Here is a 115,343-nt window from a genome sequence, read left to right on the forward strand (position 1 = left end):
ACACGACACCGTCTTGTACTTCTCGGCGGCCTTCTGGATCGTTGCGACGCGCTTGTCCCACTCACGCCCTTCGGCTTCGTGATCGCGCTGCATGAACGCTTCCAGCGCGACCAGCATCCCCACCATCTCTTCCTTGTTCACCTTCATGCCGCGTGAGATCGTGTCGCTGTTCGGCGAGGTGTTCATGCGTGCAGCTTCGATCAGGTCCTTGCGGCCCAGCAGCAGGCCCGCGCTCTGCGGTCCGCAGATACCCTTGCCTCCAGAGAACGTGACCAGGTCGAAGCCCAGCTTCGTGTACTTTTTCAGATTGCTGACCGGGGGCACGTCCGCGGAAGCGTCGTTGAATGTGGGGATGTTGAGCTTCTTGCCCAGCCGCGCCCACTCGTCGGCGTTGATGCGCCCCCGGGGTTCGGCATCGTTGAAGAACAGCATCATCGCCGACTGCGGCCCGGCGGCTTTCTCCAGTTCCTCCGCCGTCTCGATCTCCACCAGCTTCACGCCACAGGCCCGCACGGCGTGGTCGTAGCCGTAGCGGTGGCTCTTCTGCACCAGGACTTCGCCCGGCATTCCGGTCACGTCCGGCAGGCGCTGGATCCTGGCGCGGTCTTTGCCGGTGAGGCAAGCGGCGGTGCCGATGGTCAGGGCGCAGGCGGCGCCGGAGGTCACCATGGCCGACTCGCACTCCAGCAGGGTGGCGATGCGCTTGCCCACGGCGTCCTGCAGGTCGATCAGGTTCACATACTGGCGCGAGGCGGTGCGCATGGCGTCCATCACCTCGGGCGGCATCAGGGATGCCGTCAGGGCCGTGTAGGTGCCCGCTGCATTGATGAAGGTGCGAACACCCAACTCGGCGATCACGTCGCGCTTCTTCGTCGCGGCCCTCAGGCCCGGCGCGAAAGGCAGGCTGCTCATGAATCCAAGAAACGGTCGTCGGCCGAACATCTGTTCACCTCCCCGATCCGTTCCATACTGCCACCTTCCGAGGCTCGTGCCAAGCAGGCGGCTACTCCTGGCGCAGGGCTTCCATCGGATCGAGCCGGGCGGCGCGGCGCGCCGGTCCGTAGGCGGCCAGCAGCGCCACGGCCGCGATGGCCAGCATGCCCAGACCGAGGGTTGTGCCGGTGCTGCCCGCCACATCTGTCAGCAGCTTCACGGCCAGTTGTTTGCCCCACAGCACCGCGGGAACGCCCACCACGATGCCGGCAGCGACAATCGTGGACGCCTCCAGCAGGATGGTCCGCGATATCGAGGCGGGCGTCGCGCCGAGCGTGATGCGGATCCCGATCTCGTTGGTACGCCGTGTGACGGTGTAAGCCAGTTGGCCCCACAGCCCGATGCCCGCCAGCAGACCGGCCAACAGCGCGAAGAAACCGGACAAGGCCGCCATCATGCGTTCCGGCACGATGGACGAGTCGATCTGTTCGTTGAGGGTCGTGATCTTATCCGTCGTGATGGTGGGCGCCACGCCGCGCACGATGCGCCGGACGTCGCCGGCCACGCTGCCCGGATCCACCCCGGTGCGCAGAACGAACGTGCCCGCGATGACACTGCCGTCCCGGAAGGCCGGCAGGTAGATCGTCCGCCGCCGCTCCTCCCGGATCTCCATGTAGTTCGAGTCCGAGACGACGCCGATGATCTCGTAGGTGGCCGGCTCGCGGGTCATTGTCACATGGTCCAGGGTGACGTGTTTGCCAATGGGATCGCCCTTCGGGAAGTAGCGCCGGGCCAGCGTCTGGTTGAGGATGGCGACGTGCGGTTGAGCCTGGTCCTGGAAGGAGAATTCCCGCCCGGCCAGCAGCTGGATGCCCAGGGTTTCAAAGCAGCGGGGCGCGGCCCAGGCGATGGAGATCCAGCGCTTGTCCTCCTGCCGCTCCGGGAATCCTTCGAAGTTGCCGAAGCCCGACGCGCCGGCGCCCTGCAGCGGGCTGGGCCCAACGATCGAAGCTGAGCGCACGCCCGGGATAGTGTTCATCCGATCGAACAGCTCGCGATACACGGTGGCGCGCTGCTGCGGTTTGTAGCCCGAGCGCGACGGGTCCAGCGACACCAATAAAACGTTGTCGCGGCGGAAGCCGAGGTCCGCGCTCTTGAGCTTTGCCAGATGGGCGACGAAGAGGGCTCCGGTGCTGAGCAGGAACATGGACAGCGCCACCTGCGCGGCCACCAGAGCCCGGCCGAAGACGCGGTGGAAGCGTTTGCCCGAAGCCCGGCCGGATTGGCGCAGGGCGTCCGCCGGCTCGTTGCGGATGGCGCTGAGGGCCGGAGCGAGTCCGAACAGCAGGCCGCAGCAGACGGCCACGGCAACACAGAAGATCAGCAGCGAGGCGTCGGTCTGCACCAGCAGGTGGATGCGCTCGTGCGGGCGTCCGCTATCCATGATCCGCAGCAACAGTTTGGTCCCGAGGTAGGCGATGGCGAGCCCGCCGAGCGTTCCGCAGAGGGAGAGCACCAGCGACTCGGTGAGCACCTGGCGCATCAGCCGGCCTGAGCTCGCGCCCAGGCCCAGCCGTAGAGCCATCTCCCGTGCCCGGGAAGTTCCGCGCGCCAGCAGCAGCCCGCCCACGTTCACACAAGCCAGCAACAGCAGTAAGCCGACGATTGCCATCAGGACCACAAGCTTCTGGCCAACCTTGTCGCGTACCCCGCTCAGTCCGGCCCTGGCCGGCTCCATTTCGAAGCGGAGCTGGCGGACCTGCGGATCCGGGCTGCTGCGCGTGCTCTCGGCGGCTACGCGCTCTTCGACCGTGAAGCGGAAGAGCAGCGTCATCTCGGCGCGAGCCTGCTCCAGGGTGACGCCGGGCTTCAGGCGGGCAATCAGATGGAGGCTGCCTTTGGCGTCCGACGGCAGCCAGAGCGTGGTTTGGGCATTGGCTCGCACCCCGCTGAATTGCGGAGGCGCGACGCCGACGATGGTGGCCGGCTTGTCGTTGACGGTGATGCGCCGGCCCAGAACGCCCGGATCGCGCTGGAAGCGTGTTGTCCACAGATCCCAACTGATGAGGGCCACCGCGCCGTCCTGCTTCTGGAGGAGATCCGCGCCGGTGATGGCGCGGCCCAGCACCGGCCGCACGCCCAGCGTCTGGAAGTAGTTGCCGGCCACGAACTCGGCGACGCAGGTGAGGTCGTCCGTATTGCCCGTGTTGAGCCGGGCGGCGTTGTCGATGCCTAGGCCGGTGACCGCCGAGAAGACGTGGTTGTTGTCGCGGTAGTACTCGTAGCTGCGCGACGACCAGTAGCCGTTGGCGCGCGGGTCGGTCGGGTACTTCTGCATCAGTTCGACCAGTTGCTCCGGCTGCTGGACCGGCAGGGCGCGCAGCAGGATGGAGTACACGAGGCTGAAGATGGCCGTGTTCGCGCCGATGCCCAGCGCGAGGGATGCGATGATGACCGCGCTGATGCCGGGGCTGCGGCGCATGCCGCGCAGGGCGTAGCGGACATCCTGCAGGATGTCCTCCAGCCAGCGCCAGCCCCACATGTCGCGGGTCACTTCGCGGACCAGGGCCTCGTTGCCGAACTCGCGGCGGACGGCCAGCTCGGCCTCGCGCGGATCTTCCCCGCGCTCAATGCGTTCGCGGACGGCCATGGCAAAGTGAGCCCGGATCTCCTCGTCGAGCTCTTGCTCCTGGCGTTTGCGTTGGAAGAGCTGCCAGAGGTTCATGGGCGGCTCCAAAGGTAGCGGAGGATATTGGGCCACATGGCTGTAGACAGTCTACTGCCGAGCATGTAGGTTGTCTACAGCCTTTCTTGTAACAAACTCGGCTTAGAGGGCGAGGCCGAAGAAGTCGCGGGCGTTGGCGAAGCAGATGTTGCGCGCCATGCCGCCCACGAGTTCGAAGCTGTCCGGCAGGAGACCTTTCTCCATATCATCGCCCAGCAGGTTGCAGAGCGTGCGGCGGAAGTACTCGTGCCGCGGGTAGGACATGAAGCTGCGGGAATCTGTCAGCATGCCGACAAAGCGCGAGAGCAGGCCGCAGTTGGAGAGCGCGTTCATCTGCCACTCCATGGCTTCCTTCTGGTCGAGGAACCACCAGCCGCTGCCGAACTGGATCTTGCCCGCGACGGAGCCGTCCTGGAAGTTGCCGATCATGGTGGCGAACGCGTAGTTCCACGACGGGTTGAGGTTGTAGAGGATCGTCCTGGGGAGCGCGTTTTCCTGGTCGAGAGTGTCGAGGTACTTGCCCAGGGCATCCATCTGCGGCCAGTCGCCGATGGAGTCGAAACCGGTATCGGGGCCGAGTTTCTCGAGCAGCCGCGTGTTGTTGCTGCGGCGGGCCATGAGGTGGAGCTGCTTGGTCCAGCCTTTTTCGGCGTCGAGCCGGCCGAAGAAGAGCATCAGGAACGACGCCCACTTCGCCTGGTCTTCGGCGGAGGCGGCGACACAGGCGCGGGCATGGTGGAAGATCTCGGCGGCTTCGGCCTGGCTGCAGGGCTCGGCGAAAGCGGCGTTGATGCCGTGGTCGCTGAGGCGGCCGCCCATGGAGTGGAAGAAGTCGTGGCGCTGTTTCAGGGCGTCCAGGAAGGAGGGCAGGCCGGTGATGTCGATATTGGCAGCCTGCGACAGGCGGCCCAGCCATTCGTTGAACTGCGTGGGCTGGTGGACATTCATCGCCTTGTCGGGGCGGAAGGTGGGGTAGACCTTGGTGGCGAGACCCGAGGCGGCGATCGCCTGGTGATCGGCCAGGTCGTCGGTGGGGTCATCGGTGGTGCAGACGGCCTTCACCTGGAAGCGATCGAGGATGCCCCAGGCGCGCAGACCATCCGTGGCGAGTTGTTCGTTGGCGCGTGCCCAGACGCTCTCCGCGTTGGAGGAATCAAGCAGTTCGTCGATGCCGAAGTAGCGCTTCAGCTCAAGGTGGGTCCAATGATAGAGCGGGTTGCGGAGGGTGTCCGGGACGGTCTTTGCCCAGGCGAGGAACTTGTCCTTTGGGGAGGCGGCTCCGGTGACGAGCTCCTCATTCACGCCGTTGGCCCGCATGGCGCGCCATTTGTAGTGATCGCCTTCCAGCCAGATCTCGAACAGGTTGGCGAACTGGCGGTTTTGGGCCACATCGCGGGGCGGCAGGTGGCAATGGTAGTCGAGGATGGGCTGATCCTGAGCGTACTCGTGGTACAGCTTGCGCGCGGAGGGAGAGGAGAGCAGGAAATCTTCGTGGATGAACGGCATGAAACCACCCGCCTTGTCGGGTCATCCGCAATTCTATCGCCTTACAGACATGTCAGTAAATGGCGAGCTGGTGCGGCGGCCCGGCGAGGCGGGTGTTGAAACGAACCGGCTATTGCCGGCGGACGTTGGCGTTGCCCGCGGTGCCCTTGCTGAAATCGGCGTCGCAGGAGTAGTTGAAGGTGTCGGTGCGGTTGTTGCGGCCGCGGGCATCGAGAGTGCCAGTGATGCGATCGCGACGGCCTGGATTGTCGTCGGTGTTGGTGCTGCGGAAACGGATGTTGGAGTAGCCCTGCTGTTGAGAGTCGGCGCGCAGGGCGTCCTGGCAGGCGCGGATGGAATCGTTCACCCGGCCGCGATTCCCGGAGTTGCCACCGTTGCCCCAGCCGTTCCCATTGCCTCCGCCGTTGCCCCAGCCGCTGCCATTGCCGCCGTTGCCGCCGTTGCCCCAGCCGCTGCCGTTGCCACCGTTGCCCCAGCCACTGCCGCCACCATTGCCCCAGTTGCCGCCGCCGGCGTTGCCGCTGCCGCCGCGCCATTCGAGATCGAAGGTGTAGCCTTCGCTACCGCCCTTGTTGTCTTCGATGCGAACCACGGCCACGCCGCGATTGTTGCGGGGATCCTGAATCAGTTCGACGCGGCCACGGCCGTCGATACCTTTGAAGCGGAAGTCCGACATATTGAGGGGCATGGTGCCGTCGCACTGGAAGCGGCGCCATTGCGAGGGCTGGCCGGTGAGGGTCCGGATGCGCCCCTGCGTGCCGCGAATCTCAACTTCCGCGATCGCGTCGATGACGACCTCGATCGTACACTTACCCGATTCCACATTCGAGCCGTTGACCGTTGCCTGGTAGGTGGCGACCGACTGCGCCTGTGCGGAAAGGCCCATCGCCAAGCATGACAAAGCGGCCATCTGCAAATTCATTCTGATCATCGAAGTCCTCCTGCTGAATGGGATAAACCCAGCGTTACTGCATGCTGCCGTTCGAGCGCGGCCTGCAAATCCCTCATACGATTCTACCCGCACACTTTCACCTGGAGAAAGCGGGCTGTTCGCCCGTGTACACTTTGGGAATGCTCGTTCTGTTCCTTCTGCTGCTGCAGCCAGCCGCACCGTGGGTTTCGTTGTTCGACGGCCGCACTCCGGCGGGTTGGCTGGAGGTCACGGGGCAGCCGTTTCCGGCGAAGTCGTGGGCGGTGGAAGATGGTTGCCTGAAGGCCCGCGTGGTGGATGGCGGGTTTCAGGACATCCGCAGTGAAGCCACATTCCGGTCGTTCGAACTGGAGTTCGAATGGAAGATCGAACCCGGCGGCAACTCGGGCGTGAAGTACCTGATTGAGAAGGTCGATACCTGGAAGGCTCCGAAGGGGGAAGGGAACAATGCGCGGGGGCGCGGTCCCGAGTACCAGTTGATTGATGACGACGCGAACGCCGATTCGAAGGGCCATCCCGAGAAGCAGACCGCCTCGCTGTATGGGAAGATCGCCCCAGCCACGCATGCGGCGAAGCCGCCCGGCGAGTTCAACCTGTCACGCATTGTCGTGCACGGCGGACACGTGGAGCACTGGCTCAATGGGGTGAAAGAGCTCGAGTACGAGGCGCCGGTGAAGGAGAGCCCCATCGTGCTGCAAAACCACCATTCAGTGGTGTGGTTCCGGAGTGTCAGAATCCGCCGGCTCGACTAGATCAAAAGGTAACCTCCCGCACCTCGCGTTCGCCCCCATTGTGATAGAACTTAGTGGTATTTCAGTTCTCTCCCCTCGACCGTCTGAATTAGGAGTTCGTCATGAGTACACGTAGAACCTTTGTCGCCGGCGCAGGCGGCGTGGTTGTCTCCCACCTTGCAGCGAAGCAGGCCATGGCTGCCAACGATAAGCTTCGCATTGCCGTCATCGGCACCAACGGCCGCGGCAAGGATCATATTCAAGGCATCATGCAGCAGCCGGACGCCGAGGTTGTGACACTGTGCGACGTCGACCTGAAGGTCGGCAATGCGCGCGCCGAGGCGTTCGAAAAGAAGTACGGCAAGAAGCCGCAAGTGGTGCAGGACATGCGCCGCGTGTTCGATGACAAGAACATCGACGCGGTGACCATCGCCACGCCGAATCACTGGCATTCGCTGGCCGCTATCTGGGCCTGCCAGGCCGGCAAGGACGTGTACGTCGAGAAGCCCGGCTCGCACAACATCTATGAAGGCCGGAAGCTGGTGGAAGCCGCCCACAAGTACAAGCGGATCGTGCAGCACGGTGTGCAGCTACGCTCATCGACGGCCGTCCGCGAGGCGGTGGAGCACCTGCAAAAGGGTGTGATCGGCAATGTATACATGTCGCGCGGCCTGGTGTTCCGGTGGCGTCCATCGATCGGGAAACAGGGCGTGGTGCCGGTGCCGGAAGGGCTCGATTACGATATGTGGACAGGTCCGGCGGAGAAGGAGCCCTTCAGTCGCCGCATCGTTCACTACAACTGGCACTGGACCTGGAACTACGGCAACGGCGACGTGGGCAACCAGGGGATTCACGAGACCGACCTCTGCATGTGGGGTCTGGGCGTGAAGGGCTTCCCGTCGAAGATCACGGCCATGGGCGGCAAGTTCCTGTTTGACGACGACAAGATCACGCCGGAAGTGCTGACGACGCTCTACCACTACCCGGGTGAGAAGAAGCTGATCCAGTTTGAAGTGCGGCCGTGGTGCACAAACAGCGAAGACGGCGCGTCGGTGGGCAACATCTTCTATGGTTCCGAAGGCTACATGGTGATCAAGGGCTACGACACCTACGAGACCTATCTGGGCCAAAAGAAGGAGAAGGGTCCGTCGGGCAAGGCCGGCGGCGACCACTACGCCAACTGGATCAAGGCGATCCGCAGCCGCAAGACGGAAGACCAGCATGGTCCGGTGGAGACGGCGCACCTGGCCAGCGGGTTGGCGCACCTGGGCAATATCTCCTATCGCCTGGGCCGGGTTCTGAACTTCGATCCGGCGAAGGAGAAGTTCGTGAACGACAAGGAAGCCGACACGCACCTGACGCGCAACTACCGCAAGGGTTTTGAAGTTCCGGCCAAGGTCTGAGTTCGATCCTATCTTTCAGAAACGCTCCGCTTCTCCGCCGCGTCAATCGAGACAGGAGAAGCGGAGCATGAGACTCCTCAAAACAACCCTTTTCACACTGTTGCTGGCCTGCACCGCGAGCGCGGGGGTGGGCATTAGCATAAACATCGGATCAGCGCCGTACTATGGCTACGCGCCGCCGGATGTGGCGTATGTGCAGCGGTACGTGCCGGAGTACGACATGCCGCGCGTGTTTGTGATTGCGCGCTACGCGCATGTGCATCCCACGGTGGTGGTGGACATGTACCGTCGCGGCTATGGGTGGGACGGCATCTGCTCGCGTTATCGCGTGCCGGTGGCTGCGTTCGACTCGTATTACGGCCCGCGTGGCCGGTATTACGCGCCGCCGCCTCCGCCGCCGCGATACTACGGCGGGTATTCGTATGCGCCGCGAGGGAACGGGTTTTATGATGGCCGGGGTTATGACCGGAACTACAATCGCGGGTACGACCGGCGGTATGAGAAGCACTGGGACAAGCATTATGATCGCGGCCGTGGTCATGACAGGGGCCGCTGGTAAGGGTTTGACGATCCGCTTCTGAGATTTGAGTTAGGAAGAAGGCGCAGGGCGATTGGGATTGCCCTGCGCCTTTTGTGTCTCTGCCCGAAGCCAGCGTGCCGGCCCGCTCGCCGTCATCCTTTGCACTTGAGGATCGGCTAGGCTGTATTTGAGCGAAATGGAGACCGTGTGGCTGGAAGTTGTGCCCGAATTGCGTTGGCGGTTCTGACAATATCCGTATGCCTGGAGTTGCCTGCTTGGCCGCAGCGCGACCTGCGTCAGATCCAGGATGAGTATGCGGCGGCGGATGCTGAACTGCACAAGCACCTGCAGTTCGATCAGTGGCTGGATGGTGAACCCGGCACGCCGGCTCTATTGGCGCGGGATTGGACGCTCGCCCGCGAATGGGTCACCGCCTGGATGGATGCTCACCCCGCCGATGGCATGAGTGGTGCGAAGACGGCGTTCGAGATCATCGCTCCATCCGAGCCGGCCCAGATCCTCGTATTGACTGAAAACTCCGTGCTTGTGACAGTGCCCGGGGTCATTGGCAATGTGTTCCTTGTCAGCAGGGAGAATGGCCGGCACCGCGTGGCTTGGAGCATCGATCAAGCCGGAGACCAACCCGCTAAATTTGCCCGAGCACTGGAAAAATGGCGAGCAGGGCCGGCCGGGACGTTCGACGGTGCGAAGCGCGCGAGTGTCGAGGGACCCACCGGTCCGCTTGTGCCGATGCTTGGATTATTGCCTGAGGATCGGCAGGGCAGGGCGCGTTTCTATATCGATGCAGCCTACGCACAGGCCGCGGGCGGCAGCGGTACGAAGCAGATCAGCGTGTGGGTTTGGGATGGACAGGCAGCGCGTCCGCTGATCATTCACGATTATCGAGTGACTTGGTTCCAATCCAAATTCACGCGGCTGGAAGGCGACCTCCTCAAGGTCCACGAGAAGAGGCAATTTCGAATGTTCTATGTGTGCGCCGGCTGCGAAGAACGTCAAATCGAATGGGTGGTGCGCGTGACTCCAGATGGCTTGGAAGACCTGGGGGAGACAAGTTCAACTCCTCAGATGGATGCTGTGGATGAGCTGTTCTACCGGCTCACGCGGGGCGAATCGGCCGCCGCCGTGGCCACTCCAGCGGCCATCGCGGCGGCAACTTCCATTCTGCAGGAGGCGCGGGACTCTAATCCCGGAGAAGATCTCCGCGAGGCCCATTCCCTTGGGATGATCATATCCCAGTCCGGCGAGTGGTCTGGCGCGAGAGGCGTGATTTGTCTGGGCGCATCCGGTATCGGGTTGAATGCTTTCGGCCTGAAGCATGAGGGGGACGGATGGATCGTGGCATCAATCGCGAAGGGTGAGGAGGCGTGCCCGGCCGGACCGGCGCCGAAGCCCTACCACCTGCCGTCTCAGCTCCTCAAGTGACCGGGACGATACTGGGTCACCCCCACCACGGCTCACCCTCCACCAGATTCGCCTTCAGATACTCCTGATTCAGATCCAGCCCGAGCCCAGCGCCCATCGGCACCTTTAACTTGCTCTGCCGCACCTCCGGCGGATTCGAGGCCGCCATCTACTCCACGTGCCTGGTTGGCCGGCCCAGCGCGCTTTCACTGCGGTAGAAGTTCTGGATCGACGCTCCGAAGTGTGCGTTGGCGATGGTCAGGATCAGCGAACCCACGTTGTGGAGCGCTACCGGTGTGCGCGTCAACGCCGCATAATCGGCGATCTTTTTCGTTCCGGTCAGGCCGCCTGCGAAGGCGAGATCTGGGTGCACGATGTCGGCGACCTGTGTGTCGAGGAACGGCTTGAAGCCGCGGACCAGTTCCAGCTTTTCACCCGTCAGGATGGGGACGCGTGTGGAGCGCTTCAACGCGGCCCAACCCTCGTGGAACGTGACGTTCAGCGGATCCTCCAGGAAGAGCGGATTCATTGACTCAACGGCCTTCGCCACACCAATCGCGCTGGGCGTGTCCATCTCGTTGTGGCAGTGCACGGCAATGTCGATATCGTCGCCCACCGCTTCGCGGGTGTTCGTGTAGGCCGTGTGAACCTTGCGCAGGTCTTCGGGCATCAGCGTGTTGGCGTAGCGCGCCGCGGGCACGCCGAGCACCGGGTCGATGCCGTTCTTGAAGGCGTTGAAGCCCTCGGGCATGGCCTTGATGCGCGCCGCCCATTCGCGGCACGAGCCTTTGTCGAGCATGTTGAAGCCCAGGCCGTGCGAGTACATCGGGATGGCGTCTCGAAACGGTCCGCCCATCAGCACGCAGACCGGCTTGTTCAGGATCTTGCCGGCCAGGTCCCATAACGCCATGTCGATGCCGGAGATCACGCCGATCTGCGCCATGTAGGTGTGCATCAGCGAGGTCATCTGATGGAAGTGGACCTCGATCGCCAGCGGATCCTTGCCGATGAGGAGATCGCGCATGGTTTCGATGCGCGCCCGCGCCATGGGGCCCGAGGCTCCGGCTTCGCCATAGCCCACGAGGCCTGAGTCTGTCTCGATTTTGATGAGGCAGTTGTTGGCGATGTTTTTGATGGCCATCGCCTTGACGGCCGTGATCTTCACTTTACCGGCCTCGGGGGCGGCCAGCGCCTGGAAGCCTGGAAACACGGTGGCGGCCGGCAGCGCGGCCAGGGCGCGCAGCAACGTCCGGCGGCTGAGTTGGGCTGTGATCATGCGGGTCTCTCCGGGATCGAGAGTATCGCATCCGATGGCCCGTTGCACCGCTCCGCCCGCCGCGCCCGCTATCCTGGAACGAGTGAGTGGATTCGTCGACATTCTCAGAACCAACCGCAATTACCGCAATTGCTGGCTGGGTCAGATCGTCAGCGAGATCGGCGACCATTTCAACTCCATCGCCGTTCTCAGCCTGGCGCTGCACCTGACGGGCAGCGGAGCCACCGTGGGCGCGGTGATGATTGCCCGCGTGCTGCCGTCGATCCTCGCCGGACCCATTGCCGGCCTGGTGCTGGACCGCATGGACCGGCGCAAGATCATGGTCGCCTCGGACCTGCTGCGCTGCGTGGTCGCCCTGCTGCACATCCTGCTGCTGACTTACCGGGAAACCTGGCTGCTCTACGTGTTGAGCGGCCTGCTGATGTTCGCGTCGCCCTTCTTCAACAGCGGACGCTCGGCGATTCTGCCGCGTATTGCCAGCCGTGAGGAATTGCACAGTGCGAACGCGCTGACGCAGACTACGTCGTGGCTGACGCTCTCCATCGGCACCATGCTCGGCGGCATCTCCACCGGGGCTCTGGGCTATCGCTGGGCCTTCGTGGCCAATGCGCTGAGCTTCCTGTGCAGCGCCATCGCGATCTGGAGCCTGAAGTCTCCGGAGGGCCATTTCCGGCCTTTGCGCGACGTGAGCGCGGCGAAGCGGCAGTCAAACTACCAGGAGTTCCGCGAAGGCCTGCGATACATGTCCACGCGGCCCCTGATCCTGGGCATCGCGCTGTTGGGCGTAGGTTGGGCGACCGGCGGCGGCGCGGCGCAGGTGCTGTTTACGCTGTTCGGCGAGGTGGTCTTCAAAGCGGGTCCCAAGGGCATCGGGCTCATCTGGAGCTTTGCCGGTATCGGGCTGGTGGCGGGCGGCATGCTGGGGCATCGCCTGGGACCGAAGTACACGTTCGAGCGCTACAAACATGCCGTGACGATCGCGTTTTTTCTGCACGGCCTGTGCTACGTGATCTTCAGCGTGATGCCCGAGATCTGGGGCGCCATGATCTTCATCGCGTTCTCGCGGGTGGCGATGGGTTTCAACTCGGTGCTGAACCGCACGATCCTGCTGCTGCACATTCCGGACGGGCTGCGCGGGCGGGTGTTCACGACGGTGGAGACGATGGCCAATGCGGTGATGATGTTGTCGATGGGCGCGGCGGGTGTTGCGTCGACCCACTTCTCGCCGCGCGAGATCGGCGTGGTGGCGGGCGGCCTGAGTGCGTCGACGGCGCTGTTCTGGGCCTGGGCTAACGCCGCGGGCAAGCTGACCGAACCCGAGCAGGACTGGCAGGAACCGAAGCGCGAGTTCAGCGAACCTGTGACGCCAGCGTAAGATCCGCCTTCAACGTGGAGAGCAGCGCCGCCTGGGCGGCTTCCAGGAAGAAGTGTCCGCCTTTGAATTCGGAGTGGCGGAAGGTCTGTGTTGTTTGGAGGCCCCAGGCGGCCAGGTGCTCCGCCGTGACGTTGGGGTCGGCTTCCCCGCCGTAGGCGAAGAGCGGCAGGTCGAGCGGGCCCTGGGCTTCGTAGGCGTAGTGGCGGTAGAGGCGCGCGTCCGAGAGCAGCGCGGGTAGCGCCAGTTTCAGCAGTTCGGGATTGTTCAGGACGCTGGGCGGGAAGCCTTCCAGGCGGCGCAGTTCTTCGATGAAGTCGCGCATCGAGGGCTCCGGCGGAGGGACGTGGTTCAGGCGGTACTGCGGCGCTCTGGCTCCGGAGACGTGCAGGGACACGGGTAGGGGCAAGCCCTCACGGCGGAGTGCGCGGGTCAGTTCAAAGCTGATGCCGGCGCCCATGCTGTGACCGAAGAACGAGAACGGGGCGTCGAGAAATGGACGGACCTCCTTGAGGAGCGCTTCGACCAGGGGGCCCATGCGTTCGAAGGGTGGCTCCGCCGCGCGCGTTTCACGGCCCGGCAGGCGGACCGGCACGACGCAGGCGAGTGCGCTGAGTTTGTCGCGCCAGGCGCGGTAGGGCAGGGCTCCGCCGCCGGCCCAGGGGAAGCAGAACAGCTTCATGCGGCCGGCGGGGACTTCCTCAATGCCCGGCAGCCACGGATTGCTGTCAGGCTTGGCGGCCGTGTTGTGCTGCCGCAGGCGCAGGGCCAGCAGTTTCTTCTTTTCTTCGCTCAGCGCGGGCCGCAGGGTGGGGGCCGGGGGCTGCTTTTTGGGCTTACGCAGCAGGCTTTCCAGCACACCTTCGAACGGCAGCACATTGAGATTCGCGGCGTACTCCAGCGCTGCTTTGCGGGAGGCGGCGGCGAGTTCTTCCCAGTGGGGCTGGTCGGTGGTCAGGCGCTCCATCACCTTATACCAGGGCGCTACGTCCTGCGGCGGGACCTCGGCCACCGGCACCATGCTGGCGTCGACGGAAGGCTTGTACTTCACGATGGGGTTGACGCGGATGAGGTACGGGACACCGAGTTTGGCTTCGTGGAGGCCGCCGACGTCGCTGGCGACCACGGGGATGCCGCGCGACATGGCTTCCAGGACGATTCGGGAGCGGGCCTCGGCCCAGACCGACGGCACCAGCATCACCTTGGTCTGCCGCAGCAGGCCGTCGATGTTGTCCATCTGGTTGAGCAGGGTAATGTTGGGCCGCTGACGCATGGCCGCGAGTTCGTCGATCTGCGTGCCCCAGGTGGGGATGGCGGCGAACTGGACGTGCGGCATGCGATCAGCCAGTTCCACGAAGATGGAGATGCCCTTCACCGCGCAGGGGTTCACCATGGCGACATAGGGGTTCTCGAACCGGCCCAGCAGGGGGAAGTCGCGGGTGTCCTCCAGCAGGGAGATGGGCACGTGGATGGCGTCGATGCCGCTCCATTCCCTGACATAGCCGGCCACGTAGTGGCTGACGCCCACGGTGGCGTCGGCGCGTTTCAGTACTTCGGTCTTGGAAGCCGAGACCATGGAGCTGTCGGGTCCGAAGGGGACGGCGATGGTGGCGCGCACCAGGTAGACGACGCGGGCGTTGGGCGCCTTCACGGCAATGTCGAACAGTAACTGGCCGGGGTCGTCGGTGGAGGTGATGATGATGTCGGGCTGGAACTCGTCGATCTGCGCCTGGAAGAAGCCGCGCAGGTGTGGGCTCAATGACAGGACGCGGACCACCACGCCGCCCAGTTCATAGCGGATCCCGGTGCCGTCCGAGCCGTCCGGGTCCACTCCACGGGACCGGAGCGCCTCGAGCATGGCGTCGTGGCCTTCCTGGCCAAATTGCTCAACGCGGGTGGCTACGCGGACCGAATGGCCGCGTTCCACCAGCGCCTCCATCAACAACCGGTTCGATTTGTCGCCGCCGCCGAGGGAAGGGAAGTAAGTGGAGTTGTGAGCCAGCAGAACCTTCACGACTGCTCCTTCTTCTGCTTGAGCCGCGCGAGTAGCAGGGCTCGTTTGGCTGGATCCAACGCCTTCAACTTCTCCTCCGTCGATGGGACTCGTTTGTGTTCGCCGATGGGTTGCTGCGCGGGTGGCAGGCTGCGCAGGTGCCGCTCAAAGTCGGCCACGTCCAGAGTGGAGACGAAACGCAGGGCGGCGTCGCGGGATTGCCGGGCTTCGCGCCAGTAGGCGGACTGGTTCGTCAGCAGCGTGTGCAGCGCGGCGGCCCAGGGTTCCAGGTCCTGCGGCGGGACGATCGCCTTGGGCATCAGGGTGTCGTCGAACGTGCGTTCGTAGCGCTCCACCGGACGGACGGGCACGACATAGCCGGTGCCGGCCTTGGCTTCCATCAGGCCGCCGGAGTTGCTGGCGATCACGGGCAGGCCGCGCAGCATGGCTTCCATGGCGATGAGGCCGAAGCCTTCGTACCAGACGGAAGGCATCAGCAGCAGGCGGGCCTGTTCCAGCACCTCCTCGATGTCCGGAACATTCTTGAGCAGGCGTGTATTGGGCAGGCGTTCGAGGGCGGCGCGGTCGGCGGCGGTGGTGCCCCAGCCGTTCAGGGCTGCGAATTCGATATCGGGATAGCGGGTAGCGAGGTCGAGGAAGATGCTGACGCCCTTCACCGCGCAGGGGTTGATCATCAGCACGAAGCCGGAGCCGAAGCGTCCGAACTGCCGGTAGGGCGGCTTCCCGTAGAGCGGCGGGTGGATGACCACTGCGTCGCGGCCCAGGTGTTCCTTGATGTAGCCCGCCATGTGGTGGCCGATGGCGACCACGCTGGCGGCGTTGCGGGCCATCCCGGTGCCCGCCGTGTCGCGGTTCCAGCTCTCGGGTCCAAATGGGTAGAACTGGGGCGTGTGGGCCAGGTAGACGATGCGGCCCGGGGCGACTGTTCCGGCCTCGCGCAGCAGCACGTGGCTGACGTCTTCACTGGATACCAGGACCCAATCCGGCTGGAAGGCCTGGATGTGGGTGGCCAGGACAGAGACCCGGAAGGAGAGATCCTTCACTCCGTGGACTGTGATGCCGTCGACCACGGTGGTGCGATCGGCCGCGCCATCCACCGTCGGGGAGACCACCACGCACTCATGGCCCTTGGACGCGAGGTGCCGCAGCCAGGCCAGGTTCGAGCGCGTCGACCCGCCGCGCGGTGGATCGTACGACGCGTTCGAGGTCAACAGAATCCGCATTAGTACTGCCCGTTCTCGCCTGCCTGCTCTTCCTGTTGCAGCAGGGCCTGCACTTCCTCGTCCGACAGTCCCTCGATCTCAGCCAGCAGGGCGTGGTACTCGTCGGCGTCCATGGCGCCCAGTTGATGGGCTTCGATGGTGCGCGCCAACTCGCCCAGCGTCAGCGTGCCCGAGTAGACATCGTCTACTGACAGCTCGACTCCGAACTCTTCCTTCACCCGCATCAGCAGGAGCACGGCCAGCAGGGAGTGTCCGCCGAGGTCGAAGAAGTTGCTGTGAACCGACGTAGCCGGGCGTTCGAGCAGTTCCGTCCAGATGGCGGCGAGACGGCGCTCGACATCACTGGCCGGGGCATCAGGCGCGGTGGAATGCGCCAGCGCGGCCTGTGCCTGGCGGCGCACTTCGTTCACGACCTGGGCCGGAGTGCGCAGATCGTGGGCGATGCGCGCGAATTCGACAAAGCGCCGGACCGCCGGGGCCTTGGCTTTGGACTTGGGCTTCGGGGCCGCCGCATCCGCGTCCAGGCGGCTCGGTTTCCAGCGCAACGCCTGCAACTCCGTGGCGGGGAAGCGATAAAGGATCTCGTCGCCCGCGGTTTCCACTGTGCCGAAGCCGACACTGTCCAGAAACTGGCGCGCCGGCATGTTCTTGGACGTGGGACGGAAGGCGACGCTCACTGAGTAGATGCCGTTGTCGAGGGCCTCTTCGGCCAGCGCGGAGAGCATGCGATGCTCGACACCGCGGCCCAGCGCGCGGCAGCTCAACAGGAACGTGTCGACGCGCATTTCGGCCTCGCGCCGTTCCACGATGAGGACGCCCACCAGGCCGTATTCGCCGAAGCGGTCGGACACTTCGCCGGTGAAGCAGCGGTAGCGGCCATCGGCCAGCAGCGCCTGGATCTCCTGCTCGTTGCGGCGGATAGTGGTGCAGTTGAACTGATTGGTGCGCTGGGTGAGCTGCGCGACGCGGCCCAGCCGTTCGGGGGCCAGAGCCTGGAAATCCACGCGCAGGTTGAGTCCGGCGATGAACTCCTCCAGGCTGGTGGCGCGTTTGATCTCGCGGCCGAACTCCAGGGTCTGGGCGTAAAGCGTGCTGCGCTGGCGGTCTTCCTCGGTGATCACCGGGTGGTCGAAGGCCCAGATGTGATGCAGGAACTCCGGCAGCTCCTCAATGTCTTCGGGCAGGACGAGCGGCAGCGCCTCGGGCGCGCCGTCGGCGACTTCTGCGCATTCCTTGGGATTGTCGTCGAGGAAGATGAACGTATCCAGGCCTACACTCAGCTCCTCGGCCAGAGAGGCCAGGTTGCCCGCTTTCGACTCCCAGTTCAGGCGCCAGGCCGTGAAGTGACGCAGTTGGAGGGGGAATTCGGGGTGGGCGGCGAAGGTGTCGAAGACGTCCTGCTCGTTGTTCTTGCTGGCCATCACCAGCAGCATGCCGGCCTCGCGCTGCTCCAGCAGGAACTGGTGCAGCATCCTGCGCGGACCGTCCAGGGTGACCCCAGCCGGGCCGTCTTCGCCGCAGATGCCGCGCCACAGCGTGTTGTCGCAATCCACCGCGATCACTTTGTAGGGCGGCATGAACATGGCCTGCGCACGGCGCACCAGGGCGGTGCCCAGGGCGGCAAAGTACTGCTCCGTATAAGGAATGCGGCCCAGGCGCTGGCCTTCGGCGTCGTGGCGGTTCTCCACCGGGTAAGTCCGGTCGATCTCCGTATAGTCGATGCACTGGATGCCTGGCGTTTCGCCGAGTGTATGGGCGATGACGCGGCGGGCGCGCTCCAGGCTGGCGGCGCAGGCCGGGTCGGCCGCAAACTCCGGCGAGGGCGGGCACAGGCAGAAAAGGATCGGCGCAGGCAGGTGGGCCGGGGCGGACCGCAGAGCTCCGGTCAACTCCTGGACGATCTCTTCCAGGCGTTGCAGGGTTTCGGTGCCGTAGCTCTCGAAATGGCCCAGATCTTCATAGCGGCATAACACCAGGTTCACGCCGTGGTCGTTCTGTGCGAACTCGGATGTAGGATCAAGCACCGTCTGCAGGATCTGGTCGTAGGGCGCGAAGCGCAGATCCAATTCGCGATTCAGGACCCGGCCCCAGAATGCCAGCACGGGCCGGATGGGTTCGGCCGTAAAGTTGGCGCTGACAGCTGCGCGAAAGGCCGGGTGATGCGGCTGGTGACTGTTGTTGGATTCGTTCACTGGTTTGTTATTCGCTCGCGGTAAGACGCCGCGTTCAAGGTCCGGTGGGCAGAATTTCGAGGCTCTGGTTCCCATAGCCATTGTATCGTCCCGGCTATCTTCTGACGCGGCTCAGGCACGCTTGCGTTTCCCTTTCCTGGCCTTCGCCCGCCGGGCGGCCTCGACAGCCAGGCGCCCCCACCGTTCCATCTCTTCTTCATTGTCGAAAAACGCAGGCGGCGGTGGGTAGTACTGCATCACCTCCGGCTTGTCGGGGAAGGGTTGAAAGGGCTTCAGGCCGAGCTCGGTGAACTGCGTCCGGGAGAGATCATCCGCCTTCAGATACAACGTGTTGCCGGCCACCAGGGCGAAGGTGAGTCCATCGCAATAGAGACAGTGGCCGCCGAGCATGGCCCGCGCCGAGATCTCTCCCAACGGGGAAAGCCACTCGTGCAGGAACTCCAGATATTGATTGCTCGCACCCATGGGGTTCCTTCCAGGATATGATGCTGCGGTGACCATTTTTAGGACCCTCGCTCTCGCTACCCTCGCCGCCACGGTTTTTGCCCAGGATGCAGCCCCTCCCCTTCGCCTCGCCATCGCCGGACTGGTCCACGGCCACGTCGATGGATTCCTGCGCAACGCCCGCGGCAAACGCGTCCAGATCGTCGGACTCTACGACCCCGACACCAAACTTCACGCCAAATACGCGGAAAAGTACCACCTCGAAGCCAATCTGTTCTTCACTGACCTCAACGTGATGCTCGACAAGACGAAGCCGGAGGCGGTGGCGTCGTTCACCTCCACCTACGATCACCCGGTGGTGGTCCAGGCCGCGGCTGCCCGAAAGATTCACGTGATGATGGAAAAACCGCTGGCCGTGAGCACGGATCACGCCCGCGCCATCCAGAAGGCCGCCGCCTCGTCAGGCATCCACGTGATCGTCAATTATGAGACCACGTGGTATCGCAGCCATGGCGCGATCTACGATCTGGTGAAGAAGCAGAAGGCGATCGGCGACATCCGCAAGATGGTGGCGATGGACGGACACCAGGGTCCGAAGGAGATCGGGACCGGGCCGGAGTTCTTCGGCTGGCTGACGGATCCGGTGAAGAACGGCGCCGGCGCCCTGTTCGATTTCGGCTGCTATGGTGCCAACCTGATGACCTGGCTGATGGACGGCCAGCGGCCCATCGCCGTCACCGCCATGACACAGCGCATCAAGCCCGCCATCTATCCGAATGTGGATGACGAAGCCAATGTGCTAGTGGAGTATCCCAAGGCCATCGGCATCATCGAAGGCTCCTGGAACTGGCCCTACAGCCGCAAGGACCTCGAGGTTTATACGGAGAAGGGCACCGCAATCGCCGTGGGCGGCAACATCCTGCGGACGCGGCAGCCAGGCCATAACGACGAACGGACAGAAACGCCCGCGGCCCTGCCGGCCGACGAGAGCGATTCGATCTCCTACCTCACGGCGGTGGTGCGCGGCACCCTCAAGCCCTCCGGACTCTCGTCCCTCGAGAACAACATGGTGGTGACCGAGATCCTGGAGGCCGCCCGCGAATCAGCCAAGACGGGGCGCCGCGTCACCTTGAAGTAGCGCTATTCCAAGGGCCGGTACCAAAGGTTCCGGAACTTCATCGTGGTATCCGGAGCCCCTGGGAAGCCCGAATGATCCTGCAGCATCAGCGGAGCGGCGTCGCACATGCCGGGCCGGAAGCGCAGCTCGCTCCGCTCCTGCACCAGGACGCCGTTCAGGTGCACCGTGACGAAGCCCGGCTCCAGTTGCTGCTTCCGCTCGTTGCACTTCGGCAGGCGCAGGACGATGTCGTAACTCGACCACTCGCCCGGCTTGCGTGACGCATTCACCAGCGGCGGATACTGGTCGTAGACCGCCCCCACCACGCCCGTCGCGTACGTCGGATTCTGATACCCGTCCAACACCTGCAATTCCGTCAGCGATTGCAGATAGACGCCGCTGTTGCCCTTGAGCTGGCCCTTCTGGTCGGGCATCGACGGGATCTGGAACTCCAGGTGGAGCTGCGCACTGCCGATCTTCGCCGCCGTATAGGCATCGCCCGCGCCCGTCTTGCAGTGCATCTCGCCCTTCACTGCCTTGCAGCCCGAGGGGGTTCCGTCCTTCTTCACCCAGCCCGTCATGTCCTTGCCGTTGAACAGGACTACCGCATCCGACGCAGGCGCCGAGCCGACGCCCGGTGTCACTACCCGCGGCTGAGTCTCTTCCACTTTGGGCCCGCCCACCAGCTTGGGAGGAATGGACGTAGTCACTGCGCCAGTGGCCGCCCACTCGGCTCCACGGACAAAGGTCGTGATGAACGTGGGCGTCTTCACGGCCGGACCGTCATGCCCCAGCGCCGTGCCGAACACTCGACCTTTGCCGTATTCCAGCGTCCACAACATCGGCTGATTCAGGCCATCGCCCGGTTTCGGCTGCTTGTCGTTCGCGTTGTAAAGTTTGTGGTCGTCCCAGGCCGTGGCGAGTACGTGATAGGTGCCCGTCGGCTGCCAACGCAGGTTGGCATAGAGTTCGTCATTCGGCTGCCGCAGTTTCTTGGTCAGCCCCATCGTGATGGGATGATTCGCGTCAGTGATGTCGACCGTGAAGTCATGTGCCGCGGAGTGGTGGCCGTTGTTGGGACGCCAGTTGCCGCCCGACATCTTCTCGTACTCCGTCCAGCCGTCGAACGCGGCGGTGGAGAAGTGGTACATCACCAGACCCTTGCCCTCGCGCACGTAGTTCAGCAGGGCGTTCTGGGCGCGGTCGCCCCACCACAGGTCCTTGTTGCGGCCGTCGTAGAAGTTCAGGACCACCAGGTCATAGCCGGCCAGCGTCTCGTCGCCGGCGCCTTTGAACTCCTCGGTCACCCGCACATCGAAACGGCCCGTCTCCGTCAATGCCTTGGCCAGCAGGGGCGACACCGTCTTCCAATCGTGACCGCCCACCGCGCCGCCCGTAATCAGCAGCGTCTTAATCTTTGGCGGTCCCGCCGGAGCCTGCGCCAGCACCGCCTGCGCCAGCACCGCCTGCGCCAGAATACAAAGGAGAGCAAACCATCTCATAATCCGGATACCTCGGTCACATTCTATCCGCATGGGGAACAGGCGTGCCGATCGTGTCGAGGGATCATTGCCGGATGGCGGACGGCGGGCTGCCGGTGAGAACCGGTCCCGTTCAGACCGGGCGGGCGATGCCCAGCTTCTTCATTCGCGATTGCAGGGTGGTGCGCTTCATCCCCAAACGAGCGGCCGCACCGCCTTCACCGCTCAACTGCCACTTGGACTCCCGCAGGACTTGCAGGATATGGACGCGCTCGGCTTCCTCCAGCGTCAGGGAGGCCTGCACCGCTGCCGAGGGCGATGCCCCGTCGGGTAGAGCCGCATTCTTCAGCTCACTCAGGGGCACCCGCAGCAGTTCGTTCGGCGACAGGATCACCGCGCGCTCCATCAGATTCTCCAACTCGCGCACATTGCCGGGCCAGTCGTAGCGGGTCAATGCCTCCATGGTCTCGCCGGGAATCCGCTCGATCCGGCGGCCCATGCGGCGCGCGAACTTCTGCACGAAGTGCCGCACCAGCAGCGGGATGTCGTCGCGCCGCGACCGCAGCGGCGGCAGCAGCACCGGGAATACGTTCAGCCGGTAGAACAGGTCCATGCGGAAGCTGCCATCGGCCACCATCTGCTGCAGGTTGCGGTGGGTCGCCGCCACCAGGCGTACGTTCACCTTCAGGGTCTTTGTCCCGCCGAGCCGCTCGAACTCATGTTCCTGCAGGGCTCGCAGCAATTTCGGCTGCAGCTCCAGCGGGATGTCGCCTACCTCGTCCAGGAACAGGGTCCCTTCGTGCGCCAGCTCAAACCGGCCCAGTTTTTGCTGGATCGCACCGGTGAATGCGCCGCGCTCGTGTCCGAACATTTCGCTTTCCAGCAAGCCCGTCGGGATCGCCGCGCAGTTCAGTTTGACAAAGGTGCGCTGCGCGCGCGGGCTGAGCTCGTGGATCGCCCGCGCAATCAGTTCCTTGCCGGTGCCGGTCTCGCCGATGATCAATACGCTCGCGTCGGTCGGCGCCACGGTCTGCACCTGTTGCAGGACGGCGCGGAACGCTGCGTTGTCGCCGATCATCTCGCGGAAGTCGTACTCGGTGCGGATCTCCTCCTCCAGGTAGAGCTTCTCATCGGACAGCTTGTCGCGCAGTACCTGGATCTCGCGAAACGCGAAGGTGTTGGACACCGCAATCGCGATTTGCGCGGCCACTTGCGTCAGGAACTGGACGTCCTCATCGTGGAACGCGTTCTTCTCGAAGCTGCTCAGGTTTAGCGTGCCGATCACCTTGCCGCGCACAATCAGGGGCACGCTGACAGCACTCTGGAAGCCCTCTTCCAGCAGCCGCCGGGAGACCGGGCTGTCGAACTCCATCAGCTTGGCGCGATCCGCGATCAGGGGCTTCTGGGTTTCCACCGCGATCCGGGCGGGGGAGAGTCCCAACGGGATATCCATTCCCTCCTTCATGAACAGTTCACCGCTGGGGTAGTCCAGCGCGTAGAGCTGCATTACCGCGCGATCGGGCGAAAGCACTGCCAGGCTCGCGTAGTCGTGAGCCACCACGCGCCGCAGTCCGCCGACGATCCCGGAGAAGAGCGCTCTTGGCTCCAGCGAGCCCATCAGCGCATTCGTGATCTCCAGTAGGACGTTCAGCCGGTCACGTTCATGCTCTAGCTTCTTCTGGAAGCAGAGGGCCTTCTCGTAGTTGAGGACGTTGTCGACAGCCACCGCCACCTGCGACGACACATGCTGCATGAACTCGATTTCGCGCCGCTCGAAGGGTTTCCGATGAGTCCGGCCGAAGCCAAGGGCGCCCAACTTGCGCTGGGCTGTCGTGAGCGGCAGGTAGGCGCTGGAAGCGACTCCGTTCTCGCGCAGCTTGCTCATCAGGTAAGGCCAGCGTTGCTCCTGGGCCAGATCGTCGATCAGCACTGGAGCCTGCTTCCTCCAGGACAAGCCCGCCGGCGACTCATCGACCTTCATCGCGGGGTTGGGTACTTCGGGGATGTGGCCGTCGCTCGTTTCCAGCCAGTGCATCCGCATCTCGTCACGCGCCGCATCGTGCAACACGATGGTGACGTAATCCAGCTCCACCACCTTGGGCAGGCTGTTGTACAGGTCGCGCAGTAAAGCCTGCATATCCTGATGCCTCAGAATGGACCGCGAGACATCGAGCAGGGCCAGGAAGCTGTCGTCCACCCTTATAGGGTAGCCTGTCGGCGCCAGCTCTCAGCGTGCAACTGATCGCTGCCAGTGCCCGGCTCAGTCGATGTGAATCGGTCCGGTTGTGACTCCGCTCTTCTTCAGGAAGAACGTCAGGGGCACGGCCGCCGCGAACAGCAATGCCAGCACCCAGAAGCCATCGATGAATGCCAGCAGTGTGGCATTCTTCACAGTCAGTCCGTACATCATGCCAAAGGCCTTTTGCGCCGCATCGGCCGCGCTGGACCCGCCCAGTTGCATGACGTGCTGCGTGGACTCCAGCATCGACCGGTAGGCCCCGTCCAGCGGCGTCAGGTGGTCCACCAGGCGATTCTGGTGGAACTGCGCCCGCCGCGCCAGCAGCGTGCTCGCCATGGCGATGCCCGCGCTGCCGCCTACGTTGCGCGCCAGGTTGATGATGCCCGTCGCGTAGCTCGTCTTCTCCTTCGCGATGAAGTTGAACGCCATCGCGTTGATGGGCACGAACAGGAAGGCCAGGCCGAGGCTCTGCACCGCGCGGGCCGCCGCGAAGGTTCCAAAGTCGGCCTGCAGGCTGAATCTCGTCATCATCCACAGGCCAATGGCCGAGATGCTGAAGCCTACTGCCACCAGGCGCCGTGCCTCGAACTTGCGCAGCAGAATGCCCACCACCGGCATCATCAGCAGGATCACCAGGCCGCCGGGCGACAGTACCTCGCCGCTCAGCGTGGCGGTGTAACCCATCAACTGCTGCAGGAACAGCGGCATCAGCATCGTGCTGCCGTAGAGCACAAACCCGAGGATGAACATAGCCACCGTCGACAGCGCGAAGTTCCGCTCCTTCAGCAGCCGGAAGTCCACCACCGGATTCTTCTGGCGCAGTTCCCACCAGACTACTCCGACCAGTCCCAGCACGGCCAGGAAGGCGGAACGCACGATGAACTGCGAACCGAACCAGTCGTTGCGCTGGCCTTCGTCCAGTACGATCTCGAGGGAAGCCAGGCCCACCGTCAGCAGGCTCAGGCCGATGTAATCCAGCTTCGATTCCTTCATGCTGACGCGGTGGAGGTAAGGCGGATCGTGGATCAGCCAGTTCGTCAGCGCCAGCGACAGCAGGCCCACCGGGATGTTGATGAAGAAGATCCAGCGCCACGAGAAGTTGTCGGTGATCCAGCCGCCCAGCGTCGGTCCGATGACCGGCGCCAGCACGACGCCCATGCCGTAGATCGCCATGCCCATGCCTTGCTTGTCCGCCGGGAAACTTTCGCGGACGATCGCCTGCGACACCGGCTGCAGCGCGCCGCCGCCCACGCCCTGCAGCACGCGGAACAGGATCAGCATGCCCAGGCTCAGCGCAAAGCCGCACATCAGCGAGCTGATGGTGAACAGCAGCACGCAGACCATGTAGAACCGCTTGCGGCCGAACAAAGCCGACAGCCAGCCGCTCAGCGGCAGGATGACCGCGTTCGAGACCAGGTAGGACGTCAGTACCCAGGTGCTCTCGTCCACCGATGCCGAGAGACTTCCGGCGATGTGCGGCAGCGCGACGTTGGCCACGCTCGTATCCAACACTTCCATGAACGTGGCCAGCATCACGACCAGCGCGATGGTCCACGGACTTGGCTTCTTCATGGCGCCCTCCAGATCCTCTCCGCGCTGCCCTTACTTCGTCACGATCGTAGCTTCCACATTCAGCCCGGGGCGCAACAACATGCCCTCCGGCAGCTTGTCGAGGACGATCTTCACCGGCACCCGCTGTACGACTTTCACGAAGTTGCCGGTCGCGTTCTCAGGCGGCAGCAGGCTCATGCGGGCGCCCGTCGCTCCGGCCACGGAATCCACCCGGCCGGTCACCTTGCGGCCCAGCATGTCGACTTCAATCTCGGCCTTCTGGCCCGGCCGCACATCGCGCAACTGCGTCTCCTTGAAGTTCGCCGTCACCCATGTGCCTTGCAGCGGGATCAACATCAGCAGGCCCTGGCCGGGCTGCAGAATCTGGCCCTGCTCCACGCTCTTGCGCGTCACCACGCCCGCCACCGGAGCCTTGATCTGCGTGTAGCTCAACTGCAGTTCGGCATAGGCCAGGTTGGCCTTGGCCTGCTCAATGGACGCCAGGGCCGACTGCGCTTCCGCCGACCGCACCGATACCTGCTTCTGCCCGGCCCGCGCCTGGGAGACCGCCGCCTTCGACTGATCCACCCGCGCCCGGGCCGCCATGATCGCCGCGCGTTTGTTCTCAGTGTCCTTGCCGGCCGAGTCCAGCTTCTCCTTCGCCGCCTGCCACTGGCTCTCGGCGACCCGCGCCGCCGCCACATAGGCGTCATATTGCTGCCGCGAGATCTCCTGCTTCTCGGCCAGCGGGCCCATGCGTTCGAGATCCGCCTGCGCCTTCTCGTTATTGGCCTTCATCGCCGCCACATTCGCCTTGGCGTAAGCCAGTTCCGAGCCGGCGGACTGTTCGAGGTTGACCTGTGCCCGCAGCAGTTCGGCCTCGGCCGTCTGCAACTGCGCCTGGGCTCCGGCTGTGTTGCTGGAGGTCGTCTCGGCCGTCAGGGGCACGCTCACCGCGGCCGCCGCCGATTGACTCTCGGCCAGCGCCAGCGCGGCTCGCGCCTGCTGGACTTTCACTTCGTAATCCCGCGCGTCGATCTCGACCAGGACATCCCCGGGCTGAACCGCCTGGTTGTCGTTCACCGCCACACGCGCGACGTTGCCATACACCTTCGAGGCCACCGGCACCAGGTTTCCATCCACCTGGGCGTTGTCCGTCGTCTCCCGGCCCTGCAGGCTCAGGAAGGCCATCGAGCCCAGCGCGATGGCGACCACCGCGGCGCTGGCGGCGATGATTTTCCAATTGCGATTCATGTGCGTGTTCTCCTTCATCCCTGTCGCTTAGCGTGCGTACATCAGTTCCATCTGGCCCGTGGCTCGCGCCAGTTCGGCGCGCGCCTGGTTGTAGCGGTAGAGCGCCGCGATCTGCTGGTCGCTGGCCCTCGCCAATTCGTCCTGCGCGGTGATGACTTCGATGTTGTTGGCCACTCCCGCCGAGAAGCGGTCGCGCGCCTGCGTGACCTCTTCCTTGGCCAGTTCCACGGTGGAGTTGGCCACATCCACCTGCGTCCGGGCGGCCTTGAGTTCCGCCTGCGACGTTTTCACTTCCTGCCCGATCTGGTTCTCCAGCTCCTGCCGCTGCTGCTGCAGCTTCTTGATCTCGATTTGAGCCTTCGCCGTGACCGCGCCAATGCGGCCGCCGGTGTAGATGGGCATGCTCAGCTCGGCGGCGTAGCTGTACGCCGGAATCGCGTTGTTCGGATGCGTGCCCTGCAGGCTGTAGCCGGCGTTGACGCTCAATTTGGGGAGATTCTCGGCCTTTGCGGCCTTCTCCTCGAGTTCCAAGCTCCGCATGCGGGCGGCCAGCACCTTCATCTCGGGACGTTGCTGCAGCGCCGAAGTCACCGCGCTCTCACCCGGGAATTCGGGGGTCTGGAAGAAGCTGCCTGCGTCGTCAAGTTCGACTGCAGGCACGTTCAGAATGCGTGCCAGCGCATACAAAGAGGTTTCAAACTGGGTCCTGGCCACGATCAGCCGCTGCTGCTCGTTCTGCATCTGGACCTGGGCGCGCAGGGTGTCGATCTTCGTACCCGCGCCGTTCTTCTGCAGGTCGGAGGCGAGATCGAAGAGCGCCTTCGCCAGATCGTAGCGGGATTGCGCTGCTGTGATGTCGGCGGAGGCCCGCAGACTGCCGAGGTATTGCGAGACCACCAGCAGGACATACTGTTCGCGGGTCGAGAGCTCCTGCGCCGTCTCGCTGTCCACCAACGCCTTCGATGCCTTATAGCGGTTCCACAGGCTCAAGTCGAAAACCGAGAGCGACGCTTCCGCGCCGGGCTGAAAGATGGGGAAGGGACCGACGTGCTGGGGGAATCCGGGGATCCGCTTGCCCAGGGTGGCTTCGATGTTGCCGCGCTGGACCTTCTCAGAGACCGCAAGACCAACCTGGGGCAGCAGCCCGGACTTCGCGATGACCGAGTTCTGCTGGCTCTCGGCGATGGAGAGCTTGGCAATCTGGATCTGGGGATTCTGCCGCAAAGCCAGATCCACTGCGCCGCGCAGGCTGAGCTTTACGGCCGGCTGCTGACCCTGTGCCGCCACCAGCGCCAGGGGGAGGAGCCAAACTACTTTGTTCATCGTCGTCATCTCCGTATGCCTCTAAGAAAGCAGGCCGGATGCCAGACGACCGGGTAAATCAAATCAAGAAGTTAACAGGAAGATCGCTCGCGTTGCCGATATTTCGGCGCCGAAATGTCGACAAGTGCCGAATTATCGGCAGGCTCGCTGGTGGAGAAGTCGAAAGAAGCTTGCCACTTGGGTGCATTTTCCGGCCAACGGGCGGACAAGCCGTACTCCGCCCTCAGCTCACGGAGGATCTCCTTGATCCGGTCGGGGTAGGCGCCGCGGATCGTCGCTTGTTTGTCGAAGTGGTCCCGGTATGACCGGGCCAGGTGCGGAAATGACCTCTCCAGGAACGGCACAAACACCGCTCGCGCGCTGTCGCGCAGGAAGACAACCTGGGCCCCAAAGTTCTTCGCGCCCGCCTCCACGGCCGCTTTGGCGACGGCGGCCAGGCTCTCCTTCGAGTCGTTGATGGCAGGCATCACCGGGCAGGCAAAGACACTGGTTTCAATGCCTTGTGAGCTAAGCAAGCGAAGTGCCGCCAGCCGCAGGTCCGGCCTAGGAGCCATCGGTTCCAGCAGACGAGCCAGGGCGGCATCAGTGGTTGTAACCGTCATGTTCACCCGGACATTGTTCGATCGCGCGATCTTCACTAAGAGATCCACATCGCGCGCCACGAGGTCGGACTTGGTCGTGATGGCAATGTTGAAGCTCTGCCGCCGGGCAAAGACCTCCAGCACCTTGCGCGTGAGGCCGTAGCGCCGCTCCGCTGGTTGGTAGGGATCCGTGGCCGTCCCGATCGCGATCCACTCGTCCGGCCGGACCGTGCGTAACTCGGCCGTGAATCCGGCGAGGTCAAACTGCTTGGCAAAGATCTTCCGTTCAAAGTCCATCGGTTCGCGATACTCCATGAATTCATGGGTATAGCGTGCATAGCAGTATTGGCAGCCAAACTCGCAGCCGCGATAGGGGTTGATCGTCCACTCGAAGGGCATGCGCTCCCCTGTGCAGCGGTTGAGCAGATGGCGCGTGTCCAGTTCCCGGTATTCGACCCGCGCCTTCTGCTCCAACTGCCCGCCAGCTCGGGCCAGTTTGGCGATGCCGGAGAACATGCCTCTAGTTTCGCTGTTTGTTCGCTATCTGTCAACCATTTTGTTCGCCAGGCTTGTCCGAATCCTCAGTTGGATGTACAGTTTCCATAACCGGGTAAATCTCGCTTCAATCGGTCCCGAATAAACCGCTAATTTGGAGGACGCATGAGGCTATTTGCAGCGATCGTCACGGAGGACACGGAGGTCCCCGAGACGCAGATGTTGGACGGGCTCGACAAAGCCAAGACGAAGATGGAACGCCTGGAACAGGCCGTTGCGGACTCGTACAGGGACATCCAGCAGTCCCTGCAGGCTCACCCCGTCATGTCCTGGCAGGCAGTATTCCTCGCGCCGGAGTACTACTTTTCCAAGCAAAGGGAGGTGAATGACCGTTTCTTTTCCCAGAACATTAAGCAGTGGGTGCTCCACCGGCTGGTGGCGCTGGCCAAGCAGTACCCCAAGTTCCTGATCATTCCCGGCACCGTGCTGTGGACGAAGAAGGCGTACACGACCACGAAGACCGTGACGCCCAGCGGTATGGACCAGGAGAAACATGCGGTCAACGCCAACCGCGTGGCCAAGGCGAAAACCAGGATCCAGAACGCCGCCCCGTTCGGGACCGAGACCCAGGCCAAGGGCTGGGCTTTCCAGAACAATTCCGCCTTCACCACCACCCCCGCCAAGATGCTGGACAAGGCGGACGTGATGGAGACTCGGATCGCGCAGAACGTGGCTTATGTGTGCCTGGGCGACCAGGTAATCAAGTATCACAAGGTCGGCAACTACAAGGAGGTGGAAGGGGAGCAGGGCAACATCGTCTTCGTGCCGGGCAACATCGTGGGCCGCTTCTCAGTGGGCGGGGTCAAGTATGGCCTGGAGATCTGCATGGACCATGCCCTGGGCGTGCTGGGGTCCACCATCAACGCGCCCACCGATAAGGTCCACATCGCGCTGATTGTCTCGTCGTACGTCTCGAACAAGGGGTCCACAAACGCCGCGGTGACCCTGCACTCCTCCACCATGGAGCAGCAGATGTTTGTCGATACCAACACGAACTATGCGACGACGACGGGCACCGCTCCGGTGCGGTTTGAGGGCGGCGGAACCGGGCGGCTGGCGCTCGGCCTGACCCACAACCCAATTCGCAAACCGTCCTATACGATCTGGGTCATCGATCTGGACGACAATCTGCTGGGGATCAACAACGTCTCCACTTACCAGTTGGGCGGGACCAACCTGGACAGTATCGGGGACAAGTATTTCTAGCCGCCTGCCGGAGCCCTGCAATTTGAGGTAATGTGGGGCGCATGCAGACCGATCGTCGTTCGTTCCTCAAGATCGCCAGCGCCACCCCCGCCGCTCTATCCGCCCAGATCGCACCGCCCGGCGCGAGTGGCGGGGTGCCCTGGCCTCGCAGGTTCGCCGGCGTCCAACTGCAACAGATCGCTTTCCCGCTGGGCGGCATCGCGGCTGGTTCCATTTCGCTGGGTGGCCGCGGCCAACTGCGCGACTGGGAGATCTTCAATCGTCCCGACAAAGGCAACGCGCCCAACTATGCACTGCCCGCCATCTGGGCTCAGGTGGGTGACCGCAAGCCCGTCGCCAAGATCGCCGAGGCGCGCTACCTGCCGCCGTACGAGGGATCGAGTGGATTGGGGTCCAACAATATGCCCGGCATGCCGCGCATGGATACAGCGGTCTTCACCGGTTCTTACCCCATGGCCCACATCGACTTCCGCGATCGCCGCCTGCCGGTGCGGCTGTCGCTGGAGGCCTTCACGCCCATCTTTCCGCTCGACGCGGATGAGTCGGGCCTGCCCGTAGCGATTCTGCGCTACAAAGTATCGAATCCGGCCAATGTGCCGGCCAAAGTGGCTCTCTGCTACTCGATCGACAATGTGGTGGATAAGGGCGACGGGCGGACCAACGAAGAGAAGACCTCCGGCGCCTTGCACGGCTTAGTGATGTCGAATCCAGGGCTTGCGGGTGACCACGAGCTCAAGGGCGACTTCACCCTGGCTGCTTTGGGTGACGGCGAAGTCAGCTTCTGGCGCGGCTGGCCGAAGGGCCGCTGGTGGAATAGCCCCATGCTGTTCTGGGACGAATTCTCCGCCAAAGGGCGCCTGGAGAAAGAACCGGATCCGCGCAACGCCGTGGGCGCCGTGTCGATCCGCAAAGAGATCCCGGCCGGCGGTTCCGCCGATTTCACTTTCATCCTGGCCTGGCACTTCCCCAACCGGACGCCGGGCCGCTGCGGCTGGCACTCCGACAAGGGCGACGAGAAGACGCTGATCGGCAACTACTACTCGACGCGGTTCAAGGACTCCTGGTCGGCGGCGGAGTATCTGGCGACCAACCTGCCGGTGCTGGAGAAGAAGACCCGGGCGTTTGTCCAGGCGATGCGCGATTCCACGCTGCCCGGCGCGGTGAAGGATGCCGCGATGAGCAACATCTCGACGCTGGCCACGACCACCAGTTTCCGTACCTCCGACGGCGAATTCCACGGCTTCGAGGGCGTCAACGACAAGCAGGGGTGCTGCCACGGATCGTGCACCCACGTCTGGAACTACGAGTCGACCACGGCGATGGTTTATCCGACGCTGGCGCGCAGCCTGCGCAATGCAGTGTTCGGCCACATGATGGACGAGCGCGGGGCGATCCACTTCCGCGAGACCCTGCCCACCAAAGGCGCGCGATCGGGCCTGGCGGCGGCCGACGGGCAGATGGGCCAAATCATGAAAGCCTACCTGGACTGGCGGCTGTGGGGCGACCGCGCGTGGTTGAAGAAGATCTATCCGGCGGTGAAGAAGTCCATTGAATTCTGCTGGGTACCGGGCGGCTGGGACGCGAACAAAGACGGCGTGATGGAGGGCGCGCAGCACAACACGTACGACGTCGAGTTCTACGGGCCGAATCCGATGTGCGGCATCTACTACCTGGGGGCCCTCAGGGCAGGGGAGGAACTGGCTAAGGCTTCCGGCGATGCGGCGTTTGCCAAGGAGTGCCGCGGCCTCTATGAGCGCGGGCGGCAATGGATCGAAGCCAATCTTTTCAACGGCGAATACTTCATCCAGAAGGTGCAGGGGACGAAGAAGTCGACCGTAGCGAAGGCCCTGATCTCCGACATGGGCAGCGAGGACACGGAAAACCCCGAATACCAGATGGGGAATGGGTGTCTGGTCGATCAGCTCATCGGGCAGTACCAGGCCGAGGTCTGCGGTCTGGGACCGTTGGTCAGCGAGGCGATGATCGAGAAGACCCTGAAGTCGATCTACCAGTACAACTATAAGCGGGAGATGTTCGATCACGAGTGCGTGCAGCGCACGTACATCCTCAACGACGAGGCCGGGCTGGTGGTGTGCGACTACGGCAAAGGGACGCGGCCGCATATCCCGTTCCCGTATTACGGCGAGGTCTTTACGGGGCTGGAACATGCGACGGCTTCCCACCTGATCTACGCCGGGATGGCGGCCGAGGGCATGGAGTGTTTCGTGAATGTCCGCATGCGCTACGACGGCCAGCGGCGCAATCCGTGGAACGAAGCCGAGTGCGGCCACCACTACGCCCGGGCGATGTCCGCCTGGAGCGGCATCCTCGCTTTGACCGGCTTTGTATACCACGCTCCGGAGAAGAAGCTGATCCTGAAGCCGCAGCATAAGTTGACGGAATTGAAGTGCTTCTGGTCGACAGCCAGCGGCTGGGGCACCTTTGAACTGGGCTCGGCCGGGCTCAGGATTAACGTGGAAGACGGGTTCCTGGATCTGGCTGAGGTGGAACTGGCCAAGCGGTCGGTCAAGCTGCCGGAGCCAGTCAGGATCGCCCCAGGCCAACCGTACAAGATCGCCTGAAATAAATGTCCCTTCATCCGGCTGAATTTCGCTAAAAGAACTAGGACCGCCGAGGCAGCCCATGAGTGGCCTGCCCGGCCTTCCCGGCACGGCTGGTTCACGTCTGCGAGCTCTCCCTCCGCAACATTTGTCCCGCGTGCCCTGGAGATTCCGTACTTGGCGCACCGTCTTGCAGCGCCGAGGGCGAAACTCAGCACTGGGGGAGCCGCCGCTACCTCGGCTCCCTCGCTTTTCCCCGTGCATCAATTTGCTGGCCCTCGTAACCTGCCAGGCCGGTTCGCGCATCCAATCGGGAGAGGGCGTGCACTGGCGCGCCTGTGCGGAGGAGGGTCGAGTTCATGTACAAGCTGCTGATTGGATTGCTGGCGGCAGTCTGCCTGTACGCCGGCGAACCGGAAGCGCTGAAAATTGACGCGGACATCCGGGATCGGCACATGCCGTACCTGATGGTGATGGATCCGGTCTTCGAGGCGGCGGACAGCACGAACATCGTGGGATACACGCGATGCGGCGACTCCGCGATCTGGACCGGCCACTACCTGGCGGCCCAGAGCTATCGCTGGAATGTGACGCGGTCGCCGGAAGCCCTGGCCAACGTGATGGACGCGTTGAACGGCATCCGCAAGCTGCTGGATGTGACCGGTGTGGATGTTCTCTCGCGGTGCGCGGTTCCGGCGGACTCGGACTGGGCAACCGGCATCATGAGCGAAGAGAGCGCGCATGGCATCCGGTCGGGTGTGGTGGATGGCCAGAGCTACCTTTGGGCGGGCAATACCTCCCGCGATCAGTACTCCGGGGTATTCTTTGGGCTCACGGCGGCCTGGAATCTGGTGGACGACCAACTGGTGCACGATTGGGTGTCGATGCTGGCCACCCGCATGTTGAACAATCTGCTGGATCACGGCTGGCTGGTGAGGATGCCGGAAGGGGACATCTCGACGACGTTCCTGGCCCGGCCGGACCAGCAATTGAGCCTGCTGAAGCTGGGTCGGCGGTGCAACCCGAAGCGGTTCGAATCGGCCTACAAGTCGCTGGCGAATCTGGCGGGGTACACCACGGTGGTGCCCATCGCCCTGGAAGTCCAGGATCCCTATAACTCGTACTTCAAGTTCAACCTCGATCACATCAACTACTACAATCTGCTGACCAGTGGAGACAGTTGGTGGATCCGGCAGAACTATGAAAACGGCTTCGATGTCCTGCGCAAGACGACCGACGACCATGCCAATCCGTTCTTCGACATCATTGATACGGCCATCAACGGCCGGACGGAGCAGCGGGACGAGCATGTCAGAACGTATCTGGAGCAGTGGCTGCAGCGCGGACGCCGCGACACCTGGACGGACCTGAGGCCCATCTACCCCAGTTGCGGCGGCGACGAGAATCGCGCCTGCGAGGTGATTCCGGTGACCGAGCGCCCGCCAACGGACTTCCTGTGGCAGCGCAGCCCGTTCCAACTCTACGGCGGCCTGTACGGGACCATCGAAGGTGCGGGGATCGACTACATCCTGCCTTACTGGATGGCCCGGTATTACGGCGTGCTCAGCGAGTAGAACTCCGCCGCGCCTCCGGATTTGCGGTAATCTGGCGCATGAGGGGGCTGGATTATGCCGTACGCCGCGCGAGTGTGCCAACACGCAGTCCAGGGCCAAGGATTGCGCTGTTTTCTAAGCCTGTGGATCTGTGCGATCGCATTGCCGGTGTTGGGTTTAGCCGCTGATCCGGCGGTCAAGCAGATCACCGTCGACGGCAAGCAAGCGTGGGTCGATACGGGGATCGACGTGCAATCCGGCGACATGGTCAAGATTGAGGCCGAGGGCTCCCTGAAGTATGCCGATGCGGCGCAGAGCTCCAACCCCGAAGGGCTCGCCCGCGGTTGGAAGGATCTCATTCGGGTACTGCCCGTGAATGACGCCGGCCGCGGCGCCCTCATCGGCCGCATTGGTTCCGACGATTCCGCGCGGCCCTTCTTCATAGGCGCCCGGCGCGAGAGCCGCATGCCGGTCCCCGGGCGGCTGTTTGTCGGCCTGAACTCCGGCAGTTCGACGGCGGAAGGCGAGTATAAGGTGACGATCCAGGTCACCAGCCGGGCCAAGGATACGGAAACCGAGTTCAAAGGAGTGCTGCCGCCGGTCACGGATGCCGACTTGGCCAAGATCCCGCGGCGTGTCGTGGACAAGGACGGCAACGAAGGCGACCGCGTCAATTTCCTGGTGCTGGGCACTGAGGAGCAGGTGAAGCAGGCGCTGCAATCCGTGGGCTGGGTGACGGTGGATCGCAGCGTGAAGGATACGCTGCTGCGGGGCGCGCTGGGCACGTTGTCCAAGCAGGCCTACCTGACCATGCCGATGAGCGAACTCATGGTCTTCGGGCGCGCGCAGGATTACGGCTTCGCCATGTCGGATCCGATCAAGACGGTCATGGCGCGCCATCATTTCCGCATCTGGAAGGCGCCGTTCGAGGTGGGCGGGCTGACGTTGTTTGTCGGCGCGGGCACGCACGACATCGGTTTTTGACAAGGACCAGCGCAACGGCAATTATCACCCACAAGATCGATCCCGATACCGACCTGGAGCGCGAGTACATTGGTGAAACGCTGAAGCAGAGCGGCCAGGTGGTGAAGCTCGACTACGTGACGCCGAAGGATACGGTGACGAAGGCCAAGACCGCGCATGGCGAGGAGTTCCACCGACGGGCGGGTCCTGGTGGTCTACCTGAAGCCGGAGAACGGCGACGTTTCCGAGCAGTTCAGCGACTACTTCTGCTCCGTGCTGGCGCAGAACAACCCGGATGGGGACCTGGGGCCGTGCAGCGAAGTGGCTGCAGACGCCGGGCAAGAGCGATATGAAGCTGGGGGAGATCTCGAAGGACTACCGGATTCTGATTGTGCCCGGCATCATGAACACCTGCGTCGCCGATACTCCGGCCTACGACAAGGGCCGCAAGGCGCTGACAGACAAGTACGGACTGACGACGGAATTGCTGTCCGTTCCGAATGATTCCAGTGAGGCGAACGCCAAGGCGATCGCGTCGTTCATCCAGGAGAAGATGAAGGACGACAAGCGCAAGTTCATCGTGGTGGGGTACTCGAAGGGCACGCCCGACCTGCAGGTGGCGCTGGCACAGGAGGCGGGCGTGAAAGAGAACGTCGCGGCGTTCATCAGCACGGCGGGCGCCTCCGGCGGATCGCCCGTGGCCGATTCGTTGCCGATGCAGCTCGACGCGTACCTGTCGAAAGTGAAGCAGGGCAAGTGCCAGGGCAACCTGGCCGAGGGCTTCAAGAGCCTCAAGAAAGATGTGCGGCAGCGCTTCCTGTCCTCCTATCCGCACCCGATGGTACCCACCTATTCGCTGGCCGCCGTGACCACGGCGGAATCGGTGCCGAAGACCGCCGCGCAGACTTTCAAGATGCTGTCGGCGTGGGATAAGTACAACGACAGCCAACTTCTGAAGCTGGACCAGATCATCCCGGAGTCGAAGTACCTGGGCGTCGTGAACTCCGACCACCTGAACGTCGCCCTGTCGATGGGCAGCACCTTTCCGCGAGCCGCGCTGCTGGAAGCGACCGTGCGCTTCGTCATTGACGACCTGAGCAAGAGCGGAGTGATCAAACCCGCCGAGACGACCAAGACTGAACCCAAGAAGAAGAGTTGGGCGGATGGGTTTGGGAATTAGCGTCTGGGCCGGATTGGTTCTGGCTGCCGCGGCCTTCGCGGCGGAGACTCCGCCCGTGGGGCAGGTGATCGAGCGCGTGAGCGTCGTGGGCAACGACCGGCACAGTTACGCCTTGTACCTGCCTTCCCAGTACACGCCCGAGCGGAAGTGGCCGCTGCTGGTGTGTCTGGATCCGGGCGGGCGCGGCAAGCTGCCGGTGGAGCGTTTCGCCGCGGCGGCCGAGAAATACGGCTTCATCGTGGTGGGTTCCAACAACTCGCGCAACGGCCCGATGTCGGTGTCGGCCGAGGCGATTATGGTGTTGGGGGAGGAGTTGCCGCGGCGCTACTCCATCGATGAAACGCGCCGGTTCGCCTGCGGGCTTTCCGGAGGGTCGCGCGTGGCCCTGTCGTGGGCCCAGGCCGCGGGCCTGAACGGCGTCATCGCCAACGCGGCGGCATTCGGTCCCAGCGGCATCCCCAAGCAGAAGCCCTTTTCGATCTATGCCGTGGCTGGCGTCGACGATTTCAACTACCACGAGGTGTACGCGATGGCGCTGGACCTGGGCCAGCGCGGTTGGCCTGTGAGATTTGCCGAGTTTGACGGAGGCCACGAGTGGCTGCCTGCCGCGAGAGCCGATGAAGCATTGCAGTTCCTGTCGGGCCAGGTGGGTCCGCAGGCTCCGCCCGACTCGAAAGAGGAGCGGAAGGCGGCCGACCGGTTTGCGCGCATGACTGCCGAGCTGGCGAACGGCGATGAGGGTTCGCAGAAGTCGATTGTCGGCAGTTGGAAGAAACAGGCGGAGAAACCCGATGGCCGCGTGGCCCGGCAGGCGCTGGCCTGGGCATTCATCCGCTCCATGGAAGAGGGCCGCCAGTTGCTGGCCAGCCACAAGTACCTGGAGGCGGCGGCGATGGCGGACATCGGCGTACTGGTGAGACCGGAAGCGCCCAATGCCTGGATGGCCGTGGCTGAGGCGCAGGCCGCGCTGGGCGATAAGAAGAAGGCGCGCTTGGCGCTGGGTAAGGCGGAAGAACTGGGGTTTCGCGATCAGGAACGGGTAGCCGCCCTGCGTGAGCGGCTGGGCCGTTAGAAAGACGAGTTATGGAGTACACCATCAGGCCGGTGGCCGCCAGCGAGCTGGAGCTGGTGCTGCGTCACCGGATCGGGATGTTCCGTCAGATGGGTTACGAGTCGGAAGCGGAGTTGGCCCGCATTCGCGGTCTATCCGAGCCTTTCTTCGCAGCCGCGCTGAGCAACGGGACTTACAAAGCGTGGGTGGCGGTGGATGAGAGCGGCGCAGCAGCCGCCGGAACGGGTGTGCTGTTACTGCCGTACCAGCCGGGCCCGAACGACACGCGGGCGGAACGCGCTTTCATCATCAACGTCTACACGGAGCCGCAGCATCGCCGGCAAGGCTTGGCCCGGAAACTGATGGGAGTCGCTGTGGACTGGTGTCGCGAGGCCGGGTTCGCCATTGTCTCGCTGCATGCCAGCAATGAGGGGCGGCCGTTGTATGAGTCGTTAGGCTTCCAGGCGACCAACGAGATGCGTCTGCCGCTGCGAAAGGATCGCGCATGAGTCTGCTGAGACACGCACTGGCCACACTGGCATACAGGGCAGGGAAGGCGGTCAGGGACTTGCCCGCGGAGGCGGCGGAATACCGGGCGTACCCGGGCAGCCGGTCTCCGGTGGAGATCCTGGCTCATATGGGCGACCTGCTGGATTGGGCGTACGCGATGGCGAGCGGTGCTCCGGTGTGGCGGAACTCCGCGCCGCTGCCCTGGCCCCGCGAGGTCGAGCGCTTTTTCGCGGCACTCGGGAAGTTCGACAGCTACCTCGCCAGTGGAGCGCAGGTGCATGCCACGGAGGAGCGGCTGTTCCAGGGGCCGGTGGCGGACGCCTTGACGCATACGGGGCAGCTTGCCATCCTGCGCCGTTTGGCGGGACACCCGATGCGGGGGGAGAACTATTTCAAGGCCGAGATCACGGTGGGCGTGGTGGGGTTGGAGCAGCCTCCTCCTACCTTGGAATTTGGGTGAAGGGCCGCCCACAGGTCCGGATGGCTTCGAATCAGTGCTGGATGCTGCCGACCAGGCCGGCCTCGAACAGGCGTTGATCCATGCGGGTGAGGCGGCGGACCTGTTTGGGTGTAACCACTTTGGTGTGCGGCACCCAGCAGAGGTGTTCGGCGATGTACCAGACGGGCTCCTCGTCGGCCATCCATTGGCGGTTGTCGAAACGGGCGAGGTCGATGGGGCGGGTGGAGTAGGCGCGCAGCGTCCGTTCGCCCTGCAGGTTGAAGTAGTGCGGGAAGTAGGAGAGCACGAGCTCGCGCAGTGTGCGGTAGACGGGCTCGCGGTAGCGCAGGCCGGAATAGTTGGACTTGGCCACGGAGCCCCAGCAGCCGTCCACCTGGAACAGGGCCAGGACGTGGTCGTCGTCACGGATCGCTTCCAGGTCCAGCAGCAGCGCGCGGTGGCCGTTCACGCGCAGGGCGGCGGCGGCCAGCAGGGCGCCTTCCATGCAGTGGCCGCGGCTGTGGCGCAGCACCATGCGTGGTGAGAAGCACGAGGGCCCATCCGGCTCAGTGTTGTAGGCGATCTCTTCGTCGAGAAAGCGCTGCAGTTGCTCGGGCTTCTTCAGGGCGCGCAGGGCTCGCAGTTCCGCGGGCGTGAGTCCGCTGTGTGGGATCATCTCGGGAGTAGAGTAGCGCATCGAACACATATGGCGAAGATAGCTTTCGATCCAGGCATAACAGAGCGTTTTTCGGGACGGCTCCGGCGGATCATCGATGAAGACGGATCGTTCAACGTCCGGCGGGTGGGCGGCCATCTGCGCGACGCCGGGTACTTTCTGTACTTCATGAACCTGAGCTGGCCGGCGTTTCTGGTGCAGGTGCCCCTCATCTACCTGGGCATCGAGTTGTTATTCGCGATCGCCTACTACCTGGTGGGGGTGGAGAACCTCTCGGGCGCGCCGCACAATACGCCACTGCAGTCGTTTGCCAGCGCCTTCTTCTTCAGTATTCAGACGTTTACCACGGTGGGCTACGGCCACATCGCGCCGAACAGCCTGATGGCCAGTTCGGTGGCGGCCGTGGAAGCGATGTCAGGCATCCTGAGCCTGGCGATTGCAACCGGCTTGATTTTCGCCCGATTTTCGCGGCCCTCGGCTCACATGGCATTCAGCGAGAATGCGGTGATCGCTCCATTTCAGGACGGGCAGGCATTGATGTTCCGGGTGGCGAACCGGCGTCCCAATGTCCTGTTGGAGTTGGAGGCGCGCATCCTGCTGATGACTGTCGAGAACGTGGACGGCGAGTTGAAGCGGCGCTACGCTCCGCTGAACCTGGAACGGCCGGGGGTCCTGTTTCTGCCTTTGGTGTGGACCGTGGTGCACCCCATCACGATGGACAGTCCGTTGTGGGGCCGGACGCCGGAGGACCTGCAGCGCCTGCAGGCTGAGTTTCTGGTGATGATCAAAGCGTTTGACGACACCTTCAGCCAGTCGGTGCATGCGCGGCGCAGCTACCTGACGGAGGAAGTGAAATGGAATATGCGGTTTGCGCAGTCGTTCCGGGCGGGTAGTGAGGGCGAGATGGAACTCGATCTCGCCCGGTTGAACGATCAGGTGCCCGCGTAGCGGAGCTTACTGGAAGCGGCCACGATAGGCCCACAAGCCCAGCGCCGGATTGGAGATGTAGAAGATCTCCTCGCCGTCGACGTCGTTGAAGCCGTCCTGCAGGCTCTCCGGATTGTACTTCTGCGTCATCTCGGCCAGATTGCCGTACTGGTAGTGGACGCTCTCCACCTCTTCGCGGGTCAGGTAGCCGGGGCAGTAGGTGATGCGGAAGCGGCCCTCGGACGTGCCGTGGATCAGGTGGGCGGCGGCGCTGAGATTGCCGGCAAGGTCCGGGTTGTTCTTCACCGCTTCAAGCACGTCCGGCGTGTTGCGGTAGCCGTACTTGCGGATGAGCTTGTCGATGGTGGGGTCCTCGCCAAACTCCTTCACGCCCGGGGCGAGCACGATCAGGTCGCCGCCATCGGCCAGGGCCATGCGGGTGCGGTAGACGCTCTTGTTGCCGAGCCAGGTGCTGCGGAATTCGCTGGGATCCAGGAAGACCACGGCCTTTTTGATCTCGCGCTCCATCATCACGAAGTTGACCTTCAGGCTGAGGGCGGAGGCCTTCTCGAAACACTCCACGTCATCGCCGACGTAGAGGCCGCGCAGGGCGAGCTGGCCGGCGTTGTTCTTGCCGACCACGGTCTGTACATAGACGATGGGCAGGTGCTGGGCGAAATGGTCGGAGGCGTAGTTCAGGACGCGGCGGACGGGCGTGTCGGCGCGGCCCATGATGCGTTCCATGCCGTACACTGCGCCGAGGAAATGGCTTTTGTTGATGCCCTCGCTGCCTCCGGTGCCGACGAACACGTTCTTGTTGTAGTTCGCCATGCCGATGACTTCGTGGGGGACCACCTGCCCCAGCGACAGGATGAGGTCGAAGCCGCCTTCGGCGACGAGGTTGGCCACCTGGGCGGGCCAGGTGAAGTCGAGCGCGCCTTCCGAAACTTCGCGGATGAAGGACGCGGGCACTTCGCCGAGCGTCGTGATGCCGTTGCGCCAGTCGTGCACCTTGAACAGCGACACGGGCATGTCGCCGAACATATGGCCGATCTCGGCCTCGGTCATGGCCGTATGCGTGCCGAGGGCGGGCAGGACGGCGGCCAGGCTGTCGCCGTAATACTCCCAGGCGAGCCGCGTGAGTTCACCGGCGCGCGAGTGGAAGCGCGTGATGTCGGGCGGCAGGCAGAGGACTCTCTTGCGGGGGCCCAGGGCGTCGAGGGCCTGGTAGAGGGCGGTTTTGAGCTCGGCGGAGGTGAATTCCGTGGTCTCCGAGCCGGCGGCGAAGTACAGACTCATGCACCCTTAGTATATTCCGATTGACATTTCAGTCACGAGCCGGCGCCGCGCTGGCACAATGGAATCAGGAGCACCGGCTGGCTTTGATCACTACTTCCCTGCTGTTGGCTGTGCAGTTGTCCGCCTGCGTCCCGGCCCGCTGGCCGTCGGCGGATGTCGAATCGCTATCGCTGTTGAAGCAGTCGCCCATCAACTGCCTGCTGGTGGACTCCGCCGTGTGGAAGAGCGAGTTCGCTGCGGCAGCCAAGGGGCAGGGCATTACCGTGCTGGCGACGAAGCAGGACGGAGCCTCGCTGGCTGTTTTCGAGGCGCCCGGCGGGGCTGCGCTCTTCACGTTGACGGCTCGCGCCAAGATGCCCATCGAGCATCCAGGCGAAGTGTTGGGGACGACCCAGGGCGTGTGGCCCGGCGTGCGGGCCGAGGAGAAGGGCGCCGTGCAGGCGCGGCCCAGCAGTTCTCCGTGGGTCGATACGAATTCGGGCTTCCTGCGGTTCACGCGGTCAGTGACTCCGCCGGCGACGGCGCTGTGGCTGGCGAATACTCCGCCGGAGAAGACCATTCTGGGCGCGGAGCGCTATATCCAGGCGGTTGCGGACGCCGCCATGGCCGGCGCGCGCTGGGTGGTGGCGCTGGATCCCGGCTACTGGGACCTGCTGCGCAAAGGCGACGAGAAGGCCGTGGCCGGTTGGAGGCGGATCAACGCAGTGCTGAAGTTCTATGAAGATCACAAAGACATTGCCACGTGGCCGGACTTCAGCGGGCTGGCGGTCCTGCAGGACGCCTCGTCGGGCGCGCTGATGTCGGGCAGCATCCTGGACATGATCGCGGCGAAGCACATTCCGGCGCGGGTCGTGACTCCGGAACGCCTGCCCGTGGCCGCGCCGAAGGACGTGCGGCTGCTGCTGAATATCGATCCGTCGGCGCTCTCGCAGGAGCAGAAGGATGCCGTGCGCGGCGTGGCTCGCAAGGGCGCGACGGTGTTGAGCGGCCCTCCGGCGTGGAAGATGGCGATCCCGGAAGGCGACTCCATCACGTTTCCCGAGACTTCACTGAAGCAGATGGAGGAGATCTGGCGCGAGATCAATGGCGTGATCGGGCGGCGGAACTTCGCGGCGCGGCTGTTCGGCGCGCCCAGCATGCTGTCGAATCTGAAAGGCGACCCCACCAGCGGCAAGCTGGCCCTGCATCTGGTGAACTACTCCGACTACCCGGTGGAGAACATCACCGTGCACCTGCTGGGCAAGTACAAGTCGGCCACACTAATCACGCCGGCGGGTACGAAGAAGCTCGAGATCTACGACGCCGAGGACGAGACGGGCATCGACCTGGATAAGGTGACTGACGTCGCCATCGTCCTGTTGGAAGTGTCGACGGTGAACTAGTCGAGGTCGAACGGCTTCGGCGGCGGTTTGGTGGGATCCTCTTCCTTGGCCTGCTTCAGCAGTTCGTCGAATTTGCGGGACAGCACGTCCTTGTTCGACTTCACAGCCTGGAACGATTTCTGGAACGCGTCCTCGCGCTGTTGCTCGGCGTCCTTCAGCTTGGCGATACCGGTGCTGATGTCGTCCAGGGTACGGGCCGCGGGCTTGGCCTTGTGGCTGAGAACGGCCTTCACTTCGGGATCGATCTTCAGCGTGGCTCCGCAGCAGGGGCAATCCACTTCAAACGCGACGGACTTTGTCTTCGCCATGGCAATCCTATTGTAGTGCTCGATTACAGGCCCTGCAGCAGATCGTAACCGTGATCCGGGATGTGCGCCCATAGGATCTCGCTGCCGTGGCCGTGCTTCTGGAAGATGCCGCGCATCTGTTCGCAGACTTCCTCGTGACCGCGCTCATAGAACACCAGGACGCTGGGACCCGCGCCCGACAGCGCGCAGCCCAGCAGGCCCTCCACGCGCAGCTCCAGCATCTCGCTGAGGCCGGGCACGAGGCGCGCCCGGTAGGGCTGGTGCAGGCGGTCCATCAGCGCTTCGTGGAACGCGTCGGTGGTCTGCGTCAGCATGGCCGCGATCAGCAGGGCCGAGCGCTGGATGTTGAAGACCGCATCGGCGCGTGAGTAGCTTTGCGGCAGCACGGCGCGCGCTTCCGAGGTGGGCAGGATGAAGTCCGGCACGATGATGGCGATGCCGTAGCGGGCCGGCAGCTGCATGCGCACGGCGCGCGTGATGCCGTCCGTGTCGATGGCGCTGGCGACGATGGAGCCCAGTGCCGCGGCCGCCACGTTATCCGGGTGTCCTTCGATACGCGCCGCTTCATCCAGGATCTTGTGACGATCCCAGCCCAGGCCCAGCACCTCGTCGGCGATGACGACGCCCGCCACTAGCGCGGCCGCGGACGAGCCGAGGCCCTTGCCGATGGGGATGTCGTTGTTCACCTGCAGCTCGATCATGGGCATCGGGCGTCCCGTATGCTCGCTCACCTGCAGTGCGGTCTGCCAAATGAGATTCTCCGGGCCGGGCGAGATCATGTTTGCATCACGGCCCGAGGGGGTGATGATCAGCTTCTCCGACCGCCGGAAACGGCACTCGAGATAGATGCTGAGCGCCATGCCCAGGGCGTCAAAGCCCGGCCCCAGGTTGGCGCTCGTCGCCGGAACACGTACTTCGGTCCAACTCATGTTGCTAGAACTTCACCGGCAGGCCGCTGCGGCAGCTCTGGTAGACACCTTCCACGATTTCCAGTGCCTTCAGGCCTTCTTCGCCGGAGACCAGCGGCGTCGTGTTGTTCTTCACCGCATTGCCGAAATCGAGGAACTGGCGTTCGAACGGCGTCAGCGGGATGGCCATGGGGTCGGACGAGCCGCTCATGACTTCCTTCTCCACCGGAGCCGGATCGCCCGAGTCGCCGTCCACATCCCACGTGGTGAGCTTGTCGCCCGTGAAGATGCAGGTGCCCTTGGTGCCGTGGATCTCGATGCGCTCGGAGTAGCCGGGCCAGAAGGCGGTGGACGCCTGGATGACGCCGGTCGCGCCGCTCTTATACTTCAGCAGAGCGTTGATGACGTCTTCACTTTCGATCTTGTGACGCGCGGCGAGTTGCCACTGCCCGTAGAGTTCGGCCACGCCGCCGACGAGGTAACCCAGCACGTCCACCTGGTGGACGGCCTGGTTGATCAGCGCCCCGCCGCCTTCCACGGCCCAACTGCCCTTGATCGAGCGGGAATAGTAAGCTTCGCTGCGCCACCACTTCACATACGCGTCGGCCTGCAGGATCTTGCCCAGGCGGCCGTCTTCGATAGCCTTCTTCACGAAGATGGTGGAGTCGTCGAAGCGGTGCTGGCTGACCACGCCGAGCACGACGCCGCCGGCCTTGGCCGTCTCGATCATCTTGCGGGCGGTCTCGACGTTGGTTGAAATCGGCTTCTGTACCTGGATCGCCTTGCCGTTCTTGGCCGCGATCTCGATGGGCTGCAGGCGGAAGTCGGGGAAGGTGCAGACGTCGACGTAATCCACGTCGGGATGGCTGCAGACCTCTTCGTAAGTGGGCACGAACTCGCAGCCGTACTGCTGGGCAAAGCGTTGACCTGCCTCCGGAAACACGTCCGTACAGACAGTGATCCGGTATCCGATGTTCTTGTAAGCCTGCGCGTGTTTATGAGAAATCGCGCCCGTGCCGATCATGCCGACTCGCAAAGGAAGTACCTCCAGAATGATGAATTTTCTAGCATATCAGAGGCGCTTTCACCGGGTCATCGCAAGCGCCAGCAGGCAGGACGAAAAACGCGCCGGTGCTCGCCCGGCGCGTTTCGAGTTCGTTGACTGTAGGTGGGCGCTATTCGCCCAGCCCGTGTTGGGTGCCGCACACATGGACATCGATGCCCAAATCGCGGAACATGGCCGCCTTCACGGCGAGAGCCTTGTTGGCATCCTCGGCCGTGGGTGCATACGCCACGTTGATGTGGTTGGACTTGTGACGGCCCATGAACTGGTCGCGCGAGACCCCGTGCAGCACGGCGTGCATGATGGGCCACGGCGGGGTGGTGAGCTTCCATCGCCGGTCGGTCTCTTCCGCCGGCAGGTCGATCGCCTTGGCGCGTCCGATGTCGGCCTTGAGGATGCCGGAGTCGATGTAGATGCGGCTCCAGACCAGTTCGCCGGCCTTGGAAATGCCCTTCACCGTGCCGCCGCCCTTGCGGAAGTACATCGGCGGCTGGCGTTCGCTGGTGGTGCCGGCGTACCCGCCCTGGTTGTGGGCCGGCGGGACGGCGCCGGAGATCAGATACACCCAGACGTACTCGCCGTTGTACTGTTCGCCGTAGCGGACGTCGTGCAGCGTCGTCTCGGGATCGTAGCCGAGCTTCGTCCAGACGCGGTTGGTGATCAGCGCATCCAGGCCGCAGCACTCGTCCACTTCGTTGAAGTGCGGCAGCGCCTTGCCCTCATAAAGGACCCGCGAGCCGTCGCGCGAGGTGACGGGCGGCCGGTCGACGTTATTCAGCAGCCCTTCCACCAGGTCAGAGGCTGGGGCGAGGTCCTTAAGACCCTGCTGATATTGGATGCCGATGGTGGCGCAGCCGAAGTCGTCGGCGATGCGCAGCGCGGCGATGTACATCTTGCACTGGTCGAGAATCTGGGCGTCGGTGAGGTCGGTGTCCGGATTCGGACCCGTCAGGAACTTCATGCCCTTGGCGTCGAGCCAGTCGCGGACAGCCTGGGCTTCCGCATCGGCAACGGTGAGCATCTCGGCGTAAAGCGCGCTCTGGCTGAGCCGCTCTTTGAACACGCCGGTGCGGTGCAGCAGTTCGTCGGGGATGATGGCGTTGTACATGCCCATGCAACCCTCGTCGAAGATGCCCATGATGGCCTTGTCGCGATAGAGTTCGCGCGCCATCGCCGAGCCGGTCTCTTCGGCTTGCTTCGGCAGGCGCAGCGCGCCCAACGGACGGACATGGCTGTTGTCGTGGATGACTTTCTCGCCGTTGAGCCAGCGCTTCAGGCCGCCGAGGAAAGCCTCGTCCTTGAAGTCTTCCGACCACAACGTGGAGTAGGGGACGCCCGCCTTGGTTAAGCTGGCGTTGAGATTCAACATGCCCACCAGGCCGGGCCACTGCCCGCTCCAGTTGGCGATAGTCAGGATGGGGCCCTGATGGGTATAAAGGCCGTGGAGCACGTGGTGGCTGTACTGCCAGACCGCTTCGACTACAATCAGCGGCGCGGTGGGAGGAATCTGCCGGAAGACCTCCATGCCGTGCTTCTGGCTGTCGATGAAGCCGTGCTTCTTGGTCTCATCGTATGGATGGCCGCGTTCGATTTCATGACCGAAGGCACGCACCGCCTCGATGACCATCTGCTCTACTTCTGCCTGCGCCGCCCAACACGTCTGGTTGGCTGAAAGGCGCAGATCCCCATTAGCGATTAAGATGACCGGGTCTGCCATGCCCCTATTCAATCACAAACAAAGGTGCGATTGTGAGCCACTTTAGCGGTAAATGTGATTGGCGGAGGACCCAAGGGTACTGATTGTACGATGTTTGATTGTACACCCAAGGGGTACCCTTGGTATCCTAATCAAAGGTGCCCGCCCGCCGGGTATCCCAGAGTGGGCCGGTAGCTCAGTGGTAGAGCATCTGACTTTTAATCAGGTGGTCGCGGGTTCGACCCCCGCCCGGCTCACCAGTCTGCCCAAACAGGCAGATCAGGCGTTCGCAGCTTCCACTCTGCTGGCGAAACACACGGCGAATCCGCCCGGCTCCCGCACCACGATCTCCCTCATTCCATAGAACGCCGTCCGCTCCGGCATCACTACTTCCATCCCGGCCACACGGCTCAGAAGCTCGTCAAAATCCGGCACCTCGATGAACAGGCCAATGCCTTGCCCGGTCAGCCCCGGAATCATCTCCGGAACATCCTTGCCCACACTCTCGCGCGTCTGGAACATCAGCTCCGCGCCGTGCTTCTGGAGGATCACGAAGCCCAGGCGATCCCCTTCCGGTACTTCCACGGTCTTGTCAAACCCGAGCCTGTCGACCCAGAATGTCAGGCACGGCTCAATAGCTTCCACGATCAGTACGGCTGTAATCTTCATGCGGTCATGTTAGCCGCGGCGCGGAGGTTCCGTCTTGGAAAAAACGGTCATGGCCGCGCAACATAGCTGGTGGGCGTCACCCCGCTGAGCTCGCGGAACTCGTTCACCAGATGGCTCTGGTCATAGTACCCGTAGTCCAGCGCCAGATCCGCCCAGTTCGCCTCGACGCCTTGAGACAACCGGCTGACCAGGCTGCGGAATCGCACCACCCGGCAGAATAGCTTCGGCGATACCCCCGTCTGCTCCAGGAACACCCGCCGCAGATGCCGCTGGCTGAGCCCCGCGAAACGGGCCAGGTCGTCCAACCGGACGCGTCCGGCCTGCTCCACCACCCACAGCACCATCTTTTGGGCCGGAGTCTCCTCCCCGGGCCGCAATTCACCGGCCAGCAGGGAAACCGCCTCTTCGCCCGTCGCCGCCGAACTCATCCGGCTTCGCAATTGCTCCCCCCGCCCGCCCCACAGGCCGCTCAAGTCGACCAGTGAGTCGGTCAACTCGTTTGCCGCAATGCCCAGGAACTGCCTTGCCATCGAAGGATGAAACCGCACGCCGACCAGGGTCTGGGGCTGGGTGTGCGCATAGACTTGCGCCCTGGTCATCGTACCCACCGCCGCCAGCAGGCCGCTGTCCGGCATGAAGACGATGTCCTCGCAGGCGTCCGGCAGCACGCGTTGGGGAGAATTCGCGCTATCCGCGTCGTAGGTCCAGAAACACTCCACTGAACCGGCGAGATGGGCGGGCGGAGCGTGTTCCCGGTAGCGCACCATGCCAGCTTAACCTGAAACGCGCGCGCGAGCCATACCTACAGCCGATCCCACCCGCAAACAACGCATGTACGCAATCCGAACCTCCTCCGGATTGAGATTTTCCGACTTTATTTTTCGTTCTAGCATTCCGCGGGAAAATCGCGAAATTCCCTCGCAAACGAAATCCGTTCCCCGCGCGTTGCCGTAACTCCACATGAACAACGGCTTCACAATTCCGCGAGGTAACACTGATGACACTCAGATCAAAGACACTTCGAACGTCACTCGCCATGCTCATGGCGACCCTCACCATCCAACAGCCGGCGGTGTTTGCCGCCAGCCATCGCGAGGCGCCCATCACGGCCCTCGACCAGAAAGCCGACATCACGGACTGGTACACCTTTGTCAGCCCCGAACGGGCCGACAAGGTCATCATGATCCTGAATGTCGACCCCTTCCTCGAACCGTCAAATGGTCCGAATTACTTTCCCTTTGACCCCGGCATCCTCTATGAGATGAAGGTCGATAACAATCACGATGGCGTGCCGGATGTCACCTTCCAGATCCGCTTTAAGACCGAGATCCGCGCCCCTGGCGTCTTCACCGGTTTCGTCGGCAACCTGGCCGGCATTCCGGCCATCACCGCGCTCGACGGCGCCGGCTCGGAAGGCTTCAACCTGCGCCAGAGCTACACCGTCACCATGGTGACCAAGGCCGGCTCCCAGGAACTGACGGCCGGGATGAACACCTACGCCGTACCCGCCAACGTCGGCCCCAAGACCATGCCCGACTACAACGGCCTGCGCGCCCAGGGCGTCTATAGCCTGGGCCAGGGCGTACGCGTCTTCGCCGGCACCGTGGCCGATCCCTTCTACATCGACCTCGGCGGCTTCTTCGACTCCGTCAACCTGCGCAAAGCGGCCGGCGGCGGCGTGCTGCCCGCCATGGCCGAAGGCGACGATCAACACAACTACGCGCCCAACTCCCTTGCGGGCTTCGACGTGAACACCATCGCACTGGAAGTGCCCATCAGCATGCTCACCAGCGACGGCAAGGTTCACGCGGCCGGCGACAAGGAAGCGGTCATCGGCACCTACGGCACCACCTCGCGGCATAAGACGACGGTGATGGGCGACGCGGGCGCCGAAACCTGGGCCCAAGTCCAGCGCCTCGGCAATCCGCTGATCAACGAAGCCATCATCGGCACCGGCTCGAAGGACAAGTTCAGCATGGACGATCCGATCAACGACGCCCAGTTCGCCAACTTCGTGCTCGACCCGCTGGCCGCCAAGATCCTCGGCAGCATCGGCGTGCCCGTGGCGCCGGCTCCGCGCACTGACCTGCTGCTGCTCGTGCAGTATGCGGCGCCCATCTGCCCCGGTTGCGGCGCTGGCGATGCCGGCCCCGTGGCTGACCTGCTCCGCCTCAACACCGGCATCCGTCCCACCGCCTTCACCCAACAGAAGCGCCTGGGCTTCCTGGCCGGCGATCTCTCCGGCTTCCCGAATGGCCGCCGTTTGGGCGATGACGTGTTCGACATCGCACTGCGCGCCGTGGCCGGCATCCTGGTGGATGGCAAGAAGTACGGCACCCCGCTGGGCGATGGCGTCAACACCGGCACCGCTCCGCTGCAGCCCTCGTTCCCGTTCATGGCGCCTGCCTACAGCGGCCGCGACAGCGTTCACGCTGGCCCCGGTCAGCCCGGCTGCGCTTACTACGAGAGCGGCATCTGCCCGAGTCTCTAACACCTGAAACGGGGCGGGCTCAACCGGGCCTGCCCCAACCCTTGATCCAGATCCTCAGACCGATAGTTGGACGCCTCCATGAATAAAACACTCTTCGCTTCCCTCGCCCTTATTGCCACGGTGGCGCTCGCGGGCACTCCGGCGGAAAACGCCATCCAGAAGGCCCAGGCCGGCCTCGCTGCCCACCCGAATCATGTGCCCTACCTGAACAGCCTCGCCATGGCCTACGCCCGCCGGGCCCGCGAAACCTCCGACGTCGCTTACTATGCGAAGGCCGAGGAGACGCTGAAGCAGTCGCTGGCCGCCGCGCCGGCGAACTTCGAGGCAGTGAAGGTGGAAGCCTGGCTGCAACTCGGCCGGCACGAGTTCGCCAAGGCCCTGGAAACAGCCACCAGGCTCAATAAGCAGATGCCCGACGACGTGACCGTCTATGGCTACATGGTGGATGCCAACGTGGAACTCGGCAACTACCCCGATGCCATCAAGGCCGCCCAGTGGATGCTCAACCTGAAGCCGGGCAACGTCGCCGGCCTCACCCGCGCCGCTTACCTGCGCGAACTGCATGGCCGCCTGCCCGGAGCGATGGAGCTGATGCAGTCCGCCTACGACTCCACGCCCTTCTCCGAATCAGAGGATCGCGCCTGGCTCCTCACGCAGATGTCCCATCTCAGCTATGTCAGCGGAGACCTCGCCAAGGCTGAGATGTACGCCACTGGCGCCCTCGGCGTCTTCCCGAACTACCACTACGCCCAGGCCGCGCTGGCCCGCGTTCGCAGCGCCCAGAATCGCCACCAGGAAGCAGCCGCCCTGTTGCAGCAGCGTTACGCGGCCGCGCCGCATGCGGAGAATCAGTTCGCATGGGCCGAAGAGCTGGCCCTCGCCGGCAGGAAAGACGAAGCGGCCAAGGCCTTCGCCGAGTTTGAACAGAAGTCGTTGGCCGAATCCATGTTGGGCGACAATTCCAACCACGAGCTGATCGCCTACTACATCGACCACGCCAACCAGCCCGCGAAAGCGCTGGAGATCGCCAAACGCGAGATCGCCCGCCGCCAGGACGTGTTCACCCGCGACTGCTACGCCTGGGCGCTGGCTGCGAACGGCGAATACGAGCAGGCCGGCATTGAAATCCAGAAGGCGCTGCAGATCGGCGTGAAGGATCCCAAGCTCCTCTACCATGCCGGAGCCATTGCCCATCACCTGAACCGGCCCGACCAGGCCGCTCTGTACCTGAAAGACGCGGCGGCTCGCAATTCCTCGGAAGCCGCCGTGTTGCTTAGGGAACAGTCGCAGACGGCAGCCCGCTAACCTGGGAGGCCACTTCCGTCCGCACACAACTCGGGCCGGCTCAACCGGCTGGGATGCTGCTTTCGCAAGCGCCCAGCCCGCGGGCCGGCCCGAACTGCGTCTATTGCTCTTCCGCTGCGCCGCTCATCATCATTGGTCCAAACCCCCGGCCCGCTGCCGGAGGATGCAGTTCATACTCCTTGGGCGGCTCGGCCCCCATCAGCCACTTCACGAAGTAATCCCAACGCCGCCGGATCATGTACGGCTCGGATGCAAATCCATGGCCTCGATTCGGCAACATCAGCAGGTCGAAATCCTTGTTCGCCTTGATCAGCGCGTCCACCACCAGCAGTGTGTTGTTCGGAGGAACATTGCTGTCCATCGTGCCGTGCGCCAGCAGCAGCTTGCCCTTCAGGTTCTTGGCGTGATTCTGATTCGCCTGGTCGTCGTAGTTGGTGGTGCCGTCCGGATTCTTCACCAGCAGTCCGTGCCACTTCTCGGCCCAGTCGTCTTCGTACACGCGGTTGTCGTGGTTGCCTGCTTCCGAGATTCCCACCTTGAAGAAATCGGGATAACGGAACATCGCGTCCGCGGTCGCAAAGCCGCCGCCGGAGTGGCCCCAGATGCCGGCCTTGTCGATGTCGATCCACGGATACTTCGCGGCCAGTTCCTTCATGCCCGCGATCTGGTCGGGCAGCGTGTTGTCGCCCATATTCGCGTAGTAGAACTCGTGGAACTTTTTCGATCGCCCGGGATTGCCCATGCCGTCGATCTGCACCACCACGAAACCCAATTCCGCCAGCGCTTGCGTGTCGCCGCGCGTCGGCTGGAACGAACGGCCGCCCACGCTGCCGCCCTGCGGTCCAGGGTAGATCTGGTTGATGATCGGGTACTTCCTGGCCGGATCGAAATTCAGCGGCCGGAACATCAGGCCGTATAGATCCGTCACTCCGTCGCGCGCCTTCACCGTGATCGGAATCGCCGGCTTCCAGCCCGTCTCCACCAGTTTCGAGATGTCGGCTTTCTCCAGCGTGTTGATCAGCTTGCCATCGGAGTCGCGCAGCACCGCCACCGGAGCCACATCCGGCTTCGAATAGCTGTCGACGAAATACGCGCCATCGGGTGAAAGCGCGATCTCGTGATTCGCATCCTCCGGCGTCAGCAGCTTCAAGCCCTTGCCATCGAAGCCGACCCGGTAGAAGTGCGTGAAATAGGGGTCGCGGCCCTTCTCCTTGCCGACGCCCAGGAAGTACAGCAGCCGGTTCTTCTCGTCCACCCGCAGCAACTGCGTGACGTTGCCCTCGCCCGTGGTGATTTGATTCTTCAGCTTGCCCGTGGCCATGTCGTGCAGATACAACTGGCCCCAGTTGTCGCGTTCCGAGAACCAGATCATCTCGTTCGACGCGCGCAGGAAGCGCCAGTTCACTCGGCCCGCGCCGGACTCGAAGAACGTGTCGACCTTCTCCTCCAGCACTTCGCCGATCTCACCGCTCTCGGCATCGGCCAGCCGCAGGTTCTCCTGCTTATGGTCGCGCGAGGTGGAAACAAACGCCACCTGCCGGCTGTCCGGGCTCCACTCCACATCGGCCCATTCGCCGCCCCGGCACGAGATGTCGTCGCACAGCGTCGAGCGGTGCTGGTCGGGCGCCATCTTCAGCCGCACCACCTTGGGCTGCTCCACTTCAATCACTACACGGTGGATCATCGCCACCGTCGTGTCGCCGGGCAGCGGATACTTCCAGGCCTGCAGCGTCGGGTGACCTACCTTGGTGTCGACGAGATACATCTCGCCCACGCCGCGCTGATCCTGCTGGAACGTCGCGATCCGCTTCGAGTCGGGCGACCACAGCAGGATGGGCCGGTCGCTCTTCGTCCAGCCGGCGTTGTCCGTGGCATAGCCGAAATCCTTCACACCGTCCGTGGTCAACTGCGTCTCTTTGCCGGTGGCCACGTCACGCACCCACAGGTTGTAGTCGCGGATGAAGGCGGCCTTCTTCTTGTCGGGCGAGGGCACGTCATTGCGCATGCCCCGCATCCCACGCGGTCCGCCGCCCGCCTCGGCTCCTGTTTCCGGTGTGCAGGCCTGCCCCTGGACGTCGCAGCGGAACCGGCGGGGCCGGCCCGCATTGGGACGCCCGCCCATCGGATTGGCGGTGGCCGCCCCGGCACCGGCCGGCGTCACAGTGAAACTTAAGCTTTGGCCGTCGGCCGACAGCTCGAAATCGGTGAAAGGCAAATGTAGCGCGTCATACTTTGTACCCGCGGCGTCAGACAGCGTGGCCGCCAGTTTCTCGTGATCGAAGGCCGGGGCCTTCACTCCAGACGCGGCGGTTACCATGACGAACTGGCTGCCATCCGGACGAACGTCCCGATACCAGAACTTGTCGTTGCCGGCCCACGTCGCCCGCACGTTTGAATGAAACACCAGCGGAGTGGTGTTGTAGTTCATCATCTTCTCGGCCCGCGCATAGTCCGCGGCGCTCAATGCAGGCACCTGTGCAGGTGCCGGAGCTAGCGCGGCGCACGCCGCGGCAGCGAGTAATCGCAGTGTGATCAAGTGAAGACGCCCTGGCATTCCATTCCTTCCCGAAGTCGGTGGCAGTGATTTTATTCTAGTGCGCCCGAGTGGACTTTCTTCTTGGCGTAGACGGCGAGCCCTCTAGTTACAGTCAGATCGAAGCCTGTATTACGGTGCCTCCAGCCGTTCGCACGCTGTGCACAGAGGCCCGAGCCCTGGAACAACTATCGAACGACTTGATTTTTGTTAACCCAACTCAAATAATTGTTCCAGCCCCCACGTTCGGGACTCTAGACGGTAGGAGTGGAACGATGGTTTGTCCGGCGTGCCGGAGTAGCCGAATGCTCCGGCAACGGAGAACGCTATCCGAGCGATTCAGGTTCGCGGCGGTTTATATCTGCCTGGACTGCAAGCAAACCCACAAGGTTGCGTTACGGCGGCGCTACCCCATGCTGTCGCTCCATGTCTGCTGCCCCCGTTGCGGCACGCGCGACCTGCGCATCTTCTCCAAAATCGATCGCATCGAGGGGCTCTACAACAATCCCATCAGCCGCATCCAGCAGCTCTTCGGAGCGACTTTGTGGTACTGCCCATGGTGCCGCCTGCAGTTCTTCGATTGCCGGAAATTGAGCCGCTGACCCGCCAGCGGAATGCGGTAGGATAAATGCCTCGGAGGAGGTTCCCGCCCATGCGGCCACTGCTTTTTCTGCTCGCTCCCGTCCTGATTGCGTCCGCGGCCGACCGCCGGAATCTGGAGTGCCCCAACACCGACACACACGTCACTTTCCAGGCGCCGGCCAACCTCGAAAAATGGGAGCAGCGCAAGAAAGATCTGCGGCTCCAGATCCTGTCCGCCTCCGGGCTTCTGCCCCTACCCGAAAAGACTCCGCTGAAGCCCCTTGTCTACGACCGCCTGGACCGCAACGGCTACTCCATCGAGAAAGTGGCCATCGAAACGCGCCCCGGTTATTGGCTGGGTGGCAATCTGTACCGCCCCAGGGGAAAGAGCGGGAAATTCCCCGCGGTATTGCATCCGCACGGGCATTGGAATTATGGACGGCTGGAGAACCAGCAGCTTTGTTCCACGCCGACGCTGGCGATTAATCTGGCGCGCCACGGGTTCGTCGTCTTCGCCTACGACATGGTCGGCTACAACGATACCGCCCAGACTCCCCACGATTTCAGTACGCCCGAGTTCCAACTCTGGGGCTTCACCCCGCTGGGCCTCCAGCTCTGGAACTCCATCCGGGCGCTCGATTTTGTCGAGTCACTGCCCGATGTGGATGCGGCGAAGCTCGCCATCACCGGCGCCTCCGGCGGCGGCACCCAGGACTTCCTGCTGACCGCCGTCGACCCGCGCGTCGCCGTTTCCGCGCCCGTCAACATGGTGTCCGGTATCATGCAGGGCGGCTGCGTCTGCGAAAATGCGCCCGGCCTGCGCGTGGGTACCAACAATATCGAGATTGCGGCCATGGCCGCGCCGCGACCCATGCTCATGGTGGCCGCCACCGGTGACTGGACCCGCAACGTCCCCAAAGAGGAGTTTCCCGCCGTCCGCAAACTGTACGATCTCTACGGGAAATCGAATCTGGTGGAAAACGTCCAGTTCGACGCGCCCCACAACTACAACAAAGACAGCCGCCAGGCGGTGTACAACTTCCTGCGCAAGCACCTGCGGCCCGAGGAACCGGAGTTCCAGGAGCGCGGAGTCGACGTGGAAAACCTCCAGGACATGCTCGTCTTCTATGGCCGCAGCAGGCCCGATCATGCCCGCTCGTTCAATCAGTTGTTCGACGAATGGAAGGCTGAGGCGGTGAAGATGGAGCAGTCGGCCACCCCGGCGGAGTTGAAACAGCGGCTGCAGCTTGTCTTCCACAGCCCGGACCCGCAGCCCGCGCTGGGTGACTCGATTCCGTACAAGTTCGTAGACGGCAAAGCGCCCGCGGTCCTCTACCTGCACCCGGACGGCATCGCCGCCGCCGAGGCCAGCGCCGGTTTCCTGAAACTCAAGGCCCAGGGGCGGGCCATCCTGCTGATCGACGCGTTCCAGACTGGCACCGCGAAAGCCGCCCGCGACCGTTCGCACCGCCACTTTCTCACCTTCAATCGCAGCGACTCCGCCGCCCGCGTCCAGGACGTCCAGGTGGCTTTGCAATGGTTGGCGGCCAAACGGCCATCCGAAACAGTCGAACTCGCCGCCGAAGGTGATGCCCAATGGTGGGCGCTTTTCGCGGCCGCCACTACCACGTCGCCCGTGCGATACAACCCACCCTCGCTCGGTCTTAAGGTTTCCGACGGAGAATTGGCTAAGGTGTTCTTCGTACCAGGCTTACAGCGCGCCGGTGGGGTGGAAGCTGCGGCGAAAATTCTGAAAGTCAGCGCCCGCTGACGGCATTCCCAAATTCGAGGTACCAATTTCGTGGAATGGGTATTCATCTTTGGGCTGGCGTTCGCGCTCTGGATGAGCCGCCGACGCGTCTCCCGTCTCGAAGATCTGCTTGCTGAACTGACGGCCCGCGTTTATGCGCTGGAGCAGAAACCGGTGGAGCGGCCCGCGCCCGCCGCCGCGCCCGTCTACACACCGGTGCCGGTGGTGGTCCCGCCGCCCCCGCCCGTAGAACAGCCGCAAGTATCTGTCCATGAGGAACTTGCGACTAAAACAACACCTGTCGTTTTGGCCCCCGAGCCGGAACAGCCCGTCAGCCTGCCGCCACCGGCGTTCGTGGCGGAAACGCCGCTTTCCGACCGTCTGCGCGAGATGGTCGGCGACGACGAGTGGGAATCGCTGGTCGGCGGCAGCCTCTTAAACAAACTGGGTGCTTTCGTACTGGTCATCGGCCTCGTGCTCTTCCTGGGCTACTCATTCACCCAGATGGGGCCCGCCGCCCGTGTGGCGGTTTCTCTCGCTGTCAGTGGCGGACTGCTCGCCGCGGGCTTCTTCGTGGAGCGCCTGCAGCGCTACCGCGTCTTCGCATGGGGTCTGCTGGGCGCCGGCTGGGCCTGTTTGTATGCAACGACTTACGCGATGTTCGCGGTCGATGCGGCGCGAGTCATCTACAACGACACGCTGGGCGGCCTGTTGCTGGTGGCTGTCGCCGGGGCGATGATCGCGCACTCCTTGCGGTATCAAAGCCAAACGGTCACCGCCATCGCCGCCGCCAGCGCGTATGGCGCCCTGGCGCTATCTCCTTCAAAACAGTTGGGCGTGGGCGCCCTGATCCCGCTTTCCGGTGCGCTGCTCTATCTGGCCGATCGCCTGCGCTGGCACGCCATCGGCGTCCTGAGCGTTGCCGCCACCTACGGCATCATCATTGCCCACGGTGACCAGGGCTCCCCGCTGTTCACCACCCAGGCCTTCCTGTTTACTTTGTGGCTGATCTTCGAAGCCTTCGATATGGTGCAACTGCGGTCTGAGCAGCCGCGCCCCGGCTACGCGGCATTGATCTTTCCTATCAATGCGTTGGGCTTCCTGCTGCTCTCCGCCGCCAAGTGGGAGAAGGTGGATCCGGCCCACCTGCCGCACTTCCTGGCCGCGGCCGCGCTGCTCTATCTCGGTGATGCGGTCCTGCGCGGCCGGATGCAGTCGAATGCCTACCAGTACTCTATTGTCCTGGCGTCCGGGTTGGCCGCCCTGGCCGTCGTTCGTCATGCCGGCGGCGCCTGGGCCAGCGTCATGTTGGGCGTAGAGGCCGAACTGCTGTTTCTCGCCGCCTGGCGATGGCGCCTGCGGTTCCTCGAATGGCTGGCCGCCATCGTCTTCGGCGGCGCTCTGTTGCGCATGCTCTGGATCGCGGCGGATTCCTCGGCCATGGTCACCTGGGCCGGGCTCACGTTCCATAACTGGACTCCCGCCGCCATCCTGCTGGCGGTCGTCGCCTATACCAACCGGGAGCTGCGAACCGTCCCGATTCCCTACGGTTACGCCGGATCTGCCTTAGTCCAACTGGTCCTCGGCGCGGAGTCTCCCAAACGCTGGCTGGGCTTGGTCTGGACCTCGTGGACCGCCATCCTGCTGGAGCTCAGCTTCTGGCGCAAAGCCTCCGACTTCCGCCGTCAGGCCTACTTCGCCTGGGTGTTGGCCGTGCTGGCAGTGTCGTTCAGCTTCTTCGACCATTTCAGCCGTCCGGCGGCCGCCAGTGAGTGGGTTTCCCTGGCCGGCGCCTCCGCGCTGGGATACTGGATGACCCTCCGCCTGTGGACCAGGGAAGGAAAGCTCTTCGTCAGTAGCTTGGCTGCCCTGGCCGCCACCGGTTTCGCCATGATTGTTTCATGGCTGCAGTTGCCCGATGTGACGGTGGCCGTCGCATGGATGGCGCTTGCCGTCCTGCTGGTCGAGGCGGGGTACCGCTTTCAACACAATCATTTGCGGATGATCGGCCACAACGTGGGAGTCGGTGCTTTCACCCGGCTATTTTTTGCGAACTTCACAAATACCGGCGTCACGGGCGGCCTCTCGCACCGCCTGGTGACCGTGCTGCCCGTCTCCGGCTCGTTCCTGTATCTGTACCGGCGGAGCAGGGAAGACGCGTGGCCCTGGCTGCGCCTGCACCTCTGGCTCGCCACCGCCGCCATCGCGATCCTGATGCGCTTCGAGATGGGCCATGTGTTCACCGTGGTCGGCTGGTCGCTGCTCGGCGTGGGTTTGTTGGTGATCGGCCAGAAGTTCGAGCTCGAGGACTGGCGCTGGCAAAGCTACGCGCTGGCGCTGATGGCGGCGGTCCGCTGCGTGGCATCCAACTTCGACGATCCGCAGAGCTTCGCCGGCCTGCCCGGCCGCCTGCTGACTGCGGGCCTTGTGATCAGCGCACTCTATGTGCAGGAATTCCTGGCGCCGCGCGAGGAACTGCCGCGCACCTACTACAGCCTGCTGGGCAGCCTGCTGCTGGCTTCGCTGCTCTACCGCGAGGTCTCGGGCAGCGGGCTCACGGTCGCCTGGGGCCTGCAAGGCGTGCTACTGCTGGCCGCCGGTTTTCCGGCCCGCGAGCGGGTGCTCCGGCTGACGGGGCTCGTCCTGCTTCTGGGCTGCATTTTGAAGTTGTTTATCTATGACTTACGGAATCTTGAGACTCTGCCCCGGATTCTGTCTTTCATGGCACTCGGCGTCATCCTGCTGGGTGTTTCGTGGGTCTACACCCGCTTCCGGGAACGGCTGAGGAAACTGTTATGAGCGACCGCATTCTGTTGCTGATCACCGTCGGCGCCCTGGCGCTCTCCGGCATTCTGGTCCGGGCCGGGAAGATTGACGACAAACAGGATCTGGAGTCGGTGGCGCGGCTGTGGGGCGATCTGTTCTTCGATGCTTCGCGGACCACTGGTTCGCTCGTCCACGTTTCCACCGCCGACGAGGTCATGCTGGGCAACCGCCTGGCCGCCTCCACCTATGGCGTATGGGCCGAGGACCCGGCGGGCCTGCAACGAATCGAGGGCATGACCGCCCGCCTGAACCGGCATGTGCGCAGAATGATGCCGTACAAAGCGCACGTCATGGCGGGCTCCGAAATCAACGCCTTCTCGCTGCCCGGCGGGCATATCTTCGTCACCTCCGGCCTGCTCGGATTCGTCAAGAATGACAACGAACTGGCGGGCGTCATCGGCCACGAAATGGCGCACATCGACCTGGAGCACTGCCTGGACCGGCACCGTTATGAAGCCGCATTATCCCGCCAGTCCATTCCGAACGCGGGTGTCCTGTTCGACATGGTCCGGCAGGCCGCAGCCATGACCTACAGCCAGCAGCAAGAGTTCGACGCCGATGCGCGCGGCGCTTACCTCGCAGCCTTGGCTGGCTACGACGCCAAGCAAATGCCGGCCGTGTTCCGGCGTCTCGACCAGTTGACGCGCACCAATCCCCGGCAAGGCATCATTCGCCCGTATTTCGAGTCGCACCCCAGTTCCGCCGACCGCGCCGCCCGGCTGGAGCAGGTGGTTGCACAGCCGGTGGGTCGCTAGATTCCGCCGCAGTCTGTCCGGATTCGGATTTCGACGTAATTCTTTCCGGGCGTTTCCGGCACGTCCTACCCATCAGGTAAATCTTACTTGATCTTCGCCTACGTCCATAGGGCGTAAGATGCTGAAAATAAAGAGGCGGAGGGTTTGGCTAGGCAGGTGCATTGTCTTGTGTGAAGGCAAGCACGTCATGAGCAGTGAAAACGCGACTAAGAATGTGACCGGTGACGGCGACGAAGAGTCAAAGGGCCGCAACTTCCCCTGGGCGACGGCTGCCTTGGGGGTAGGACTGGCGGCGAGCCTGGGCGTCGGAGCCTACCAGCACATGAATCTGGTGAATACGCGGATGCAGACCGCCGCGCTGGAGCGCGAGGTCGCAACGCTGCGCCAGACCCTGAATTCATCGGATTTGAACGTGACGCAGACGCTGGGCGCCCTGCGAGCCGAGTTGGACTCGACGCGCAAGGAAAGCGCCTCCAGTACCGAGCAGGCCAAGGAATCGGCCCGCCGCCAGGCTGAGGCGATCGCGGCCCGCGTGACCAACAAGCTGGCGCAGCGGCAGGACGAGCACCAGAAGGTGCTGACCGAGGAATTGGACCAGATCAAGTCGCGGACCGACCAGGCGACCGCCCGTTTGACGGACATTACCACCGAAGTGGGCTCCGTGCGGACGGATGTAGCCTCGACGCGCAGCGATCTGGATCGCACAGTGGCTGAGCTCCATCGCACGACCGGTGACATGGGCGTGATGAGCGGATTGATCGCCACGAACAGCAAAGAGCTCTCGGCGCTACGCGAACTGGGCGAGCGCGAGTACTTCGAGTTTACGTTGACGAAGACGTCGGCGCCCCAACGGGTAGGCGACATCCTGGTGCAGCTCAAGAAGGCTGATTTTAAGCGGAACCGCTTCACCATGGAGATCGTGGCCGACGACAAAAAGGTTGAAAAGAAAGACAAGAACATCAACGAGCCGGTTCAATTCTATGTGGTCTCGAAGGCACGCCAGCCCTACGAACTGGTGGTGAACGAGGTCAGGAAAGATCAGGTTATCGGCTATCTGGCCACCCCAAAAGTAAAGGTGGCGGGCCGGAAGCTGTAAGGGTGCATCGATGACGAGGCGATCAAAAGTGTGTCAGGTTTTGTCACTCACCCTGGCACTGGCTCCCGGGCTCGGCGCGGCCACCGCGCGGAGGGGATGGAGCCTGACGCCCGCCATCAAGGTGCGGGGCGCGCTATCGGAGGGCTGCCCGAGGTCCTATGCAATGGAACCCCGGGCAGCACGCGCCACGCGGCTATTGTCATCCAAACGAATTTTAACGACCTTCCCCGCAGCGAAGGATTTATCGAATCATCCGGTGCGAATCCGAGGCCGCATCGGGTGCGGAGTAACGGCACCCTCCTCCAGCCGTTTACTCCATGCTCCTTGGCATTCCCCGTCCTACTCCCCTCGTCTCGAGACGGCCGAAGACTTGACCGATCTTCGACCAAGCCGTGGCGGGGCGGACGGGGAAGCCATGGAGGTCGATAACTCCGCGATTGCAAACGATTGGAAGGTGGAACCGAACCGGGCGAATGCCTATTCACCCATTCAGTTCCTCAAGCCTTCCTTTCTTCCCTAGCCCGGCGATCCCCAATCGCCGTTCCGGCGGGCCGCGCCCACACGGCCCGCCGAATTTTTCCCCCCTCTGCCGGTGCCCCTTCCTTAGCCCGTTCCACGCCCTCCCATTTTGGATGAAGCTCTCCTAATTGACTCGCCCGCACACGGAGCCACTGTCTACTATGTGATTTGCTTCTAGTTCCTATCCTGTTTATTTACTGTAGCTTGCATGGAAAATAGGAAGTTGCGGCGAGTTGGATTGACACGCCGGACACGGCGCGCTGCCACATTTGAAACCTTGACAGCCCCGGCATTGGTTGTTAACGTAGGATTTGCGTTCGGGTGATGTATCCTGCCGAACGCGAAGGCGGGCCATTGCAGTTCGCTTTGGCTTTCAGATTGGAAAGGCAAATCGAACCGGACCGCTGCCCCGTTGTTGAACACAAGTCATGAATCAGCCCTACTTCATCGTAGTTCTGGCTCACTCCCTCCATGGGCGTCTCCGCCGTTTCCAAATTGACCAAAAGGTGATTTTTGCCGTCCTGGGCCTGGCCCTGTTGGGCGGCTTCACTTTGTTTGGGATGGTCTCGAGCTATCTGCGGATGGCGTGGAAGGTAGGCAACTACAACAGCCTGCGGGAAGAGACTGAGTTTCTGCGAGCCCGCTACCAGAAGTTGCTGACTGAAGCCAATCAGACCAACGAGCAGATGGCGCGGCTGCAGATGTTCGCTTCGGAAGTCTCCGTCGCCTACGGCCTGAACAAGCGGGTGGATGCGGCACCGGATACCGGCCTCTCTTCAGTGGGCCAGATGCCCCTGATGCCCACCCTGCGCGACACCCTGGAAGAGTACAACCGCCTCAAGACCGCCTCGCTGGGCACCGGCGGACGCATGACCAGCCGGCGCTGGCTCGTCAACACCACCCCCGGCCTCTGGCCTGTCATGGGCCGGCTGCTGAGCAGCTTTGGTACGCGTGAAGATCCGTTCTTCTCCCACCAGGCCTTCCATACCGGCGTCGACATCTCTTCGCCCCAAGGCACGCCCGTTCATGTGGCGGCTGATGGCATCGTGACGGAAGCTTCATGGGGCGGTGCCTACGGCAAGCTGATCGTGGTAGACCATGGCAACGGACTGCAGACCTACTACGCCCATCTGTCGCGCATCGACGTCATTCCGAACCAGGAAGTAAGGATGGGGCAGGTGATCGGCGGCACCGGCATGACCGGCCGTGCCACGGCACCGCATCTGCACTACGAAGTACGCCGCGGAGGCGCGCCGGTGAATCCGCACTACTATCTGGAAAAGTCCGCGCTGGCCACCTCGAACACGACGCGCGACTTCGGCTTCTAGTCTTCCTGCCCGCACCCGTCCGACTCGTGTAGAATCGTCCCATGCGTTTCTGGGCCGCGCTTCCCCTTTTCCTCGTGGCGTCCATGCTGTGGGCGCACGACGAACACGACCACGCCTTGCCGCGAATGGTCTCCACCGCAAAGAACTTCCTGGCTTCCCTCACCGCTGAACAGCGGGCCAGCGTGGTGTTTCCGTTTGAAGACGACGAGCGCTTCTTCTGGCACTACATCCCCAGCGCCGACATTCCCAAGCGCTACGACCGGCCCCGCAAAGGGCTGACCCTGTCGGAGATGACTTCGCACCAGAAGGCGCTGGCCTCGGCGCTGCTCAGCGCCGGCCTCAGCCAGCAGGGCTTCATCAAAACCACCACCATCATGAGCCTGGAAGACATCCTGCGCATCATGGAGAAGGACACCGCCGGCCGCCGCAATCCGGAGCGCTACCACTTCAGCATCTTCGGCGAACCTTCGGCCGAGGGCACCTGGGCCTATCGCATCGAAGGCCACCATGTGAGCCTGCATTTCACCGTCGTGAAGGGCAAGGCAACCGGCAATCCGACGTTCCTGGGTTCCAATCCGGGAGAAGTGAGGGAAGGACCCCGCGCCGGGCTGCGGGTGCTGGGTGCTGAAGAGGACAAGGGCAGGGCACTGATGACCGCCCTGACTCCGGAACAGCGCAAGGTCGCGCTGGTGGCCGAGAAGGCTTACGCCGACATCCTGACGGAACGAAGCCGAAAGGCGGCCCTGGCCGGACAGCCCAGCGGGCTGCTGGAGTCCAAGATGACGCCGGCGCAACGTAAGCTGTTGGCGGTATTGATCGATGAGTACATCGAGAACCTGCCCGGCGAACTGGCCGAGCAGCGCAGGCAGAGGGTGAAAGAGGCCGGGCTCAACGTCTACTTTGCGTGGGCGGGTGTGATTGAGAAGGGCGGTCCGCACTACTACCGCGTCCAGTCACCCACCTTCCTGATCGAATATGACAACACCCAAAACAACGCCAATCACATCCATAGTGTATGGCGGGATTTCGAGGACGATTTTGGCGTGGACCTGCTGAAGGAGCATTACACGTCGGCGCCGAAGGAGCACGGGCACGATCCGCACAAGTGAGCGGCGTGGATCCCCGTGTCCTGCCTGCTAAAATTCTGGATATGCAGCAGTCGCGGCGATCCTTTCTGGCCGGCGTGGCCGTCGCTTCGCAGGAATGGGTGCGCTATCAGGATCCGGCGACTGAGTTCGATGTCCGCCGCCTGACCAGTCCGGAGCATGAGAGCGCCCTTGCGCCCCTGCCGTCGCGCTGTGTCGACCGGCGCAGCCGCACGCTGCTGTTTTCGGCCATCTCCGGGGAGAAGTGGGCTCCGTTTGTCATCGAGTTGTCGAACGGCCAGATCAAGCCGCTGGCCGTGGCCGAGGACTACGCGCCAGAGACCCTGACGTTCTCGCCGGACGATCGGTCAGCCTTGTTCTTCGCTGGAGCCAAGCTGGTTTCGATCCAACTCACCAACCAGCACCGGTTGGAACTGGCTGAAATCCGGGACGGTTGGAAGCGCTCCGGTCCGGTTGCCGCCACTGAAGACGGTCAATCGCTGTTTTTTGTGGAGACGCAGGGCGGAAACTCCAACATCCGCCGCCTGCGGCAGCCCAAAGGGAGCCCCGAGACCGCGGTGGAGGTGCGAGGCACCGCCCAGAATGTGACGCCCAATCCGAAACGGGCTACGCTGCTGTGGCTGAATGAGGCGGGCGAGTTGTGGGTAGCGGGCTTTGACGGGGCGGGGCAGCGGCGGGTGGAGACTCCGGCCGGGCGCGTGCTGCAGGCGATGTGGTCGCCCGACGGGCAGTCGCTGCAGTACCTGCTGGAGCCAGCCGAATCGAACCAACTGAATGCCATCCGCGAACAGGTCCTGGACGCCCGCACGGACACGCTGATTGCCAAGACCAGCCAGTTTGTGGCTTTCTCGCGCAATGCCAATTCCAGCGTCTTTGTGGGCGCCAGCCGCAGCAAGGCATCTCCCAATATTTTGTTGCTGTTGAGGGCGACAAGGCGAGAGTTTACTTTATGTGAGCACAAGGCCAAGGACCCGGGCCTCGCGGAGCCCTTCTTCAGCGCCAACAGCCAGCGGATCTTCTTTCAGAGCGACCGTCACGGGAAGATGGCGATCTACATGATGAACGTCGAAAAGCTGATTGAGAAGACCGATTCCTAGGCCGCCCGCCCAAGCCTGCGATAATGGGAGTTGAGCCCCGGATCAGGGGCCCATTCCTTTCACATGACCTACGACTGCGACGCAATACTCTTTGATCTTGACGGCACCCTTGTCGATTCCCATGAGGTAGTGGTGCGCTATTGGCAGCGGTTCGCTGATCAGCACGGCATCGACGTGAACAGGATCCTGGCTGTCTCCCACGGACGCCGCACCGCCGAGACAATCCACATGTTTGTACCTGGGATTGACGCCACGGCGGCCGCGCTGGAGTTCAATCGTGCGGAAGAGCTCGACACGGACGGCGTGGTGCCGATTGCGGCCGCTGCCGCCCTGCTGGCGGGGTTGCCGCGGGAGCGGTGGACCATCGTCACCTCCTGCCCCCGCAAGTTGGCGGAGGTCCGGCTGCAGGCAGCGGGCCTGCCTGTGCCCGCCGGCATGGTGACCTCGGAAGAGGTGGTGAATGGCAAGCCTGATCCCTACTGCTTCCTATTGGGCGCCGAACGCCTGGGGATTCGTCCCGAACGCTGCCTGGTCTTCGAGGACGCGCCGGCGGGTGTGCAGGCGGGCCGCGCGGCCGGCATGCAGGTGATCCAGGTGGGGGTGGATATCCAGGACTACAGCGGATTGAGCATCAGCATGCCCGGCGGGGGTGATTTCAAGCTGGGTGTCTCGTACGGCCCGGCTGGATTGTAAACCCGGAGACGGACAAGGTCCCTTGTTTCTGTGGCTTAATAAATTAAACTTAACTTTCTAATTGAGATTGTAAGACAATCGGCATACACTCCGAAACCAAGGAGTGCAAATGGTCGCTAACTTATTGCGTTGCGGCGTGTTCATCCTTTTGGCCATGGCGTTTACGCCTGTTGCCACCGCAGGAGGACCATTGGATCCGGCCCCGGGTCCGTGGAGTTTAGCCAGGGAGCAGGGTTGCGCCAACGGCAACATCGCAGACTGCTACCTGTGGGTGTTGGATCCCCCGTACATCCAGTCGATCACGGTCGACCTCCTGTACGATCCAACAAAAATGACGATCATCGATACGGGCTTCCTGTGTGACTTTGCCAAGCCCGGCACCGGTTCCTGTCCCACAACCCTGCCGGGGACGACGGGCGACGGTACGTCGACGATTCTCGGCGACCCGATTGACGGCTCGTTTGTCTCGCTGGTGATGGGGCCGGGGTCCCTCTCCCTGACGTACACTCCGCCGCCCAATGCGGTGCAACCGGGACCGGACCGCAACTTCTTCGGGATCATGTTCACCAGCCCGTATCAGAATGTGCGGTTCGAGATGACGCCTGGAGTCTACGACTTCTTCCAAGCATCGACCAGTTGCACGGTTGCCGATCCGCTGGGCACCTGCGGCAGCGACTCTCCGATCTACGGCGCGACCTTCCTCACACCGGAGCCGCAAAGCTGGGTCCTGACTTCGGCCGGATTGCTGCTGCTGCTGGGCCTCACGCTCAGGCGACGGGGTCTTCCAGCACGCTGACAAATTGGGCGATGGTGACCCAGCGGTCCTCTTCCCGCAGTTCCCAACTGGAGAATTCGGGATTGCCGGGCTGCATGCGGATGCTTGCATGGCTCCAGCCTTCGGCCGTCACCTGCTTGGTGCTGTCATAGCGCTTCAGCGTGAATTCGCCGCCTTCGTCCATGGTGGCGATGCGCTGCACGATGAAGATGCCGCCCCTGCGCGAGCCGCCGTAGTAAGAGCGGAAGACGCAGATGGAGCCATCCGGGATCTCTGGCTCCATTGAGCGGCCGTGAATCCGCACGAGGAAGAAGTCTTCGGACAGCCCGCGGCGGCCGGGTACATCGGCCTCGATCCATTCCTTGGCGCCGGCGGCCCGGTCCTGTCCCAGACCGCCGGCGGCGAGGTCGATGGGGATCAGCGGCAGGTGCGTCTGGAAGCGATGCACGGTGGAGCGGACATAGCGCCGGTAAAGCGCTTGCGCGGTCCGTTCCAGGTCGATGCAGAGAGCCTGGGCCGGCGGCTCCACGCTGAGAGTATTCGAAAGATTTCCGTCGATCCAGTGCAGGAACGCTTCCGTGCCCATCTCCTGCTGCTTGAGCGGCAGATCCTCCGCCAGAGACTGCAGAACCTCGGCTTCGCCGTTCGCAAATTCGTCCCAATCGCGGCGGAAACGCATCGCGCAGGCTCCGGTTTGGGGATCGGTGACGACGACACCGCAATTCTCACCCAAAGCCTGGAACACGCGATATTGCGCGGTGTGGGTCTCCAGGGGAGCGGAGATGTCGGATGGCAGCGACATGGAATCGTTCTTATCGGCTGTTAGGGGGCAAAAGGATAATAACCTTCTCGCGCCCTGACCTTTACGTTGGCCAGATTCACCCTGACCTCGATCTTACGGAATTTCTTGGCCACGTCGGTATTGTCCGGCGTATACCTCATGATGTACTGGGTGGTAATTTCGCCGGCCGTGGCGGAGATGGCATTCACGATGCCGCGCATGATGGCGGCGGCGTACCCGCCGGTCCCCACTTTATAGGCGAAGTTGCCTTCGTCGGAGGGCGTGGAGAGGTAGCCGGAGACGTCGGAGTAGAGGTTTTCGAGCGGATAAACCACGCGCCCGCCGGAGGATTCACAGAGCCGCTTCAGGTTCGGTTCGCCGTCATTGCGGAAGCCGAAAGCGACGGTGGACACGCCGTAGATCGTCACCAGGTTGCGCTGGGCGATTTCGACCACTTCTTCCAAAGTCTTCTTGCTGTTGTTGTCGTGCCCGTCGCCGACGATGACGATGACGCGCCGGGGTTCGATGGGCTCACCCTTGACGAGGGTGCGGCTGGTGCACGACTGGTAGACGGCATCGAACAGGGCCGCGCCGCCGCCCGGCTTCGTTTTGCGGAAACGGTCGAGGATCTTTTCCGGATCGCCGGTGGTGTTCATCAGCAGTTCGGCTTCGGTCGAGTAGCCGATCAGGTAGCCCGAGAAACGTGGATCCGGCTTGCCATCCGGCTCCATCGTGGCCAGCACGAGATCCTGGATGGCTTCCTTGAACTTGTCCCAGTGCAGGCGGTTGGAATTGGACAGGTCGACGAGAAATCCGATGACGACGGGCTGATTGCGCTCCCTGGTGAAGTAAGTGATCTTCTGAACCTTGCCTTCGTCCCGGAGTTCGAAGTCCTTCAGGTCGAGATCGCGCACGAAGCGGCCTTTGTCGTCGGTCACGGTGACCGGCACAATGACCTCGCTGACGGCGGTTTTGAAGGCTTCGGCCGAACTGACGGCCGGCTGCTGCGCCAGATTCGGCGCCGGCTGCTGGGCCGTGGCGGCGGCGGAAGAGAGCGCGAGTGCGGTGCTCCCCAGAATGACTTGCCTGCGTGAGTACATGAGTGATTCTGACCTTGATTATAAGGGGACGCGGCATTCCGTTGCGGCGTTTCTTTCCGGAGGCGCCTGCGCGCGCTGTTCGCGCTGCCTGAAAGGGAGGCTGAAACCTGCCGAAAAACGGGGGTGTAGCCCGGCTTGCGGCTGGATGGGTAGCTACCCCCTTTGCGGTGTACCATGTCCTGAACCTATGATGATGACTATGCGGGCGGGCCGACGGTTTGTATGACGCGGCCTGGTCAGGCACACGGAGACTGAAAGTCATGAAACTCGCAACTGTCCTGCTGCTCAGTGGTTGCCTCTCGCTGGCCCACGCGCAGAACCCCTATCTTTTCTTCTCGCCGCAATCGGCGAACCTGAACGCGGACGCCGGGGCCGGCGGGAAGGTGAACACTTCCGTCCGGATGATCAACACCGGGCCCGGGTTCAATTTTTCCGTGCAGGGCAATCAGGGGTGGCTGGAGGTCTTCCCTACCAGCGGAGCAGTGGCGGCGGGCGGCACCTTCGACATCCAGGTGACCTGCAATCCTTTCCAGATGCAGACCGGCACTTATTCAGGCAAGGTCACGATCACGCCCACCGCCAATACCGGCCAGTTGCCGACCACGTTCGACGTCTTCTTCAACGTGAAGGGCATCGCCTTCCTGCTGAATCCGGCCAGCCTCGACCTCACGCTGGGGCCGGAGTCGTCCACGACCTCGAGTTTCAATATCGCGAACTCGGATGGGACCGTGCGCGAGGTTCAAATCACACCCTACACTTCGGACGGCGCGAACTGGCTTTCCGTCACCAACGCCTCGCCCATCCTCTCGCCCATCACCGTGGGCATCCGTGTGAACTCTTCGGGGTTCGATATCGGCACGGTGCTGACGGGTGAATTGCGGATCACGGCTCCTTCGCTCTCGGGCGTCACCGGCGTGGTGCCGGTGAAGGTGACGGTGGTGGACCAGCCGCCGGGCTTCACGGTGGTGCCCTCGCAGTTGACGTTCTACGCCTTTGGCACGGTGGCCGCGCCGCCGCAGCCGGTGCAGGTTGTCGCCAATGGCGGACGCCTGGCCTACTTTGACGTCACGGAAGTGGTGCCGACGCCGGAATTGACTGTATCCATCAATCGCGGCCTGACGCCTTCGACTTTCGCTGTCCAGATGGACACGCTGGCCGCGGTCCAGTTGCCGCGCGATGACAGTCTTCTGATCACGCCCACCGACACGACTCCGGTGGTGCAACTGCCCGTCCGCACGCAGTTGGAGCCCAACCGGGTCTACTCGCTGCCGCAGGTGGCAGATGGCGGCGATTTCAAGACGTCCATCACGTTGGTGAACAACGACACCACGCCGGCCTATGTGACGGTGAAGTTCTACAAGTCGGAGCCGACCACGCATGCCACGGTGGCCTGGAATCCGCCCATCGAGAACGGCGACAAGGTGGAGAATGTGGTCATTCCTCCGAATGCGAGCTGGTCCGTGCAGACGGCCGGCACGGATGCGGCGACCTCCTCCGGCTGGGCGGAAGTGGTTTGCAAAGAAAAGATCAGCGGCGTGGCGGTCTACCGCCAATCGCGGCCCGACGGCCGGTTCCAGGAGGCGGCGGTCCCGCTGAACTCCACGCTGATGCAGCGCAGCCTGCTGCCGTTCGACAACGCCAACGGGTTCGTTTCGGCCATGGCGATCGCCAATGTGAGCCAGACGGAAGTGGCCAAGGTGCGCGTGGCGTTCCGCGACGAACTGGGCCGCATCATCAAAGTCGACCGGTTGCCCGACATTCCGGCGCGCGGTCACTACGCCTTCACTCTCCCGTCCCAGTGGCCCTACCTGGGCGACAAGCGCGGCACGGCCGACTTCTGGATCACCACGGGCCAGATCTCGATTCTGGGCCTGCGCTTCAATCCGACGGGCGCGTTCACCTCGTTCGAAGCCCAGACGTTCAACCGCTACACGCGCGGCAAGCGGTCCCTGCCGCAGATCGCCGATGGCGGTGATGCCTCCACCTCGTTCCGCACCAGCATCACGCTGGTGAACAACGACGCGACCCAGGCGAACGTGAACCTGCGCTTCTGGCGCGACACGGGCAATAATACGGCCGCCGCCTGGCCGCTGCAGTTCCTGAACGGCGTGGATCCCACCAACGTGACGATCGCGCCGGGTGCTTCCGTCACCCTCGAAACCGCGGGCAGCAGCCCGTCCGTGCAGAGCGGCTGGGCCGAGATCCTCAGCGGCCAGTGGGTGACCGGGTTCGCCGTCTTCAAGCAGATTGTGCCCGGCCGTCCCGATCAGGAGGCGGCGGTGCCGATCAATGTGGCCACGCCAGGGCGGACTATCATGCCGTTCGACAACACCGGCGGCTTCACCACCACGGTGGCCGTGGCGAACATGAGCGCGGACGTGGCTTCGATCGTGAACTTCACGTTCCGCGACCTGCAGGGCCAGCGCATCGTCCAGGTGCAATTGCCCGAGATTCCTCCCAATGGCCATGCCGCCTTCCGGCTGGTCGATCTGAACGGGATCGTGGACGGCAAGAAGGGCAGTTTGGAGATCTCGTCGCTGGCCGGTGAGATGACGGTGATCGGGCTGCGCTTTGCAAGCAGCGGCGCCTACACCAGCTTCAAAGCCACCGCGCTGCAGTAACTGTAAAGAGAAAGGGCCACCCGGAACGAATCGCGTTCCGGGTGGCCCTTTTTGCGTTTGGGCAGGGTGCGCTTAGCGCTGCACGCGGCCGCTGCCGCCTTCCTTGATCAAGGCCTCCACCTCGGCCTTGGTGAAGCGGTTGAAGTCGCCCGGCACGGAGTGCTTGAGGCACGAAGCGGCGACGGCGAACTCCAGTGCGTCCTGATGCGTGGGCAGATTGATCAGGCCGTAGACGAGGCCGCCGGCAAAGGCGTCACCGCCTCCAACGCGATCGACAATGTGCGTGATGTCATAGCGGCGGCTCACCAGGAACTGCTCGCGGTTGTGCAGGCAGGCCGACCAGCCGTTGTGCGACGCGCTGAAGCTCTCGCGCAGCGTGATGGCGATGGCCTTGAGGTTCGGATAGGTGTCGAGCACCTTCTTCGCCAGCGCCTCGTACTGAGCCTGGTCGAGCTTGCCGGAGTGCACGTCGACGTCGATCTTGATGCCGAGCGCCTTCTGGCAGTCTTCCTCGTTGGCGATGGCGTAATCGACATACTTGACCAGTTCCGACATCACTTCCTGCGTCGATTTGCCGTACTTCCAGAGGTTCTTGCGGTAGTTGAGGTCGCAGGAGACGGTGACGCCCAGCGCCTGGGCGGCCTTGGCGGCTTCGATGGAAAGATCGGCGGCGGACTGCGTCAGGGCCGGGGTGATGCCCGTGATGTGGAACCAGCCGGCGTCGGCGAAGATCGCGTTCCAGTTGAGATCGCCCGGCTTGGCGAGCGCGATGGAGCTGTTGGCGCGGTCGTAGACGACCTTGGAGGGCCGCTGGTTGGCGCCCGGCTCGACAAAGTAGATGCCGAAGCGGCCGGCGGCGCGCCGGATGAAGCTGGTGTCGACGCCGAAGCCGCGCATCTGGTAGACAAAGGCTTCAGTGATCGGGTTGTCCGGCAGCACGGTGACGAAGCGCGCGGGCTGGCCGTAGTTGGCGACAGACACCGCCACATTGGCTTCGCCGCCGCCGTACGTGGCGACCAGCAGGGGCGACATCATCAGGCGCTCATAACCGGGAGGCGCCAGCCGCAGCATGATTTCGCCAAACGTGACAACTGGTTTTTGTGACATGAAGGAAGACCTCGTGGACTGTATGAATCAGGGAGTGGGCGAACCCAGGGTGATCGCTTCCAGGCCGAAGCTGGCGTCCATCGACGGCAGCCCTTCGTACGGCAGCGACGTGCCGGACGGCAGGTGGTCGCGATCAAGAAATTCGAGGCGGACGCGGGCCACCAGGTCGGCCAGTTGGGGCGAGAGCGGGTAGGCGTTGAGCGACACGGTCCGCTTCAAGGACCCGCCCAGCGACTGCAGCGTCTTCTCCAGCCGCTGGAAGGCGAGGCGCGCGTCGGCTTCCTGGTAGCGGAACGCCAGTTGGGCTCCGCTGAAGATGAGGCGGGGCGATGAAACGGCGACAGCGCCTTCCTGGAAGCGGGCGCCTCCATCCGGGGGTTGCGCCAGCCGGGCTACCCCTTCGCAGGCGGCCACAGGCTGGCTGACTGAGCGCTGGGCCTGGTAGAACACGAGCTGTGCCCGGGGAAACAGCGTGGTGGCGGCTGTGCGCGCCGCCGTCACCTCTTCCAGGGTCGGTGCGGCGCAGGCCAGCATTTGTACCTCGCTGTTGCCGGCGCGGGACCTCAACTGTTCCATCGACTGCTGCAGGGACGGCTGTTGGGCGGCGAGGAAAAGGACACCGCCGGGATTCACCGTCTTGCGGTCCTGCACCGTGGCGACCAGTTGGAGTTGGGCCGCTTCCAGCGGGAGACCGCCCACCTGGACCACCGTGACCACCGGCAGGGCGATCTTCTTTTCAGTGAACATCTCGCTGACCAGCGAGGGGATGCGGCGCAAATCGCCGGTACCGGCGACATAGGCGCGAATCCGTACAAACTGGGAGCCCTTGCTGTTCTGCATCAGCCACTTGAGCGCGTCGCGCGTCTGCTGCGACAGCAGGCCCTTGGCAGACAGGGGGGCGATGAGGAAGGACAACTTCGCGGTATCCGCGGCGACGGCCGACGGGGGATCGGGCGCCACCGCCAGGGTCTGCGTGAAGTCCTCATCCTTCTTGTTCTTCTTCTTCCCTTGGGAGAAGGCCTGGGACTGCAGCAAGGCCCCCAGGCAAGCCAGTACCACAGCCGCTCGAAGCATGCGAGTCATGGCAGTGAACTTGTATCGTATCAGACCGGGACGCGTGCCCGGCCCCATTTCGGGCGGGGCTTGACTTCAAATCGGATATCTCTATCCTCAAAGACGGATTGATCCGCGGTAGAAAGGAAACCGCTGTGAATAAGTTTCTCTTGATCGTGGTGATTCTGGCCGGGTTTGTCATCCTGTTCGGGGTCGGCCAGGCTTGGAAGCTGAAGCCCGAAACTGCCGAGAACCATATGTTGCACAAGGGCGAAGTGGCGGTGCTGACCAACACCACCGGGCAGGCGATCTGGCTGGCGCAGTCGCGGGAAGATACGCGCATCCTGCAGAGTGCGATGGGCAAACAGGATCGGACGGCGCTGGAAAAGGCCGAAGCCGAGCAGACCGCCCTGCCGATGACGACGGGCACCCAGGTGCGCGTAAAGGTGGACGACGGCAGCCGCTACCAGGTGGAGATCCTCGACGGGCCGGAGGCGGGCCGCCTGGGTTGGGTGGAATTTGAGTATCTGCGGCCCATCCGGCCGTCCGAAACTCACTAGCAGGATGGCGGTTGCACGTTCCTGCCGGTGCGGGCGCCGATTCCTGCAGCAAGGCACTTCGCGCAAGCGGTGAGCTGTCTTCGCTGAAGAATCGCTATCATAGAAACAACATGCACGGCCCTGAGGCCGCGGTCTCGGCCGCAACCAGATTGGCAGAACTCGAAGCGTCGCTGAACGCGGTGATCCGCGGCAAGGCCGATGTCATTCGTATGTCGGTAGTGTGTCTGCTGTCGCGCGGGCACCTGCTGATTGAAGACGTCCCCGGTGTCGGGAAAACGACGCTCGCCCAGGCCCTGGCCCGCACGGTGAGCTGCGGCTTCCAGCGCCTGCAGTGCACGGCCGACATGCTGCCCGGCGACATCCTGGGCGTCACCATTTACAACGCCCGCACGGGTGAGTTCGAATTCAAGCCCGGCCCCATCTTCACCAGTTTCCTGCTGGCCGACGAGATCAACCGCGCCACGCCCAAGACGCAGTCGGCGCTGCTGGAGGCGATGAACGAACGCCAGATTTCGATCGACGGCCACACTTACCCCATGGCGGAGCCGTTCCTCGTCATCGCCACGCAGAATCCGGTGGAGCACCACGGGACTTACCCGCTGCCGGAATCGCAGCTCGACCGCTTCCTGATGCGGTTGCGCATCGGGTACCCTGACCGCGCCAGCGAACGCGAGATCCTGCGCCAGTCGCCTGGCGTGAACGGACCCGCTCCGCAGGCCATCCTGACGCCTGAGGAATTGCTCAGCGCGCAACTGGCGGCGGAGCGCGTCAGCGTGGACGAATCGCTTGTCAGCTACATGCTGAGCATCGTCGAAGCCACGCGTTCGCACGAATCGCTGCTGCTGGGCGTCAGCCCGCGCGGCGCGCAGGCGCTGTATCGCGCCGTGCAGGCCCTGGCCCTGCTGGAGGGCCGCGACTACGTTCTTCCGGACGACATCAAACGCCTGGCCGTGCCGGTATTTGCGCACCGCGTGGTTCTCAACCAGCGGGTGTCGCTCTCCAACCGCTCGACGGAAACGGCCGAGCGGCTACTGGCCGAAATCCTGAACCGGGTAGAAGTTCCCCTATAAGTTTTATGAAAACAGCCATTCTCGGTCTCCCCATGACGGGCAAGACCAGCTTGTTCACTATCCTCACGGGCGTACACGAAGCCACCCGCGTGGGCACCATGGAAGCGCGCGTCGGCATGACCAAGGTGCCAGACCAGCGCATCGACGCCCTGGCCAAGATCTTCCTGCCGCCGAAGATCACTTACGCCACCATCGAATTCCTCGACTTCCCGGCTATCTCCAAGGAAGCCCTGCGCGACCCCAGCTACCTCGCCAGCCTGCGCGTGGTGGACGCCATCGCCCACGTGGTCCGCGTGTTTGAAGACGACACCGTGCCGCACGAGAAGGGCAACGTCGATCCGCGCCGCGACATCGAAGACCTCGACATGGAACTGATCCTCAGCGACCTGGTCGTCGTCGAAAAGCGCCTGGAACGATTGGAAAAGGAACGCAAGAAGATCCGCGACCAGTCACTGGACCGCGAATTCGAGCTGCTGGAGATCGCCAAGGGCAAGCTGGAAGCGGGCGAACCGCTGCGGGCCTGGGAACTCGAACCGGCCGACGAGAAGCTGCTGCGCGGCTTCCAGTTCCTGTCGCAGAAGCCGATCCTGCTGGTGATGAACCTCGGCGAAGCCGATGCCGCCACCCTGCCCGAGAAGGAAGCCAGCCTGCGCGAGCAACTTCTCTCCGGCAAGGCCAACGCCGAGCTTTGCGCGGTCTGCGGCAAGATCGAGGCCGAACTGTCAGAGCTTTCGCCCGAAGAGGCTGCCGAGTATATGACCAGCTACGGCCTGCCCGGCAGCAGCCTGGGCCGCCTGATCAACGTCATGTACCGCCTGCTGGGCCTGATGAGCTTCCTCACGGCCGGCGAGACGGAAGTGCGCGCCTGGACGATTCCGATCAACTCCACCGCCGTGAAAGCGGCCGGCGCCATCCACTCCGACTTCGAAAAGAAGTTCATCCGCGCCGAAGTCGTGAACTGGCAGACGCTGGTCGACCAGAACGGCTATGGCGGGCTGCGCGAGAAGGGCCAGCTCCGGCTGGAAGGCAAGGAGTACATCGTCAAGGATGGCGATGTGCTGGTGATCCGCCACAGCTAGGCAAACTCGTGGTCCGCCCGCCTTCGGGTAGGGCGGACCGCCCGATCCCGCTCTGCCACCCTCGTCAGCCTGTTACGGAGGATCCGCATGAAGCAGCTCCGCACCGTCCTGTTGTTGCTGACGGCCCTGTTCAGCGCCGCCTGCCAGGCCCAGCCACGTGTCGAAACCGGCACGTTGAACGGCGCCAGCTACCGCATCGACGTCCCGGCGCGCTGGACCGGCGTCCTGCTCGTCTACTGCCACGGCTACGACGGCAACCCCGTCAAATTCGCGCAGAACGAGAAGCCGCAGTTCTCGGGCTTTCTCGACAGCGGAGTGGCCGTCATCCAATCCGGCTACGCCGCTGGAGGCTGGGCGGTCGAGCAGGCCATCCAGGACACGGAAGCCCTGCGCCGCTATTTCACCGGCAAGTACGGCAAACCCGTCGAGACCTTCGTGATGGGCCATTCCATGGGCGGCTTCCTCACCATGACCCTGCTGGAGAAGTACCCCAGCGCCTACGATGGCGGCCTCGCGCTGTGCGGCCCTCTGGGCTCCGCCGAACAGTTCGTGCAACACCGCGTCTTCGACATGCGCGTCGTCTTCGACTTCTACTTCCCGGGCGCCTTGCCCAACCCGGCCAAGGTGCTGGCGTCCTATCGCATGACGTCCGAGAAGACCGCCGAGATCGAAGCCTTACTGAAGTCAAAGCCGCAGCAAGCCGCCGCGGTCCGCCAATGGGCCGGCATTCCTACTGACCACGACCTCGCCGATACGCTCGTCTTCTGGACCTACGTCCTGCTCGACCTGCAGCAGCGCGGCGGCGGCAACCCGTTCGACAACCACGACACCATCTACAGCGGCTCGCCCGACGACAACAAGCTGAACGACGGCGTGACGCGCTATACCGCCGATCCCCGCGCCGCCGAGTACGTCCGCACGTATTACACGCCCACCGGCCGCCTCACGCGCCCCATGCTCGCCATCCACACCACCTACGACCCGCTAGTGCCGCCCGCGGTGCCCAACGCCTACGCCGATCTCGTCCGCTATGCCGGGGCAGGGCAGTGGTTCGCGCAGCAGTACGTCCGGCGCGGCGGCCACTGCTCCATCACGCCGCAGGAGACGGAACGAGGCTTCCGCGCGCTGCAGATGTGGAAGTCGTCCGGCAAACGCCCCGTTCAGCCCACCAACTGAAACACCCGCCCCGAGTGCGGCGGCATGTCCGGCACCTCGCAGTCGCCCTTGTGCCTGCCCATGTCCTCGCCGGTAAGGAAGTCCTTCACCTGCACAAGGCCCGGCAGCAGGAACGACTGCGTCACCGTCTTGTCGGACCAGTTCAGCACGAACACCAGTTCGTGGCCCGGCCGCTTCATCCGGCCGATTTTAAACTCGGGATCAAACGCCGCCGCCTGCCCCGTGGGCCGCAGCTTCAACAGCAGCGCCTGGCGCTCCGGCGTCATCTTCGTCAGATCATCGCCCGATAGCAGCATGCCGCCCGTGGCGTAGGTCGCCGCGGCATGGAACATGAATTCGTCCTCCGGCAGCCCACCCAGCAGCACCAGCGCGTCGGGATCGTTCCACCACAGCCGGCCGTTCTGCCAGGCGCGGTTCAGATTCTCGCTGGCGACCATGCTCACCGTGCTCCACTTGCGCGAGATGTCGCCCGACGATCGCGACCCGTGAATTAACCCCAGCGACGGCCACATGGGATGGTTGCAGCCCAGCAGGAAGCTGCGCCCCGCGCCTTCGATGATCGCTTCCATGCCGCGCCGGTAGGCCTCGACGCGCGTCGCCTTGCCATCCGACAGCCGGCCGCCGTGCATCGCGCCCCAGAAGTTCGCGTCCATCTTGAAATAGGTGACGCCCCACTCCTGGTTCATCGTCCGGAACACCGATTTGAGATGCTGCTGCACCGCCGGCTGTGTCGCATCCAGCGCGTACCACGGCCCTCTCCGCCACCCGCCGAACGTCACCTTGTTCGACGCCAGCGGCGCGCCCTGTTCATCCTTCATGAACCAGCCCGGATGCTCAGTGAACAGCTTGGACTTCTCTTCCGCGATGAACGGAGCCACCCAGATCGCCGGCTCAAACCCGCGCGTCTTGATCTCCTTCAACACCGCCCGGATATCGCCGCCGAACGCCGTCCCCGTCTCCAGCCAGTCGCCCATCGCTGGCTGATACCCGTCGTCGATCTGCACGTACTTCAAATTCGGAGCGTTTTTGGCGATCCACTCCAGGTTGTCGCGCACCTGCTGCGCCGTCACCTTCGGTCCGAAGCAATACCACGAGCACCAGCCCTCCGGCGGAGTGGCCCACTTCAGCGGCGGATGATTCTTCGCGATCAGCCCGCCCAACTGCTCGAACAGCGCCGCGCGGTTAGTCCCTTCCAGCCGGACAAACTCCTCCAGCGGCCACGTCTGCCCCGGGGCCAGCTCCAGCCCCTCGCAATCCAGCGTGACCTGCAGCGTCGACGCCCGGAAATGGAACCGCCCCACGTACCGCCGCGACGACGTGAACGCCATCAGCTCATGCCGGTTGGCCGCCGGCGACAGGCACGCTACGCTATACACGGTGGTCGCGTCCGCCGGCTCCGGGATCCGGTAATGCTTCCTGTCGAGATATCCGCCGATGGCCGTAGGCGCACCCAGCGTGCCGCCAGTCTGGCTCAGCATCGTGAAGCCTTCGCCGTACAGCTTGGTCTCCGGTCCATACCCGTGCGGACCCTCGAACAGCACGATCTCGCGCAGCCGCACCGGTTGTGCTCCGCTATTCGTGACGCTCGCGCGGCACACCGGCCCGGTCCAGCGCCGTGTCACTTTGCAGGCCGCCGCCTCGGCTCCGTCCAGCCCGATGGCCCGCGCCGGAGTCTTGTCCAACGCAGTGCCCACGACGGCCGGAGCCGCCAGCATCGAAAAGTTGAATTCGCGTCGAGTCAGCATGGCTAATTCATCGTCCTCAATTCGGCGAAAAGGGCGCGGAAGCACTCCACCGCCTCCGGCACGCCCTGCTTCGGCGGCTCTCCTTCTCCAAAGTACGCGCGGACAAACGGTCCGAAGCCCACCCACGTCGTCTGCAGCATGCCCAGCATCCGGTCGCCCACCGGTTTGGTGGAATGCGCGCGGGCGTCGCGGATCTGCGCCAGTTGGCCCAGCGCCACCGGCGTCTTCTTCCACGGCGAACTCACTACGCGAAAGCCCGACAGCGCGAAGTAGGTGCCCGTCGCGTGCGGAGCCTCATAGTGCCAGTCGTTGATCACCACGTCCTTCGGGATCAGCGCCAGCGCCGCAGCCGTGTCGTTCACGCTCGCCTCCCACTTGCCAATGCCCGTCACCTTGCCGTCGATCAGCCGGTCGCCCCAGATCCACAGCTCCTTCTTCTGCTTCGCCAGGTGCGCGTGGATCGCCTTCACCTCATTCGCGAAGAGCTCGGCCTTGTTGCGGCCCCGGCATCGCTTGCACTCCTTCTCGCCCAGCAGGAACACTTCGTCCATGCCGGCGTGAAACGCATCGGCGCCGGTCACGGCCATCAGCTCGTCGATCAGGTCGAACAGCACGCCGTGTACCTTGGGATGCCGCGGGCAGTAGCTGCGGCAGTAAATGTCCTTGTTCTCGGGATACATCTTCGGCGTCTCATCGAACTCCGGATGAGCCCGCAGCAGGCCGAACGTCGTCTTCGCCCACGACTGGTGGCCCAGCAGGTTGATCAGCGGAATCAGCCGCACATTCGCCTTGCGGCACGACGCGGCCAGTTGGCGCACCTGATCCGCCGACAGCGCGTTGGCGTCCACCACCTCCGGATGGCTGGCGTACTGATAGCGGTAGTTGAACTCCAGGATCAGGACGTTCACGCCCTCCTTCGGCAGCGCCTCTTCGATGAAGCGGATCGCCAAGGGCATCTCTTCCGGCGAGGGGGCGCCCAGGTGGATGCCGCGCACCGGCAGCGGAGCCGCCTGCGCGCACAGCACCAGAATCAGCGGGAGAAACAATCGAAGCATGGCGCGCCCATTTTACTGCGCCAGGCGGTTACTCCGCCGGACGATAGGTGGGGAGCTGCGTGTAGACAACTCCAGCCAGTCCGGCAGCCAGGCACAGCCACGCGAACCAGTCGCCATATTCCGTGTAAAGCGTCTTTGTCCGGTTCCAGCCAAAGCGCAGCCGGCCGCTGGTGAGCTTGAACTCGGGCAGCCGGTCCCAGATGCGTCCCGCCGGGTCGATTGACGCCGTAATACCGTCGTTGGCCGGCCGCAGCACCCAGCGCTGGTTCTCCACCGCCCGCATCCGCACCAGTTGCAGATGCTGCTGCCGCGCGATGCCGCGTCCGAAGTAGCCGTCGTTCGTCAGGTTGATCAACACTTCCGCGCCGCTCCTGGCGAACTCGCGGATGTAGCTGGGGAAGGCTGATTCGTAGCAGATGAACGCGCCCAGCGTATGGCCTTCCGTGATAAACACCTTCGGACCCGGCCCGGGCGCGTAGTTGCCCGCCTCGCTCGAGATCTTCTGGATCCAGCCAAAGCCCGCCGGAATGTACTCGCCGAACGGCACCAGGTTCACCTTGTCATAGCGCCCCAGCAACTGCCCTTCCGGACCCAGCAGAATGGCCGAGTTCAGGGGCTCTTTCTGGGCCGAGTAGGCCACGCCCGTGAACAGCAGCGGAGCCCCGGCCAGCCGCGCCGCGCCGGTCACCTGCTCGCGGAACGCCGCATCGTCGTAGTAGTAAAACGGAGCCGGAGCCTCGGGCCACAGCACCAGGTTCGGCTTGGGCTTGGACACGTCCAGCGACTCCTGCAGCGTCAGCAGGGACAGCCGCTTCACCACCCGTTCCTTCTCCTCGGCGGTCCACTTCACGTCCGCGCCAATGTTGGTCTGGATCGCCGCGGCCTGCGCGTCGGGCGCCTTGGTGGGGCCGGCGATCGGCAGGATGTACAGCAGCACCAAAGGCAGCAGCCACGCCAGTTGGCGGCGGTCGCGCCGCAGCGCCACCATCGTCAACCCGGCGGCCAGCAGGGCGAAGATGAATGATAAACCGTATACTCCGAACACCGGCGCCGCCCGCAACGGAGCGGCCATCTCGATGCCCGCATTCCCCAGCGTCAGCCAAGCGAACCCGAGAGTGCCGTGTGTGCGCTCAATGCCGGTCCACAGCGCCGCGACGGCTGGAATGGCCCACGAGCGATTCAGGACGAACCCGGCCAGCCAGGCAAAGACCGCCATGTGGAGTCCCTTGGCGGCGGCAAACAGCACCACGGCGAGCCAACTGAGCGGTCCGGTCAGTCCGCCATAGGCCGCCAGCACATCGCGGATCCAATGGCACACGATCACCCAGTAGAGGAACCCGCACAGCCAGCCCCACAGGAAACGATGCTTGCCGTCCGGCTCCTGCGCGAGCGCATACAGCAGCGGCGTCAGCGCGACCGGAGCGAGCAGGGGGATCTGAAACGGCGGGAAGAGAACGATGAGAAAAACGGCCGTCAAAATGGAACCGGCCAGGGACAACTGCCAGCGGTACATTACACCTGCGCCTCGGGGCGCGCCTCCCGGGCCGAATGGTTCACCAGGTCGGCCATGTAACTGGAACGGACGAACGGTCCGGCGAAGACCTTCTTGAACCCGATCGATTCGCCGTACGCCTGCCAGCGCTCGTAGCGGTCCGGCGTCACATGCTCGGACACTTCCACATTGCGCCGCGTCGGTTGCAGGTACTGCCCGATGGTCGCCACATCGGCGTGCACGCCTCGCAGGTCGCGCAGCAGCCCGTTGACCTCGTCTTCCGTCTCACCCAGGCCCACCATCAGGCCCGATTTGGTCAGGACGTCGGCCCGATAGCTCCGCGCGAAGCCCAGCACGTCCAACGACTGCTGGTAGTTCGCCTGCGGCCGGATCCGGCGGTAGAGCCGCGCGATCGTCTCCATGTTGTGGTTGAACACATGCGGCCCGGCGTCCAGCACGCGCGCCACGGCGTCCAGGTCGCCGCAGAAGTCCGGAGTCAATACCTCCACCGTCGCCTCGGGCAGGGCTGCCCGCACGCGGCGCACGGTCTCGGCGAAATGGTGCGAGCCGCCATCAGCGAGATCGTCGCGATTCACGCTGGTGATCACCACATAGCGCAGGCCCATCTGCGCCGCCATGCGGGCTACATTCTCAGGCTCCAGCGGATCGATGGGCATCTCCTGCTTTTCCGGCGAACCCTTGGGCACGGAGCAGAACGTGCAGCCCCGCGTACAGATATTGCCCAGGATCATGAACGTCGCCGCGCCGCGGTGGAAGCATTCGTGAATGTTCGGGCAGCGCGCCGACTCGCACACCGTGTGCAGGTTGTGGCCGCGCAGGTCGTTCTTCAGCAACTGCACCGAATGGAAATGCGTATCCGGCTTGCGCAGGAACTCCGGCAGCCGCAGGCGCTGCTTCTTGGGCCGTGGGTCCAGCTGGACGAGGGAATCCATCAATATTTCACGACGTACGGAGATTTGACACCCAGTTCAATCAGCTTCAGGCGCGCATTGGCCACGGCTTCGTTGCCGCCCAGCGGTCCGATGATGACGCGGAACAGCTCACTCGACTTCGGCGAAGGCGTGACGAAGCCGTGCAACCCGGTCTTGCCGCCGATCGCGCCCAGCATCGATTCCGCCTCGGCCCGGCGCGTCGCCGCTGCCTGCAGGTACATGCCCGCCGGCGGAGCCTGCACGAATCCGCCCTGCGCCGCACGGGTCGGCTCCGGCTTCGGAGTCTCCTTCTTGGCGGCTTCCTTCTTGGGCGTTTCCTTCTTCGGGGCGGGCGGCGGTTCCACCTGTTTCTTGGGAGCCGGCTCGGGCTGGCGCTCAATGGGCTGCTCGGCCGGTTTCTCCAGCGGCTTCTCGACCGTTTCCGGTTCAGTAGCCGCGGGGATGGTCTCCTTCGGAGGATTCGGCGCGTCGACAGACAGCGGAGCCTTGTCCACCGGCTTGTTCTGCGCCACCGTCGTCCCGGCGCCGGTGCTGCGGCCGGCCAGGAATCCCATGGTGAAGAAGACGCCCAGCAGTACGATCACGATGAACAAAACGCTGAGCAGTTGTTTGTTTCCAAGGATGAGTTCAAACTCGCCGTCGTCTCTGGCTGCCATAAACTAACCGCCGTCTCCCTAAAACATCCATCCGGCAAAATGTTGCGCGAATCGCTCGCGCACAATGCCTTATTGTCGAGAATACCCCCCATCGCCCGGCCGGCACAACCGCCATCCCGGCAGAACCGCTATCCTGTCCGGTATGGAAGGCGTGCGTTTCACCTGCCAGCCCGGCTGTACCCGCTGTTGCGATATGGAAGGCTATGTCTATATCACGGAACAGGATCTGAAGAATGCAGCAGGGCAGTTGGGCCTCACTCCTGCCGAGTTTGAGAAGAAATACGTCTATCGCACCCGCCACCTGCTGCGCCTGCGCAAACCGCGCGACCGCCAGTGCCATTTCCTGCTGCACGGCGGCTGCTCGATTCATGAGAACAAACCCACCCAATGCCGTCTCTTCCCCTTCTGGCCGGAACTGCTCGAGAGTCGCAAGGAATGGGAGAAAACCGGCCGCCGCTGTCCTGGAATCGGCAAGGGCCGCCTGATCCAAATTGGTACAGCGCATGAAACCGCTTCCGAAATGAAACTCGCCTACCCCTCGATGTACGAGGACTAAGCCCTTTCCCTCGCTCCTTCCAATTCAATCATTCTAAAGGTCCGATTCTCCTAATAGCGGCCCACCCGCGGCCGATAAGCCCTTGGCCACACATCTGCATGGGATCCATCAACATGCTACCGGCCATCACCGCCCGCCTCGAAGGCTACATGGACCTGCTGGCAGACCGTCAGAAGCTCGTCGCGGCCAATCTGGCGAACCTCGATACCCCCGGCTATCGCACCAAGGATCTCGACTTCCAGTTCGAATTCCTTTCGCAGACGCCCGGCGGCACGCCCAACGTGATCGAACCCACGGGTCTCACCATGAAGAACGATGGCAACAACGTGAGCCTCGACCGGGAATCGCGCCTGCTGGCCGAGAATGCCCTGCGCTTCAACGTCGCCACCAACCTGCTGCGCAACGAACTGCGCACCGTCCGCAAGGCGATCGAGGAGGGCAAGGGCGCATGAGCCTCTTCAACCTCTTATCCGTCAGCGCATCCGGCATGGCCGCCCAGCGGGCCCGCGCCGAAGTCATCGTCGAAAACCTGGCCAACTCCGAGACCACCCGCACGCCCGATGGTGGTCCCTATCGCCGCAAGGACGTCGTCTTCGAATCCGAGGCCCAGGCATCACCCTTCTCCGCCGTCTTCCAGACCGAGATGTCCGCCGGGTCGATGGGGGTCGGGATCTCGCAGGTCGTTGAGGACAGCCGTCCGCCGGACATGCGCTACCAACCCAGCCACCCCGACGCCGACGCCCGCGGCTACGTCGCCTTCCCGCATATGAGCCCGGCCGAGGAGATGGTCGACCTCATGGGCGCCACCCGCGGCTACCAGGCCAACGTCGCCGCCATCTCGGCCGTGAAAGACATGGTTTCCAAATCCATCGACCTGATGAAGTGAGCCGCCCATGACCATCCCGCCCATTTCTCCCATTCAACTGCCGCCCAGCATCGGCCAGATCCGGGTGCAGGTGCCCGGCGGCGGTGAAACGTTCCGCTCCGTCATGAATGGAGCCGTCGAGTCGGTGAATGCCATGCAGAACGACGCCCACGCCAGCATGGAGAGCTTCCTGAACGGAGAGGGGCAGGACCTGCACAAGGTCGCCCTCGACCAGCAGAGGGCCGGCATCGCCTTCGACCTCTTTCTCCAGGTTCGCAACAAGATGGTCTCGGCTTACCAGGAAGTGATGCGCATGCAGGTCTGAGCGACTGCAAGTGTAAGAAGCGATGGGCCAGTTCAAGCAAATCCTCGCCGGTCTGACGCTGCGCCAGCGGCTCGTCATCCTGGTGGCCACCGCCGCCGTAGTGGCCGGCATCGTGTTCGGCATCCACTGGAACAAGGAACGCGACCTGCGCCCGCTCTTCACGGAAGTCAGCGCCGAGGATTCCGGCGCGCTGGTGGAACGGCTCAAGGCCGCCAACGTCGCTTACAAAGTGGCCGACAACGGTACGATCCTCGTCCCGTCGGCGCGTGTGGCGGAGCTCCGCATCGAGATGGCCGCGGCCGGCCTGCCGCGCACCGGGCGCCTGGGTTTTGAGCTCTTCGACAAGACAAACCTCGGCACGACAGACTTCGCCGAGCATGTGAACTTCCGCCGCGCCCTGGAGGGTGAACTCGAACGCAGTGTCATCTCCCTGGCCGAGGTCGACCGCGCCCGAGTCCACGTGACGTTCGCCAAGGAGTCGGTTTTCGCCGATACGCGCCAGCCGGCCAAGGCCAGCGTGATGCTGCGGCTGCGGCCCGGCGCGAAACTCTCGGCCGCCAATGTCGTGGCGATTCAGCACCTGACGTCCAGCGCCGTGGAAGGGCTGGCGCCCGAGTCCGTCTCCGTTCTCGACATGAGCGGCAACCTGCTCAGCAAGCCGCACCGCGATGCCGATTCGGATACAGGCAACTCCAGCGCCATGTTGGAGTTCCGGCAGGGGCTGGAGCGCGACTACCTGGCCAAGATCCGCTCCACGCTCGACCCCCTGCTGGGCTCAGAGAAGTACCGCGCCGGTATCAGCCTGGAGTGCGACTTCACCAGCGGCGAGCAGAGCGAGGAGGTCTTCGATCCCAACCGCTCCGTCATGCTCACGTCGCAAAAGACTGAGGACGCCAGCGGGCTCGCGGCCACTGCCGGAGTCCCCGGTGCGGCCTCCAACTTGCCCCGGCCGGTCCCTCGCGCCGGCAGTTCGGGTGGCGGCGTCTCGCGCAAGACGGAAAACGTCTCCTACCAGACAAGCCGCACCATCAAGCATCTGAAACTGCCTCTCGGCACGGTGAAGCGGCTCTCCGTTTCCATCCTGCTGGACCAGGCGTTGCGCTGGGAGGGCACCGGCCCCAAGGCGCGGCGTGTGCTGGAGCCGCTCTCGCCCGACACGCTCAAAATCGTCAAGGACGTCGTCGCCGGCACGGTCGGCTTCCAGGCGGAGCGCGGTGACGCGCTGCTGGTGGAAACCCTGCCCTTTGAAGCGACCCTCGCCCTACCGCCGCCCGAGGCGCCCCCGTCCCGCCAGGCGCCCGCCGTCGGCCCCAGCGGCTACAGCATGCCGGCCTGGATGAAGCCGCTGCTCGACAAGGCGCCGCTACCCGTCTGGTTGGGCGCTGCGTTCGCCCTGCTGGTAGTACTCGGGGTTGTGATCTTCATCGTGATGCGCGGCTTGATTCGCAGGCGCCGCCCGACGGTGCACGCGGTCGAAGCGGGCGCGCCTCAGCTTCAAGGTTCGCCGCCGAAGGACGAAAAGAACTTCGAGGAGCAGGCGATGGCGGTCATGGCGGGCAACCAGTCGGAACAGGATCGCGTGGATCGCGAGGCGCTGCTCTCCCTGCAGATGCCTCCGCAGACCAAGAAGGCTGAGGTGTTGAAGAAAGTGATCATGGAGGAGTCGAAGAGGGATCCCGCCGCCACGGCGCAACTCATCCGGACCTGGTTGTCGGAGCAGCGTTCATGATCACGAACATGACGCCCGACAAGGAAGCGGCCGCTCCGAAGTATTCGGGCGCGCAGAAAGCCGCGGTCCTCATGCTCACCCTGGGCGACCAGCTTGGCGGCGAAGTACTGAAGCATATGGAGGAGGACGAGGTCGCCGACATCGGCAAGGAACTCGCCCGAATCCCCACCATCACCGCGGAGGATGCGGAGTCGATTCTGGAAGAGTTCTACCAGATGTCGATGGCCCACGACTATGTCCTCAAGGGCGGCATCGACTACGCGCGCAAGATCCTCATCAATGCCTTCGGGGCCGAGGCCGCCAAGAAAATCCTGGATCGGCTGGTAAAGATGTTGGGCCACGAGGCGGCCAGCTTTGATGCTCTCCAGAAGGCGGACCCGCAGCAACTCGCCAAGTTCATCCACAGCGAGCATCCGCAGACCATCGCCCTGATCCTGAGCCACCTGAATCCATCGCAGGCGGCGGGGCTCCTCTTCTCCCTGCCGGTCGACCTGCGGGCCGATGTTTCGTTGCGCATGGCGAGCCTGGATCAGATTTCGCCGGAGATTATCTCCAAGATTGCCATCATTATCGGGCAAAAACTAAAAGCATTGGGTGAACTCAGTCGTGAATCCTATGGCGGTGTTCGCGCCGTGGCCGAGATGTTCAACCGTCTCGACTCCTCCTCCAGCAAAGAGATTCTGGACAACATTGAACACAATGACGCGAACCTGGCTGAGACGATTCGCCACCTGATGTTCGTGTTTGAGGACCTCCTGCTGATCGACCAGAACGCCATCAAGGAGGTGCTGGGCCGCATCGACCGCAAGGTGCTCACCGTCGCCTTGAAGGGGACCAGCGAGCAGCTGAAGAACCACTTCCTGCAGAGCATGTCCCAGCGCGGTGCCGAGATGATGCGCGAAGACATGGACTCGCTGGGCCCGGTCAAGATCAAGGAGGTCGAGGCTTCGCAGCAGCAGATCATCTCCATCGTGCGCCAGTTAGAGACCGAGGGCGTCATCAGCCTGAAGGGTACTGTTGGCGAACAGTATGTCGTTTAAAGCCATGGCGTCGAGAATCCGCCCGGCCGGCGCGGAGTTGCTTCTGCCCGTGGTCGAGTGGCCTCGTGTCGGGGACCCCGTGGCCAAGCCGGAAGTTCTACCCGGTCGTCCGCAGGAGGCGCACTCGCAGGCCGCGCCTCCGCAGTCCGCGCCTCCGCAGTCCGTTGAGAAGCAGAAGGCGGAGATCCAGAGGATGGTCGACCAGCAGGTCCAGGCACGATTGCAGTCGGAACGGCAGGAGTCGTTCCGGCAGGGCGAGGCCGCGGGCCGGCAGAAGGCTGCCGCTGAAACGGAGGCGGTGGTGGAGCGCATGGCCCGTTCCATTGAGGAAACTGCCGGCATGAAGGGCCGCCTGCGCCGCCAGGCTGAGCGCGATGTGGTGGCTTTGGCACTGGCGATGGCGCGGCGAGTCCTGCGCCGCCAGATCGTGATCGACGAAGAGGCGCTACTCGGCCTGGTGAAGGCCGCGTTCGAGAACGTCTCGCTGCGGGAAGTGACCGAGGTCCGCGTCCATCCCCAGTTTGTCGCCCGCCTTCAGGGCCATTTGAGCCGCATCGGCGCACCCGAGGCGATCCGCATTCAGGGCGATCCGGGGCTCGAGATTGGAGGCGTGATCGTCGAAACGGGGCGGGGCAGCCTCGACGCCTCCATTGATACGCAAATGGACGAGATCGCCCGCGGTCTCTCCGACGCTTTGACTTTACGGGAGGGTGCGGCATGAGCGCCCCCTGGATGGACGTGGCTCGCCTGGAGCGTGCCATCGCCAACAGCAAACCCGTGCGATCCATCGGCACCGTCACTCGGACCGTCGGCCTGCTGGTGGAATCGCGCGGGCCCGCTGTCGGGGTGGGCGAATTCTGCGAGATCCTGACCCGCGCCGGCACTCAAATCCGTACTCAGGTGATCGGATTCAGGGACGGCCAGGTTCTCTCGATGCCCCTGGAGGAAGTAGCCGGTCTCCAACTCGGAGACACGATCGTGGCCCGGGCAGGGGAGTCGCGAGTGGCCGTCTCCGACGGTCTGATCGGCCGTGTTCTGGACGGTTTTGGCCGGCCCATGGACGGTGGACCGCCGGTCGAGCCGGAAGCATGGTACGACATCTATGCCGCGCCGCCCGGACCGCTGGAACGCGAATCGATCACCGACCCGCTCGTCACCGGCATCCGGGCGTTGGACGGTTTCCTCACCTGCGGCCGCGGCCAGCGTGTCGGCATCTTCGGCGGCAGCGGCGTCGGCAAGAGCACTCTCTTGGGAAGCCTGATCCGCCATCACAATGCCGATGTGGCGGTCCTGGCGCTCGTAGGCGAGCGCAACCGCGAGGTGCGCGACTTCATTGAGCACGAGATCGGGCCGGAGGGCATGAAGAAGACCGTCCTGGTGGTGGCGACCTCTGACCGGCCGTCGCCGCTCCGGGTTCGGGCCTGCTTCCTGGCCCTGGCCGTCGCCGAGTACTTTCGCGACAAGGGGAAAGATGTCCTGCTGATCGCCGACTCGGTCACCCGCCTGGCCATGGCCCAGCGCGAGATCGGGTTGGCGGCCGGAGAGCCGCCCAGCCAGAAGGGCTACACCCCCAGCGTGTTCCAGATGCTGCCGCGCGTCTTTGAGCGCGCCGGCCGGTTCAAACACGGCTCCATCACCGCGTTTTTCACCGTACTCGTGGAGGGCGACGACATGAACGAGCCGATCGCCGACGCGGTACGCGGCATTCTCGATGGACATATAGTGCTATCCCGCGCGCTGGGCCAGAAGGGGCACTATCCGGCAATCGACGTCCTGCAATCGGTCTCGCGTTTGGCTTCGCGTGTCGCAAAGGGTGAGCAGAAGGACGCGGCGAACCGGCTCAGGGAGACCCTTGCGTTACTACAGTCGTCAGAAGATCTCATCCGCATCGGGGCCTATATCGGCGGCAGCAATGCGCAGCTCGATTCGGCGATCGCGCGCCAGAAGGAAATCCAGGACTTTCTCCGGCAGAAACCGGAGGAGCACACGCCCATCGGGGAGACGCTGCAGCGTATGAGACGGCTTGTCACAGGAGAGTAATCCATTACATGAAGAAATTCCTGTTTCCGCTTGAAAAATTGAGAATGTTTCGCCAGTCATCGCTCGATCAGCAGCTCGTCGCGCTGGAGAGCGCGCTGGCCGAAGCGCGGGATCTGGAGGAGCGGCAAGAGGCGCTTGCCCTGGAGGAGCGCCGGGCGACCACCGCCGTGCGCAGCTTGAAGATCGTCCCGGTTCAGGAATTGGTGGCCCTGGAGGCGTTCCGGCATTGGACGGAGAAGGAACTACTGAAGCTTCAAGCGGATGCCGTTCGGATCGAGCAGAAGATCCAGGAGCGGCGGGAAGCGGTTGTAGCGGCGCAGATCGAGGTGGAATCGCTGACCACCCTACGTGAAAGCCGGCTGCACGCCTGGCGCGCCGAGGTGGATCGGGAGACCGAGGCGACCGTGGCCGAACTGGTCGTGGCGCGATGGGGGCGCGATGAGCGCTAAGTGCTGTTTAATCAAGAGCCGCTAGAGCTAGAGTTCAAGAACTTCAGGAACTCTTGCGGGTCCTTGGTCAGGCCGGCGTAGGAGCCCTTCGGCTGCTGCTCGGCATCGAAGATCGCATAGTACGGAATCGCGACCGTCTTGAAGAGGTTGTCCTGCCGCTGCTGGTTCTGCTCGCTGGCGGCATCGGTCCCGTCGGTATAGAGTTCGACCAGCACGAAATTGCCGAGCGCTTCGGCGATCTCGGGTCGCGGGAACATGTTCGCCTTCATCCAATGGCAGTTGGTGCAGGCGTAGCCGGTAAAGGCAACGAGCACCTTCTTGTTCTCGGCCTTGGCTTTGGCAATCGCGCCATCGAAGTCATTTTTCATCCACTTAGAGGAAGTAGTTCCAGTAGAACTTGAGGCCGAGCCTTCCGGCGGTGCGGGAATGTAGGCCTCGAGTTCGCCCAGGCGGCCGCCGTTCATGCCGGGAATCAGGCTGAGCGCGAAACCGAGCAGCGCAATGCCGACTAAAAGCCGGGAGGGCGTGACATCCTCATCAGCGCGGATGCCTTCCATTCTGAGGAAGCCGAGCAGGTACAAGCCGGGTAGGGCAAACAGCACCACCCACAAAGCGAGAAAGCGTTCCCGGGTCAGGAGCCCCAGTTGCAGCACCTGGTCGACATTCGACAAGTACTTTAACAAAGCGGCCATAACCAGAAAGCCCAAAACGATTTTGACGCGTGCCATCCAGCCGCCGCTGCGGGGCATCTTCTTCAGGAAGGACGGGAAGAGCGCCAGCAGGAAGAATGGCGACGAGAGGGCGCTGGAGAACGCCAGCATGCCCAGGATGGGCTGCATCTTGTCACCGCCGACCGAGGCCGCGAGCAGAGTACCCATGAACGGTCCGATGCAGGCAAACGACGCCAGGCTGAACGTGAGCCCCATTAACAGCGTCCCGACGATGCCGCCCTGATTGGAGGCGATGTTCAACTTGGTCAGGAGGCCCGTGGGCAGCGTGATCTCGAAAGCACCTAAGAGGCTGAGGCCAAAGGCGAAGAAAACAAGACAGATCAGCCCATTGACCCAGGGGTTCGAACCCAGCTGGACCACGGCGAACGGGCCCAGGGCCGCGCTCAAGCCGAAGCCGATGCCAGTGAACAGGACAACGATCCCCAGGCAGAATACGATGGCCTGCGTGAGTGCCTGCCGGCGCCCGCCGCCACCCTGCTGGTTCAGAAAGAACGACATGGTGATGGGGATCATCGGGAAGACGCAAGGTGTGAAGATGGCTGCCAAGCCGAAGCCGAAAGCCAACAGCAGGAACGATCCCAGATCCTGTTTCTGGCCGCCTGCAGGCGCCTGGCCGGCCGGAGTCGCCGCCGCAGGGGTTGGCGCCGTGGCGGCTGGTTCAAACTTCACCAGACCTGCCGGAATGTCGCTCTTTGTGGCTGCGGCGTTCGCGGCTACTTCGACCTTTGCGATAGCCGTCACCTTCTTGGGCGGTAGGCATTCCTTCTCGGTGCAGAGCTGATAGCGCATTTGCGCCGTGAGTTCCAGCGGACCCGCCGGAGCGTCTTTCGCCAGCTCGACCTGAACCACAAAAGTCTTCTCGCCTGAATAGGTTTCGGTGTCCAGGTTAAAGTTAGGGTCGAAGTGACGGACGGGCTTCGGAGTCCAGATGTCGAACTTGGCGATGGCCGGGGACTCTGCCAGTTTGACGGTTGTCGTAGTAGGGCCACCCGTCGGTCCCGGCTTCGGCGTCGTCAGCGAGTACATGTGCCACGGTTCCTGAAGTTTTAGTTTCAGTTCCGCGGTGAAGGTGCTTCCAGGGGCGACCCGAGGAGAAGACGGAGTGAGGGTCCAGGTGGCGGGGGTAGGCCTCTGGCCGAATGCGCAAAGGGTGGAGAGGAGGGCGAGAGCGAGGAGGCGGCTAGACTTCGGGGTCGTTTGTGGAGCTGGCCTGCCAACGCTGGATTTCGATCTCAATCCTATCGTTGACGTGTTCCGTAGCCGACTCAGTGGCCACCCGGATTGCATTGCGAATCGCATTGTCATTCGACCTTCCATGGCAGATGATGACGACCCCTTTGACGCCGAGCAGTGGAGCTCCTCCGTACTCGGAGTAGTCCATGCGCTTGCGGAAGTCCTTGAACGCCTGGCGGCTGAGCACGTAGCCAATCTTGCTGGCAATCGTTGATTCCAACGATTCCTTCAACATGTGCTTTATGACATCAACCAGACCTTCACTGACCTTCAACGCCACATTGCCGATGAAGCCGTCGCAGACGATGACATCGGTGAGCCCGGTGTACAGGTCGCGGCCTTCCACGTTGCCGACGAAATTCAACGGCAGCGCCTTCATCAGGGAAGCAGCGCTCTTTGTGAGCTCGTTGCCTTTATGATCCTCTTCCCCAATAGATAAAATCCCGACGCTCGGCGATTCGGTATGAAAAACGAGCCGGGAGTAAATCTCGCCCATGACAGCAAATTGGGCGAGCATCTGTGCGGAGGAGTCCACATTGGCGCCCACGTCGACCAAAACCGCGGGTTTGCCTTTGATGGTGGGAAAGGCTTGCGCCAGCGCGGGCCGGTCCACGCCGGGGATCATGCCAAGAACGGTCTTCGAGATTGCCATCACCGCGCCCGTATTGCCGGCGGAGATCCAGCCCTGCGCTTCGCCGTCCCGTACGAGACGTGCGGCCACACGCATACTGGAGTCCCGTTTGGTGCGGAGCGCCTTGGCCGGATTGTCCTCCATAGTGACAACCTCAGTGGCGTTCACAATCCGGATGGGGAGCTTCTTCCAGCCGTCGAACTTCTTGAGTTCGGCCTGGAGGACCTGCTCTTTTCCAACCAAAAGAATGTTAACGTCCTGGGTGCTGGCAGCCTGAACGGCTCCGCTCACTTCGGGGACGGGGGCGTGGTCGCCCCCCATGGCGTCGACAGCGATGGTGATCATTCAATCGACAACAACTGTGGTATGTACAGGAGAGCCGGAGGCTACTCCTGCACCACTTCAATCACTTCCCTGGTCTTGTACCAACCGCAATGGGGGCAGGCACGGTGGGGCAGTTTCATCTCGTGACACTTCGGGCACGAGCTCAAGCCCGCGGCCTTCAGGGAGTCGTGCGTGCGGCGCGCGGACGTACGGCGCTTGGAATGGCGTCGCTTCGGATTCGGCATGGCTTCCTTCCTTTGGAGGCTATCCGTCTGGTCGAAAAGCCAGAATCGGATGAAAGATAAGACCCTTACAGTATAAGTGATCGTGGGTTGCCATGTCATCCCATGGAGGCTGTAGGGAGCAGATTGCGGCTGTCTCAATCTGGGGCACAAGGCGGCGGCCGAAACCCGCGGCCAACTCCCTCCCTATTAGCGATAGGATGGCTGCATGTGGTACGCCTGCGTCCTGGTCTCGCTGCTGACTACTTCATTTGTACAAGCTCAGCCGGCGGAGGACCGTTTCGCGGCGGTCCGGTTCCTGGAGGGCCATTGGAAGGGCACCGCCACCGGAGAACCCGGGCGAGGCGTCAGCGAGCGGGAATACCGATTCGAGATGAAGGGCCGCTACCTTTCCGTAAAGAATAAGTCGACGTGGGAGATCGTGAAGGGCAAGACGGAGCCGGAGATCCATGAGGACTGGGGCCTATTCAGCTATGACAGGAATCTCAAGGCGGTGGTCCTCCGCCAGTTCCATATAGAAGGATTCGTGAACGAGTACCGCCTGACCGCCAACGAGGCGGACCGCCGCGAGTTCACGACGGTCCAGATCGAGAACCTGCCTGCCGGGTTCAGGGCGCGCGAAGTCTACCGGATCGTCTCCAAGGATGAGTTCATCGAGTCGTTTTCGATCGCCGAACCGGGCAAGGAGTTTCAGCCGTACTCGGAGACGCGGTTCCGGCGGGAGCCCATGCCGGCAAACTGAGGCGGTTGGGTTTCCGGCTCCGGCACTTTCCTCGGCGCGCCGGCGTCTATGAGCGGCAGGAAGTGACTTGGGTAGAAATGCAAAACACGGTTGGAGTCCCACAGCGGAGCCATATCTCGTAGCCTCTTCCCAAGACCCTCGACCAGGACAAATTCGAGCATCAAAGGACCAGCCGCCTGTGCGACGCATTCTCCCACTCTGGACGATACTCTTCGTGGCTGTCGGACTTCTACTCGTCATACGGGATGCACCCGGTTGCTCCTGGCGCTACCAGATCTGGGCGCTTCGCTCCCCCTCGGCCGATCCTCTGTTCCGATTTGAAAGAGACGGCAAGATTGGCTACATCGATGCGCGCGGTGCGATCGCCATGCCGCCCACACTTCCTGTCGGAGGGATGTTCGGCGGTGAGTTCCACGATGGGCTTCTGCTCGTGCGGGACAGTCTGGGGCAACGGTTTATCGATAAGTTCGGAGCGACCGTGCTGCGACCGGATGCCCTGATGGCAAACGATTTCTCAGAAGGACTGGCGGCCGCGGCGCAGGAAAGCGGCAACCCCCGACGAGACAAGTGGGGCTTCATCGATCGGACCGGCCGGTTTGTCGTGGAACCGAAGTTCCGCGGGGTCTCCAGCTTTTCGGAAGGACTCGCTCGAGTCTCCGTCGATGGCGAATTTGGTTCCACCGGTTACATCGACAAATTCGGCAACTTCGTGATACCCCCTCGTTTGTCCACTGGCTCCAGTTTTCACGAAGGCCTGGCTGCTGTCATACTCGACGGACCATGCAGAATCATCAACGGAGGTTCCTGCAGTCGCGCGGAGTACCGGCCGGCAACCCCTAGTGCCAACTACGACTGTAAGTTCAGTTTCATCGACAAAACCGGACGGCCGATCTCCGATTTGCGATTTGACGACGCGAGCGATTTTTCTGAAGGACTCGCGCCAGTGCGTTTGCGTGGAAAGTGGGGCTACGTCGATAAATCCGGCCGAATTGCCATCGAGCCTCAGTTCGAGGTGGCGAGTGCGTTCTCTGAGGGGCTGGCGAGTGTCCGGTCAGAGGGCGGCTACGGATTCATCGACCACTCTGGTGGGTTCGTGATCCGTCCTAGTTTCAAGTTCGTCGAATGCTTCTCCGACGGGCGTGCTCTTGTTTATGAGCTCGACGAGAATAAGGCCGAGGTCTACCACTTCATCGACCGGACTGGTGCTCCCGCCTTTCCAGCCGTGTACACCATCGCTGCATCTTTCCGACATGGCCTTGCGCCTGTCGTGCTGGACGGACCACCGCGATCAGCCAGGCAATTGGCCTGGATCAACACTGCAGGGCAGATCGTCTTCCGTTTCTCAGAGAAATAGCGCCGGCGCAACATCGAGACGGCAAGGCAATTGCCGGATTCCCCGCTCTCGAAGCCTGGTAACATCGGCTGCTCCAGCCTTCCGGCACGTCAGTCTGGTCCAGCGTACTGCTTTGACGCGGTGTTCGCCCGTTCTTGGCCCCCACTCGGTGATTCCCCAAGTCATTGGAAAATATACAGACGTTCGATGGGTCTCCGCCCTAGTACCGCCCGTACCGGGATTCCGTGACGCCCGTACAGTGTTCCTGGGATATGCCCAGGACGCGCCCGCCCCTACCCTGGAATGGAAGGAGGCAAGACTGCATGGCGGACTTCTATCAAACTGGATTGGTTCCTACGCTTCACAGCCTGCGGCGGGACGCGGCGCACCATCTGGACGCTGAACTCAACCGGCTGGGCCGTGAAAAGTCCATCGGCCTCGTTTTGCCGGCCCTCTACTCCGAGTTCGAAACTCCGGCAATGCACGGCATTCTCGATCAACTGCAGCGCGTTACCTGGCTGCGGCGGATCGTCCTGGTGCTCTCGCGCGCCGACGAAGAACAGTACGAGCAGGTGCGCCGCCTGTTTGAGCGCCTGCCTGTGGAATCCACCGTCCTGTGGCTCGACAGCGAGCCGATCCAGGACTTCCTGCGCACCTCGGAAGAGGCTGGCCTGCGCGTGCAAAGCCCCGGTAAGGGCCAGGCCTGCTGGCTGGGTACCGGCTACCTGCTGGCGAAGGGTGACTGCGACGTCATCGCTTTCCAGGACTGCGACATCAAGACCTACCACCGCCACATGTTGTCGCGGCTGGTCTATCCGCTGGTCGCCGAGGATTGCCAGTTCGAATTCGCCAAAGCCTTCTATCCACGGTTCACCGCCCAGTTGAACGGACGCGTCACCCGGCTGTTCCTCACGCCGCTGGTGCGGGCGCTGCAGGATGCCGGAGTCCAAAGTGGATTCTTGCGCTTCCTGGACAGTTTCCGCTACGGCCTGTCCGGCGAGATCGCGATGACCAAGGCTCTGGCGCGCAACCTGCGCGTGTCGCCCGATTGGGGCCTGGAAGTATCGACGCTTTCAGAGGTCTGGCAGAAGGTGCCGGCGATGCGCACCTGCCAGGTGGATCTCACCGACTGCTACGACCACAAACACCAGATCCTGTCGCCGGCCGATTCGTCGCGCGGCTTGAACAAGATGACCCGCGACATCGCCAAGGCGCTGTTCACGGCCGTCTGCCGCGACGGCGCCGTCATGCAGGATGAACTGCTGAAGGCGACGCTGCCGCATTCCTACGCGAAAGCGGCGGGTGAAATGGTGACGCGCTACGCCGCCGACGCCCAGTTCAATGGACTGGACTACGATCTGCACTCCGAGGAGTTCTCGGTGGAACTGTTCAGCGAGTCGCTGGCCGGCGCCGCTCGCGAATTTGTCGAGAATCCGATGGGTGTGCCGGCGCTGCCCAGTTGGCTGCGCATGGAGCACGCCGTGCCCGAGGCCCTCGCGCGGCTGGTCACGGCCGCTGAGCGGGATCCTGCCTGGTTCCAGGTGGCCACGGCCTAGTCAGCCGTCCTGTGTCTTCAAACCAACAAGCGGAGCGAATATGGCGGATACTGGTTTCACACCGGTCAGACCATGCTCCTCCTCTGGTACCTTACCTCCCTCCTCATTCTGGCGGTTCCGGTATGAGCCCGCGCTTCGGCTTCGCGCTCATCGCCGGATTCGGCTCCATGATGGTGCTGACCGCGATTCTGGGCTTCTCCCAGATCCGGCGCACCTCGCAGAGCCAGACTGAACTGATGGCGGCCCAGGAGGCCTACGCCGGAACCGAAGCCCTGCTGTCCCAAATGCGGGCGGATCTGTACAGCATCAACATCGACGTCCGCGACTACCTGCTGGATCGCAACGCCGCCAACGCGGCCGAGTTGAAACAGCAGGTAGTCAGCAGCCGCGAACGGATCCTGAACACCCTCTTCCAATTGGAAAAGCGGCTGGGGCATTCGGTGGATGCCGATACCCTGGCCAAGCTGCGCGACCAGGTGGAAGACTACATTGCCGTGCTGCGGCCGCCGCTGGAATGGTCGTTGGACGTCAAAAACGCCCTGGCCGGCAGCTACACCCGCAACCTGTTGAAACAAAGGCACCAGATCACGCAACTGGCGGCCCGCCTGCAGACCATCAATACCGGCAACCTGCGGCAGGCCGAGGATCGCCTGGAAGAGTCGCAGCGCGAGTTCCGCTACTGGCTGCGCCGCCTCACCTACAGCATTCTGTTCCTCAGCGCCCTGGTCGCCGCCTTGAGTGTGTGGTGGATTGTGCGGTTGGAGCGGCGTGCCCGCAATGCCGAGCGCGCGCTGCGCAACCTGTCCCAGAAACTGGTGCGGGCCCAGGAAGAGGAGCGCAAGGCCCTCTCGCTGGAACTGCACGACCAGGTGGGCCAGATGCTGACCGCGCTGCGTGTGGAGATCTCGAATCTGGGCCGCATCGGCAACGGCGACGCGGAGAAGTTCCAGACGCACGTGCGGCAGGCGAAGGACGTGGCGGAAGGGGCGATGAAGACCGTCCGCGACCTGGCAATGGGCCTCCGGCCATCCATGTTGGACGATCTTGGGCTGGGTCCGGCGATCGGCTGGCAAGCGCGCGAGTTCTCGCGAGTGAGCGGAGTTCCCGCGAATGTACAGATTGATGGAGCCCTGGACGGGCTGACGGAACCGCAGAAGACCAGCCTGTTCCGCGTGGTGCAGGAGGCGCTGACGAACATCACCCGGCACGCCTCGGCCAGCGAAGTGAACATCCGGATCAAGCCGGAAAAGGACCGCGTCCGCCTCAGCGTGAAGGATAACGGCAAGGGCATGGACGTAGCGGCGACACGGCGGCGCGGTCTGGGTATGCTGGGGATGGAGGAGCGCATCCGCGAGCTGGGCGGCGATCTGCAGATCGAATCCGAGCCAGGGCGGGGCACTGAAGTGCAAGCCACCATCCCAAGAAAGAGCGCATGAGCAACATTCAAGTCCTGTTGGTGGACGATCATGGCGTGGTTCGCAAGGGCCTACGCTTTTTGTTGGAGCAGGAGCCGGACCTGGCCGTGGCGGGCGAAGCCGGCGATGGGCGGGAAGCCGTACGGCTGGCCAAGGAGCTGTCGCCCCAGGTCATCGTCATGGATATCGCCATGCCGCAATTGAACGGCATCGACGCGACGGCGCAGATCGTGAAGCAGAATCCAGCGATCGGGGTGTTGATCCTATCCATGCACAACGACGAGGCCTATCTGCTGCGGGCGCTGGAGTGCGGGGCGCGCGGGTTCCTTCTCAAAGACAACGCGGAAGAGGATCTGGTGCGGGCGATCCGCATCGTGGCCAGCGGCAAGCCTTTCTTTAGTCCGGCGATCGCCCAGGCGCTGCTTGAGGACTATATGCGGAACCTGCAGCAGCGGAACCTGCAGGACAGCTACAGTCTGTTGACCGACCGCGAGCGGGAGATCCTGCAACTGCTGGCCGAGGGCCGGTCGAACAAGGATGTCGCGAACCTGCTGGACCTGAGCGTGTACACGGTGGAGACGCACCGCACCCGGATCATGCAGAAGCTGAACCTGCACAATACGGCGGAGCTGGTGCTGTACGCGGTGCGGAAAAAGATTATCAGCTAATATTCTTCAAAGCCGCCAGGCGCGGATCAGTGCGCTTGGCGTGGCAGCCGCAGGGGCCTTCGTTCCGATTCCGGCCGCAGCTGGGGCAGAGGCCCTTGCAGTCTTCCTTGCAGACCGCCCGCATCGGCACGCTGAGCAGGATGAACTCCCGCAACGCGTCCCGCAGGCCCACACCGTCGCCCTCGTAGAACGAGATTTCGACTTCGCCTTCTTCCAGGTGGATTTCTCCCTTCGTTTCGGCTGTTTCCACGGGCCGGTAGAAGAGGTCGAAGTCGTTATCAATGTGCAGGTTAGCCGGATCGAGGCAGAGATCGCAGTTGGTTTCCAGGATGACTTTGGCGTGGCCGCGCAGGCGAATCTCGCCCAGGGTATTGCGGAGCAGTTCGGCTTTCCCGCTGACCTCGAGCCCGCCCAACTGCTGCAACTCCTCGCCGAGCTGCACTTCACCTGGTGCGTAGGTGACTTCAAATAGGATTGGGTGGTGTTCAAGTTCGGTGAGTGTAAAGAACATGGAAGGATCCAGCTCCCTCCATGATACCGCCCTCACCCGGTAGACTTCGAAGTCCGGATTAATCCCGGGGCAGCCAGCGCCGGATGAGCAGGTCGTAGCAGCCCGCGCCGACCAGTCCGCCGGCCATCGGCGCGACGATGGGAATCCACCAGACTCCGGTGTTGTCGGTGAGCCCGTTGTTGCGGAATCCGGCCATTACCGTGAAGAGGCGGGGGCCGATGTCGCGGGCCGGATTGATGGCGTAGCCGTGGAGCTTGCCGAACGACATCCCGATAGCGACCACGATCAAGCCGACGACGATGGGCGTCAGGTTGCCGGAGATGGGCTGGTTGCGCTCGTCGGTGACGGCAAAGATCAGGAACAGCAGCAGCGCGGTGCCCAGCACCTGGTCAAAGAAGCCGGCCGAAAGCGCCTGAGGGAAGGCCGGGAAGGTGGTGAAGATGCCGGCGGTCTTTTCGAGATTGGGATCGAACTGGAGGAAGGCCAGGCGGTAGTTGAAGAAGACGATGGCGGCTCCGGCCATGGCGCCCAGTGACTGGGCGATGCTGTACGGAATGACCTTGGCCCACGAGAAGCCGCGGAACACGGCCAGGGCCAGGGTGACGGCCGGATTCAGGTGGCCTCCGCTGATCTTGCCTGACACGTATACGCCCATTGTGACGGCCAGCCCCCAGGCGAGGGTAATGTTCGTGTAACCGCCGTTCACCACCTCATTCGGGGTGCCGGTGCCGAACAAAACCACCATGGCGACCACGCCGGCGCCGAACAACAGGATGATCATTGTACCGATAAACTCGGCCACCAATTCCGCGAGCAAGCCAGTGCGCATGGGCTAGAGCATACTACTCCGGCAAGGTCCGTTCCAACCACGCCATCATTTCTTTTTGCTCGGCCAGTTTTCCGATGGCGACCTCGAGATTCACATAGCGTACGCCGAGGCGGCCGCACAGGCGCGAGAGCGAGCCGTCGTCGTCGCCTTTGGGTTCGTTCTGCAGCAGGACGTTGTAGGGACCCTTGGCGAGCAGGGCGTAGTCTGCCGGATCCGTCGTGAGGAAGAACTCATGCGGCGCATCACGGCGGGGCAGGCTGGTCTGCTGTGAGATGGGGATCTCCTCCTCCATCGAATAGCCGCGGGCGTTGTTGTGGACGGCGAACAGCAGGCCGCCCTTGGGTGGCAGCAGGGTGCGGATGAGCTTGGGGCGTTCGCGGTCGAGCCAGGCGAGCGCGGGCGTCAGTTCAGCCTCGGTCCACTTGGGATTCAGGCGGCGGTAGCTGCGCTCGGCCCCCTCGCGCGAGAACATGCGATTGGGATCCAGCAGTCCGCCGGCGATGAGGATGTTGCGTTTCGGGTTCGTCACGATGAAGCCGGTGCCGCGAGCGGTCCTGAGGTGTTCGCGCAGGGCTTCGGCTGCGGTGGTTTCGTCGCCGTGGATCCGCAGGTAGCGGCGACGGCTGCGCCCGTGCTTGAGGATCTCCAGCGGGACCCCGCAGAGCGTTTTCGCAGCGGCTTCGAGCGGCAAGGCAGAGAGGGCGGCGGCGGTGAGGAAGGCCCGCCGGGAGAGCTCAGGACGCATACGTTCGAGTTTAGCCGGTTGGCTTGCCCGGCTAATGCGAATGCCCGATGCGGCCGATAGTGTCCTCAGGTAGCAGTGTCCTTCCTCATCTCATCCGTCATCGCCAGCGCCTTCTGCCTGTTTCTGGTGCAGCCGCTGCTGGCGAAACAGATTCTGCCGTATTTCGGCGGGACGGCCTCGGTGTGGGCGGTGTGCATGGTTTTCTACCAGGGAGCGCTACTGGGCGGGTATTTGTACGCCCACGGGCTAGCGCGGTTCCTGGCTCCAAGAAGGCAGGCGCAGGTCCATCTGGTGGTGCTGGCCGGGAGCCTGTGGGCTTTGCCGGTGGGCCTTGGCCAGGTGGATTCTGTCGGGTCCGGCCAGAGTTGGAGCATCGTGTGGATGCTGGTGCGGGCGGTGGGCATTCCTTACTTTGTCCTCAGCAGCACCAGCCCACTGATGCAGGCTTGGTACGCGCGATTGGAACCCAAGGGACAGGCGTACAAGCTGTTCGGGTGGTCCAATCTGTCGTGCGCCCTGGCCCTGCTGAGTTTCCCGTTTCTGCTGGAGCCGTGGCTGTCGTTGACGCGCCTGAACCTGTACTGGTCCTGGGGCTACGGTCTGGTTGTGCTGCTGCTGGCCGCGTCCGCCGTGATCGTCATCCGCCGCAGTCCTGCCAACGAGGCCGAGGAGCGGCGGGAGCCCGTCCGGCCCGGCCTGTTGTGGCCGAAGTGGTTATTCTTCTCCGCGCTGGGGTCGCTGGTGCTGGTGAGCGTGACCAATCACTTGTGCCAGTCAGTGGCGCCGGTGCCCTTCCTGTGGACGGTGCCGCTGCTGCTGTATTTGCTGACCTTTACGGCAGTGTTTGAACGCGAGTGGTATTCGCGCCGCTGGGGCATGCCGCTGGCCGGAGCCGCGCTGCTGGCCATGGCCGCGGCATATGTCTACATGCAACCCGGACGCATGCTGGCCGTGGGGATCCCCGTCTTCACCATCGGCTGCTTCCTGGCGTGTTTCTACTGTCACGGCGAACTGGCTGCGTTGAAGCCGGAGCCGGGGCGCCTCACGCAGTTCTACCTGGTGATGGCCGCGGGCGGCACCTTGGGTTCGCTACTGGTGGCCTTTGTCGCACCCAGGATCTTCCGCGGATATGTCGAATTGCCGGTGGTGCTGTGCGTCACGGCGATGGCGATGCTGTTCAGCGTCTATGGACGCCACCTGGCGGTGGACCTCGCGGCTGCGGCCTGCGCGATCCTGGTCACGACGCCGGCCCTGGCTGTGTTCCTGACGCCGCTGCGCGAGATCGACGCAGGCCGCAATTTCTATGGCAGCCTGCGCGTGGAGCAGGCCGAAGGGAAGCAGGGACGGCCGCCGATCCGCAGCATCATTCACGGCGCCATCTCGCACGGCTCGCAGTTCAACGCCGATGGCTGGCGTATGCGGCCCACGGCGTATTACGGGCCCAACAGCGGTCCGGGTAAGTGGTTCACCCACACACCGGGCGCGCGGCGCGTCGGTGTGGTGGGGCTGGGCGCCGGCACGCTGGCCGCCTATGGCCGGCCCGGAGACGAATTTCGGTTCTATGAGATCAATCCGATGGTGGTGCAGTTCGCCAAACAGCACTTCCGTTATTTGAGCGACACGCCGGCGCGGGTCGACATCGCCGTGGGCGACGGACGCCTGCTGCTGGAACACGAGGCCGACCAGAACTTCGACCTGCTGGTGATCGACGCGTTTTCCGGCGACTCCATCCCCGTGCACCTGCTCACGCGCGAGGCCTTCAAGACCTACCGCCGGCACTTGAAGCCGGGCGGGATTCTGGCGCTGCACCTGTCGAATCTCTATCTGGACCTGATGCCCGAGGTGCGCGTGCTGGCCGCCGATCAGGGCTTTGCCTGCAAGCCTGTACTGGATTCAGGATCCGAGCCGGATGACGTCCGGCCCAGCATCTGGGCGCTGGCCGGGCCGGCGGCGAGCCTCGATTAGGGTCCCGCCGCAAGCCATGCAAAGCAGCAAACCGCCCCGCATCTGGAGCGACGACTACTCCACCCTGCTGACCGTGCTGCGTTAAGCGCCGAGGACAGCGCGCACGCCGCGCATATACGACAACGACCGCTCCATGCCCGGATAGGGATCGTCGGCGTTGATCTCGTACTCCAGCATCACGCCGCCCTTGTACTTCAGCGCGTGCAGGGTCTTGAACATCTCGACAATCGGGATGTTGCCGTCGCCCACGGCCACCTGCGTCCACTTGCCGTTCTCGAAGACGAGATCCTTGGCGTGCATGTCGAACAGGCGCGGGCCGGCTTCCTTGATGGAGGCGACGAGATCCGCCTTGGCGCGCGTGGTGTGGCCGATGTCGATGCACAGGCCCATGCGCGGATCCATGCCTTTCACCGCGGCCAGCACGCTCTGCGGGGAGGGGAAGTGCTTGTCCTCGGGGCCGTGATTGTGGATGGCCGCCTTGATGTTGAACTCCTTCACCAGCTTCTCGACGGCGGGCAGGGTCTCGTGGGAAGGGGCGCAGACAATCACCGGCATGCCGGCGGCTTTGCCGTACTCGAACATCTTGCGCAGCTCGTCGGGCTTCGTGAGGGCGATGTTGCCGCCGCTCAGGATCTGGAAGCCGGCGTCTCGGAACTCCTTGGCTCCGGCGGCGGTCTGCTCCGCCGTGTCGGAGTACTTCAGGTGGAATTCCTTGATGCTGAGGGCCTGTACGTTCAGCTTCTTCAGCGTTTCGATCGCCTGTGCGCGGGAAAACTTGCGCAGCGAGTAGGTGGCGACGCCGATGGTGATGCCCGGCGCCGCGCCGGCGGCTGCCTCCAGGGTAGCGGGCAGCGTGGCGGCCAGCGCGGCGGCGCCGGCAAACATGGTTCTTCTCGTGAATGGAGTCATGGTCCCAGATCCTCTACAGTTTCGTTGCTGGCAGTATATAACAGCGCCCGGGCGCTAGTTCTTCAGCCCGATCGCCTGGCGGATGGCCGCCACGGCCTGCTCAATCGGCGTGCGCGTCAGGAAGTTGTATTTCTTGCCCGATTGCAGGCGGATCAGGAACACGCGGCTGCCGCCCATGTTCACATCCGGGTTGACCGACACCTCGGCCACCTCGGAGTAGGGCACCGAGAAGCCGTCGTTGTTGGAGCCCCGGAACGTGAGGGTCCCGTTGGCGGCCACGATGAAGCCGCGGCAGACATTGGTGCGGCCGGCCGCTTCCCAATGGAAGTTGCGGAGGTCGAAACGCCAGCCGCTGTGGTGGTGCAGAGCTTCCAGGCTGAGCTGGCGCGGCTGCGGCTGTGGCTGCGGGGGCACGTCGCCCTGTACCACGTTGACATCCACTACGCGCGTGGCCTGCTGCCCCTGCGCATTGAACGCCGTCAGGATGAAGCGCGTGGACTGCTGCACGACGACCTGCGTCTGGCCGCTGGCCTGCGGGAACGAACCCACTCCGGGCTCGATCCGAACGCCCGTCGCGTTGGCCGCCTGCCAGCTCAGCGTCACGCGCTGGCCGGCTTGCGGCCGGAACGGGAACGCATTGAAACTCTGGATGGATACCTCGCCCGCGGGCTGCGGCGGCGTCTGACCGGCCTCGACAGTCACTGAGGCTGTACACGTCGCCGAAGCCTGGCGAGCCTTGGCGACAATCTGAACCGACAATGAGCGCGACGGCCGGAAGTCGATCGAGCCGCTCAACTGCAACTGGCGATGATCGGGCTCCACCCAGACGCTGTCGGCGCCGCGCGTCTCCCAAACCAGTTTGGCCATCTGTCCAGGCCGCACTGAGGCCGGTTGGATTTCACAGCGGGTGACCTGGACATGCGAGGCCGGCGGTTGCGGCTTGTCCTGATTGTCGGTGACCGGGCCGGGTGTGGAACCGCCGCCGCCTGCTCCGGTGCCGCCGCCATTGCCGGAATCCGGATTGTCCACCGGCGGAGCCACCTGTGGCGGCTTCACCTTCACTTCCACCCAACTGTCGATCAGGCCCGCGATCAGCCGGTATTTCGTGGTCTGCGCCGGCCTCACGATGAGGCTGCCGCGTACATCCTGCGGCCCGATGCCATCCAGGATCACGCGTTTTACACCCACTGCCGCCCAGGTGAGCTTCACCTCCTGGCCGGCCTCCACCTCTGTGGGCTCGGCATCGAAGCGCTCGATCTTCTGTTCCGGATTCAGCAGCTTGTACACCACCGTGCCGCCCGCGAGCAGGACGAGTGCGATGGCCGCGACCAGTCCCCAGAGCAGCAGCGGCTTCTTCTTCTGCTCCTGCTGCTTCTCCTGCTGGCGCTTGAGTTCCTCGGCCTTCAGTTTCTCCTGATACCCGCCGGGACCCGTCATTTTGAACTTGCCGGTATCGCCCGTCGGGATCGTCTTTTCCACCAGTTCGTGCCAGTGCACCGTGGACGAGGCCTCGCCGTCGCGCAGCGCCGCCTGCAGGCTGGGCATGTCGCGATAGCGGTCGGCCGGACGCAACGCCAGCGCCTTCATCAGCGCGGCTTCCTGCGCCTTGGGGATGGAGGCGCCCTTGGCCGACGGCGGCTGTATCGTGTCCTTGGCCTGGCGATCGGGCGAGGGCGGCGGGATCTCGCCCGTCATGGTCCGATACATTGTGGCGGCCACGGCATAGACGTCGGTCCACGCGCCCTGGTCGCCGCGCATCTCATACTGCTCCGGCGGAGCGTAGCCGTGCTTCAGGATCACCGACAGGTTCTGGCTCTGCTGGCCCAGCGCGTAGCGTGCGGCTCCGAAGTCGATCACCTTGATCTGCCCGCTGTGCAGAATGAAGATGTTGTCCGGACTGATGTCGCGATGCAGCAGGCCGACGCTGTGCACCTCGCGCAGGGCGTCCATCACCGGCGTCATCACCCGCAGGGAGGTGGCGAAATCGAGATGCCCCCACTGCTTCAGGCACTCGTCCAGCGTGGCGCCCTCCAGGTACTCCAGGATCAGATACGCCGTCCCGTGCAGCGAGAAGAAGTTCTGCACCCACACGATGAAGGGATGGTTCTGGAAGCGGGCCACGGTGCGGGCCTCTTCCAGATAGCGCTCCAGGCCCCAGCGGTACTCGTTCTCAAACTTCTTGGAATGCGGGAAGACCGACGGATTGCCGGTCATGCGCGCGGCCACGCCGGCCGGGAAGTACTCCTTGATGGCGATGCGGCGGGCCAGATTCAGGTCCCAGCCCATATACGTAATGCCGAAGCCGCCATGCCCCAGCACGCGGCCAATGACGTATTGCTCCTTCAGGATCGTGCCGGGCCACAGGTAGAAGGGCGAGTCGGGCTGGCTGGTCTCGCTCCACCCGCAAACCGGACAGGGCGCGCCAGGCTCGCGCTGTTCAAAGCAACTGGGACAGAGGTTGGCCGGGATCACTGCGCCTGCTCCCCGCCGGCGTGGACCCAGACGGCCACGGCCGTGTAGTTGTCGTACTCTCCCTCGGCGCGGCTCATCAGCCGCGTGTGCATGCCCGCAATCCAGCTTTCGGCCGAAGGCGCCTTGGCGAGTTCCACTTCCATCTCCGTTTCCAGCACAAGCTCCCAGAATCCATCCGATGCCAGCAGAAAGGCGTCGCCGGGCTGCAGCGCCAGCGGCTCGGGCCGGACCGTCACCCGCACGCCGCCGGACATGCCCAGGCTGGCCAGCAGCCGGTTGCGATCCTCGTGAAAGCGAATCTCGCGCGGCTGCAGATCGCCCGCGTCCACCTTGGTCTGGACGTAGCTGTGATCGATCGTCTGTTCCACCAATTGGCCGCCGCGAAAGAGGTACAGCCGCGAATCGCCGCAATGGCCCCACACCGCGCGCTCGCCCACGGCCGCCAGCAGCACGGCCGTCGTGTGCATGTTGCGCAATTCGAAAGTTTCGTTCTGGCCGGCCACGATGCGCTCATGTGCCGCCTGGATGCGATCCGCGATCCAGGCCGGTTCGGCCGCCGGATCCGCCGCCAGCAGGGTCTCCACGGCCCGCTGCGAAGCCACCTCGCCGCCGCCATGGCCGCCCAGTCCATCGGCCAGCACCCAGATGGCCGAGTCCGGAGCGCACGCCCGCCAGTTCGCGGCGTCCTCATTCACCTCGCGCCCGCCCGGGCGGCTCAAGATGGATGTCTCGAACAGCATGGTCAATCCAGGTTCACCTCAAAGCCCACCTGCGGGCTGCCGAGCGTGATGCGATCGCCCGGCCGGATCTCCAGCGGCCGGCCCGCCTCGATCTTCTGTCCGTTGCGGAACGTACCGTGGCTGGAGAAGAGATCCTCTACAAAGAAACGTCCGCCTCGATCGACCGAGAGCTGGCAATGCTTCTTCGAGACGCCGGGCGTGTTGTCCGGCAGCACCAGGTTGACCACCGCCGCGTCGCGGCCGATCACCACCGGCTTCTCGCTCAAGGGAATGCGCTGCCCCTGGTAGGGCCCAATCGAACCCACCAGCACAGGCTTACCGCCCGGCGGACGAGGCCCGGGCGCCGGCGGAGCCTTGCGGTCGCCTCCGCCCAGATGCACGCTGCGCGCCACCGTCTGCCGCACCTTCTTGTTCATCGCCAGCCCGATCGCCCCCAGCGCGACCAGCAGCGTAATGGCCTGGCTGCCCAGCATCCAGCTGGGAATGCTGCTCACCGCGCCCGGCGCCTGGCAGGCGTTGCCGATGGTGAACTGGATGTGGTTTTTGTTCAGCTCCGACACCACCTCGTCGACGATGATGCTGAGATTGATGCCTTCCGCGAAGGTGACGGTTTTGCCGCCGATGGAGCTCAACGCCTTGGCGCGGTTGATGGCGATCACCTGGCCGCAGTCATCGAAAAGCGGTCCGCCGGAGTTGCCGGGATTCACCGCCGCCGTCGTTTGGACGTACTCGACACCGCCCTCCTCGGTGGGTCCCTGGAAGATCCGGCTGGCGACACCCTGCGTCACTGTCGATTCGTAGATCGCGTTCTGGTTGCCCAGCCGCATGGCCGACCCCGGGAAGCCGACGGCCCACACTGGTTCGCCGATGCGGATCTTGGCCTTGGTGGCGAAAACCACCTTGGGCGCCTGGATCGGCTGGGCCAGTTCGAGAATCGCCAGGTCTTTCTCCTCCGACTTCCAGATCACGGTGGCGTCGATCGTCTTCTCCGGCCCCGTGGCGATCACCACCTTCGACGGGAACTGCGGCGGCACCTCGCAGCACACGTGGTGGTTGGTGACGACGTGGGTCGCATCGGCCAGCACGCCGCTGCCGGTGGCGGTCATGACGCCCTTGGGCGTCTTGGCCATCATGATGATGAGGACGGTCTGCTTCTTCATGTCCTCGATGGGCGGACCCGCGAGGAGCAGGGTAGTGCTGGCGAGCAGAAGGGCGGCGGTTCTCATTTGGGTGGCCGGAGCTGATTCGGTTTGGGCGGTTCGGGCGGCGAATGATCCGGCGGATTCGGGTTCACGATCACCGGCTTGGGCGGAGCGGCCACCACGGGCGGAGGCGTGCAACAGGTGGTCCGGAAGACGAAGTAGCCCCCCGCCAGCACGAGCACCAGCAGCAGCGCGGCCAGGGGCACGCGGCTGCGTTTGCGGGTCAGGGTGAGGGGCGGAGCCGCGGCGGCCTGCGCCAGGGGAACGGGCGCCACGGTGAGCGGTGAGGCCAGTTGCGTGTCCGCAATGCCGGATGGGGCGGGCGGAGCCGCGGCTTCCACCTTCGGCGCCACGGTCACCGGCACGCGGCCCGGATCGTAGGCCAGCGCGACCACGGTCACGTTGTCCTGTTCATGCAGGTTGCGCGACAGCACAGCGCTCAGCAGCTTGTCGCAGCGTTCCTGGATGGAGCCCTGCAGCGCCTCGGGCACCTCCAGCAACGACAGGCTTTTGTACAGCCCATCGCTCGACAGCAACACCCAGTCGCCTTCCACCACCGTGATGGGCCGGATGGAGCGGTCGATCTCCGTCAGCTCATTGATCCCCAGGTAGCTGGTGAGCGCCTCGCGCTGCGGATCGGCCTGGGCCTGCTCGCGCGTGATCTCGCCAAAGGCCGCCCGTGAATCCAGGTGGCGGCCATAGGTGTGAAGGTCGTTCAACCGCGTCCACTGGCCCTGCCGGCACAGGTACAGCGCGCTGTCGCCCACGGCCACCCATTGCAACTGGTTTTGAAACCACACGGTGGCCACCAGCGTGGTGCCGCACTGCATCTCCAGCAACAGTTGCCGCTGCACGGCCAGCACGGCCTGCTGCGCGCCGTGGACACCGCGGTCCAGCGCCTGGGCGATGGACTCTTCCGGCGTCTTCAGGCGGTAGGCATCGAGGAACCCCTGCACGGCGGCGCGGCTGGCCGCCTCGCCATGCTCCAGCCCGCCCATGCCGTCGGCCACCACGGCCAGCAGCCCGGCGTGCGCCGTGAACGCCTCGTCGAAAGGATTGGAGAAGCCAAAGGCGTCCTGTTGATATTCGCGTCGCCCAACGTGCTGCGCGTTGCCGAAGAGATAGGGCATGTCCGGGAGCTCAGTTCCAGTCGAAATCCGTGCCCACCAACGGCACCAGCATCAGCTTCGATTTCCCCAGCGTGAGGACGTCGCGGGCATTCATCTGCACCGGTGAGAACTGAATCGTGCCGTTCAGGTAGACCAGCCCGCTGGAGTCGCCCGGCTTCAGCCAGAACGTCTTCGTCTGCGGTTCGAAGATCACCTCGGCGTGGCGCTCGCGAGAAACTTCCGGATCGCCCTCGACACACACATCCATGGTCTTTTCACGGCCCACGAAGTTCTTGGCGACATGCAGCCGGTAGTCGCGGCCGCGCGACGGCCCTTCCGTGCAGACCAGCCAGCCCACTACGGGACTCACCGGAACCGGCGCCTCCGCCGGGGCGTTGAACGACGGATACGCGACCACCGTCTTCTGGCCGCCGGCCGGGCCCAGGGGGGCGCTGGGTACACTGGGCAGTCCCGCATCCAGGGGCCGCATGGGCACGGTTTTGTTCGATTCAGGTCCTGTTCCGCCAATCGGAGGAGCCGTTGCGCCCGACGGCGGCACCGTGAACGGCATCGCTCCGCCGCCGCCCGGAGGTGCCGGCACCGTCTTTCCCGCGGGCGCCGCTCCAATGGCCGGACAGTAGGGGCAGGCGCTGAACTTCGTCTCGTCGTAGAAATGGCCCGAATTGCACTGCGTCATTTGCCCTTCTTCTCCTCTTCCGGCTTGGGGGTCTTCTTGTTCAACTCGTCGAACTGCGCCTTGTACTCGGGCTCCGGCGTGAACGTGATGCTATCCGGACCCGTAGCCATAAACACACCGACCAGTGCGGAGGTCTGCGGTTTTGGCATCTTGAAGCGCGGCAGTTTCAGAAAGATGCCGCGATTCATCAGATAGGCGTCCACGATGTCGGCCGGCACCGGATTGCCCCCATCGGCGATGAACTTATAGTGGATTTCGTACGGCACGTTGATAGGCACATCGCGCGATTGCCAGTTGTCGTTGCACGGGCCGCTGGGGCAGTCCAAAAACTCGTCGCCGGCGAAAAAAGTCGGCTGCGACTTCGTCGGGTCCACCAGCGGCATTTCTTTCCCTGTGGAGGTCTTCCCACGTGCCCGGACATAGACGTCCACATTCTGATTCGCAGTGCCCCAGCGCACGCTCACCAGCAGCGGTTCGCGCATCTTCAGGTCGCTCACCTGGTCGCCGGCCTCCTGGGCCTGCTTGCGGTACTGATTCATCCGCCGTTCCAGGTCGTTGATCATGCCCTGCTGCTGCTGCATCAGGCTTTGCATGCGGTTCAGCTTGGCCGCGAGATCGGCGCCGCCCGGCATGCTCTTGAGCTTCTCGCGGATCGCATCCAGTTCCTTCGCCGCCGCATCGTACTGCTTCTGGAAATCCTCGGCCCGCTGGCCCGACGGCTTCCAGTAAGGCAGCAGCACCAGCATCAGGAAACAGAACGCACCCAGGGCTCCGCACAGGATGTCCAATAAGGACATGTTGAAGATGTTGACTTCGCGGTTGCGGGCTCTCATGGCTTAGCCCTGGTAGAGACGGTTGATAAGGTTCCGCAGCGTGTAGTCCCCGGCGAGGTTCACGGCGGTCTCTTCCTTCTCCTGGATCAATTGCATCAGGAAGACCAGAATCGCGCTCTGGGCCAGGGCCACCATCGTACAGTCGAACCCGACGCCGAGAGTCTTGGCCACTTCCTTAATATTCAGGTCGCCCGTGGAACTGCCGGCCTCGGATAGCGAGGCGCCCAGCGCGTACACCGTACCGATGAATCCGAGCGTCGGCACCAGCCACGCGATGAAGCGCACAATGCCATACTTCATATCCACACGATGCGCGATCAGCTCCAGGCTGGAGTTCATCACCGTCGCCGTCTGGTCTACTGACTTGCTGGCCAGGAACTGAAGGATGCTCAGGTCGATCAGCGAGGGCAGGAAGCCGTGATCCCGGCTGTGCTCACGAGCCACTCGCAGCCGGATGGGTCCCAGGTCGCGCGCCGTCAGCACGGTCTGCTCGTCTTCCGGAAGATAGCGCTGGCCGACGTGGCCTTCCTCCAGAATGCCGCTGCGCCAGCGGGCAAACAGCTCGCCCAGGCCGATGAAGAACACCACGTGCATGATGTTCTGGATCGTCAACGGGTAAGGGAAATGCTTGGACGGGTGATCGAACAGAACTTCCGCCGGACGCCCGGTCACCACCACGCTCCCCACCCCGATAAAGACCAACGCCGCCACCAAAGACACCGGGAACAGAATCGCCCGGCCAGGTACCTTTCCGCTCACTTAACCCCTCCTCCACCACCAGTTAGCGGCCGCAATACTTGCAGCTGGTTCCGTCTTCCTTGACTGACCCGCACTGGCACCGGATCATCCTGACGCTCCGGTGCTCCAAAGGCTTCTGATGCTGGGCGGCCTGGGCCGCCGCCGCCGCCCGTTCGGCGAGGTGCTTGCGCGCGACAGCGATCAGATCCTTGACGACCACTTCCACATTCCCCATGCGCAGCTTTTCGTCTGACCGTAGACGGTGCTGCGTGATCCTCACAGGGGCATTATTCTCTATGAGATAGCTGCCATTGCTCGATTGACGGTCCTGAAACAGGATCTCGTCGGCACTAATCATTACAAATTCAGCATGAATCCGGCTCACGCTTGGTTCGGGAATCAGGATATCCGCTGCCGGGTCTCGTCCGATGGTGAGTCGATCTTGCGGCATAGAGGGTTTGTCAGCGGTGTGTCAGCAAACAGCAGTCCCAGCCCAGGAATGTCCGGCATCGCCCACATACCGGCAGTTCCTACACAGTTTAGATGTGAAACGAAAAATGTGCAATGCCATCATGTACTTGTCGGTTGGCTCGCCCGGGACCCAAGCTATACTCGATAGGATCGCTGGAACGAGGTACCCTTCGAATGGTCATCGAAGACGCGAGAGAGCGCACCGCAGCGGCCATCGACAGCCTTCGCAAGAGCCGCGAGATCTTCAGGCTACCCAAGCTTCGGGTCACGGACGTGCCCGCGTTCTTCGCAGCCGCCGAGACGCCCGCCCACAAACTGACCCTGTCGGAAAAACTCACCATCGTCGACCAGGCCCTCTTCGTTGTCGATCAGCTCTACGCCCATCTGCCGTTCAAGCGCGCCCGCTATGCCGTCGACCCGGTGCAGCGCCTGCGCCTGATCCGCTCACGCCTCTCGGAAGATACCGCCGAGGTCCGCTTCCATTCGGACATGGTGGCGGCCCTGTCCTCGCTGCGCGATGCCCACACCTTCTATGGACTGCCCGAGCCTTTCCGCGATGCCATGGCGTTTCTGCCTTTCCGGCTGAACTTCTACTTCGACGAAAATGGGCAGGCCCGCTTCCTGGTCACCAAGGTCCTGGAGCAGTTCGGCCATCCGCATTTTGACCGCGGCGCAGAAGTGACATTCTGGAACGGCATGCCGGTGGCCTCCGCCATCGATCGCGAGGCCGAGCTGGACCCCAGCGGCAACGAATCCGCCCAGTTCGCTCGCGCCCTCAACCGGCTCACCGCCCGCTCAATGACCTTTTCGATCCCGCGCGACGAGCGCTGGGTCACCCTGGAATACCGTTCCGCCCTCGATCCCACCAAGGAGATGGGCATTGTCTTGCCCTGGAACGTGATCTCCGGCGGCGGCTTCGAGCTTTTCGCCGGGTCCACCGGCTCCAGCGTCTATGCGCCCCAGCTCGAGCTCGACAACTACCGTAAGTTGTTCTGGTGCCGGTATCAATTGACAGTGGAGCAGGCCGCGCAGGGTGTCGTGATGCAAGGCCCCATCTACGCCGGGGCGGTCTTCCAGGGCAGCAACCCGGGCAGTTCCGATGCGGGCAAGGCGGCGCTGGACGACGCAATCTTCTCCCGTGTCCCGGCTGTCTTTGAGTTCCAGCACACCGGCGGGGTGGACGACGAAGGAAAGGTGAAGGCCGGCTCGCTCATCGATCCCGCCCACCCCGGGAAGCGCTTCGGCTACCTCCTGCTGAAGAGCTTCGACGGCGAGGCGGACGCCCTGGTCGACGAATTCCAACGAATTCTGACCCTGCTGAACGCCAAGGCGCCGGACGGGCTGATCCTCGATGTCCGCTCCAATCCTGGCGGGAGTATCCAGGCGGGCGAGCGTATGCTGCAGATGCTCACCCCCCGGGATATTGCGACCGCCGGCTTCCACTTCATCAGCACTCCGATGACCCAGCAGATCGCCGCGCAGCTGAGCGGATCCCTCACCCAGCACGCCTCGACACTGGCCGAATGGCAGCCCTGGCTGCAGGATCTGCTGGACTCGGTCGCCAGCGGCGGCATCCTCACCAGCGCCCGGCAGCTCACATCCATTGATGTCGCCAACTCAGTCGGGCAGGTTTATCAGGGACCCGTGCTGCTGCTGATCGACGCCCTCTCCTACAGCGCGACGGACATCTTCTGCGGCGGGTTCCAGGACAACGAGATCGGACCTGTCGTCGGCGTTGATCCCAACACCGGCGGCGGCGGCGCCAACCGCTGGCTGCACTCGGAGATCGTGGAAAAGACCGCCGGACTGGAGGGCGTGCCCCTGGTCGATCTGCCGCGCAAGTCTACTCTTGGGCTGGCCATCCGCCGCTCCTCGCGAGTGGGCGCCCGGGCAGGGAATCCGCTCGAAGATACGGGCGTCCAAGCCGACGAACTCTACAGCCAGACCCGCAACGACCTGCTGAACCTGGACGCCGACCTCATGAAGTTCGCCTGCGGCCGCCTGGGCTCGAAACCAACCTGCATGCTGCGGATCGCCTCCGTTGACGTACAACCCGGCCACATCGCCCTCCAAATTGACGCCGAGAACCTGGACCGGCTGGAAGTTGTCCTCGATGGCCTGCCGCAGGGCGCCTTCGCCGCCGATCGAGGACTTCAAACGATCACCGTCCCCATGGCCGGGCTGCCCCATCGTCCCAGACTCCTGAAGGTTCTGGGCTACATCCTGATGGAAAACGGGCTCTCGGCGGCGCTGGCCGCGGCTGGCATCGCGGCTCCGGCGGCCCAACTGCGGGACGCCAAGCTGACCCTGGCGGCTTCCGCCCGGCAGGAGCTTACCTAACTACGGACTATGATCGGCACCACCATCTCTCACTACCGCATCACCGGCAAGCTGGGTGAAGGCGGCATGGGTGTCGTCTACCGGGCCGAGGACACGCGCCTGCAGCGCACGGTTGCCCTCAAGGTGCTGCCCGGCGACTCCGTCACGGCGGCCGACCGCGAGCGCTTCCTCCGCGAAGCCCAGTCCGCCGCGCAGGTCCACCATCCCAACATCTGCCCCATCTATGAGGTGGATGAAGAGAACGGCCGCCTGTTCTTCGTCATGGCCCTGGTGGAGGGTCCTTCGCTGCGATCCCTCCTCAAGCAGGGACCCATTCCCGTCGAGCGTGCCATCGAGATCGCCGCCCAGGTCGCCAGCGGTTTGGACGCCGCCCACAGCCAGGGCGTCATCCACCGCGACATCAAGAGCGCCAACGTCGTCGAGGGACTCTACGGCCAGCCCTGCATCCTCGACTTCGGCCTGGCCCTGCGCGCCGACGCCAGCCGTCTCACCCGCACTGGCGGCTTCGTCGGCACGCCCGCGTATATGTCGCCGGAGCAGGCCGAAGGCGGGGCCGTCGACCACCGCACCGACCTGTGGTCCCTCGGCGTCGTGCTGTACGAACTGCTGACCGGCGAACTGCCCTTCCGCCGCGACACGGAACTCACCACCCTCTACGCCATCGTCCACGAGACGCCCAAGCCGCCTTCCGCTTTGCGGCCAGGCCTCCCGGCCGCGCTCGACGAACTCGTGTTGAAGTGCCTGGCCAAGGCTCCGGGCCAGCGCTTCCAGTCCGCCGCCGAACTGGGCGAGCGCTTGCGCCAGATCCAGGCCGGACTTTCCAGCGCGCACCCCACCGTCACGCTGGACCGCACCCGGCCGGTCCTGGCCGCACCTCCGAACCGGGCGCGCATCTGGCTGGCCCTGGCGGTCGTACTGGCCATCGCCGCGGGCGCGCATTGGCGGCTGCGCCAGCCCGGTGCGGACCTGCCGGAACAGAAGGAAGTGGTCGTGCTGCCGCTGTCGGTCATCGGACCGGAAGAGCCGCTGCGCGCCGTCACCGATGGCCTCACCGAGACCATCACGGCCAAACTAAGCCAACTCGAGCAGTTTCAAGGGAAGTTGACCGTGGTGCCCGCCAGCGAGGTGAGGGCCCGCAAGATCACCAGCGCCGAAGCGGCTCGTAAAGCCTATGGCGCAAATCTGGTGATCTCCGGCAGCGCCCAGCAGACCGGCGCCCGGGTGCAGTGCATCCTCAACCTCATCAACGCCCAGACCCTGCGCCAGGTGGCTTCGCGCACCATCACCCTGGACTCCGGCAATCTGCTGGCCCTGCGCGATGGCGCCGTCACCTCCGTCGTCGACCTGCTGGAACTACGTTTGTCGGCCGACGCCAACGGAGCCGTGAAGGCGGGCGAGACCGGCGCTCCGGCCGC

Annotated in this window: 100 protein-coding genes and 1 tRNA gene (2 of these 101 cut by a window edge); 52 read left to right on the top strand and 49 right to left on the bottom strand. The window is 63.7% G+C overall.

Going from position 1 to position 115,343, the window contains the following annotated elements; genetic code table 11:
• The 4 genes from IRI77_RS04355 to IRI77_RS04370 form a co-directional block, all read right to left on the bottom strand.
• Positions 1 to 912, bottom strand: the 5' portion of a protein-coding gene (locus IRI77_RS04355) for a selenocysteine synthase (protein ID WP_228486594.1). It extends 243 nt beyond the left edge of the window; only the first 912 of its 1,155 coding nucleotides appear in the window; its start codon is at positions 910 to 912; the stop codon falls past the left edge of the window.
• Between the two features lie 91 nt (positions 913 to 1,003).
• Complete coding sequence (locus IRI77_RS04360) at positions 1,004 to 3,658, bottom strand: ABC transporter permease (RefSeq protein WP_194450862.1); 2,655 nt, start codon at positions 3,656 to 3,658, stop codon at positions 1,004 to 1,006.
• Between the two features lie 102 nt (positions 3,659 to 3,760).
• Positions 3,761 to 5,164 carry a glucuronate isomerase gene (gene uxaC / locus IRI77_RS04365; protein ID WP_194450863.1) on the bottom strand — a complete coding sequence of 468 codons (1,404 nt, stop codon included), beginning with the start codon at positions 5,162 to 5,164 and terminating at the stop codon, positions 3,761 to 3,763.
• 109 nt (positions 5,165 to 5,273) lie between these two features.
• On the bottom strand, positions 5,274 to 6,095 hold the full coding sequence (locus tag IRI77_RS04370) for a hypothetical protein (protein WP_194450864.1): 822 nt from the start codon (positions 6,093 to 6,095) through the stop codon (positions 5,274 to 5,276).
• 140 nt (positions 6,096 to 6,235) lie between these two features.
• On the opposite strand from IRI77_RS04370, the gene IRI77_RS04375 reads away from it, so the two are divergent.
• The 4 genes from IRI77_RS04375 to IRI77_RS04390 all read left to right on the top strand — a co-directional run bounded on the left by IRI77_RS04375 (position 6,236) and on the right by IRI77_RS04390 (position 10,192).
• A complete protein-coding gene (locus tag IRI77_RS04375; RefSeq protein WP_194450865.1) occupies positions 6,236 to 6,847 on the top strand; it encodes a 3-keto-disaccharide hydrolase in 612 nt (203 codons plus the stop codon).
• 101 nt (positions 6,848 to 6,948) lie between these two features.
• Positions 6,949 to 8,229, top strand: a complete 1,281-nt coding sequence (locus tag IRI77_RS04380) for a Gfo/Idh/MocA family protein (protein ID WP_194450866.1) — start codon at positions 6,949 to 6,951, stop codon at positions 8,227 to 8,229.
• Between the two features lie 67 nt (positions 8,230 to 8,296).
• Positions 8,297 to 8,788, top strand: coding sequence for a hypothetical protein (locus IRI77_RS04385; RefSeq protein WP_194450867.1), 492 nt, complete (start codon positions 8,297 to 8,299; stop codon positions 8,786 to 8,788).
• Between the two features lie 195 nt (positions 8,789 to 8,983).
• On the top strand, positions 8,984 to 10,192 hold the full coding sequence (locus IRI77_RS04390) for a hypothetical protein (protein WP_194450868.1): 1,209 nt from the start codon (positions 8,984 to 8,986) through the stop codon (positions 10,190 to 10,192).
• Positions 10,193 to 10,208: 16 nt separating this feature from the next.
• Here IRI77_RS04390 and IRI77_RS38295 read toward each other — a convergent pair whose 3' ends face one another.
• Positions 10,209 to 10,340, bottom strand: a complete 132-nt coding sequence (locus tag IRI77_RS38295; RefSeq protein ID WP_267239370.1) for a hypothetical protein — start codon at positions 10,338 to 10,340, stop codon at positions 10,209 to 10,211.
• Entirely contained in the window at positions 10,341 to 11,447 is a 1,107-nt protein-coding gene (locus IRI77_RS04395) for a mandelate racemase/muconate lactonizing enzyme family protein (RefSeq protein WP_194450869.1), read from the bottom strand. It lies immediately after the preceding gene.
• A gap of 34 nt (positions 11,448 to 11,481) precedes the next feature.
• On the opposite strand from IRI77_RS04395, the gene IRI77_RS04400 reads away from it, so the two are divergent.
• Complete coding sequence (locus IRI77_RS04400) at positions 11,482 to 12,822, top strand: MFS transporter (RefSeq protein WP_228486595.1); 1,341 nt, start codon at positions 11,482 to 11,484, stop codon at positions 12,820 to 12,822.
• On the opposite strand, the gene IRI77_RS04405 is transcribed toward IRI77_RS04400, so the two are convergent.
• The 4 genes from IRI77_RS04405 to IRI77_RS04420 all read right to left on the bottom strand — a co-directional run bounded on the left by IRI77_RS04405 (position 12,797) and on the right by IRI77_RS04420 (position 18,713).
• The gene (locus tag IRI77_RS04405) at positions 12,797 to 14,833 is read right to left on the bottom strand and encodes a thioesterase domain-containing protein (protein ID WP_194450870.1); all 2,037 of its coding nucleotides are present in this window, start codon (positions 14,831 to 14,833) and stop codon (positions 12,797 to 12,799) included. The two genes, IRI77_RS04400 and IRI77_RS04405, sit on opposite strands and share 26 nt — an antisense overlap.
• Entirely contained in the window at positions 14,830 to 16,056 is a 1,227-nt protein-coding gene (locus tag IRI77_RS04410; protein ID WP_194450871.1) for a glycosyltransferase family 4 protein, read from the bottom strand. Before IRI77_RS04410 ends, IRI77_RS04405 begins: the two co-directional genes overlap by 4 nt.
• Positions 16,056 to 18,248 (bottom strand): HAD-IIIC family phosphatase, encoded by a 2,193-nt coding sequence (locus tag IRI77_RS04415; RefSeq protein WP_194450872.1) that lies wholly within the window; start codon positions 18,246 to 18,248, stop codon positions 16,056 to 16,058. The genes IRI77_RS04410 and IRI77_RS04415 overlap by 1 nt, the downstream gene beginning before the upstream one ends.
• Positions 18,249 to 18,359: 111 nt before the next feature.
• A complete protein-coding gene (locus IRI77_RS04420) occupies positions 18,360 to 18,713 on the bottom strand; it encodes a TfoX/Sxy family protein (protein WP_194450873.1) in 354 nt (117 codons plus the stop codon).
• A 28-nt stretch (positions 18,714 to 18,741) separates the two neighbouring features.
• Between IRI77_RS04420 and IRI77_RS04425 the strand changes: the two genes are divergently transcribed.
• Complete coding sequence (locus tag IRI77_RS04425) at positions 18,742 to 19,830, top strand: Gfo/Idh/MocA family protein (RefSeq protein ID WP_228486596.1); 1,089 nt, start codon at positions 18,742 to 18,744, stop codon at positions 19,828 to 19,830.
• Positions 19,831 to 19,832: 2 nt separating this feature from the next.
• On the opposite strand, the gene IRI77_RS04430 is transcribed toward IRI77_RS04425, so the two are convergent.
• The 6 genes from IRI77_RS04430 to IRI77_RS04455 all read right to left on the bottom strand — a co-directional run bounded on the left by IRI77_RS04430 (position 19,833) and on the right by IRI77_RS04455 (position 28,754).
• The gene (locus tag IRI77_RS04430) at positions 19,833 to 21,311 is read right to left on the bottom strand and encodes a ThuA domain-containing protein (RefSeq protein ID WP_194450875.1); all 1,479 of its coding nucleotides are present in this window, start codon (positions 21,309 to 21,311) and stop codon (positions 19,833 to 19,835) included.
• A 112-nt stretch (positions 21,312 to 21,423) separates the two neighbouring features.
• Complete coding sequence (locus tag IRI77_RS04435) at positions 21,424 to 23,487, bottom strand: sigma 54-interacting transcriptional regulator (protein ID WP_228486597.1); 2,064 nt, start codon at positions 23,485 to 23,487, stop codon at positions 21,424 to 21,426.
• 63 nt (positions 23,488 to 23,550) lie between these two features.
• Complete coding sequence (locus IRI77_RS04440; RefSeq protein ID WP_228486598.1) at positions 23,551 to 25,101, bottom strand: DHA2 family efflux MFS transporter permease subunit; 1,551 nt, start codon at positions 25,099 to 25,101, stop codon at positions 23,551 to 23,553.
• A gap of 30 nt (positions 25,102 to 25,131) precedes the next feature.
• On the bottom strand, positions 25,132 to 26,334 hold the full coding sequence (locus tag IRI77_RS04445; RefSeq protein WP_194450876.1) for an HlyD family secretion protein: 1,203 nt from the start codon (positions 26,332 to 26,334) through the stop codon (positions 25,132 to 25,134).
• 27 nt (positions 26,335 to 26,361) lie between these two features.
• Positions 26,362 to 27,657: a TolC family protein gene (locus IRI77_RS04450; RefSeq protein ID WP_194450877.1), complete on the bottom strand. Its 1,296-nt coding sequence runs from the start codon at positions 27,655 to 27,657 to the stop codon at positions 26,362 to 26,364.
• 71 nt (positions 27,658 to 27,728) lie between these two features.
• Positions 27,729 to 28,754 carry an SPL family radical SAM protein gene (locus IRI77_RS04455; protein WP_194450878.1) on the bottom strand — a complete coding sequence of 342 codons (1,026 nt, stop codon included), beginning with the start codon at positions 28,752 to 28,754 and terminating at the stop codon, positions 27,729 to 27,731.
• A 144-nt stretch (positions 28,755 to 28,898) separates the two neighbouring features.
• Here IRI77_RS04455 and IRI77_RS04460 point away from each other — a divergent pair, with 144 nt between their 5' ends.
• The 9 genes from IRI77_RS04460 (at position 28,899) to IRI77_RS04500 (ending at position 38,277) form a co-directional block, all read left to right on the top strand.
• Positions 28,899 to 29,999, top strand: a complete 1,101-nt coding sequence (locus IRI77_RS04460; RefSeq protein WP_194450879.1) for a hypothetical protein — start codon at positions 28,899 to 28,901, stop codon at positions 29,997 to 29,999.
• 41 nt (positions 30,000 to 30,040) lie between these two features.
• Positions 30,041 to 32,581 (top strand): GH116 family glycosyl-hydrolase, encoded by a 2,541-nt coding sequence (locus IRI77_RS04465; protein ID WP_194450880.1) that lies wholly within the window; start codon positions 30,041 to 30,043, stop codon positions 32,579 to 32,581.
• Between the two features lie 338 nt (positions 32,582 to 32,919).
• Positions 32,920 to 34,134, top strand: a complete 1,215-nt coding sequence (locus IRI77_RS04470; protein WP_194450881.1) for a hypothetical protein — start codon at positions 32,920 to 32,922, stop codon at positions 34,132 to 34,134.
• 102 nt (positions 34,135 to 34,236) lie between these two features.
• Positions 34,237 to 35,097: an LssY C-terminal domain-containing protein gene (locus tag IRI77_RS38300; protein ID WP_194450882.1), complete on the top strand. Its 861-nt coding sequence runs from the start codon at positions 34,237 to 34,239 to the stop codon at positions 35,095 to 35,097.
• Positions 35,094 to 35,429: an LssY C-terminal domain-containing protein gene (locus tag IRI77_RS38555; RefSeq protein ID WP_194450883.1), complete on the top strand. Its 336-nt coding sequence runs from the start codon at positions 35,094 to 35,096 to the stop codon at positions 35,427 to 35,429. Before IRI77_RS38300 ends, IRI77_RS38555 begins: the two co-directional genes overlap by 4 nt.
• Positions 35,372 to 36,256, top strand: a complete 885-nt coding sequence (locus IRI77_RS04485; protein ID WP_194453945.1) for a lipase family protein — start codon at positions 35,372 to 35,374, stop codon at positions 36,254 to 36,256. The genes IRI77_RS38555 and IRI77_RS04485 overlap by 58 nt, the downstream gene beginning before the upstream one ends.
• A complete protein-coding gene (locus IRI77_RS04490; RefSeq protein ID WP_194450884.1) occupies positions 36,240 to 37,328 on the top strand; it encodes a hypothetical protein in 1,089 nt (362 codons plus the stop codon). Before IRI77_RS04485 ends, IRI77_RS04490 begins: the two co-directional genes overlap by 17 nt.
• Positions 37,329 to 37,339: 11 nt before the next feature.
• The gene (locus tag IRI77_RS04495) at positions 37,340 to 37,816 is read left to right on the top strand and encodes a GNAT family N-acetyltransferase (RefSeq protein ID WP_194450885.1); all 477 of its coding nucleotides are present in this window, start codon (positions 37,340 to 37,342) and stop codon (positions 37,814 to 37,816) included.
• Complete coding sequence (locus IRI77_RS04500) at positions 37,813 to 38,277, top strand: hypothetical protein (protein WP_194450886.1); 465 nt, start codon at positions 37,813 to 37,815, stop codon at positions 38,275 to 38,277. Before IRI77_RS04495 ends, IRI77_RS04500 begins: the two co-directional genes overlap by 4 nt.
• A gap of 31 nt (positions 38,278 to 38,308) precedes the next feature.
• On the opposite strand, the gene IRI77_RS04505 is transcribed toward IRI77_RS04500, so the two are convergent.
• Complete coding sequence (locus IRI77_RS04505; RefSeq protein ID WP_228486599.1) at positions 38,309 to 38,953, bottom strand: hypothetical protein; 645 nt, start codon at positions 38,951 to 38,953, stop codon at positions 38,309 to 38,311.
• Between the two features lie 9 nt (positions 38,954 to 38,962).
• On the opposite strand from IRI77_RS04505, the gene IRI77_RS04510 reads away from it, so the two are divergent.
• The gene (locus tag IRI77_RS04510; RefSeq protein ID WP_194450887.1) at positions 38,963 to 39,880 is read left to right on the top strand and encodes an ion channel; all 918 of its coding nucleotides are present in this window, start codon (positions 38,963 to 38,965) and stop codon (positions 39,878 to 39,880) included.
• A gap of 6 nt (positions 39,881 to 39,886) precedes the next feature.
• Here the strand turns inward: IRI77_RS04510 and IRI77_RS04515 are convergent, their stop codons facing one another.
• A complete protein-coding gene (locus tag IRI77_RS04515) occupies positions 39,887 to 41,158 on the bottom strand; it encodes a lactate racemase domain-containing protein (RefSeq protein WP_194450888.1) in 1,272 nt (423 codons plus the stop codon).
• Positions 41,159 to 41,178: 20 nt separating this feature from the next.
• Here IRI77_RS04515 and IRI77_RS04520 point away from each other — a divergent pair, with 20 nt between their 5' ends.
• Positions 41,179 to 42,540, top strand: coding sequence for a hypothetical protein (locus IRI77_RS04520; RefSeq protein ID WP_194450889.1), 1,362 nt, complete (start codon positions 41,179 to 41,181; stop codon positions 42,538 to 42,540).
• Here IRI77_RS04520 and IRI77_RS04525 read toward each other — a convergent pair.
• From IRI77_RS04525 to IRI77_RS04540, 4 genes are all read right to left on the bottom strand, one after another.
• Positions 42,537 to 42,848 (bottom strand): hypothetical protein, encoded by a 312-nt coding sequence (locus tag IRI77_RS04525; RefSeq protein WP_194450890.1) that lies wholly within the window; start codon positions 42,846 to 42,848, stop codon positions 42,537 to 42,539. The two genes, IRI77_RS04520 and IRI77_RS04525, sit on opposite strands and share 4 nt — an antisense overlap.
• A 23-nt stretch (positions 42,849 to 42,871) precedes the next feature.
• Entirely contained in the window at positions 42,872 to 43,777 is a 906-nt protein-coding gene (thrB, locus tag IRI77_RS04530) for a homoserine kinase (RefSeq protein WP_194450891.1), read from the bottom strand.
• Between the two features lie 4 nt (positions 43,778 to 43,781).
• Complete coding sequence (locus tag IRI77_RS04535; protein WP_194450892.1) at positions 43,782 to 44,792, bottom strand: Gfo/Idh/MocA family protein; 1,011 nt, start codon at positions 44,790 to 44,792, stop codon at positions 43,782 to 43,784.
• Between the two features lie 139 nt (positions 44,793 to 44,931).
• Positions 44,932 to 46,536: a fucose isomerase gene (locus IRI77_RS04540; protein WP_194450893.1), complete on the bottom strand. Its 1,605-nt coding sequence runs from the start codon at positions 46,534 to 46,536 to the stop codon at positions 44,932 to 44,934.
• A 164-nt stretch (positions 46,537 to 46,700) separates the two neighbouring features.
• Here IRI77_RS04540 and IRI77_RS04545 point away from each other — a divergent pair.
• Positions 46,701 to 46,775 (top strand) — tRNA-Lys (locus tag IRI77_RS04545).
• 19 nt (positions 46,776 to 46,794) lie between these two features.
• Here IRI77_RS04545 and IRI77_RS04550 read toward each other — a convergent pair.
• Both IRI77_RS04550 and IRI77_RS04555 read right to left on the bottom strand, forming a co-directional pair.
• Positions 46,795 to 47,184 (bottom strand): VOC family protein, encoded by a 390-nt coding sequence (locus IRI77_RS04550; RefSeq protein WP_194450894.1) that lies wholly within the window; start codon positions 47,182 to 47,184, stop codon positions 46,795 to 46,797.
• A gap of 47 nt (positions 47,185 to 47,231) precedes the next feature.
• Entirely contained in the window at positions 47,232 to 47,951 is a 720-nt protein-coding gene (locus IRI77_RS04555) for a helix-turn-helix domain-containing protein (RefSeq protein ID WP_194450895.1), read from the bottom strand.
• Between the two features lie 230 nt (positions 47,952 to 48,181).
• Between IRI77_RS04555 and IRI77_RS04560 the strand changes: the two genes are divergently transcribed.
• Together IRI77_RS04560 and IRI77_RS04565 are read left to right on the top strand one after the other, a co-directional pair.
• Positions 48,182 to 49,675: a DUF4331 domain-containing protein gene (locus tag IRI77_RS04560; RefSeq protein WP_194450896.1), complete on the top strand. Its 1,494-nt coding sequence runs from the start codon at positions 48,182 to 48,184 to the stop codon at positions 49,673 to 49,675.
• A 78-nt stretch (positions 49,676 to 49,753) separates the two neighbouring features.
• Positions 49,754 to 50,980, top strand: a complete 1,227-nt coding sequence (locus tag IRI77_RS04565) for a tetratricopeptide repeat protein (protein ID WP_194450897.1) — start codon at positions 49,754 to 49,756, stop codon at positions 50,978 to 50,980.
• 100 nt (positions 50,981 to 51,080) lie between these two features.
• Here the strand turns inward: IRI77_RS04565 and IRI77_RS04570 are convergent, their stop codons facing one another.
• Positions 51,081 to 53,444 carry a S9 family peptidase gene (locus IRI77_RS04570; protein ID WP_228486600.1) on the bottom strand — a complete coding sequence of 788 codons (2,364 nt, stop codon included), beginning with the start codon at positions 53,442 to 53,444 and terminating at the stop codon, positions 51,081 to 51,083.
• Positions 53,445 to 53,926: 482 nt separating this feature from the next.
• Here IRI77_RS04570 and IRI77_RS04575 point away from each other — a divergent pair, with 482 nt between their 5' ends.
• From IRI77_RS04575 to IRI77_RS04620, 10 genes are all read left to right on the top strand, one after another.
• Positions 53,927 to 54,115 (top strand): hypothetical protein, encoded by a 189-nt coding sequence (locus IRI77_RS04575; protein ID WP_194450898.1) that lies wholly within the window; start codon positions 53,927 to 53,929, stop codon positions 54,113 to 54,115.
• A gap of 50 nt (positions 54,116 to 54,165) precedes the next feature.
• The gene (locus IRI77_RS04580; RefSeq protein ID WP_194450899.1) at positions 54,166 to 55,866 is read left to right on the top strand and encodes an alpha/beta hydrolase family protein; all 1,701 of its coding nucleotides are present in this window, start codon (positions 54,166 to 54,168) and stop codon (positions 55,864 to 55,866) included.
• A 72-nt stretch (positions 55,867 to 55,938) separates the two neighbouring features.
• Positions 55,939 to 58,644 (top strand): DUF2339 domain-containing protein, encoded by a 2,706-nt coding sequence (locus tag IRI77_RS04585; protein ID WP_194450900.1) that lies wholly within the window; start codon positions 55,939 to 55,941, stop codon positions 58,642 to 58,644.
• The gene (locus tag IRI77_RS04590; RefSeq protein ID WP_194450901.1) at positions 58,641 to 59,426 is read left to right on the top strand and encodes a M48 family metallopeptidase; all 786 of its coding nucleotides are present in this window, start codon (positions 58,641 to 58,643) and stop codon (positions 59,424 to 59,426) included. Before IRI77_RS04585 ends, IRI77_RS04590 begins: the two co-directional genes overlap by 4 nt.
• A 187-nt stretch (positions 59,427 to 59,613) precedes the next feature.
• Positions 59,614 to 60,522 carry a hypothetical protein gene (locus tag IRI77_RS04595; protein WP_194450902.1) on the top strand — a complete coding sequence of 303 codons (909 nt, stop codon included), beginning with the start codon at positions 59,614 to 59,616 and terminating at the stop codon, positions 60,520 to 60,522.
• Positions 60,523 to 61,469: 947 nt separating this feature from the next.
• Positions 61,470 to 62,369, top strand: coding sequence for a M23 family metallopeptidase (locus tag IRI77_RS04600; RefSeq protein ID WP_194450903.1), 900 nt, complete (start codon positions 61,470 to 61,472; stop codon positions 62,367 to 62,369).
• 41 nt (positions 62,370 to 62,410) lie between these two features.
• Positions 62,411 to 63,478 (top strand): DUF3500 domain-containing protein, encoded by a 1,068-nt coding sequence (locus tag IRI77_RS04605; protein WP_228486601.1) that lies wholly within the window; start codon positions 62,411 to 62,413, stop codon positions 63,476 to 63,478.
• A 41-nt stretch (positions 63,479 to 63,519) separates the two neighbouring features.
• Entirely contained in the window at positions 63,520 to 64,572 is a 1,053-nt protein-coding gene (locus IRI77_RS04610) for a PD40 domain-containing protein (RefSeq protein ID WP_194450904.1), read from the top strand.
• Between the two features lie 63 nt (positions 64,573 to 64,635).
• Positions 64,636 to 65,265, top strand: a complete 630-nt coding sequence (locus tag IRI77_RS04615; RefSeq protein WP_194450905.1) for an HAD-IA family hydrolase — start codon at positions 64,636 to 64,638, stop codon at positions 65,263 to 65,265.
• A gap of 109 nt (positions 65,266 to 65,374) precedes the next feature.
• Positions 65,375 to 66,061 (top strand): hypothetical protein, encoded by a 687-nt coding sequence (locus IRI77_RS04620; RefSeq protein WP_194450906.1) that lies wholly within the window; start codon positions 65,375 to 65,377, stop codon positions 66,059 to 66,061.
• On the opposite strand, the gene IRI77_RS04625 is transcribed toward IRI77_RS04620, so the two are convergent.
• Both IRI77_RS04625 and IRI77_RS04630 read right to left on the bottom strand, forming a co-directional pair.
• Positions 66,033 to 66,842, bottom strand: coding sequence for a S24 family peptidase (locus tag IRI77_RS04625; RefSeq protein WP_194450907.1), 810 nt, complete (start codon positions 66,840 to 66,842; stop codon positions 66,033 to 66,035). The two genes, IRI77_RS04620 and IRI77_RS04625, sit on opposite strands and share 29 nt — an antisense overlap.
• 20 nt (positions 66,843 to 66,862) lie before the next feature.
• Positions 66,863 to 67,921 (bottom strand): VWA domain-containing protein, encoded by a 1,059-nt coding sequence (locus IRI77_RS04630; protein WP_194450908.1) that lies wholly within the window; start codon positions 67,919 to 67,921, stop codon positions 66,863 to 66,865.
• Positions 67,922 to 68,181: 260 nt separating this feature from the next.
• Between IRI77_RS04630 and IRI77_RS04635 the strand changes: the two genes are divergently transcribed.
• The gene (locus IRI77_RS04635) at positions 68,182 to 70,542 is read left to right on the top strand and encodes a BACON domain-containing protein (protein ID WP_194450909.1); all 2,361 of its coding nucleotides are present in this window, start codon (positions 68,182 to 68,184) and stop codon (positions 70,540 to 70,542) included.
• A gap of 72 nt (positions 70,543 to 70,614) precedes the next feature.
• On the opposite strand, the gene IRI77_RS04640 is transcribed toward IRI77_RS04635, so the two are convergent.
• Complete coding sequence (locus tag IRI77_RS04640; protein ID WP_194450910.1) at positions 70,615 to 71,649, bottom strand: sugar kinase; 1,035 nt, start codon at positions 71,647 to 71,649, stop codon at positions 70,615 to 70,617.
• Between the two features lie 27 nt (positions 71,650 to 71,676).
• The gene (locus tag IRI77_RS04645; protein WP_194450911.1) at positions 71,677 to 72,732 is read right to left on the bottom strand and encodes a RidA family protein; all 1,056 of its coding nucleotides are present in this window, start codon (positions 72,730 to 72,732) and stop codon (positions 71,677 to 71,679) included.
• Between the two features lie 125 nt (positions 72,733 to 72,857).
• Between IRI77_RS04645 and IRI77_RS04650 the strand changes: the two genes are divergently transcribed.
• The 4 genes from IRI77_RS04650 (at position 72,858) to IRI77_RS04665 (ending at position 76,587) form a co-directional block, all read left to right on the top strand.
• Complete coding sequence (locus tag IRI77_RS04650; RefSeq protein WP_194450912.1) at positions 72,858 to 73,262, top strand: hypothetical protein; 405 nt, start codon at positions 72,858 to 72,860, stop codon at positions 73,260 to 73,262.
• Positions 73,263 to 73,372: 110 nt separating this feature from the next.
• On the top strand, positions 73,373 to 74,332 hold the full coding sequence (locus tag IRI77_RS04655) for an AAA family ATPase (RefSeq protein ID WP_194450913.1): 960 nt from the start codon (positions 73,373 to 73,375) through the stop codon (positions 74,330 to 74,332).
• A 5-nt stretch (positions 74,333 to 74,337) separates the two neighbouring features.
• A complete protein-coding gene (gene ychF / locus IRI77_RS04660; protein WP_194450914.1) occupies positions 74,338 to 75,411 on the top strand; it encodes a redox-regulated ATPase YchF in 1,074 nt (357 codons plus the stop codon).
• An 87-nt stretch (positions 75,412 to 75,498) separates the two neighbouring features.
• Positions 75,499 to 76,587 carry an alpha/beta hydrolase gene (locus tag IRI77_RS04665; RefSeq protein ID WP_194450915.1) on the top strand — a complete coding sequence of 363 codons (1,089 nt, stop codon included), beginning with the start codon at positions 75,499 to 75,501 and terminating at the stop codon, positions 76,585 to 76,587.
• Here IRI77_RS04665 and IRI77_RS04670 read toward each other — a convergent pair.
• Genes IRI77_RS04670 through IRI77_RS04690 form a run of 5 tightly spaced genes read right to left on the bottom strand, consistent with a single transcriptional unit; the run spans position 76,572 to position 82,488 of the window.
• A complete protein-coding gene (locus IRI77_RS04670) occupies positions 76,572 to 78,332 on the bottom strand; it encodes a glycoside hydrolase family 36 protein (RefSeq protein WP_194450916.1) in 1,761 nt (586 codons plus the stop codon). The genes IRI77_RS04665 and IRI77_RS04670 overlap by 16 nt on opposite strands.
• Before the next feature lie 2 nt (positions 78,333 to 78,334).
• On the bottom strand, positions 78,335 to 79,387 hold the full coding sequence (locus IRI77_RS04675; protein WP_194450917.1) for a family 20 glycosylhydrolase: 1,053 nt from the start codon (positions 79,385 to 79,387) through the stop codon (positions 78,335 to 78,337).
• Between the two features lie 28 nt (positions 79,388 to 79,415).
• Complete coding sequence (lnt, locus tag IRI77_RS04680) at positions 79,416 to 80,900, bottom strand: apolipoprotein N-acyltransferase (RefSeq protein ID WP_194450918.1); 1,485 nt, start codon at positions 80,898 to 80,900, stop codon at positions 79,416 to 79,418.
• On the bottom strand, positions 80,900 to 81,832 hold the full coding sequence (gene lipA, locus IRI77_RS04685) for a lipoyl synthase (protein WP_194450919.1): 933 nt from the start codon (positions 81,830 to 81,832) through the stop codon (positions 80,900 to 80,902). The genes lnt and lipA overlap by 1 nt, the downstream gene beginning before the upstream one ends.
• Positions 81,832 to 82,488: a hypothetical protein gene (locus IRI77_RS04690; RefSeq protein ID WP_194450920.1), complete on the bottom strand. Its 657-nt coding sequence runs from the start codon at positions 82,486 to 82,488 to the stop codon at positions 81,832 to 81,834. Before IRI77_RS04690 ends, lipA begins: the two co-directional genes overlap by 1 nt.
• Positions 82,489 to 82,639: 151 nt before the next feature.
• Here IRI77_RS04690 and IRI77_RS04695 point away from each other — a divergent pair, with 151 nt between their 5' ends.
• From IRI77_RS04695 to IRI77_RS04735, 9 genes are all read left to right on the top strand, one after another.
• Positions 82,640 to 83,044, top strand: coding sequence for a YkgJ family cysteine cluster protein (locus IRI77_RS04695; RefSeq protein ID WP_194450921.1), 405 nt, complete (start codon positions 82,640 to 82,642; stop codon positions 83,042 to 83,044).
• A 113-nt stretch (positions 83,045 to 83,157) separates the two neighbouring features.
• Positions 83,158 to 83,496 (top strand): flagellar basal body rod protein FlgB, encoded by a 339-nt coding sequence (locus IRI77_RS04700; RefSeq protein ID WP_228486602.1) that lies wholly within the window; start codon positions 83,158 to 83,160, stop codon positions 83,494 to 83,496.
• Positions 83,493 to 83,930, top strand: a complete 438-nt coding sequence (gene flgC, locus IRI77_RS04705) for a flagellar basal body rod protein FlgC (protein ID WP_194450922.1) — start codon at positions 83,493 to 83,495, stop codon at positions 83,928 to 83,930. Before IRI77_RS04700 ends, flgC begins: the two co-directional genes overlap by 4 nt.
• 7 nt (positions 83,931 to 83,937) lie before the next feature.
• Positions 83,938 to 84,234, top strand: coding sequence for a flagellar hook-basal body complex protein FliE (fliE, locus tag IRI77_RS04710; protein WP_194450923.1), 297 nt, complete (start codon positions 83,938 to 83,940; stop codon positions 84,232 to 84,234).
• Between the two features lie 22 nt (positions 84,235 to 84,256).
• Positions 84,257 to 85,963 (top strand): flagellar basal-body MS-ring/collar protein FliF, encoded by a 1,707-nt coding sequence (gene fliF, locus IRI77_RS04715; protein ID WP_194450924.1) that lies wholly within the window; start codon positions 84,257 to 84,259, stop codon positions 85,961 to 85,963.
• A complete protein-coding gene (fliG, locus tag IRI77_RS04720; protein ID WP_194450925.1) occupies positions 85,960 to 87,003 on the top strand; it encodes a flagellar motor switch protein FliG in 1,044 nt (347 codons plus the stop codon). The genes fliF and fliG overlap by 4 nt, the downstream gene beginning before the upstream one ends.
• The gene (locus IRI77_RS04725) at positions 86,993 to 87,724 is read left to right on the top strand and encodes a FliH/SctL family protein (protein ID WP_194450926.1); all 732 of its coding nucleotides are present in this window, start codon (positions 86,993 to 86,995) and stop codon (positions 87,722 to 87,724) included. The genes fliG and IRI77_RS04725 overlap by 11 nt, the downstream gene beginning before the upstream one ends.
• Positions 87,721 to 89,043, top strand: coding sequence for a FliI/YscN family ATPase (locus IRI77_RS04730; protein ID WP_194450927.1), 1,323 nt, complete (start codon positions 87,721 to 87,723; stop codon positions 89,041 to 89,043). The genes IRI77_RS04725 and IRI77_RS04730 overlap by 4 nt, the downstream gene beginning before the upstream one ends.
• 8 nt (positions 89,044 to 89,051) lie before the next feature.
• Positions 89,052 to 89,492, top strand: coding sequence for a flagellar export protein FliJ (locus tag IRI77_RS04735; protein ID WP_194450928.1), 441 nt, complete (start codon positions 89,052 to 89,054; stop codon positions 89,490 to 89,492).
• Positions 89,493 to 89,503: 11 nt separating this feature from the next.
• On the opposite strand, the gene IRI77_RS04740 is transcribed toward IRI77_RS04735, so the two are convergent.
• The 3 genes from IRI77_RS04740 to rpmF are packed head-to-tail and all read right to left on the bottom strand — an operon-like array spanning position 89,504 to position 92,656.
• Positions 89,504 to 91,459, bottom strand: coding sequence for a protein-disulfide reductase DsbD family protein (locus IRI77_RS04740; RefSeq protein WP_407674028.1), 1,956 nt, complete (start codon positions 91,457 to 91,459; stop codon positions 89,504 to 89,506).
• A complete protein-coding gene (plsX, locus tag IRI77_RS04745; RefSeq protein ID WP_194450930.1) occupies positions 91,404 to 92,432 on the bottom strand; it encodes a phosphate acyltransferase PlsX in 1,029 nt (342 codons plus the stop codon). Before plsX ends, IRI77_RS04740 begins: the two co-directional genes overlap by 56 nt.
• 41 nt (positions 92,433 to 92,473) lie before the next feature.
• A complete protein-coding gene (rpmF, locus tag IRI77_RS04750; RefSeq protein WP_194450931.1) occupies positions 92,474 to 92,656 on the bottom strand; it encodes a 50S ribosomal protein L32 in 183 nt (60 codons plus the stop codon).
• 205 nt (positions 92,657 to 92,861) lie between these two features.
• Here rpmF and IRI77_RS04755 point away from each other — a divergent pair, with 205 nt between their 5' ends.
• The 5 genes from IRI77_RS04755 to IRI77_RS04775 all read left to right on the top strand — a co-directional run bounded on the left by IRI77_RS04755 (position 92,862) and on the right by IRI77_RS04775 (position 98,367).
• Positions 92,862 to 93,395 (top strand): hypothetical protein, encoded by a 534-nt coding sequence (locus tag IRI77_RS04755; RefSeq protein ID WP_194450932.1) that lies wholly within the window; start codon positions 92,862 to 92,864, stop codon positions 93,393 to 93,395.
• 178 nt (positions 93,396 to 93,573) lie between these two features.
• Complete coding sequence (locus IRI77_RS04760; protein WP_194450933.1) at positions 93,574 to 94,749, top strand: WG repeat-containing protein; 1,176 nt, start codon at positions 93,574 to 93,576, stop codon at positions 94,747 to 94,749.
• A gap of 302 nt (positions 94,750 to 95,051) precedes the next feature.
• The gene (locus IRI77_RS04765; protein WP_194450934.1) at positions 95,052 to 96,284 is read left to right on the top strand and encodes a glycosyltransferase family protein; all 1,233 of its coding nucleotides are present in this window, start codon (positions 95,052 to 95,054) and stop codon (positions 96,282 to 96,284) included.
• A 122-nt stretch (positions 96,285 to 96,406) separates the two neighbouring features.
• Positions 96,407 to 97,720, top strand: a complete 1,314-nt coding sequence (locus tag IRI77_RS04770) for a sensor histidine kinase (protein ID WP_194450935.1) — start codon at positions 96,407 to 96,409, stop codon at positions 97,718 to 97,720.
• A complete protein-coding gene (locus tag IRI77_RS04775; RefSeq protein ID WP_194450936.1) occupies positions 97,717 to 98,367 on the top strand; it encodes a response regulator in 651 nt (216 codons plus the stop codon). Before IRI77_RS04770 ends, IRI77_RS04775 begins: the two co-directional genes overlap by 4 nt.
• Here IRI77_RS04775 and IRI77_RS04780 read toward each other — a convergent pair.
• From IRI77_RS04780 to IRI77_RS04790, 3 genes are read right to left on the bottom strand one after another with little or no spacing between them, the layout of a single operon-like run.
• Entirely contained in the window at positions 98,360 to 98,878 is a 519-nt protein-coding gene (locus IRI77_RS04780) for a YceD family protein (protein WP_194450937.1), read from the bottom strand. The genes IRI77_RS04775 and IRI77_RS04780 overlap by 8 nt on opposite strands.
• Before the next feature lie 58 nt (positions 98,879 to 98,936).
• Positions 98,937 to 99,707 carry an MIP/aquaporin family protein gene (locus IRI77_RS04785; RefSeq protein ID WP_194450938.1) on the bottom strand — a complete coding sequence of 257 codons (771 nt, stop codon included), beginning with the start codon at positions 99,705 to 99,707 and terminating at the stop codon, positions 98,937 to 98,939.
• A gap of 13 nt (positions 99,708 to 99,720) precedes the next feature.
• Positions 99,721 to 100,452 carry a hypothetical protein gene (locus IRI77_RS04790; RefSeq protein ID WP_194450939.1) on the bottom strand — a complete coding sequence of 244 codons (732 nt, stop codon included), beginning with the start codon at positions 100,450 to 100,452 and terminating at the stop codon, positions 99,721 to 99,723.
• Between the two features lie 75 nt (positions 100,453 to 100,527).
• Between IRI77_RS04790 and IRI77_RS04795 the strand changes: the two genes are divergently transcribed.
• The gene (locus tag IRI77_RS04795) at positions 100,528 to 102,417 is read left to right on the top strand and encodes a fused MFS/spermidine synthase (RefSeq protein ID WP_194450940.1); all 1,890 of its coding nucleotides are present in this window, start codon (positions 100,528 to 100,530) and stop codon (positions 102,415 to 102,417) included.
• A gap of 81 nt (positions 102,418 to 102,498) precedes the next feature.
• Here IRI77_RS04795 and IRI77_RS04800 read toward each other — a convergent pair whose 3' ends face one another.
• The 9 genes from IRI77_RS04800 to IRI77_RS04840 are packed head-to-tail and all read right to left on the bottom strand — an operon-like array spanning position 102,499 to position 111,568.
• A complete protein-coding gene (locus IRI77_RS04800; RefSeq protein WP_194450941.1) occupies positions 102,499 to 103,326 on the bottom strand; it encodes a sugar phosphate isomerase/epimerase family protein in 828 nt (275 codons plus the stop codon).
• 54 nt (positions 103,327 to 103,380) lie between these two features.
• Positions 103,381 to 105,798 (bottom strand): serine/threonine protein kinase, encoded by a 2,418-nt coding sequence (locus tag IRI77_RS04805; protein ID WP_194450942.1) that lies wholly within the window; start codon positions 105,796 to 105,798, stop codon positions 103,381 to 103,383.
• Positions 105,795 to 106,538 carry a PP2C family protein-serine/threonine phosphatase gene (locus tag IRI77_RS04810; protein WP_194450943.1) on the bottom strand — a complete coding sequence of 248 codons (744 nt, stop codon included), beginning with the start codon at positions 106,536 to 106,538 and terminating at the stop codon, positions 105,795 to 105,797. The genes IRI77_RS04805 and IRI77_RS04810 overlap by 4 nt, the downstream gene beginning before the upstream one ends.
• Before the next feature lie 2 nt (positions 106,539 to 106,540).
• Entirely contained in the window at positions 106,541 to 107,764 is a 1,224-nt protein-coding gene (locus IRI77_RS04815; RefSeq protein WP_194450944.1) for a trypsin-like peptidase domain-containing protein, read from the bottom strand.
• A complete protein-coding gene (locus tag IRI77_RS04820) occupies positions 107,761 to 108,870 on the bottom strand; it encodes a PP2C family protein-serine/threonine phosphatase (RefSeq protein ID WP_194450945.1) in 1,110 nt (369 codons plus the stop codon). The genes IRI77_RS04815 and IRI77_RS04820 overlap by 4 nt, the downstream gene beginning before the upstream one ends.
• A gap of 10 nt (positions 108,871 to 108,880) precedes the next feature.
• Entirely contained in the window at positions 108,881 to 109,546 is a 666-nt protein-coding gene (locus IRI77_RS04825; protein ID WP_194450946.1) for an FHA domain-containing protein, read from the bottom strand.
• A complete protein-coding gene (locus IRI77_RS04830; protein ID WP_194450947.1) occupies positions 109,543 to 110,379 on the bottom strand; it encodes a hypothetical protein in 837 nt (278 codons plus the stop codon). The genes IRI77_RS04825 and IRI77_RS04830 overlap by 4 nt, the downstream gene beginning before the upstream one ends.
• Before the next feature lie 3 nt (positions 110,380 to 110,382).
• A complete protein-coding gene (locus IRI77_RS04835; RefSeq protein ID WP_194450948.1) occupies positions 110,383 to 111,138 on the bottom strand; it encodes a MotA/TolQ/ExbB proton channel family protein in 756 nt (251 codons plus the stop codon).
• 22 nt (positions 111,139 to 111,160) lie between these two features.
• Positions 111,161 to 111,568, bottom strand: coding sequence for an FHA domain-containing protein (locus tag IRI77_RS04840; RefSeq protein ID WP_194450949.1), 408 nt, complete (start codon positions 111,566 to 111,568; stop codon positions 111,161 to 111,163).
• A gap of 194 nt (positions 111,569 to 111,762) precedes the next feature.
• Between IRI77_RS04840 and IRI77_RS04845 the strand changes: the two genes are divergently transcribed.
• Together IRI77_RS04845 and IRI77_RS04850 are read left to right on the top strand one after the other, a co-directional pair.
• On the top strand, positions 111,763 to 113,928 hold the full coding sequence (locus IRI77_RS04845) for a S41 family peptidase (RefSeq protein WP_194450950.1): 2,166 nt from the start codon (positions 111,763 to 111,765) through the stop codon (positions 113,926 to 113,928).
• A 9-nt stretch (positions 113,929 to 113,937) separates the two neighbouring features.
• Positions 113,938 to 115,343, top strand: the 5' portion of a protein-coding gene (locus tag IRI77_RS04850; protein WP_194450951.1) for a serine/threonine-protein kinase. The gene runs 1,162 nt beyond the window's last position; 1,406 of the gene's 2,568 nt are visible here — the first part of the coding sequence; the start codon lies at positions 113,938 to 113,940; the stop codon falls past the right edge of the window.

The organism is Paludibaculum fermentans (assembly GCF_015277775.1).
GTDB lineage: Bacteria > Acidobacteriota > Terriglobia > Bryobacterales > Bryobacteraceae > Paludibaculum > Paludibaculum fermentans.

Coding starts and splice junctions, on each gene's coding strand:
- IRI77_RS04615 (WP_194450905.1), top strand. CDS start 64,636: ATGACCTACGACTGCGACGCAATACTCTTTGATCTTGACGGCACCCTT.
- IRI77_RS04610 (WP_194450904.1), top strand. CDS start 63,520: ATGCAGCAGTCGCGGCGATCCTTTCTGGCCGGCGTGGCCGTCGCTTCG.
- IRI77_RS04510 (WP_194450887.1), top strand. CDS start 38,963: ATGGCGAAGATAGCTTTCGATCCAGGCATAACAGAGCGTTTTTCGGGA.
- IRI77_RS04655 (WP_194450913.1), top strand. CDS start 73,373: ATGCACGGCCCTGAGGCCGCGGTCTCGGCCGCAACCAGATTGGCAGAA.
- IRI77_RS04485 (WP_194453945.1), top strand. CDS start 35,372: ATGGGGACCTGGGGCCGTGCAGCGAAGTGGCTGCAGACGCCGGGCAAG.
- IRI77_RS04590 (WP_194450901.1), top strand. CDS start 58,641: ATGAGCGACCGCATTCTGTTGCTGATCACCGTCGGCGCCCTGGCGCTC.
- IRI77_RS04495 (WP_194450885.1), top strand. CDS start 37,340: ATGGAGTACACCATCAGGCCGGTGGCCGCCAGCGAGCTGGAGCTGGTG.
- IRI77_RS04825 (WP_194450946.1), bottom strand. CDS start 109,546: ATGACGCAGTGCAATTCGGGCCATTTCTACGACGAGACGAAGTTCAGC.
- IRI77_RS04600 (WP_194450903.1), top strand. CDS start 61,470: ATGAATCAGCCCTACTTCATCGTAGTTCTGGCTCACTCCCTCCATGGG.
- IRI77_RS04550 (WP_194450894.1), bottom strand. CDS start 47,184: ATGAAGATTACAGCCGTACTGATCGTGGAAGCTATTGAGCCGTGCCTG.
- IRI77_RS04810 (WP_194450943.1), bottom strand. CDS start 106,538: ATGCTGTTCGAGACATCCATCTTGAGCCGCCCGGGCGGGCGCGAGGTG.
- IRI77_RS04585 (WP_194450900.1), top strand. CDS start 55,939: ATGAGCCGCCGACGCGTCTCCCGTCTCGAAGATCTGCTTGCTGAACTG.
- IRI77_RS04735 (WP_194450928.1), top strand. CDS start 89,052: ATGAAGAAATTCCTGTTTCCGCTTGAAAAATTGAGAATGTTTCGCCAG.
- IRI77_RS04845 (WP_194450950.1), top strand. CDS start 111,763: ATGGTCATCGAAGACGCGAGAGAGCGCACCGCAGCGGCCATCGACAGC.
- IRI77_RS04440 (WP_228486598.1), bottom strand. CDS start 25,101: ATGAAGAAGCCAAGTCCGTGGACCATCGCGCTGGTCGTGATGCTGGCC.
- IRI77_RS04755 (WP_194450932.1), top strand. CDS start 92,862: ATGTGGTACGCCTGCGTCCTGGTCTCGCTGCTGACTACTTCATTTGTA.
- IRI77_RS04525 (WP_194450890.1), bottom strand. CDS start 42,848: ATGGCGAAGACAAAGTCCGTCGCGTTTGAAGTGGATTGCCCCTGCTGC.
- IRI77_RS04460 (WP_194450879.1), top strand. CDS start 28,899: ATGAGGCTATTTGCAGCGATCGTCACGGAGGACACGGAGGTCCCCGAG.
- IRI77_RS04555 (WP_194450895.1), bottom strand. CDS start 47,951: ATGGTGCGCTACCGGGAACACGCTCCGCCCGCCCATCTCGCCGGTTCA.
- IRI77_RS04645 (WP_194450911.1), bottom strand. CDS start 72,732: ATGACTCGCATGCTTCGAGCGGCTGTGGTACTGGCTTGCCTGGGGGCC.
- IRI77_RS04580 (WP_194450899.1), top strand. CDS start 54,166: ATGCGGCCACTGCTTTTTCTGCTCGCTCCCGTCCTGATTGCGTCCGCG.
- lipA (WP_194450919.1), bottom strand. CDS start 81,832: ATGGATTCCCTCGTCCAGCTGGACCCACGGCCCAAGAAGCAGCGCCTG.
- fliF (WP_194450924.1), top strand. CDS start 84,257: ATGGGCCAGTTCAAGCAAATCCTCGCCGGTCTGACGCTGCGCCAGCGG.
- IRI77_RS04380 (WP_194450866.1), top strand. CDS start 6,949: ATGAGTACACGTAGAACCTTTGTCGCCGGCGCAGGCGGCGTGGTTGTC.
- IRI77_RS04575 (WP_194450898.1), top strand. CDS start 53,927: ATGCTGTCGCTCCATGTCTGCTGCCCCCGTTGCGGCACGCGCGACCTG.
- IRI77_RS04385 (WP_194450867.1), top strand. CDS start 8,297: ATGAGACTCCTCAAAACAACCCTTTTCACACTGTTGCTGGCCTGCACC.
- IRI77_RS04670 (WP_194450916.1), bottom strand. CDS start 78,332: ATGCTGACTCGACGCGAATTCAACTTTTCGATGCTGGCGGCTCCGGCC.
- fliE (WP_194450923.1), top strand. CDS start 83,938: ATGACCATCCCGCCCATTTCTCCCATTCAACTGCCGCCCAGCATCGGC.
- IRI77_RS04455 (WP_194450878.1), bottom strand. CDS start 28,754: ATGTTCTCCGGCATCGCCAAACTGGCCCGAGCTGGCGGGCAGTTGGAG.
- IRI77_RS04430 (WP_194450875.1), bottom strand. CDS start 21,311: ATGAGATGGTTTGCTCTCCTTTGTATTCTGGCGCAGGCGGTGCTGGCG.
- IRI77_RS04640 (WP_194450910.1), bottom strand. CDS start 71,649: ATGTCACAAAAACCAGTTGTCACGTTTGGCGAAATCATGCTGCGGCTG.
- IRI77_RS04540 (WP_194450893.1), bottom strand. CDS start 46,536: ATGGCAGACCCGGTCATCTTAATCGCTAATGGGGATCTGCGCCTTTCA.
- IRI77_RS04500 (WP_194450886.1), top strand. CDS start 37,813: ATGAGTCTGCTGAGACACGCACTGGCCACACTGGCATACAGGGCAGGG.
- IRI77_RS04410 (WP_194450871.1), bottom strand. CDS start 16,056: ATGCGGATTCTGTTGACCTCGAACGCGTCGTACGATCCACCGCGCGGC.
- IRI77_RS04790 (WP_194450939.1), bottom strand. CDS start 100,452: ATGCGTCCTGAGCTCTCCCGGCGGGCCTTCCTCACCGCCGCCGCCCTC.
- IRI77_RS04665 (WP_194450915.1), top strand. CDS start 75,499: ATGAAGCAGCTCCGCACCGTCCTGTTGTTGCTGACGGCCCTGTTCAGC.
- IRI77_RS04675 (WP_194450917.1), bottom strand. CDS start 79,387: ATGCTTCGATTGTTTCTCCCGCTGATTCTGGTGCTGTGCGCGCAGGCG.
- IRI77_RS04605 (WP_228486601.1), top strand. CDS start 62,411: ATGCGTTTCTGGGCCGCGCTTCCCCTTTTCCTCGTGGCGTCCATGCTG.
- IRI77_RS04560 (WP_194450896.1), top strand. CDS start 48,182: ATGACACTCAGATCAAAGACACTTCGAACGTCACTCGCCATGCTCATG.
- IRI77_RS04450 (WP_194450877.1), bottom strand. CDS start 27,657: ATGAACAAAGTAGTTTGGCTCCTCCCCCTGGCGCTGGTGGCGGCACAG.
- IRI77_RS04725 (WP_194450926.1), top strand. CDS start 86,993: ATGTCGTTTAAAGCCATGGCGTCGAGAATCCGCCCGGCCGGCGCGGAG.
- IRI77_RS04815 (WP_194450944.1), bottom strand. CDS start 107,764: ATGAGAACCGCCGCCCTTCTGCTCGCCAGCACTACCCTGCTCCTCGCG.
- IRI77_RS04765 (WP_194450934.1), top strand. CDS start 95,052: ATGGCGGACTTCTATCAAACTGGATTGGTTCCTACGCTTCACAGCCTG.
- IRI77_RS04690 (WP_194450920.1), bottom strand. CDS start 82,488: ATGGCAGCCAGAGACGACGGCGAGTTTGAACTCATCCTTGGAAACAAA.
- IRI77_RS04820 (WP_194450945.1), bottom strand. CDS start 108,870: ATGCCCTATCTCTTCGGCAACGCGCAGCACGTTGGGCGACGCGAATAT.
- IRI77_RS04700 (WP_228486602.1), top strand. CDS start 83,158: ATGCTACCGGCCATCACCGCCCGCCTCGAAGGCTACATGGACCTGCTG.
- IRI77_RS04515 (WP_194450888.1), bottom strand. CDS start 41,158: ATGAGTCTGTACTTCGCCGCCGGCTCGGAGACCACGGAATTCACCTCC.
- IRI77_RS04730 (WP_194450927.1), top strand. CDS start 87,721: ATGAGCGCCCCCTGGATGGACGTGGCTCGCCTGGAGCGTGCCATCGCC.
- fliG (WP_194450925.1), top strand. CDS start 85,960: ATGATCACGAACATGACGCCCGACAAGGAAGCGGCCGCTCCGAAGTAT.
- IRI77_RS04770 (WP_194450935.1), top strand. CDS start 96,407: ATGAGCCCGCGCTTCGGCTTCGCGCTCATCGCCGGATTCGGCTCCATG.
- IRI77_RS04785 (WP_194450938.1), bottom strand. CDS start 99,707: ATGCGCACTGGCTTGCTCGCGGAATTGGTGGCCGAGTTTATCGGTACA.
- IRI77_RS04830 (WP_194450947.1), bottom strand. CDS start 110,379: ATGAGAGCCCGCAACCGCGAAGTCAACATCTTCAACATGTCCTTATTG.
- flgC (WP_194450922.1), top strand. CDS start 83,493: ATGAGCCTCTTCAACCTCTTATCCGTCAGCGCATCCGGCATGGCCGCC.
- IRI77_RS04445 (WP_194450876.1), bottom strand. CDS start 26,334: ATGAATCGCAATTGGAAAATCATCGCCGCCAGCGCCGCGGTGGTCGCC.
- IRI77_RS04490 (WP_194450884.1), top strand. CDS start 36,240: ATGGGTTTGGGAATTAGCGTCTGGGCCGGATTGGTTCTGGCTGCCGCG.
- IRI77_RS04375 (WP_194450865.1), top strand. CDS start 6,236: ATGCTCGTTCTGTTCCTTCTGCTGCTGCAGCCAGCCGCACCGTGGGTT.
- IRI77_RS38295 (WP_267239370.1), bottom strand. CDS start 10,340: ATGGCGGCCTCGAATCCGCCGGAGGTGCGGCAGAGCAAGTTAAAGGTG.
- IRI77_RS04630 (WP_194450908.1), bottom strand. CDS start 67,921: ATGTACTCACGCAGGCAAGTCATTCTGGGGAGCACCGCACTCGCGCTC.
- IRI77_RS04465 (WP_194450880.1), top strand. CDS start 30,041: ATGCAGACCGATCGTCGTTCGTTCCTCAAGATCGCCAGCGCCACCCCC.
- IRI77_RS04595 (WP_194450902.1), top strand. CDS start 59,614: ATGAGCAGTGAAAACGCGACTAAGAATGTGACCGGTGACGGCGACGAA.
- IRI77_RS04470 (WP_194450881.1), top strand. CDS start 32,920: ATGTACAAGCTGCTGATTGGATTGCTGGCGGCAGTCTGCCTGTACGCC.
- IRI77_RS04565 (WP_194450897.1), top strand. CDS start 49,754: ATGAATAAAACACTCTTCGCTTCCCTCGCCCTTATTGCCACGGTGGCG.
- IRI77_RS04840 (WP_194450949.1), bottom strand. CDS start 111,568: ATGCCGCAAGATCGACTCACCATCGGACGAGACCCGGCAGCGGATATC.
- IRI77_RS04800 (WP_194450941.1), bottom strand. CDS start 103,326: ATGACTCCATTCACGAGAAGAACCATGTTTGCCGGCGCCGCCGCGCTG.
- IRI77_RS04505 (WP_228486599.1), bottom strand. CDS start 38,953: ATGCGCTACTCTACTCCCGAGATGATCCCACACAGCGGACTCACGCCC.
- ychF (WP_194450914.1), top strand. CDS start 74,338: ATGAAAACAGCCATTCTCGGTCTCCCCATGACGGGCAAGACCAGCTTG.
- IRI77_RS04780 (WP_194450937.1), bottom strand. CDS start 98,878: ATGTTCTTTACACTCACCGAACTTGAACACCACCCAATCCTATTTGAA.
- IRI77_RS04775 (WP_194450936.1), top strand. CDS start 97,717: ATGAGCAACATTCAAGTCCTGTTGGTGGACGATCATGGCGTGGTTCGC.
- uxaC (WP_194450863.1), bottom strand. CDS start 5,164: ATGCCGTTCATCCACGAAGATTTCCTGCTCTCCTCTCCCTCCGCGCGC.
- IRI77_RS04400 (WP_228486595.1), top strand. CDS start 11,482: ATGGCCCGTTGCACCGCTCCGCCCGCCGCGCCCGCTATCCTGGAACGA.
- IRI77_RS04625 (WP_194450907.1), bottom strand. CDS start 66,842: ATGTCGCTGCCATCCGACATCTCCGCTCCCCTGGAGACCCACACCGCG.
- IRI77_RS04620 (WP_194450906.1), top strand. CDS start 65,375: ATGGTCGCTAACTTATTGCGTTGCGGCGTGTTCATCCTTTTGGCCATG.
- thrB (WP_194450891.1), bottom strand. CDS start 43,777: ATGAGTTGGACCGAAGTACGTGTTCCGGCGACGAGCGCCAACCTGGGG.
- IRI77_RS04370 (WP_194450864.1), bottom strand. CDS start 6,095: ATGATCAGAATGAATTTGCAGATGGCCGCTTTGTCATGCTTGGCGATG.
- IRI77_RS04360 (WP_194450862.1), bottom strand. CDS start 3,658: ATGAACCTCTGGCAGCTCTTCCAACGCAAACGCCAGGAGCAAGAGCTC.
- IRI77_RS04635 (WP_194450909.1), top strand. CDS start 68,182: ATGAAACTCGCAACTGTCCTGCTGCTCAGTGGTTGCCTCTCGCTGGCC.
- IRI77_RS04420 (WP_194450873.1), bottom strand. CDS start 18,713: ATGGGTGCGAGCAATCAATATCTGGAGTTCCTGCACGAGTGGCTTTCC.
- rpmF (WP_194450931.1), bottom strand. CDS start 92,656: ATGCCGAATCCGAAGCGACGCCATTCCAAGCGCCGTACGTCCGCGCGC.
- plsX (WP_194450930.1), bottom strand. CDS start 92,432: ATGATCACCATCGCTGTCGACGCCATGGGGGGCGACCACGCCCCCGTC.
- lnt (WP_194450918.1), bottom strand. CDS start 80,900: ATGTACCGCTGGCAGTTGTCCCTGGCCGGTTCCATTTTGACGGCCGTT.
- IRI77_RS04395 (WP_194450869.1), bottom strand. CDS start 11,447: ATGATCACAGCCCAACTCAGCCGCCGGACGTTGCTGCGCGCCCTGGCC.